The organism is Collinsella sp. TF12-2AT (assembly GCF_003436735.1).
In the GTDB taxonomy this organism is placed as follows: domain Bacteria; phylum Actinomycetota; class Coriobacteriia; order Coriobacteriales; family Coriobacteriaceae; genus Collinsella.
In genome coordinates this window covers 63,819-161,405 of sequence record NZ_QSQK01000004.1, presented here as the reverse complement: position 1 = coordinate 161,405, position 97,587 = coordinate 63,819, and the positions used below count along the sequence as shown (strand labels likewise).

Annotated in this window: 86 protein-coding genes and 1 tRNA gene; 27 read left to right on the top strand and 60 right to left on the bottom strand. The window is 58.2% G+C overall.

The window, feature by feature from the left end; translation table 11 throughout:
* Positions 1–235: 235 nt before the first annotated feature.
* Entirely contained in the window at positions 236–499 is a 264-nt protein-coding gene (locus tag DXD24_RS04525) for a helix-turn-helix domain-containing protein (RefSeq protein ID WP_233502327.1), read from the bottom strand.
* Between the two features lie 100 nt (positions 500–599).
* Here DXD24_RS04525 and DXD24_RS04520 point away from each other — a divergent pair, with 100 nt between their 5' ends.
* Positions 600–1,613: a hypothetical protein gene (locus DXD24_RS04520; RefSeq protein WP_117564734.1), complete on the top strand. Its 1,014-nt coding sequence runs from the start codon at positions 600–602 to the stop codon at positions 1,611–1,613.
* Positions 1,614–1,845: 232 nt separating this feature from the next.
* Here DXD24_RS04520 and DXD24_RS04515 read toward each other — a convergent pair whose 3' ends face one another.
* The 15 genes from DXD24_RS04515 to DXD24_RS04450 form a co-directional block, all read right to left on the bottom strand.
* Entirely contained in the window at positions 1,846–2,478 is a 633-nt protein-coding gene (locus tag DXD24_RS04515) for a helix-turn-helix transcriptional regulator (protein WP_117564737.1), read from the bottom strand.
* A 31-nt stretch (positions 2,479–2,509) separates the two neighbouring features.
* Positions 2,510–3,193 (bottom strand): DUF3990 domain-containing protein, encoded by a 684-nt coding sequence (locus DXD24_RS04510; RefSeq protein WP_117564732.1) that lies wholly within the window; start codon positions 3,191–3,193, stop codon positions 2,510–2,512.
* Between the two features lie 94 nt (positions 3,194–3,287).
* The gene (yihA, locus tag DXD24_RS04505) at positions 3,288–3,878 is read right to left on the bottom strand and encodes a ribosome biogenesis GTP-binding protein YihA/YsxC (protein WP_055252447.1); all 591 of its coding nucleotides are present in this window, start codon (positions 3,876–3,878) and stop codon (positions 3,288–3,290) included.
* Between the two features lie 39 nt (positions 3,879–3,917).
* Positions 3,918–4,658, bottom strand: coding sequence for a 5'-methylthioadenosine/S-adenosylhomocysteine nucleosidase (gene mtnN / locus DXD24_RS04500; RefSeq protein ID WP_117646259.1), 741 nt, complete (start codon positions 4,656–4,658; stop codon positions 3,918–3,920).
* Between the two features lie 78 nt (positions 4,659–4,736).
* A complete protein-coding gene (locus DXD24_RS10300) occupies positions 4,737–4,871 on the bottom strand; it encodes a hypothetical protein (protein WP_255413422.1) in 135 nt (44 codons plus the stop codon).
* 240 nt (positions 4,872–5,111) lie between these two features.
* A complete protein-coding gene (gene pflA, locus DXD24_RS04495) occupies positions 5,112–5,930 on the bottom strand; it encodes a pyruvate formate-lyase-activating protein (protein ID WP_117646258.1) in 819 nt (272 codons plus the stop codon).
* Between the two features lie 186 nt (positions 5,931–6,116).
* Positions 6,117–6,971, bottom strand: a complete 855-nt coding sequence (locus DXD24_RS04490; RefSeq protein WP_117564728.1) for a DegV family protein — start codon at positions 6,969–6,971, stop codon at positions 6,117–6,119.
* Between the two features lie 266 nt (positions 6,972–7,237).
* Complete coding sequence (locus DXD24_RS04485; protein ID WP_117564726.1) at positions 7,238–8,680, bottom strand: glycoside hydrolase family 32 protein; 1,443 nt, start codon at positions 8,678–8,680, stop codon at positions 7,238–7,240.
* 101 nt (positions 8,681–8,781) lie between these two features.
* Positions 8,782–10,233, bottom strand: coding sequence for a PTS transporter subunit EIIC (locus tag DXD24_RS04480; protein ID WP_117564724.1), 1,452 nt, complete (start codon positions 10,231–10,233; stop codon positions 8,782–8,784).
* 45 nt (positions 10,234–10,278) lie between these two features.
* On the bottom strand, positions 10,279–11,661 hold the full coding sequence (locus tag DXD24_RS04475; protein WP_117564723.1) for a family 43 glycosylhydrolase: 1,383 nt from the start codon (positions 11,659–11,661) through the stop codon (positions 10,279–10,281).
* Between the two features lie 184 nt (positions 11,662–11,845).
* A complete protein-coding gene (locus DXD24_RS04470) occupies positions 11,846–12,856 on the bottom strand; it encodes a LacI family DNA-binding transcriptional regulator (protein ID WP_117564721.1) in 1,011 nt (336 codons plus the stop codon).
* 302 nt (positions 12,857–13,158) lie between these two features.
* The gene (gene grcA3 / locus DXD24_RS04465; RefSeq protein ID WP_055252439.1) at positions 13,159–13,410 is read right to left on the bottom strand and encodes an autonomous glycyl radical cofactor GrcA3; all 252 of its coding nucleotides are present in this window, start codon (positions 13,408–13,410) and stop codon (positions 13,159–13,161) included.
* Positions 13,411–13,495: 85 nt separating this feature from the next.
* Positions 13,496–15,547 (bottom strand): formate C-acetyltransferase, encoded by a 2,052-nt coding sequence (pflB, locus tag DXD24_RS04460; RefSeq protein ID WP_089572355.1) that lies wholly within the window; start codon positions 15,545–15,547, stop codon positions 13,496–13,498.
* A gap of 470 nt (positions 15,548–16,017) precedes the next feature.
* Positions 16,018–17,031: a 2-keto-3-deoxygluconate permease gene (locus DXD24_RS04455; protein WP_117564719.1), complete on the bottom strand. Its 1,014-nt coding sequence runs from the start codon at positions 17,029–17,031 to the stop codon at positions 16,018–16,020.
* A gap of 108 nt (positions 17,032–17,139) precedes the next feature.
* Complete coding sequence (locus DXD24_RS04450; RefSeq protein WP_089572357.1) at positions 17,140–17,889, bottom strand: SDR family NAD(P)-dependent oxidoreductase; 750 nt, start codon at positions 17,887–17,889, stop codon at positions 17,140–17,142.
* Between the two features lie 249 nt (positions 17,890–18,138).
* On the opposite strand from DXD24_RS04450, the gene DXD24_RS04445 reads away from it, so the two are divergent.
* From DXD24_RS04445 to DXD24_RS04435, 3 genes are read left to right on the top strand one after another with little or no spacing between them, the layout of a single operon-like run.
* Positions 18,139–18,588 (top strand): MarR family winged helix-turn-helix transcriptional regulator, encoded by a 450-nt coding sequence (locus DXD24_RS04445; RefSeq protein WP_117646257.1) that lies wholly within the window; start codon positions 18,139–18,141, stop codon positions 18,586–18,588.
* The gene (locus DXD24_RS04440; RefSeq protein WP_117646256.1) at positions 18,585–20,951 is read left to right on the top strand and encodes an ABC transporter ATP-binding protein; all 2,367 of its coding nucleotides are present in this window, start codon (positions 18,585–18,587) and stop codon (positions 20,949–20,951) included. Before DXD24_RS04445 ends, DXD24_RS04440 begins: the two co-directional genes overlap by 4 nt.
* Positions 20,951–22,807, top strand: coding sequence for an ABC transporter ATP-binding protein (locus tag DXD24_RS04435; protein WP_117564714.1), 1,857 nt, complete (start codon positions 20,951–20,953; stop codon positions 22,805–22,807). The genes DXD24_RS04440 and DXD24_RS04435 overlap by 1 nt, the downstream gene beginning before the upstream one ends.
* A 555-nt stretch (positions 22,808–23,362) precedes the next feature.
* Here DXD24_RS04435 and DXD24_RS04425 read toward each other — a convergent pair.
* Complete coding sequence (locus tag DXD24_RS04425) at positions 23,363–24,394, bottom strand: 3-deoxy-7-phosphoheptulonate synthase (RefSeq protein WP_117564710.1); 1,032 nt, start codon at positions 24,392–24,394, stop codon at positions 23,363–23,365.
* 344 nt (positions 24,395–24,738) lie between these two features.
* Here DXD24_RS04425 and DXD24_RS04420 point away from each other — a divergent pair, with 344 nt between their 5' ends.
* A complete protein-coding gene (locus DXD24_RS04420; RefSeq protein WP_117564708.1) occupies positions 24,739–25,389 on the top strand; it encodes a GNAT family N-acetyltransferase in 651 nt (216 codons plus the stop codon).
* Positions 25,390–26,124: 735 nt separating this feature from the next.
* Entirely contained in the window at positions 26,125–26,316 is a 192-nt protein-coding gene (locus DXD24_RS04415; RefSeq protein ID WP_117564706.1) for a hypothetical protein, read from the top strand.
* Between the two features lie 65 nt (positions 26,317–26,381).
* Here the strand turns inward: DXD24_RS04415 and DXD24_RS04410 are convergent, their stop codons facing one another.
* The 4 genes from DXD24_RS04410 to ptcA all read right to left on the bottom strand — a co-directional run bounded on the left by DXD24_RS04410 (position 26,382) and on the right by ptcA (position 32,520).
* Complete coding sequence (locus DXD24_RS04410) at positions 26,382–27,761, bottom strand: APC family permease (RefSeq protein WP_117564704.1); 1,380 nt, start codon at positions 27,759–27,761, stop codon at positions 26,382–26,384.
* 539 nt (positions 27,762–28,300) lie between these two features.
* On the bottom strand, positions 28,301–29,506 hold the full coding sequence (locus DXD24_RS04400) for an agmatine deiminase family protein (protein WP_117646255.1): 1,206 nt from the start codon (positions 29,504–29,506) through the stop codon (positions 28,301–28,303).
* A 367-nt stretch (positions 29,507–29,873) separates the two neighbouring features.
* Positions 29,874–31,313, bottom strand: coding sequence for an APC family permease (locus DXD24_RS04395; protein ID WP_117646254.1), 1,440 nt, complete (start codon positions 31,311–31,313; stop codon positions 29,874–29,876).
* Between the two features lie 133 nt (positions 31,314–31,446).
* The gene (gene ptcA / locus DXD24_RS04390; RefSeq protein WP_117646253.1) at positions 31,447–32,520 is read right to left on the bottom strand and encodes a putrescine carbamoyltransferase; all 1,074 of its coding nucleotides are present in this window, start codon (positions 32,518–32,520) and stop codon (positions 31,447–31,449) included.
* 330 nt (positions 32,521–32,850) lie between these two features.
* On the opposite strand from ptcA, the gene DXD24_RS04385 reads away from it, so the two are divergent.
* Positions 32,851–33,816, top strand: coding sequence for a response regulator transcription factor (locus tag DXD24_RS04385; RefSeq protein WP_117646252.1), 966 nt, complete (start codon positions 32,851–32,853; stop codon positions 33,814–33,816).
* A 327-nt stretch (positions 33,817–34,143) separates the two neighbouring features.
* On the opposite strand, the gene DXD24_RS04380 is transcribed toward DXD24_RS04385, so the two are convergent.
* Positions 34,144–36,348, bottom strand: coding sequence for an FtsX-like permease family protein (locus DXD24_RS04380; RefSeq protein ID WP_117564693.1), 2,205 nt, complete (start codon positions 36,346–36,348; stop codon positions 34,144–34,146).
* Positions 36,338–37,123 carry an ABC transporter ATP-binding protein gene (locus DXD24_RS04375; protein WP_117564692.1) on the bottom strand — a complete coding sequence of 262 codons (786 nt, stop codon included), beginning with the start codon at positions 37,121–37,123 and terminating at the stop codon, positions 36,338–36,340. The genes DXD24_RS04380 and DXD24_RS04375 overlap by 11 nt, the downstream gene beginning before the upstream one ends.
* A gap of 148 nt (positions 37,124–37,271) precedes the next feature.
* Between DXD24_RS04375 and vsr the strand changes: the two genes are divergently transcribed.
* From vsr to DXD24_RS04360, 3 genes are all read left to right on the top strand, one after another.
* Entirely contained in the window at positions 37,272–38,261 is a 990-nt protein-coding gene (gene vsr, locus DXD24_RS04370; protein WP_117564690.1) for a DNA mismatch endonuclease Vsr, read from the top strand.
* A 497-nt stretch (positions 38,262–38,758) separates the two neighbouring features.
* Positions 38,759–39,688: an AraC family transcriptional regulator gene (locus DXD24_RS04365; RefSeq protein WP_158548959.1), complete on the top strand. Its 930-nt coding sequence runs from the start codon at positions 38,759–38,761 to the stop codon at positions 39,686–39,688.
* 56 nt (positions 39,689–39,744) lie between these two features.
* A complete protein-coding gene (locus DXD24_RS04360) occupies positions 39,745–40,368 on the top strand; it encodes an HAD family hydrolase (RefSeq protein WP_089572377.1) in 624 nt (207 codons plus the stop codon).
* A gap of 322 nt (positions 40,369–40,690) precedes the next feature.
* Here the strand turns inward: DXD24_RS04360 and DXD24_RS04355 are convergent, their stop codons facing one another.
* Positions 40,691–41,548: a class II fructose-bisphosphate aldolase gene (locus DXD24_RS04355; protein ID WP_022095149.1), complete on the bottom strand. Its 858-nt coding sequence runs from the start codon at positions 41,546–41,548 to the stop codon at positions 40,691–40,693.
* 335 nt (positions 41,549–41,883) lie between these two features.
* Here DXD24_RS04355 and DXD24_RS04350 point away from each other — a divergent pair, with 335 nt between their 5' ends.
* Positions 41,884–42,687 (top strand): DeoR/GlpR family DNA-binding transcription regulator, encoded by an 804-nt coding sequence (locus DXD24_RS04350; protein WP_117564687.1) that lies wholly within the window; start codon positions 41,884–41,886, stop codon positions 42,685–42,687.
* A 59-nt stretch (positions 42,688–42,746) separates the two neighbouring features.
* On the opposite strand, the gene DXD24_RS04345 is transcribed toward DXD24_RS04350, so the two are convergent.
* Entirely contained in the window at positions 42,747–43,907 is a 1,161-nt protein-coding gene (locus DXD24_RS04345) for an FprA family A-type flavoprotein (RefSeq protein WP_117564685.1), read from the bottom strand.
* A 129-nt stretch (positions 43,908–44,036) separates the two neighbouring features.
* The gene (locus tag DXD24_RS04340; RefSeq protein WP_117564683.1) at positions 44,037–45,023 is read right to left on the bottom strand and encodes a LacI family DNA-binding transcriptional regulator; all 987 of its coding nucleotides are present in this window, start codon (positions 45,021–45,023) and stop codon (positions 44,037–44,039) included.
* 383 nt (positions 45,024–45,406) lie between these two features.
* On the opposite strand from DXD24_RS04340, the gene DXD24_RS04335 reads away from it, so the two are divergent.
* On the top strand, positions 45,407–46,612 hold the full coding sequence (locus DXD24_RS04335; protein WP_117564681.1) for a galactokinase family protein: 1,206 nt from the start codon (positions 45,407–45,409) through the stop codon (positions 46,610–46,612).
* Positions 46,603–48,231, top strand: a complete 1,629-nt coding sequence (locus tag DXD24_RS04330; RefSeq protein ID WP_233502326.1) for a UDP-glucose--hexose-1-phosphate uridylyltransferase — start codon at positions 46,603–46,605, stop codon at positions 48,229–48,231. The genes DXD24_RS04335 and DXD24_RS04330 overlap by 10 nt, the downstream gene beginning before the upstream one ends.
* Before the next feature lie 339 nt (positions 48,232–48,570).
* Here DXD24_RS04330 and DXD24_RS04325 read toward each other — a convergent pair whose 3' ends face one another.
* The 7 genes from DXD24_RS04325 to DXD24_RS04295 all read right to left on the bottom strand — a co-directional run bounded on the left by DXD24_RS04325 (position 48,571) and on the right by DXD24_RS04295 (position 55,015).
* Complete coding sequence (locus DXD24_RS04325; protein ID WP_117564736.1) at positions 48,571–49,506, bottom strand: hexose kinase; 936 nt, start codon at positions 49,504–49,506, stop codon at positions 48,571–48,573.
* 53 nt (positions 49,507–49,559) lie between these two features.
* Positions 49,560–50,441 (bottom strand): aldose 1-epimerase family protein, encoded by an 882-nt coding sequence (locus DXD24_RS04320; RefSeq protein ID WP_117564678.1) that lies wholly within the window; start codon positions 50,439–50,441, stop codon positions 49,560–49,562.
* A gap of 376 nt (positions 50,442–50,817) precedes the next feature.
* Positions 50,818–51,342, bottom strand: coding sequence for a galactose-6-phosphate isomerase subunit LacB (gene lacB / locus DXD24_RS04315; protein ID WP_006234831.1), 525 nt, complete (start codon positions 51,340–51,342; stop codon positions 50,818–50,820).
* Between the two features lie 63 nt (positions 51,343–51,405).
* Complete coding sequence (lacA, locus tag DXD24_RS04310; RefSeq protein WP_006234830.1) at positions 51,406–51,834, bottom strand: galactose-6-phosphate isomerase subunit LacA; 429 nt, start codon at positions 51,832–51,834, stop codon at positions 51,406–51,408.
* Positions 51,835–52,159: 325 nt separating this feature from the next.
* On the bottom strand, positions 52,160–53,173 hold the full coding sequence (locus tag DXD24_RS04305; protein ID WP_055252625.1) for a hypothetical protein: 1,014 nt from the start codon (positions 53,171–53,173) through the stop codon (positions 52,160–52,162).
* Positions 53,174–53,457: 284 nt separating this feature from the next.
* Positions 53,458–53,796 carry a PTS lactose/cellobiose transporter subunit IIA gene (locus tag DXD24_RS04300; RefSeq protein ID WP_055252615.1) on the bottom strand — a complete coding sequence of 113 codons (339 nt, stop codon included), beginning with the start codon at positions 53,794–53,796 and terminating at the stop codon, positions 53,458–53,460.
* Positions 53,797–54,010: 214 nt separating this feature from the next.
* Positions 54,011–55,015 (bottom strand): LacI family DNA-binding transcriptional regulator, encoded by a 1,005-nt coding sequence (locus DXD24_RS04295; RefSeq protein WP_117564767.1) that lies wholly within the window; start codon positions 55,013–55,015, stop codon positions 54,011–54,013.
* A gap of 356 nt (positions 55,016–55,371) precedes the next feature.
* On the opposite strand from DXD24_RS04295, the gene DXD24_RS04290 reads away from it, so the two are divergent.
* Together DXD24_RS04290 and lacG (DXD24_RS04285) are read left to right on the top strand one after the other, a co-directional pair.
* Positions 55,372–57,147: a lactose/cellobiose PTS transporter subunit IIB gene (locus DXD24_RS04290; RefSeq protein ID WP_117564766.1), complete on the top strand. Its 1,776-nt coding sequence runs from the start codon at positions 55,372–55,374 to the stop codon at positions 57,145–57,147.
* A 66-nt stretch (positions 57,148–57,213) separates the two neighbouring features.
* Positions 57,214–58,653: a 6-phospho-beta-galactosidase gene (gene lacG / locus DXD24_RS04285; protein WP_117564765.1), complete on the top strand. Its 1,440-nt coding sequence runs from the start codon at positions 57,214–57,216 to the stop codon at positions 58,651–58,653.
* A gap of 267 nt (positions 58,654–58,920) precedes the next feature.
* On the opposite strand, the gene DXD24_RS04280 is transcribed toward lacG (DXD24_RS04285), so the two are convergent.
* Complete coding sequence (locus DXD24_RS04280) at positions 58,921–59,949, bottom strand: LacI family DNA-binding transcriptional regulator (RefSeq protein ID WP_055310566.1); 1,029 nt, start codon at positions 59,947–59,949, stop codon at positions 58,921–58,923.
* Positions 59,950–60,293: 344 nt separating this feature from the next.
* Between DXD24_RS04280 and lacG (DXD24_RS04275) the strand changes: the two genes are divergently transcribed.
* Positions 60,294–61,742 (top strand): 6-phospho-beta-galactosidase, encoded by a 1,449-nt coding sequence (lacG, locus tag DXD24_RS04275; RefSeq protein ID WP_006234822.1) that lies wholly within the window; start codon positions 60,294–60,296, stop codon positions 61,740–61,742.
* 175 nt (positions 61,743–61,917) lie between these two features.
* A complete protein-coding gene (locus DXD24_RS04270) occupies positions 61,918–63,678 on the top strand; it encodes a PTS lactose transporter subunit IIBC (protein ID WP_117564764.1) in 1,761 nt (586 codons plus the stop codon).
* Between the two features lie 173 nt (positions 63,679–63,851).
* Here DXD24_RS04270 and DXD24_RS04265 read toward each other — a convergent pair whose 3' ends face one another.
* Positions 63,852–64,853, bottom strand: a complete 1,002-nt coding sequence (locus DXD24_RS04265) for a LacI family DNA-binding transcriptional regulator (protein ID WP_147326346.1) — start codon at positions 64,851–64,853, stop codon at positions 63,852–63,854.
* A gap of 282 nt (positions 64,854–65,135) precedes the next feature.
* On the opposite strand from DXD24_RS04265, the gene DXD24_RS04260 reads away from it, so the two are divergent.
* The 4 genes from DXD24_RS04260 to DXD24_RS04245 all read left to right on the top strand — a co-directional run bounded on the left by DXD24_RS04260 (position 65,136) and on the right by DXD24_RS04245 (position 69,271).
* Positions 65,136–66,914 carry a PTS lactose transporter subunit IIBC gene (locus tag DXD24_RS04260; RefSeq protein ID WP_117564762.1) on the top strand — a complete coding sequence of 593 codons (1,779 nt, stop codon included), beginning with the start codon at positions 65,136–65,138 and terminating at the stop codon, positions 66,912–66,914.
* 76 nt (positions 66,915–66,990) lie between these two features.
* Positions 66,991–68,412, top strand: coding sequence for a 6-phospho-beta-galactosidase (lacG, locus tag DXD24_RS04255; protein ID WP_199407933.1), 1,422 nt, complete (start codon positions 66,991–66,993; stop codon positions 68,410–68,412).
* Between the two features lie 297 nt (positions 68,413–68,709).
* On the top strand, positions 68,710–68,976 hold the full coding sequence (locus tag DXD24_RS04250; protein ID WP_117564761.1) for a type II toxin-antitoxin system Phd/YefM family antitoxin: 267 nt from the start codon (positions 68,710–68,712) through the stop codon (positions 68,974–68,976).
* The gene (locus DXD24_RS04245; protein ID WP_117564760.1) at positions 68,966–69,271 is read left to right on the top strand and encodes a type II toxin-antitoxin system RelE/ParE family toxin; all 306 of its coding nucleotides are present in this window, start codon (positions 68,966–68,968) and stop codon (positions 69,269–69,271) included. The genes DXD24_RS04250 and DXD24_RS04245 overlap by 11 nt, the downstream gene beginning before the upstream one ends.
* Positions 69,272–69,381: 110 nt before the next feature.
* On the opposite strand, the gene DXD24_RS04240 is transcribed toward DXD24_RS04245, so the two are convergent.
* Complete coding sequence (locus DXD24_RS04240) at positions 69,382–70,146, bottom strand: DeoR/GlpR family DNA-binding transcription regulator (protein ID WP_233502325.1); 765 nt, start codon at positions 70,144–70,146, stop codon at positions 69,382–69,384.
* Between the two features lie 206 nt (positions 70,147–70,352).
* On the opposite strand from DXD24_RS04240, the gene DXD24_RS04235 reads away from it, so the two are divergent.
* Positions 70,353–71,405, top strand: a complete 1,053-nt coding sequence (locus DXD24_RS04235; RefSeq protein WP_117564759.1) for an aldose epimerase family protein — start codon at positions 70,353–70,355, stop codon at positions 71,403–71,405.
* A 194-nt stretch (positions 71,406–71,599) separates the two neighbouring features.
* Here the strand turns inward: DXD24_RS04235 and DXD24_RS04230 are convergent, their stop codons facing one another.
* Both DXD24_RS04230 and DXD24_RS04225 read right to left on the bottom strand, forming a co-directional pair.
* Positions 71,600–72,865, bottom strand: a complete 1,266-nt coding sequence (locus DXD24_RS04230; protein ID WP_158550147.1) for an ATP-binding protein — start codon at positions 72,863–72,865, stop codon at positions 71,600–71,602.
* Between the two features lie 455 nt (positions 72,866–73,320).
* Positions 73,321–73,803: a PTS sugar transporter subunit IIB gene (locus tag DXD24_RS04225; protein WP_117564757.1), complete on the bottom strand. Its 483-nt coding sequence runs from the start codon at positions 73,801–73,803 to the stop codon at positions 73,321–73,323.
* Positions 73,804–74,019: 216 nt separating this feature from the next.
* Here DXD24_RS04225 and DXD24_RS04220 point away from each other — a divergent pair.
* Positions 74,020–74,095 (top strand) — tRNA-Thr (locus tag DXD24_RS04220).
* 780 nt (positions 74,096–74,875) lie between these two features.
* Entirely contained in the window at positions 74,876–75,241 is a 366-nt protein-coding gene (locus DXD24_RS04215; RefSeq protein ID WP_117564756.1) for a hypothetical protein, read from the top strand.
* Between the two features lie 135 nt (positions 75,242–75,376).
* Here the strand turns inward: DXD24_RS04215 and DXD24_RS04210 are convergent, their stop codons facing one another.
* Genes DXD24_RS04210 through DXD24_RS04195 form a run of 4 tightly spaced genes read right to left on the bottom strand, consistent with a single transcriptional unit; the run spans position 75,377 to position 77,931 of the window.
* Positions 75,377–75,850: a YhcH/YjgK/YiaL family protein gene (locus DXD24_RS04210; protein ID WP_117564755.1), complete on the bottom strand. Its 474-nt coding sequence runs from the start codon at positions 75,848–75,850 to the stop codon at positions 75,377–75,379.
* 32 nt (positions 75,851–75,882) lie between these two features.
* Entirely contained in the window at positions 75,883–76,050 is a 168-nt protein-coding gene (locus tag DXD24_RS04205; RefSeq protein WP_199407932.1) for a hypothetical protein, read from the bottom strand.
* Positions 76,051–76,054: 4 nt separating this feature from the next.
* Positions 76,055–76,990, bottom strand: a complete 936-nt coding sequence (locus DXD24_RS04200) for a hexose kinase (RefSeq protein ID WP_117646249.1) — start codon at positions 76,988–76,990, stop codon at positions 76,055–76,057.
* A 59-nt stretch (positions 76,991–77,049) separates the two neighbouring features.
* Positions 77,050–77,931 (bottom strand): aldose 1-epimerase family protein, encoded by an 882-nt coding sequence (locus DXD24_RS04195; RefSeq protein WP_117564753.1) that lies wholly within the window; start codon positions 77,929–77,931, stop codon positions 77,050–77,052.
* A gap of 156 nt (positions 77,932–78,087) precedes the next feature.
* On the opposite strand from DXD24_RS04195, the gene DXD24_RS04190 reads away from it, so the two are divergent.
* Entirely contained in the window at positions 78,088–78,672 is a 585-nt protein-coding gene (locus DXD24_RS04190) for a flavodoxin domain-containing protein (RefSeq protein WP_229089801.1), read from the top strand.
* Between the two features lie 75 nt (positions 78,673–78,747).
* Here the strand turns inward: DXD24_RS04190 and nagA are convergent, their stop codons facing one another.
* The 8 genes from nagA to DXD24_RS04150 all read right to left on the bottom strand — a co-directional run bounded on the left by nagA (position 78,748) and on the right by DXD24_RS04150 (position 85,440).
* Positions 78,748–79,917, bottom strand: a complete 1,170-nt coding sequence (nagA, locus tag DXD24_RS04185) for an N-acetylglucosamine-6-phosphate deacetylase (RefSeq protein ID WP_117646248.1) — start codon at positions 79,915–79,917, stop codon at positions 78,748–78,750.
* Positions 79,918–80,036: 119 nt separating this feature from the next.
* Positions 80,037–81,203, bottom strand: a complete 1,167-nt coding sequence (locus DXD24_RS04180; RefSeq protein WP_117646247.1) for an SIS domain-containing protein — start codon at positions 81,201–81,203, stop codon at positions 80,037–80,039.
* 114 nt (positions 81,204–81,317) lie between these two features.
* Positions 81,318–82,049: a GntR family transcriptional regulator gene (locus tag DXD24_RS04175; RefSeq protein ID WP_117583563.1), complete on the bottom strand. Its 732-nt coding sequence runs from the start codon at positions 82,047–82,049 to the stop codon at positions 81,318–81,320.
* Between the two features lie 184 nt (positions 82,050–82,233).
* Complete coding sequence (locus DXD24_RS04170; RefSeq protein WP_117646246.1) at positions 82,234–83,316, bottom strand: PTS system mannose/fructose/sorbose family transporter subunit IID; 1,083 nt, start codon at positions 83,314–83,316, stop codon at positions 82,234–82,236.
* The gene (locus tag DXD24_RS04165) at positions 83,306–84,106 is read right to left on the bottom strand and encodes a PTS sugar transporter subunit IIC (RefSeq protein ID WP_089572403.1); all 801 of its coding nucleotides are present in this window, start codon (positions 84,104–84,106) and stop codon (positions 83,306–83,308) included. Before DXD24_RS04165 ends, DXD24_RS04170 begins: the two co-directional genes overlap by 11 nt.
* 90 nt (positions 84,107–84,196) lie before the next feature.
* Complete coding sequence (gene agaV, locus DXD24_RS04160; RefSeq protein WP_117583565.1) at positions 84,197–84,679, bottom strand: PTS N-acetylgalactosamine transporter subunit IIB; 483 nt, start codon at positions 84,677–84,679, stop codon at positions 84,197–84,199.
* Positions 84,680–84,715: 36 nt separating this feature from the next.
* A complete protein-coding gene (gene yajC / locus DXD24_RS04155) occupies positions 84,716–84,997 on the bottom strand; it encodes a preprotein translocase subunit YajC (protein ID WP_117583566.1) in 282 nt (93 codons plus the stop codon).
* Complete coding sequence (locus DXD24_RS04150; protein WP_117583567.1) at positions 84,997–85,440, bottom strand: PTS fructose transporter subunit IIA; 444 nt, start codon at positions 85,438–85,440, stop codon at positions 84,997–84,999. Before DXD24_RS04150 ends, yajC begins: the two co-directional genes overlap by 1 nt.
* A gap of 700 nt (positions 85,441–86,140) precedes the next feature.
* Here DXD24_RS04150 and DXD24_RS04145 point away from each other — a divergent pair.
* A complete protein-coding gene (locus DXD24_RS04145) occupies positions 86,141–86,779 on the top strand; it encodes a DUF2975 domain-containing protein (RefSeq protein ID WP_117646245.1) in 639 nt (212 codons plus the stop codon).
* A gap of 33 nt (positions 86,780–86,812) precedes the next feature.
* Complete coding sequence (locus DXD24_RS04140; protein ID WP_255413283.1) at positions 86,813–87,028, top strand: helix-turn-helix transcriptional regulator; 216 nt, start codon at positions 86,813–86,815, stop codon at positions 87,026–87,028.
* Between the two features lie 114 nt (positions 87,029–87,142).
* On the opposite strand, the gene DXD24_RS04135 is transcribed toward DXD24_RS04140, so the two are convergent.
* The 10 genes from DXD24_RS04135 to DXD24_RS04090 form a co-directional block, all read right to left on the bottom strand.
* A complete protein-coding gene (locus DXD24_RS04135; protein WP_117646244.1) occupies positions 87,143–88,228 on the bottom strand; it encodes a hypothetical protein in 1,086 nt (361 codons plus the stop codon).
* Positions 88,229–88,354: 126 nt separating this feature from the next.
* The gene (locus tag DXD24_RS04130) at positions 88,355–89,440 is read right to left on the bottom strand and encodes an isocitrate/isopropylmalate dehydrogenase family protein (RefSeq protein WP_117646243.1); all 1,086 of its coding nucleotides are present in this window, start codon (positions 89,438–89,440) and stop codon (positions 88,355–88,357) included.
* A gap of 6 nt (positions 89,441–89,446) precedes the next feature.
* Positions 89,447–90,145, bottom strand: coding sequence for a HEAT repeat domain-containing protein (locus DXD24_RS04125; protein WP_117564743.1), 699 nt, complete (start codon positions 90,143–90,145; stop codon positions 89,447–89,449).
* Positions 90,146–90,160: 15 nt separating this feature from the next.
* The gene (locus tag DXD24_RS04120; RefSeq protein ID WP_055310425.1) at positions 90,161–90,589 is read right to left on the bottom strand and encodes a hypothetical protein; all 429 of its coding nucleotides are present in this window, start codon (positions 90,587–90,589) and stop codon (positions 90,161–90,163) included.
* A 5-nt stretch (positions 90,590–90,594) separates the two neighbouring features.
* Positions 90,595–91,674: an NAD(P)-dependent oxidoreductase gene (locus DXD24_RS04115; RefSeq protein ID WP_117564742.1), complete on the bottom strand. Its 1,080-nt coding sequence runs from the start codon at positions 91,672–91,674 to the stop codon at positions 90,595–90,597.
* A 98-nt stretch (positions 91,675–91,772) separates the two neighbouring features.
* Entirely contained in the window at positions 91,773–92,726 is a 954-nt protein-coding gene (locus DXD24_RS04110; RefSeq protein ID WP_089572413.1) for a DegV family protein, read from the bottom strand.
* Between the two features lie 79 nt (positions 92,727–92,805).
* Positions 92,806–93,390, bottom strand: coding sequence for a ribosome hibernation-promoting factor, HPF/YfiA family (hpf, locus tag DXD24_RS04105; RefSeq protein ID WP_035137685.1), 585 nt, complete (start codon positions 93,388–93,390; stop codon positions 92,806–92,808).
* Between the two features lie 316 nt (positions 93,391–93,706).
* On the bottom strand, positions 93,707–94,699 hold the full coding sequence (locus tag DXD24_RS04100) for an ABC transporter substrate-binding protein (RefSeq protein WP_158550145.1): 993 nt from the start codon (positions 94,697–94,699) through the stop codon (positions 93,707–93,709).
* 750 nt (positions 94,700–95,449) lie between these two features.
* Positions 95,450–96,559 (bottom strand): hypothetical protein, encoded by a 1,110-nt coding sequence (locus DXD24_RS04095; RefSeq protein WP_117564740.1) that lies wholly within the window; start codon positions 96,557–96,559, stop codon positions 95,450–95,452.
* A gap of 10 nt (positions 96,560–96,569) precedes the next feature.
* Entirely contained in the window at positions 96,570–97,376 is an 807-nt protein-coding gene (locus tag DXD24_RS04090) for a double zinc ribbon domain-containing protein (protein WP_233502324.1), read from the bottom strand.
* Positions 97,377–97,587 lie beyond the last annotated feature (211 nt).

The following is a 97,587-nucleotide window of genomic DNA, read 5'->3' as shown; positions in this document are numbered from 1 at the left end:
CCCCCGCTGCGCACTTCGTGCGGCGGGGGTCCTGCCGTCCTGCGGAAAGATTTGGGGGCAAAGCCCCTGGCCTCCCCTATGTTAACTTCACTGGCGGCGGCTACAGGAACCTACGCTCTGGAAAGTCGCCGGGCTGATTTTTTGGCTTCTATTTGACAAAGGCGCACTTCCCAGCATCTCATTCGCCCTATAGCTCTGTTTTAATTTCTAATTGATGATCGATGCGTGGCGTCATCTAATTATCTCCGCTACTCAAAACAGCCCCAAGTTTACGTACTAGCGTCTCAACAGTAATTCCGAGTGCATCCGCATAGACAAACTGCTCATAAACCCTAAGGCTGCGTTCCCCGGTCTCGACCTTTGAGATGAACGACTGAGGTACCCCCAGCTTCTTTGCAAGTTCAACCTGAGTGATACCTTGCTCCCGACGAATCTGGGAAAGGCATTTTCCGCATGTCCTGTTAGCATCAACGTTCATGCCGTTTACGCTATATTCCATTTTGATATATCCCAAACTGGGATATATTTATGTCACCAGCCATTCCGCTTATCAAAAATGCCCATCGCAGATTCATAGCTAGGAAGGAGCCTCGATAAACATGAATGACGAGATGAAGGAGCCCGACGAGGAAAAGGCACTCAGCGAGTCCGACGAGCGGAAGCCAGATTTCAAAGCCGAGCAGTTTTCTGATGGTGCTAGCGACATCCCCTCCTCTGAAATTCCGCCATCAAACGAAGATGACGGCGCACGCAAAAATGAAGAAAACGACTCACTTCTAACGCGGGCCATTCATAAATTAGGCAATAAAAAACGAGCGGCAATCGCAGCTGCCGTGGCAGTTGTCATCATCTTCAGTTTGCCCATGCTGTTTCCTCAATTGTTTTGTAGCCACAAGCTATGGGCCAATGCAACCTGCACTAGCCCCCGTGTATGCAAAAGTTGCGGCAAAACCGAGGGAGAGCCTCTCGGGCACGAATGGGAAGAAGCAACTTGTACGACACCGAAGACCTGCCAGCGTTGCGGCGAAACGAAAGGGGAGCCACTCGGACACCAACCGGGCTCGTGGACTACCGAAGTTGACTACGTAGACGCCACCTCAAAGGAAATACGAGAATGCGAAAAATGCGGAGAGGTCGTTGACACCCGCAACGAAAAGGAAATTACTTCCTTTCTTGGCGACGGATCGTTTTCAATTTCACCTGAAGGCTTTATTGAACGACTTAACGAGGAATTCTCCGATATTCCCAATTGCAGCAGTATGAAGGCGAGTTACGAGTTAGACGATAGCGGCACGGGACTCGAGCTTCAGATAAAAAATGGCTCTACGCTTGCCGGTATTGGAGGTTTTTTCTCGGACTCGAGCAGTCAACTACTATTCAGCTATCTTGGATCAGAAAACTGCTTCAAAAACATAGTCATGTACTTCGAAAATTCAGATTATGCCGCGGCGACAGCATTAGCAACCATACAAGCAATTGATCCAACACTCTCATTTTCCGACGCTAAGGAGATTGGCGCTGCCTGCGTAGGTACGCCAACTGTCAAAAATGGAATTACGTACGCAATCTTAGCTTCAAATGGAGAATACTGGCTGAGCACCCGAATTGAATAATTTACTTTAATTGCTAAATGCAGGCGCCTCTTACTCGCGGCATATTAAAGTTCAACCCCTGCTAGCATCGTCAATCGAAATATGCCCCGCCGAGCACTTTAGCTTGGCGGGGCATTTCAATACGTAGGCGGATTTTGATACCTAGAAGGCCCACATGCCCCCACTAGGCAGCCGGCTTCGCTGCTCAAATTGCTCGAACTGCAACTTGAGCAATCAGCGGCCAGCATCTCTTTTAGGCTGCGCTAGTTTCTTTGTATTCAAAGACTGGCTCTAAGATGTCTTCGATGCTGCAGTGCAGGACTTTCGCCATATCCCTTACGGTTGTTACCGATGCTTCGTTGATGTTTCTCTGGCGCTGTTCGTACATTTGGATTGAGCGGAGTGATACGCCCGATTCGTATGCCAGGTCTTGTTGGGTTTTCTTGAGCCTCTTTCTTGCTTGCGCCAGTTTAGTTTGACGAGGTGTTTTCTTCGCCATATCGCAAATAAGACGCGCCACACGTTCCTCTGAGGCTTCATGCCAGGGATAGTACAGACCGCGCAGCGCATCAAATGGAACGACATGCAGCAGATCTTCGAAAGACTCCCCTAAACGCCACTGCAGGTATGCCAGCATCCAGCCCGCCCAATATTCCGGCGTCTTCTCAAATCGATAGGTGCAGTCCGGTATAGGCCTGTTTTGATAGCCCGATCTTTCAGCGATAAGCGCGAACAGCTCAACGCCCGATTTTCCCGATACGACCCATGCGTTGCCGCGTTCGAACTCGCGAGCTACGCCGCTGAGGCAAAAGAGTTCAGCAACTTCCGATCCCTCTGCTCCATAATCATTAACGGCATAGTCAAAGCAGTCGCCTAGGTTGTTCATTGCGTCCTCGAGGTAATAGACGGGATATGTCCTACTCGGCCCACAATCCGTTAACTCTTGGATCATTTAAATCAACCCTCCCTGCCATCAAATCCCTAATGTCGACACCCTCGGTGTCAAATCCGTTTATCGTATCCAGATACTTACGTCGAGCATTCTGTTCTCGCTCAAATCGTTTGGGATAAAACTCAGCTCCCGAGGCCTGCTTCCAATCGCGGAACCTGATCGCCGAGAACGCGCGCTCACTCATAAGAGCGTATTGGATGCCCAAATCGCCCAAACGCATAATGAGTTGCAGTTGCCTGAGCGAGATCATGCCGTTAACGAACTGTCTTGCAAACGAAAAGTAGGAATCGTCGGCGCGATAGCCTCGAATAACATCATAGGGAGAAATATCAATCAGGCAGTTATCCAGCAGATAGCGAAGTCCTTCGCGTGCCAGCGGCGTCGAGACATTAAACTCCCGGTTGTCGGCCAAAATCGCAAGCCAATTAAGAATTGAAAACTCCCCGGACTCCAAATCCAAGACCGCGAGACCATCCATATCGAGCTCATATCGATTCGCGATACCATCGGACTCGGTCCGGCATGCCCATTCCATCGCCATTTCCTCATGTGGCGTGCAATAAAACCCACGTCCATAGTCGTTGAACTGCTTACATCTATCCAGCGACGGATGCTCGACAACAACCTCCGACCCGTGCCACAGCTCCATATCGGCCTCCTAAAAAATATCACCACAGTGATAGTTTACCAATAACTATCACTGAGGTGATATAGATAAGAGCTTTTGAGGGGTTGCAGCTCGATTAGAGGCAGGCCTCGGCGATGCGGCGCTTGAGTTCGTCGATGCCGGTGCCGGTCTGGGAGCTCGTGATGATTACGTTCTCAGCCGGGACGTTGAGCTGCTTTTTGATGGCTGCCGCTTGGCGGGCCTGCTGGGTGCGGCTGAGCTTGTCGGCTTTGGTGAGGCAGACGATAAAGTTGAACTCGTTGCCCTGCAGGTAGTCGATCATGTCATGGTCGAGCTTACTGGGGTCGTGGCGAATGTCCACCAGCGACACAACCAGGTTAAAGCTGCGCTCGGAGTCGAAAAAGTCGCCGATGAGCTCGGCCCAACGGTCGCGCTCGGCCTTGGAACGGCGAGCGAAACCGTAGCCCGGCAGGTCCACAAAGTGCACGTCGTCGGCCTCGAAGAAATTGATGTTGCTCGTCTTGCCCGGCGTGCTCGAAACCTTGACCAGGTTCTTGCGACCAAAGAGCTTGTTCATGATGGACGACTTGCCCACATTGGAACGGCCCACAAAACTCACCTCGGGACAGGTGGACTCGGGGATCTGCGAAACCTTGCCGTAGCTGGCGACGAACTTGGCAAGCTGGTAATTAATGGAATCGGCCATGGACACTCCTTGGTCGTAGGTTTTTACAAAACGGGCGTGCTATTGCGCGGCGGCGATACGACGAACGATGTCAAGCGTGATGCCGCTCGCGGTGCGAGCGTACTCATCCAGATCGAACTCGCGCTCGCAAAACGCGTCATATGCCTCGTCACAATTATCGCTGATAGCGCGCAGCACCAGGCAATCGACACCATTCTTGGCCGAGATGTGCGCAATTGCCGCGCCCTCCATCTCGACGCAATCGGCATGCGTGGCCTCGATAGCGTCGTTGCGCATGGCGGCGCCCGTCACAAAGCGGTTGCCCGTGGCAATCGTGCCGACCAGGAACTGCTTGGTGCCCTCGTTCGAAGCGACTGCATTTGTCGAAGCGTCGACAAACCCACGCTCAGCAAGCACGTCGGCGGCAATATCGACCAGCGCGGGCGTCGAGCCAAACTCCTCGAGCCCCGGTGCGGACTCGGCGATAAGCGCGGTATCGGTATCCAGATAGCGCAGGCGTTTGCCAATGACCACGTCGTCGATATGGAGCTTGGGGTTCAAACCGCCCGCAATGCCCGAAAACACAACAGCCTGCGGAGCATACTTGCTAATGAGGTGCTGTGTTGCAGCGGCGGCGTTCACCGTGCCCATGCCCGCCGTTGTGGCGACAACTGTCAGGCCGTCGAGCTCACCGCTCACAACGGTCAAGCCTGCCTCCCGTGCCTCGCAAACGTCGCTCAGCTCTTCCTTAATCTGCATGATCTCTTTTTCGAGCGCACCGATAATCGCGATGGTAGCCATACCATTCCCCAAACCTATACGAAATTCTCAACCACGGTATGGTACCAGCATTTTGTTTGACCTCGCCAAACGAACACGCTAAGCCAGTGCAGCTCGCGTATCAAACAGCGCCTTTGCAATCGCGGCCGTAACCTCGCTCGAGCGGTCGCTCCACGGCATCGATGTCATGACGCTCATGACATAGGTACAGCCATCGATGTCGATAGCAGGCATTTCTTTCCAAAGATATTCAGTCGCGTTTAAGGTGTCTCTAAACAATAAACAGGCGTTTCTATGCAAAAACACCGATTCTGTTGCGCATCTCTGCCCAAAACGCAGTTGCGATGAAATAGTTCCTGTTTGGGCGGTATTAGCCGATAAACAAGAACTATTCCACCGCAACTTGACGGGGCTCTTTAGCAATCAACTAGGTGCCCGGGGGCACTCATTTAAGTCTGTCCCCAATGAGTGCCGCTAGCCGATGGCGTTTTTGAGTTCCGTGCGGCGCTTTTTCATGCCGGTCATAACGGCATTGCGCAGCTCGGGCATGCGCGCGGTATCCATCTGAGGCACGCCCTCAAGCTTATAGGGAATCCCCAGCTGCTCGTACTTGACGACACCCATCGTGTGATACGGCAGCATCTCCAGGCCCACCACGTTATGCCACGGGGCAATCAGGCGGCCGAGCGCCTCACACTCCTCCACCGTGTCGGTAATGCCCGGCACCACCACGTGGCGGATAACGACTTTAATCTTGCGACGCGCGAGTTCATCACCAAACGCCAGAATGCGTGCGGGGTCGCAACCGGTCAGCTTTTTATGCTCGACGGGATCGGCATGTTTAATATCGAGCAGCACCATGTCGGTCTCGTTGAGCACAGCATCGAACTTCTCGGGATGGTTGGGGTCAAACGCATATCCGCAGCTGTCAAGGCAGGTATGCACGCGGCCATCGGGGTTGTTGTGCATTGCACAGAACAGGTCGGCCAAAAACTCGGGCTGCAGGAGCGGCTCGCCGCCCGAAACCGTAATTCCGCCGCTGCGGTAAAACTCATGGTTGCTCTGGAACTCGTCCATCAGGTGCTCGACGGTCACCATGGTGCCGCCGTTAACCGACCAGGTATCGGGGTTATGGCAATACGCACAGCGCATGGGACAGCCCTGAACAAACACCACAAAGCGGATGCCGGGACCGTCGACCGTTCCCATCGTCTCGATCGAATGCACGCGACCCAGGGCATACGCAGAGTCCTCGGGATGAGCGTCCACACCCTCAAGCGTCATCTCAGCCATTCCCGCAACCTTGCCTCTCTTTGGTTATTGTCAATTAAAATGCCAGAGTCATTCTAGCCCATACGCATGATGGTGAAACGGTTTAGCGATCGATTGGGTTGTCCTATTTGGCCCCACGCAAGAGCGGCGGGAAGGTTGTCGCAACCCGCCCGCCGCCGTGGCAATAGATATCGATTACGCCAGCCCTTACGCCTTGAGCGTCAGCACCGCACCAAAGGCGGTCGGGCCACAATGGCTCGAGATGACGCCGCCGACCTGAGTCCAGGTGATGTCCTTAAAGCCGAGTTCATGCGCGTAGACCTCCATATCATCGCGCAGCTCCTCGGAAAGGCCTACCGAATACGCCAGGCCAATGTGCGAGTAGTCAATCTCGCCCTTGGCAACCATGTGGTCAATAAAGGCACGGGCGCATTTGAGCATAGAGCCGCGGAATTTCTTGGTTGCCACAAACTTGCCGCCCGTCACTTCAATGCAGGGCTTGATCTTGAGCAGATGAGCGCCCAGGAACGCAACGTTGGACAAGCGACCGCCCGCCTTGAGGAAGGCAAGATCGGTAGGAACAAAGACCAGCAGCACGCGGTCCATGACGGAATTAGTGAAGGCGAAAATCTCGTCGACGGTGGCATCGGGGTGAGCCTCGATGTATTTGGCAGTCTCGACGGCAACAAGCGACTGGCCTACCGAGACAAAGCGCGTGTCCATGGAGAACACGTAGTCGCGGCCCTTAGCTGCAATCTTGGAGGACTGATGCGAACAGGTCGTGACTTCGGAGTACGCAAGATGCAGGATGGTCGCGTCGGGCTTCTCGGCATGGATACGGTCGTACACATGAGCAAAATCCGCAGGCGCGCAGCCGCTGGTCTTGGGCATCACGCCAAACTCGTTGCAACGCGAATATATTTCGAGCGGATCGATCGAACCGTCCTCGACGGTCTCGTCACCAATCGTGACATGCATAGGCACGCGCACGATGCCGTAGCGCTCGCAGAGCTCCGGCGTCACATCCGAACCAGACTCAACCACGATTACGTACTTGCCCATTATCATCACGACCCATCTCGACGTTGATTATTTATTACGCGCGCACGCCCGTCGCCCAATTGAACAACGACTCCCAAGCACCAGAGAGACGCCGCCCTTCGCCACAACAAAGGACAGCGTCTCCCTGAAATACTCCGTGCTTGCATGAGATTCTACACGGTTTAGTAATGAGTGTTACTTACTCCGCAAACGGTAGCTATATGCGATAAACGGTAGCCACCAAGAAAGCCCGTGTATCCAAAACGCCATGGTCACTCACAATGCGGCTAGCGAGCCAGACGGTAAAACTCCATCGAGGCGTCGCCCTCGGCGCGCAACTGCATCGCAGGCGCCGCAGACGAATAGGTGCGGCTCGTAAGCGCAACCTCGCCGTCGTTGACAAATACCTCGAGCATCGTGGCATCCGAAAGGACTCGCAGGCAGTAAAGCTCGTCGAGCTCAACCGACCTCTTGTCGCGTCCATAGCCCTCATCGCCCATATCAAGTGTGATCATTCCGTTGGCAAAGCACACGACAACACCCTCACGAACCTCCAGCTCAATGGACTTCGTCCCCCGGCACGACACGACGGCATCAAACAGTCGACCAGGAGAGTCGACGGTCTCTCCGGCGGTCACCGAAACACGCTCCTTGCGCAGTTGCTCAACCTCGCGCGCGGGCCACTGGCAGAGCTTACCGTCGCGCATATTCAGCACCCTCGGCACGGTAAGCGCGCACTGCCATCCGCGTTCCACCGTCGGGTTTTGAGCCGTTGCATCGGGGCAGCCGGCCCAACCGATCATAATCCGTCGACCGTCGGCATCTGCAAATGATTGAGGGGCATAGAAGTCAAAACCTGCATCGACCATCTGGGGCTTGCCCGATTCGACAATGGCAAAGCAAGGCTTTTCCCAATCGGCCTTGATGCGGAACCACACGCACTGATGCGGGTTTCGGTAACGCCAACCATCGACGGGCACGCCCTGTGGGCAGCAAACGAGGATTAACTCGCCATCGAGCTCAAACAGATCCGGGCACTCCCACATAAAACCGAACTTCTCGCCGAGTTCAATACGCGTCGCATATTGCCAGCACTCAAGATCGCGCGAGGTATAGACAAGCACGCAACCGCGGTCGTCTTTTGTACGAGCACCGAGAACCATGTAGTAGATACCGTCGTGCTCCAGGATCTTGGGGTCGCGCACGTGCGTACCGATATCGTCGGGGTAATCGAGCGGCCCAACAGCCATACGTTTCTCGCCCAATTCGTCGGGGTTCTCGGCGACCATGTGAATCTGATTTTGCTCGCGCCCTGTCAGCACATAGTCGTAATCGTCGCGATCAAAATGCTTGACGTTGCCGGTATAGAAGTAGTGAATCTTGCCGTCGTGTACAAAGGCAGAACCAGAATACACTCCGCTCGAATCCAAATCGGAATCGGGGAACAGCACAGGGCCACGATTCTCGTACGTCACAAAATCCTTTGTTGTCAGATGATTCCAAAGCACTGGACCGCCATGCGCAGCATCGAATGGATCGTATTGGTGATAGATGTGATACGTATCACCAATCTGCACCAAACCGTTGGGGTCGTTGAGCCAGCCAAGCTCAGGCTCCACATGGAACAGGAGCCTATCGGGGTCGGACGCGATGCGACCCGCCGTCTCATCCTGTCCGGCACGCCACTGCTCATAGTCCGCGCGCGTCACCTTATTTTTTTGATTTAACATCGCCGTTGACTTTCTCGTCTATGGGGAAGGACGCTCGACTCACACGAGCCGAACGCCCTTCCTCAAATGGACTTATCCGCACATTACGCTGAACGGCTCAACTAGAAGCTAACGTCGAAGCCAGCGCCAGCGCCCTCTTCATCGGTGGTCGGCACGCCCTTTGCCTTGTTGTAGGCAAAGATCAGGATGATCGGGACGAAGAAAGCGATCAGATTGCCAGCCACATACCACACGAGGGTCTCGGGCGTGACGATGAGCAGGCCAAGTACGCCGGTCAGACCCTGGCCGATAGCGCGCACCTCAAAGAGCTTCACGAAGGCACCGCCGCAGCCTGCACCGATGCAAGCGCAGATGAACGGAATGATCGAGTAGCGCATGTTTGCAGCAAAGATAGCGGGCTCGGAGATTCCGACCAGCGTCGGGATAAAGGACGACATGCAGATGTTGCGCTCTTTGGAATGCTTCTTGTGAATGAGATACATGCCGATGGCGCCGCCGCCCTGGGCGATGATGGAAACGGACCAGATGGCCTGAATGTAGTTGAAGCCAGTCGTGGCAACGAGATTAGCCTCGATACCCTGAATGAACTGGTGCGTACCGGTAACGACGAGCGGCTGCAGGAACGCGGCGAAGACAAAGGCACCAAAGACGCCCATCCTGTTGTACAGGACGTCGATCACGCCAGCGAGAACATCGCCGATCAGGTTGCCGAGCGGGCCAAACACGGTGAACAGGGCGACGTTGGCAAGAATCAGGGTGACGGTCGGGACAAAGACGAACGAGACGACCTCGGGGATGTACTTCTGGGCAATCTTCTCGACCTTGGCCATGAACCAGGCGGTCAGGATTGCGGGGAACACGCCGCCCTGGAAAGCAACCATGGGAATGGAGAGCGGGCCGAAGTTCCAGTACTCAGCGCCCGTCGGATCCATAACGAACGTGTTGCGGTTCATAAGGCTCGGGTGAACCATGACGATACCGACGAGGATGCCCAGAATCGGGTTACCGCCAAAACGCTTCACCGCGCTGTACATAACCAGGACAGGCAGGTAATCGAAGGTGGTGGCGATAATGGCAAAGAAGCTTGCGAGGTTCTTGAGGAACTCGCTGTGGTCGGCAAGGCTGCCCTCCATGCCAAAGAGGCCGTTGGCAACGATCAGCGACTTAAGGCCGATGATGATAGCAGCGCCGACGAAAGCGGGAATGATGGGGATAAAGATGTCCGAGAATACCTTGAGGACCGAGAAGAACTTGCCCTTCTTGTCCGCCTCGGCGCCCTTGACCTCGGAAGCGCTGATCTCCTTGACGCCCGTCAGAGCCATAAACTCATCGTAGACCTTGTTAACGGTACCGGTACCAAAGATGATCATGAGCTGGCCGCTGTTGTACAGCACGCCCTTGACGCCATCGATGTTCTCGAGCTCGGCCTTGTTGTACTTGCTCGTATCCTTGAGCACCAGACGCAGACGCGTAACGCAATGCGTGGCACCCTCGATGTTCTCCAGACCGCCGACGTTATCGACGACTTGCTGAGACACTACTTTGTAGTCCATGTTCCTCTCCATTCCCTTACGAAATCATAAGACGTTTTGTGGCCATTACAGAGATGCGATCGTTGCATTTGCGCACTTGAGCGTACCGTCGGTGACCGTCAGCGCCACACCCTGGCCCTGCTTATTGCAAAAGCGAGCGTTAAGCGCAACATCATCGACAAAGATGGTCGCGATATCGTCGTCAACGACCAGGCGCACATGATGAGTGCCCTCGCCCTTGAAGAACAACGGACGCTCGAGGCCCATGTTGTTGACCTGGAACCACGGATACTGGGGGGCCGCCGTAAACTCGAGCTTGCCCTCACGCAGGTTGGCGCGGAACTCATAGGCTAGACCGGACTCGGCGTTCTCGGCGAGCTTTACCGAGAAGCCGGCAGCGTCACCGGCGAGCTCGATGTCGGCGTCGAGCATATAGGTGGAACCGGCATCCGCAGCGAGCACCTGCTCGACCTTGCCCGACTCGCAGGAAAGCTTAAAGGCCTCGACTGCCTTAGCCTCGCCAAAGGCGCCAAGCATGCTGTCGGGGAGTTTGGTGCCAAGCGTTCCGTCGGCACGCTGAACGATCTCGAGGGGCATAAAGGTGCCACCCCACAGGTAAGAGCTGGGGTCGCCGCCCTCGTCACGCGTAGGAACCCAACCAAAGAGAACGCGGCGCTCGCCATCAAATGCGGTACGTGCGGCATAGTACGCGCGGCCATCGAAGGAATCGTCCGCAGGAGTGATCCAGGGACCGTTGATAGAGCGAGACATGCGGTAACGGGTCTTGTTGCCATCACTGTACTCAGAGAACACCAGATACCACCAGTCGCCCATCTTAAAGAGATCGGGCATCTCGAACATGGTGTACAGGCCCGGATTCCACCAGTCGCCTTGGAACTCCCAGGTATCCAGGTCCTTGGAGGTGAACTTGACCAGACGACCGGTCATCAGACGCTTGTCCTCGCCCACACGCGTGCCGAGGATGAGCATGTACTCTTCGTTCTCCTCATCCCAAAGCACAAAGGGATCGCGCCAGTTGCGGTCATCGTAACCCTCCTGGGGCGGAAGCAGCGTCTCGGCGATGTTCTTCTCCCACTTGACGGCGTCGTCACTCGTTGCGTGAAGAAGAACCTGCTTCATCAAACGTGCGCGGACCTTATCGCGATTGCAACCAGTGTAGAGCGCATGGTACTTGTCGCCCACCTTAAACACCGTGCCGGCATAAACGTACTGGTCGACCTCCTCGTCGCCGCCACGCTCAAGGCTCTCGCCAAAGTCCTTGTAGTTGACGAAATCCTTGGTCGTCGCGAGTGCCCAGCCAAACGGCTCTCCGAAAGGTTCGGGGTTACGCGTGTCACGCTGATGATAGAGATAGAACGTGCCATCCTCGCCGTACGGCATGATGTCGCCTACCCAAATTCCCTCAGGCTGGTAATACACCTTATGCATCCGAGACTTCCTTTCCGTCGAGATACTAACTCGGTACATCTGCAAGATATGTCAATCGTTTTCATATGTCAAACGTTTTCATATCCATACGTCTTTTCGCAGTTCCAGTCGTCGGCAAACGGTTGACATATGCCGGCGAACGGTTATCGGTGGCGTTTGAGGGATTCTTTTAGCACGGGATGAACTACGCGGTTTTGCCCTCAATAAGTTCAACGGGGAGTTTTATATTCGATTCGGGCTTATCGCCGTTAATCAGAGCGATGATGGATTGCGCCGCGAGCTCTCCGATGCGATCGATATCTTGGCGTACGGTTGTTAGGTCAGGCATAAACGTCATGGTGCGGCGGGCACCATCCGCGCCCACGACCTTAATATCGTCCGGAGCACTCAAGCCGCGCTGCTTCATCATGTTGAGGCAGATGGCCGCCATCGTGTCGTCTCCCGCAAAGATGCCGTCAATATCGGGGTTCTCATCGAGGATCTTCGCGACGACCGCGCCCTTTTCGTCGTCGGGCTTAACGAACTCGACCTCACGAACAAGCGCGGACAAACCGGCCTGCTCAACAACATCGAGGTAGGCATCGGTACGCTTATTGGCAGGCATGCGCATGCGGCTATTGCTGCGCAGGCACAGGATACGCCTGCAGCCGTCATCAATCAGACGGCGCGTGGCGAGCTCGCCGATGCCATAGCTGTCACTTGCAATCTGGACAGAGCCCTCGCCAAGATCGCAGTCGATGCCAACCAGGCTCAAGCCCATCTCGGCATATGCTTCGGCACCGATATTGAGGGAGTTGACGATTACGCCGTCGACCATATTGCGGCGGAGCATGTCAATATAGGAACGCTCAAGATCGGGTCGATTGGCGCTGTTGCACAGCAACATCTTAAAGCCGTTTCCCGCCAACGTGCGCTCGACCGCCTGCACAACCTGAGCATGGAACGGGCTGCTCACAAAGGGAACGATCATGCCGATAAGGTTCAGGCGACCGTTGAGCATGGCACGGGCGATATCGTTGGGCGTGTAATTGATGCGCTCCATCGCCGCATGGACTTTATCGCGGGTTTCCTGACTAATGTAGCCGCGATTATTAAGCACGCGAGATACCGTAGTAGGCGAAACCCCCGCCACCGCTGCAACTTCCTTGATGCCAGGCTTAGCAGAATCCTTAGAACGAGCGCCCTCGCGAGCCATAGCACCCTCCCCTCATCAACATGTCATACGTTTACATACGAACAAAGCATACCCCAACAACAGTGGGAAGACGGTAACAGTACAAGTAAGTAAACGACTCATCCAAATAATTAGGAGAGTTCCGCCTAAAGGGTGACTACACAGGACCCCGCCGGGGCTGTTTGGGCTACCTCCCAAAATATTCCGCAGGACGCAAGAAGCCCTCGCCGCACGAAGTGCGCAGCGAGGGCTTCTTGCATGTCCGAGGACGTTTTGGGAGGTAGCCCAAACAGCCCCGGCGATCCTGCGGGAGTTAAACCCCTTTAGAACTTGTTGTGGAAGGTACGCGAAATGACCTCGTCCTGCTGCTCCTTGGTGAGCGTGTGGAAGTTCACGGCGTAGCCGGAAACGCGAATGGTCAGCTGCGGGTACTTCTCGGGGTGAGCCTGAGCGTCGAGCAGCGTCTCACGGTTGAAGACGTTGATGTTCAGGTGGTGGCCACCCTTCTCGGCGTAAGCGTCGAGCATGTGGACCAGGTTATCGGCCTGAGTCTCGGAAACTTCAGAAACCTTCATAATGTGTCTCCTTCGATCGATAGGCGCCGGCCGAAACCGGCGCACTAATCAGTAATCGTTATTGTTAGTATAGCACTAACAATAGTTACTCGCCCAGCTGATCAAGGTCGATATCGCCAAAGAACACCTGGTCCTCCTTGCCGAGCGCACCCGGGATGATGGAGAAGGTGTTGGAGATGCCGTCCTGAGCATCGCGGAACGGGAGCTTGGAAACCGAAGACAGCGAAGCGATGGCGCCGTGGCTATCGCGCTTGTGCATGGGGTTAGCACCCGGGGCGAAGGGCTGGCCAGCCTTGCGGCCATCAGGCGTAGAACCGGTCTTCTTGCCGTACACGACGTTGGAGGTGATGGTCAGAACCGAGGTCGTGGGCACGGAGTTGCGGTAGGTGTCGTTCATGCGGATGTACTCCATGAACTGGTGCACAACGTCGTGAGCGATCTGGTCGACGCGGTCGTCGTCGTTACCGTACTTGGGGAACTCGCCCTCGGTCTCGAAGTCGACGATGATGCCGTTCTCGTCACGGACGGGGTGGACCTTGGCGTATTTGATGGCGGACAGGGAGTCGGCCACGACGGAAAGGCCAGCGATGCCCGTAGCGAACCAACGGTGCACGTGCTTGTCGTGCAGAGCCATCTGGATACGCTCGTAGCAATACTTGTCGTGCATGTAGTGAATGATGTTCAGCGAGTTGACGTACACGCCAGCGAGCCACTTCATCATGTCGTTGTACTTGGCCACAACGTCGTCGTAATCGAGCGTGTCGCCCTCGACGGCGCGATACTTGGGGCCGACCTGCTTCTTGGAGACCTCGTCAACACCGCCGTTGAGTGCGTACAGCAGGCACTTGGCCAGGTTGGCGCGGGCGCCGAAGAACTGCATCTCCTTGCCAATGCGCATGGAGGACACGCAGCAGGCAATGCCGTAGTCGTCGCCGTGATAGACGCGCATGAGGTCATCGTTCTCGTACTGGATCGAGGAGCTGGCGACAGAAGTCTTGGCGCAGAACTTCTTGAAGTTCTCGGGCAGACGGGTCGACCACAGAACGGTCATGTTGGGCTCGGGGCTGGTGCCCATGTTCTCGAGCGTGTGCAGGTAGCGGTAGCTCATCTTGGTAACGAGCGTACGGCCGTCAACACCCATACCGCCGATGGACTCGGTGACCCACTGCGGATCGCCGGTAAACAGGGCCTGGTACTCGGGGGTACGGGCAAACTTGACCATGCGGAGCTTCATGATGAAGTGATCCACGAACTCCTGGATCTGCTCCTCGGTGAAGGTACCGTTGGCAAGGTCGCGCTCAGCGTAGATGTCGATGAACGTAGAGGTGCGGCCGATGGACATAGCGGCGCCGTTCTGCTCCTTAACGGAAGCGAGGTAGGCGAAGTACATCCACTGGATGGCCTCCTGCGTGTTGGTAGCAGGGTTGGAAATGTCGAAACCATAGGTCTCGGCCATCATCTTGAGCTCGCCGAGGGCGCGGATCTGCTCCTGCAGCTCCTCACGATCGCGGATGTTGTCGGCGGTCATGACCGTCGGGGTGGAAGCCTTCTGGGCCTCCTTGTCCTTGATCAGGTAGTCGACGCCGTACAGGGCGACACGACGGTAGTCGCCGATGATGCGGCCGCGGCCATAGCCATCGGGCAGACCGGTGATGATGTGGGCCGAACGGCAGGCACGCATCTCGGGGGTGTAGACATCGAAGACGCCGGCGTTGTGAGTCTTGCGCTCGAAGGTGTAGCGCTCGACAACGTTCTCGTCGATCTTGTAGCCGTGCTGGCTGGCAGCCTGGCAAGCGATGCGGATACCGCCGTTGACGTGCAGCGCGCGCTTGAGCGGCTTGTCGGTCTGGAGGCCGACGATGGTCTCCATCTCGCGGTGGGCGTTATCGATGTAGCCAGCGGGGTGGCTCACGATACCTGTGACGGTCTTGGTGTCCATATCGAGGACGCCGCCCTGCTCGCGCTCCTTGAGCAGCAGGTCGAGAACCTCGCCCCACAGCTCCTTGGTACGCTCGGTCGGGCCGGCGAGGAACGACTCGTCGCCCTCGTAGGGGGTGTAGTTCTTCTGGATGAAGTCTCGGACGTCAACCTCTCCCGTCCAGATGCCTTCCTTGAAGCCTTCCCATGCCTCCTGCATTGTGTAACCACGCTCCTAGTTACGTGTAATGCGGCGCTCTCTCACACCGCTGCTTATTGAATTCTTGAATTATCGGCTTGCACTACCGGCTTCTTCCGTTCTTCACCACACGTTGGTACAGGGAAAAACGTTTGTCCACCTTGGAACTGCAACCCAAAACCCAAGATTTCACCCGTTTGAGAAGGATAACATAGCCACCCCCTTCATCAGGGCTGTTATATGTTTCTTTTTTTATACCATAAGGTTGTTTTTAACAAATCCGCAGGAAACGCTCCCACCATCAGCTACCGTTCACCGATTCGCTTGATATTTCCCCTTGCCTTTATACGTCCTTCACTCTAGCTGTTATGCCAGCTTTAGCAGAGTAAAGTGCCCCAGAGACCCCACAGAAACTACAGGGCGGCCACGGGATTTCCCCCGGGGCCGCCCTGTGGCATGGCTAGTTATTTAGCTTTGATTGCCGCTTGGCATTAGGCGGCTGCGGCGGCCTTGTCGGTCGTTGCCTTGCTGTGGCCCTGGCCCTCAAAATGCTTGTAGCACCAGCTGGTGACCAGCGGGGTCAAAATGGCCGTCACGATAGCACATGCTGCGACCTGCGCCGTAGCCGTCGCGAGCACCGCGCCGCCGTACATGGCCTCGTTGACGCTTGCCATGGCAGCAGGCGTGGCCACATTGGCTCCGGCGCAGCTCGAAATGGCCGCACCTGCGACACCCGTACCGCCCGTGAGCTTATCGACCGCGATGACGGGAATTGCAAAGACCACCGAGCAGATCACGCCGAGCAGGATGCCGGGAAGACCACCGTTGATAAGCTGGCCAAAGGTCATGGTCGATCCCATGGCAAAGAAGACGAGCACGATGATGGCGGAAAGTGCCGGTGCCATCATCTTCTTAAAGCTGGGGAAGAGGTTACCCAGGATAATGCCGACGACGATCGGCAGGATGGCGCCCACGAGCGACCAGCCGATCGGAGCCTGACCGGCAGCGCCGAGCACGATCATCGTGACCGGAGGGCCGACAACCAGCGTGGTGATTGCGACGGCACCACGTTCGGCCTCATTGCCCATGGTGCCCATCAGTCCAGCGTACATAGCGTTGTTCGCACCCGTGCAAGCGGCCAGCATCACCATGGCCGAGATACCAAACAGGTTGTCGTTGAACACATAAAGGATGAGCAGCGACACGGCAACGACCACGATCTGCTTGACGGCGATGATGATGGCGCCGCGGGCAGCGGCGGCAGGAGCGCTCTTAAACGAAATCGTCGTACCGACGATGAGCAAAAAAGCGCCAACAAGCGGGCCTGCGCCCTGCTGAGTCATGCCAAGCGTAAAACTGCCGAGCGTTTTGAATAGGTCGGGGAACAGCGTGTTGAGCAGGCAGCCCAACAAAAGCGGCACCAAAATATTGGCACCCGGGATGGAGGACATCTTAAAGAACGGCTCCTTTGCCGCCGGCGCCTCCACCGCAGTCGATTCACTCATTTATATCTCCTTTTGATGCGTGCGACACGCGGTCACACGCTCCTGTGCCAGAAAGAAGGCGACGGTCCCGAGTCGCAGGAGCCGTCGCCGAATTAACGTCGCGGGGTATTACCCGTCCAGAACGATGCCACCGTCGCAGTCACCGATCTCGCCGTTCACGAAGCTGGCAAGGTCGGAGGCAAAGAAGAGCACCATCTGCGCGGGCTCGCTTGCCTGGGCGGCACGGCCCAGAGGAATACCGTTGATGATGCGCTGAGAGTTCTCGTCAGAGAGAATCGAGGTCATATCGGTAAGGGTGAGCGACGGGCACACGGCGTTGCAGCGGACGCCAAACTTGCCGCCTTCCTTGGCGACTGCCTTGGTTAGACCGTTAACACCGGCCTTGGAGCTCGCGTAAGCCGCGGTGCCGAGCAGGCCGCCACCGATCTTGCCCGCAACGGAACTCACGTTGACGATAGTGCCGGCATGGGCCGCCTTAAAGTGCGGGTACACAGCATTCATCATAGTGAAGGTACCGTTGAGGTTGATGTCGATGGTACGACGCCACTCGGTGTCATCGATCTCGTCGAACTTCTTGGTGCTGATGACGCCAGCACAGTTGATCAGGATGTTGGTTTGCGGCAGGTCCGTAAAAATCTGCTCGACGGTCTCACGCGCCTTGGGCGCATCGGCAACATCGAGCTGATAGAACTTGTTGCCCTCGCCAAGCTCGACCACAGCGGCCTCGCCCTTGGCAGCGTTCCTTGCGATGAGCGCGACGTGTCCGCCGCCCGCGACGATGCCCTTGGCGATCTCGAGGCCAATGCCCTGAGTGCCGCCGGTAACGATCGCGGTTTTGCCCGTGAAGTCAAATGCCATGACTCCAACCCCCTTGATTCAGGTGTCTCCTTGCGGGAAGTTGGAGCATCGCACGTGGCGATAAATGAGTCCCAGTCGTCATGGTGGTGACAACCCCTCGCCTAACCGCGGGCATAGTAGTTCTTTGAAACGCTTCAGCAATTGAATTTTTTAACTCTTTATGCGCTCTTTATATTGCCCACTGCATGAGGCCCGAATATGCGGGTATCATCTTTCACCGAAAATAGTTTCTAGTGTTAGGGGTTTTCGGTGGAAGATACCGATTTCCATGAGCTTGGGCGTCAACTCTTAACTGAGTTTGGCAGCATGCATCAGCGCATTTCGCGCTTTGCGGACAAAGCTCTCGGCGGCGAGATGGCCGTCATGCGCGCTCTCATGCTCGCTGGCGGCTCGCTCACGCCGAGCGAACTCGCCAATCGTGCCTGGGTCTCGAGCGCCCGCATCGCCAATATCCTACGCGCTCTCGAAGCCAAGGGCTGGGTTGAGCGTGAGCACTCAAAGACCGACCGTCGTCGCGTACACGTCACGGTGACCGACAAGGGATTCCATGATCTCGAGATCAAGCGTCGGGAATTCGAGGACCGCACCGCGGCCTTCCTTGAGCAGTTCGGCGAAACAGATACCCAAGAGATGGTGCGCCTTCTAAGACGTGCCAACGAAATTATCGACCGCAACCAAGAAAGGAGAGATGCCGAGTGAGGATTCTCAAGCTCTTTAAAAAGCATGTCCTGGCACTGTTCGCAGCTATCGTACTTATCGTAATCAGCTGCAACGCCGATCTGGCGCTGCCTACCTATATGAGCGACATCGTCGACGTGGGCGTGCAGCAAGGCGGCATCGCCTCGCCCGTGCCCGACACCATCCGCTCCGAATCGCTCGACGACCTCGAACTCTTTATGAGCGCCAAAGACGCCAAGACGGTAGAGGCTGCGTTTGGCAAGGCAGACAAAAACGGGATTCGCACGTACAATGGCACCGAGGACGAGCGCGCCGACGGCAGCAAGCTCGCCGACATTATGAGCCTGCCCGAGACCGTCGTCCTTTCGCTCAACCAAGGCATCGACGCCGACTCCATGGGCGACATGACCGGCACGTCCAGCGAGAAAGACAGCGACGCCGCTCAGGCCATGCCCACGCCCGAGCAAATGGCGGCGATGACGCCCGAGCAGCTCGCCGAGATGCAGCAGAAGGCCACGGCGGCCCAGAACATGCAAAAGCAGATTGATGCAGACGGCGGTAAGATCACCATGAAGAGCCTGCGTCTGGGCATCGAAGGCGGTCTGGTAGACCAAAGCAAGCTCGTCGAAAGCGCCAACGAAATGGCAGATAAAATGGGCTCCATGTCGGGGTCCATCGTCACCCAGCGCGCCGTGACCTACGTACAAGAAGAGTACAAAGCGCAAGGCATCGACCCCGCCGACGTGCAGAACGCCTACCTGGGCCGCATGGCGACCACGATGTTTGGGCTGTGCCTCGTGTCGCTCGTCGCCACCATCCTGACCGGCGCCGTGGCTTCGCGCACCGCCTGCTCCATCGCCCGCGACCTGCGCCGCGAGACCTTCAACAAGGTTATGCACTTCTCGCCGGCCGAGGTGGGCAAGTTTAGCCAGGCCTCGCTCATCACCCGCTGCACCAACGACATTCAGCAGATCCAGATGGCCGCAACCCTGTTTATCCGCATGTGTCTGATGGCCCCCGTCATGGGCATCGTCGCCGTCACGCGCGTCCTGGCCAACCATACCGGCCTGGAGTGGACCATCGCCGTGGCCATCATCGCGGTCTCGGCCGTCGTCGGCGTGCTTATGGGTCTCACCATGCCCAAGTTCAAAAAGATGCAGAGCTTTGTGGACCGGGTGAACCTTACCGCCCGCGAGCTGCTCGACGGTCTTATGCCCATCCGCTCGTTCAACCGCGAGGAACATGAGCTCGAGCGCTTTGACCAGGCGTCCCTCGACCTGATGACCACGCAGCTCTACACCAACCGCGCCATGAGCTTTATGATGCCGCTCATGATGCTCGTCATGAACTGCATCACCGTGCTTATCGTCTGGTTTGGCGCGCAGGGCGTGTCCGACGGCGTGATGCAGGTCGGCAACATGATGGCGTTTATCTCCTACACCATGCAAATCGTCATGGCGTTTATGATCCTCACCATGGTTTCGGTCATCCTGCCCCGCGCCGAGGTCGCGGTCGAGCGCGTGGAAGAGGTCATCACTTGCCCCACGAGCATCAACGACCCTGCCTCGCCCAAACTGCCTGCTGCCAGCGCGCCGCGCGGTGAGCTCACCTTCCGTGACGTGAGCTTCCAGTATCCCGCTGCCCGCGCCGACGTCATCAGCGGCGTGAACTTCACCACGCACGCCGGTCAGATGCTCGGCATCATTGGCTCCACGGGCTCGGGCAAGTCCACGCTCGTGCAGCTGATTCCGCGCCTGTACGACGTCACGGGTGGCAGCATTTCGCTCGATGGTATCGACGTGCGTGACATGACCCTTTCCGAGCTGCGCCGCCGCATTGGTTACATCCCGCAGCAGGGTCGCCTGTTCTCGGGCACCGTCGAGAGCAACCTTAAATTTGCCGGCGACATGGTGAGCGATGATGACATGCACCGGGCGGCACGCATCGCCCAAGCCGAGGACTTTATCGCCGAGCGCGAGGGCGGCTACGACTCCCCCATCAGTCAGGGCGGCTCCAATGTCTCGGGCGGTCAGCGCCAGCGTCTGGCCATCGCCCGCGCGTTGGCCAAAAAGCCCGAGGTCGTGGTGTTCGATGACTCGTTTAGCGCACTCGACTACAAGACCGACGCTCGCCTGCGCGAGGAGCTGGCCAAAAACGTTACCGACGCCGCACTCGTGGTCGTGGCCCAGCGCATCGCGACCATCATGCACGCCGACCAGATCATCGTGCTCGACGACGGCCACGTGGTGGGCACCGGTACGCACGAGGAGCTGCTGCACAGCTGCCCGGCGTACCTGGAGATCGCACAGTCACAGCTTTCCGCCGAGGAGCTGGGGCTTACCCAAGAAGAGATTGAAGCCGTTATGGAAGGAGGCGAGCGCTAATGGCAGACGAAACCAAGACTCAGATTCCCAAGCCCACCCGCCAGCGTGGACCCATGGGCCGCATGGGCGGCATGCGTCGCGGCGAAAAGGCCAAGGACTTTAAGGGCACCATGAGGCAGCTGCTCGGCTATATCGGCCAGCACAAGATTGCCGTGTTTGCCGCCGTCGCCTTTGCCGTGTGCTCGGTCGTCTTTAATATCGTGGGACCCAAGGTACTCGGCCAGGTCACCACCAAGCTATTCGAGGGTCTGGTTGCCAAGGTCAACGGCACCGGCGACGTTGACTTTGACTGGATCGCCAAGACGCTCGGCTTTTTGCTCTGCCTGTATCTGGCGAGCTCTGTTTGCAGCCTGATCCAAGGCTGGCTCATGACCGGCGTCACGCAAAAGATCTGCTATCGCATGCGCAAGGAGATCGCCGCCAAGATCGCCGTCGTTCCGATGAGCTACTTTAACGGACACAGCAAGGGCGACGTGCTCAGCCGCATCACTAACGACGTCGATACGCTGGGCCAGTCGCTCAACCAGAGCGTGACGCAGCTCATCACGTCGGTGACGCAGATTATCGGCGTCCTCGTCATGATGCTGTCGATCAGCCTGCCGCTCACCGGCGTCACCGTGCTCACGCTGCCGGCCGCCGCGATAATCCTGGTCGTGATGATTCACTTCTCGCAGCCGTACTTCCGCGAGCAACAGCAGGTTCTGGGCGCCGTCAACGGCATTATCGAGGAGGACTTTGCCGGCCAGAACGTCATTCAGGTGTTCGACCGCGCCGAGGCCTCGATCGAGGAGTTCGACCGTCAAAACGACCGACTCTTTATTAGCGGCTGGCGTTCGCAGTTCCTGTCGGGCCTGATGATGCCGCTTATGAGCCTGGTGGGCAACATGGGCTATGTGGGCGTCGTCGTGGTGGGCGCACAGCTCGCGTTGACCGGCAATGCCACGCCCGGCGACATCCAGAGCTTTATCCAGTACGTTCGCAACTTTACGCAACCCGTACAGCAACTGGGCAACGTGAGCAATACGATGCAGTCGATGGCCGCTGCCACCGAGCGCGTCTTTGAGTTCCTGGCCGCGCCCGAGGAGGAGCAAAAGGCCGACGCGCAGATTCCCGAAAAGCGCCCCGGCCACGTGGAGTTCGACCATGTCAAGTTTGGCTACACGCCCGACAAGACCATCATCCACGACTTTAGCTGCGAGGCGCAGCCCGGCCAAACCATTGCCATCGTCGGCCCCACCGGCGCCGGCAAGACCACGCTCATTAAGCTGCTGCAGCGCTTTTACGACGTGGACGGCGGTTCGCTGCGCGTCGAAGGCGTCGACGTGCGCGACTGGGACCGCGCGGCGCTGCGCGGCGAGTTTGCCATGGTGCTGCAGGACACCTGGCTGTTTAACGGCACCATCCGCGAGAACATCCGCTACGGACGCCCCGATGCGACCGACGCCGAGGTCGAGGCCGCCGCACGCGCCGCACGCTGCGACCACTTTATCCATACGCTCGCCGGTGGCTACGACTTTATGATCAACGAGGAGGGCACTAACCTGTCGCAGGGTCAGCGCCAGCTCGTGACCATCGCCCGTGCCATTTTGGCCGACCGCCCGGCGCTGATTCTAGACGAGGCGACTTCCAACGTGGACACCCGCACCGAGGAGCTTATTCAGCGCGCCATGGATGCGCTGATGCAGGGCCGCACGAGCTTTGTCATCGCGCACCGCCTGTCCACAATCCGCAACGCCGACGTAATCTTGGTGATTCGCGACGGCGACATCGTCGAGAAGGGCACACACGACGAACTGCTCGCCCAGGGCGGCTTCTACGCCGACCTGTACAACTCGCAGTTCGACGAGGCGGCGTAAAACCGGCGGCAAACAACCGCAATACCCAAAGAATGGGGGCGCAGGACAACCAGCGCCCCCATTTTTCGTTCTGCGGCCCTTGGGCCGCATCCCCTGGAGCCGAATTGACGGTCCTTTCCAGCCCCTGTGGGCAAAAAATGGCAAATATGAGTACTGTTACCTTTTTAGTAACAGCCAAAACAGCCCCATATGCTGCCCGCACGGCTTGCAAGCGCCCCTAAATTACTCAAATAGTTCTATAGCGGGCTTATATGTGTTAAGGTTAATGAACATATTTTCTGTTATGTCTATTATCTTATGCCGGCAATATGACACTACGATAGCAACAGTACTCATATTTGCCATTTTTTGCCCACAGGGCCTGGAAAAGGCCAACAGGGTAGTCATTGGGGACGTTCTTAAACGACCAGTCAAACAAGAACGTCCAACGACTACTTAAAAACGGGAGATTATCCACTCTCATTCTGCGAGCACTCATTTAAGTCTGTCCCCAATGAGTGCCCGGCAGCAACGGGACCGCCGATGTCTTGGCAGAGTCAGCGAAAACCCGCGTAACTAAACCCGCTCCGCGATCTCGTGAATGAGGTAGTCGGTCTTTTCCCAGCCCAGGCACGGATCGGTGATCGACTTGCCAAAGACACCGCCGTCGACCGGCTGGTTGCCGTCCTCAAGGTAGGACTCGATCATAAAGCCCTTGACCAGCCTTGAAATGGCTTCGTTGCGGCGGCAGCTGTCGAGCACCTCCTTGCAAATGCGATACTGCTCCAGCGGACGCTTGCCCGAGTTGTCGTGGTTGCAGTCGATGACCGCTGCCGGATTGGCATAGCCGGCGTGCTCGGTATAGCGCTCGGCCAGGCGCTCGAGGTGCTCGTAGTGGTAGTTGGGGTAGGTGCGCCCATCGAGACCGATGTAGCCACGCATAACGGCGTGCGCGAGCGGATTGCCGTCGCACTCGACCTCCCAGTTGCGGAAGATAAAGCTCTGATGCGCCTGGGCGGCGTAGATGGAATTGAGCATGACGGTGGTGGAACCGGCAGTGGGGTTCTTCATACCCACCGGCACCGAAATGCCACTCGACACCAGGCGATGCTCCTGGTTCTCGACCGAGCGCGCGCCCACAGCGACGTAGCTCAGCAGATCGACAAGGTACTGATAGTTAGAGGGGTAGAGCATCTCGTCGGCGGTAAAGAAGCCGGTCTCCTCGATGACGCGCAGGTGCATGTGGCGAATGGCCTTGACGCCCTCGAGCAGGTCATCGGGCGCCTCGGGGTCGGGATTGTGCAGTAGACCCTTGTAGCCGGTACCCTTGGTGCGCGGCTTGTTGGTGTAGACACGCGGGATGATGATGAGCTTGTCCTTGACCTCCTCGGCGGTTTTGGCCAGGCGGTTCATGTACTCGAGGACCGAATCCTCCCGATCGGCAGAGCATGGGCCGATGATGAGCACCTTGCGCGCGTCCTCGCCGGTAAAGACCTTGGCGACCTCGGCGTCGAATGCCTGCTTCTTAGCGGTAAGCTCGGCGGAAAGCGGCATTTCCTCGCGGATCTCCATGGGGATCGGCAGCCTGCGTTTGAAATCCATGGCCATAGGGGCCTCCTCAATCTATAGAGAGAGCAAAAAGCGTATTGTCGAGTGCTCGGCATTATCCGCTGTCGCACGCTAAAGTGCAAGCACAGCCTACTAAAAAGGGAATGAATCGACACAAGGGCCCGCTCACCACGAGAGTGGATAATCTCCCGTTTTTGGCCCATGTTCGCGCTCAAAGTGGGAGATTATCCACTCTCGTCGGGCAAGCGTCCGAAAATCCTCACTCGTGACCCCTTTTCCTCCGTCCCCGAGGGATCGGGGCTCGCCTGCCGAATGATTGATGCGGCCGCCCTGCGTCCATGTCACACTCAGAGGTGGCCTGACCCAACTTGGAAGGAGCCTTCATGAGCCTTGACAACGTAACCCTGCGCGCCGCCACGCTCGACGACCTGACCGGCATCGCCGCCATCTACAACCAGCTGTGGTGCAACACGCTGCGCAACCGCGGCGACGTCGAAGCTGCCGATTTCTGCGCGCGCTTTAACATCGCTATGCAGCTGCAACGCTCACCTATCGCGCTTGTCGCCGAGGCCGAGGGCCGCATTATCGCCGCCTGCTGCATCGGCATCTTCGAGGACGGCAAGCCGCGCACCAACCCCACGTGGGAGTCCTGCTACAACGAGATGCTCGCCCAGGCAACCGAAATGGCAAAGGCTGCCGACGCCAAGCTCGAGGGCTCGCTCTTCGGCGACAGTCGCGAAAAGGCCACGGCGGATCGCTTTGCCGCCACAGGCAACGAGTATGCCCAGGGCCAGCTCAACCTGACCATCATCGTGCCCGAGTGGCAGGGCAAGGGGCTCGGCCGCGCGCTTATCGACCTTGCGCGCGCCGAGCTCGCCAAGGCAGGCTGCACCAAGTTCTTCCTGATGAGCGACTGCAACTCCGACTGGCAGTTCTACGAGCACCTCAACATGAAGCGCATCCTGGAGGATCACAGTCAAGACACCGGCGACGGTTTTATCGTCTACATGTACGGAGGCGACACGCAGGGCTAACCCGCTAAGCAAGTACCAAAACCACCACAAAAGGCGCCCATCCCCCTTGTGGTGACAGGTTTTATCTGGGCGAACGTTAAGACCGCCGCGGGGGAGCTGCTTTCCCTCGCGGCGGTTTACTAACCGTGAAAACCAAGTGAGTAGGCTTTTGGCGGGATCCCGAGCACACCCCAAAACGCCGCAGCTCTGGCCTGCGGTTTTATCGAGCGTTTGTCGCGATGTGCTCGGCAGATCCCAAAAAGTCTACTCACTTGCATCCGAGACGCACCAGGCAGGCAAAAAACCGCCGCGAAAGGGGCCCGTCCCCCTTCGCGGCGGTTGTTCATCGCGGTTTTGCGACGGCTTTGCGGTGGTTTTGCCCGCCTGCTACTCGCTGTAGCGAGTGGCGATGGCAACTCGCACCATGCCGGCGCTCATGAGGTACGTTGCCATAGGCTGTAGTAGCGCATGTCATAATCCTACAGCAGCATTCGCCATAATCTGACAATAGAGTTTTCCACAATCTATAAGTAGCCCAGGTCGGGACCCTATTTAACAAACCAAATTCTCGCCCAACGCCATTTCCTCTCCTGGTGACCGGTTCATTTTGGCGGGTTTCATCTGGGCAAACGCCAAAACCACCACAAAGGTGCCTGTCCCCTTTGTGGTGGTTTGAAGCTCTCCTGGGCGGGATGCTAGACTTGCGGCATATACATTCGCGCCAAAGCACGGGTCGCATACAGGAAAGGAGATGCCATGGCGCCTATCGCACCGCTCAAGATGCTCGTCGCTCCTGCCGCCAAGGCCATCGCCCACCTGAGCGACTCACTTACTTACGATGAGGTCCCCTGCATCGCCGAGGAGCGTTCGGACAGCCGCCCGTACCTGGGCCACGTCCCCTACTTTGCGCCTAAGCTCGTTTCCGATCCCGAGCACCGCGAACAGTAATCCAAGATGCACCAAGCGCTGCGTAACTCGCGGCGCTACTGTTTTGGTGCAAAATAACCTGACCCCTATGCGCCAACGCCGGGATTGTCGATGCTGCGGCCGCGGCGCGATATGAGGCGCGAAACCTCGCCCAGCAACACGCCGATCACCACACCCATGAGGATCGGCAACTTTGACATCTCGGCGGGCGAGCTGTTAAGCGGCACGATTGTCGCAACAATGGAAAGCACGAGCTCTACCACCGGCATCGCAAGCGCCACCGCGAGCACCTTGCCCTCGAAAGGCGCACGGAACACACGCGAACGATTATCGTGCTTGCGCAGACGCCAAAACGCTGGGAACATGGGGATATAGCTCATGAGCAGAAAGACGACGTTCATCGAGAAGAAAACCCAAAAGACGTCGGAACCCTCACCCAGCGGAATCTGGAGCAGCAGCATCAGACTGGCAAAACAGCCGTTAATGAGCGCCGAGCCGTTGGGCATGCCGGTCTTTTTGGACACCAACGCAAAGGGACGCGGCATGTTGCCATGGCGCGCGGCATAGCTCGCTACGTTGTTGACGCCAAAGCTCCAGCAGATCATATTGGCGAACAGCGTCACCAAAAAGGCCACGCCCACGACCATCGTCAGCGGGTGGGTGCGCCCCACCATAGCGGCGACTGCGTCCACAATGCCCGAATCGAGTGAAAGCTGCTCGGTGGGAACCGCGGCTCCAATGCCAATGCCACAGATGATGTAGATCGCCGCAATGGCCACGCCACCGGCAATAACCGCCTTGGGGATATCACGCGACGGGTTCTTCATCGTGCTGGCAAAGGTCGCGACCACTTCGAAGCCCATAAAGTTGAACAGGATAATCGATAGGTACGTCAACGAATTGGTGTCGCCCAGATCTGGAATGAAGGTCTTAAACGACATGTCGTTGGCAAAGCCGTTATTGCAGGCAAACCAAATGCCGACGATTCCCACCACAGCGGTAATGAGCACCTTGATGACGGCGCCGCCGTCCATGACCCAATCTGCCTCGGCCACCGGCTGCATTGCCATGACCGTGACGCCCCACACAAAGACAATCTCGATGGCGATTCGGATCCCGAGTGAAAACTCGATACCCCACACCGCATTAATGACACTGGGGAACATGCAGGCGATACTTGCCACCCACAGCGGAAAGTTAACCCAGTAGCACCAAGAGCAGCGGGCGCCCCAACGGTCGCCCAAGCCCAGGCGAACCCAATCGTACAGGCCGCCCTCGGAATCAAACGCCGTACCGAGCTCGGCCACCACCAGGCCATAGGGAAGCAAAAACGTAATGATGAGGAAGATCCACCAGAAGAACTGCACGTTACCCATGGCAGATGCCGGAGCGGCCGCCTCGATGGTAAAGACAACGCAGATAACCGAGAGGATGACCTCGAACAGGGAGAACTTTTTACCTGCCACGACACGCTCCCCCTACAGCAAAAAGGATGGCATCTGTACCGAAGGCGCAGCCCAAGGTAGGGTTGCAGGCCGCGTCACCGGTGCAGGTGCCATCCCAAAGAGAAGAGAGGATGCAATTGTTGGACCAACGCTCGCGGAACAGGCGCGTGTAGATAACGATACGCTGGTACATAGATACTCCGATCAAAACGGTCGCGTTCACGACCGATAACTTTCGGCAATTGAAGACGCGTCTGACCTGGGAAATTCAAGCGAACAATTGGCCTAACCCGCAAAAAATCCCAGGCCAGACGCGTACTCAATCAAAGAAAAGGGCACTCCGAAGTGGAGGCAACGGAGTGCCCAAAGAAAACCCAACCGACCAAGACATCGGGCAAGCCGACCATCAATGCCCCAAGATGGTTCGATTCGCCGATTGTCCGATTGATCGGCTGGGTTTTCGAGGTGCCCCAGGTCGCCGCGAAAGAGGAGCGAAGCGTACTTTGGTACGCGAGCGACGGTTTGAGCGGCGAGATGGGGTGCCTCGGAAAGTCAGACGATTAAGCGGACGGCTCCTGCTGAGTAATGCAGTGGATGTTGCCGCCACCGAAGACGACCTGCTCGGACTGAACGCCGACGCACTTGTAGACGCCCTCGCCCCAGACCTCGTCGTAGATCTTCTGGAGCGTGTCGACGGCCAGCTGGTCGTTCTCGTCGCCGTACTGCGGGACGATAACGCCGTGGTTGGTGACCAGGTAGTTCATGTAAGAGGCGATCAGCGGCTCGTCGGGGACGCGCGGCTCGGCGTTCTCGTCGGCGTCGATGGTGTCGCAGGAAGCCTGGTCCATGAACAGCGGGTTCACGGGCATGCAGAGCTTGTAGACCTTCATCTTGCGGCCCTTAGCGTCAACGGCGTTGGAGAGGGTCTCGTAGGCAGCGTGGCACTGCTCGTAGAACGGATACTCGGGATCGTCGGTCCAGATGCAGGCCATGACGCCCGGGGCGATGAACGTAGCGACGTCATCGATGTGGCCGTTGGTCTCCTCGGGGTCGATGCCCTCCTTGACCCAGATGACCTTCTCGACACCCAGGTAATCCTTGAGGTGCTCGTCCATGTAGGCACGAAGCTCCTCACTCCAGGGCTCAAACTTCTTGTGGTACTTGGGCCAGATGGACTCGGGATCCTCTTCCTCCTCCAGAACCGCAGAGCAGGTGCGGCCCGGGGAAAGCAGGCACTGGTCGGTCACGACAAGGGTGCCCTCGCCGTCGACGGTGATGGAGCCGCCCTCGAGAATCATGTCATCGGGACGATAGCGACGGCAGCCGGAGAGCTCAGCCATCTTAAGGGCGATCTGCTCGTCCTTGTCCCACGGGAAATAGAGGCCGTCGACGAGACCGCCGTAGGCGTTGAAGTGCCAGTGGTTGGCGCGCTTCTCACCCTTGCCGTTGATGACGTAGGTGGCGGCGGTGTCGCGGAACCAGGCGTCGTCGGTGGTCATCTCGATGACGGTGACGTTCTCGTCCTCCTCGAAGACGGCCTTGCAGTTGGCATAGTCGACCTGGTTGGCGCACATGGTAACCGGGGTGAACTCGGCGATGGCGCGGGCGATGGCGGCATACTGCTTCTGAGCCGGCTTGGCGCCGTGGGCCCAGGTGTCGGTGCGGTGGGGCCAGCCCATCCACACGCGATCCTGCGGGGCGAACTCAGCGGGCATAAAGAAGCCGTCGGCCTTGGGGGTGGACTCGGACTCGGTGATCGTACGCATAAGATTTCCTCCAAATCGAACGATCGCTTGCTGCGGGCGGGTTACCCGCAGCCTAAAACCAAGAGATGGTAGGCGCCCGTTCCCCGGCAAAGGTCGGGGCGCCCGGTACCGGTTTTCACGGAGTCGCACCGGCGAGCGACGACGTAGCCAAGTGCGCGGAGACATACGCACGAAGGATACGAAAGAGAAATTGGGGCGGGCGGTGGTTACCGGAGCTATCGCTCGCACCCGCCCCAGGGAATGGTTAGCAAATTTGTCGCTTTGGGCACGCCCCCGAAGAGGCTAGAGTGCCCGGAGTCGGGAGCGACAAGCCCGACGAAGCGTACTTTGGTACGCGAGGAGGGTTGGAGCCCCGAATCCGGGTGCTTTAGTTCTCCTCGGCCTCGGCAGCCTCCTCAGCCAGGCGCTGAGCAGCCAGCTCGGGGGTGAGACCCTTGTACTCGGTCTCGCGACCCTTAGCACTGACGACGCGGACAACCTCGCCAATAAGCAAAAGCACGATGAAGATAACGATCATCGGGACCTTATCGCCAATCTCATCGACTGAGAACGGAATCAGCGTTGCAACGATGGCCAGGATCAGCTCGATGCAAGGGATGGCCAGCATGACCTTCATCATGGCACCCTTAAACGGGAACGTGAAGATGCGCTCGCGGTTGGGGTCGTTCTTACGAAGGTTGAGGAACGCCGGGAACATCGGGATATAGGTGAGCAGCAGGAAGACGACGGAGGTGCCGAAGAGCATCCAGAAGACACCGTTGGAGATGGCGTCGATGGGCACGAGCTGCAGGCACAGCACCAGGGAGGCAACGATGGCGTTGACCAGGTTGGCGCCGTTGGGCATGTCGTCATCCGAGATCATCGAGGCGAAGACCTTGGGCATGTTGCCGTGCTCGGCAGCATAGCGAGCAACAGAGTTGACGCCGAAGGACCAGGCAGCCATGTTGGCGAACAGGGTGATCAGGAAGGCAATGCAGATGACCTTGAAGATCATGGAGTCGCCCACCATGGTCTGGACTGCGACGATCATGCCGTAGTCGGGGTCGATGGAATCGGCCGGCACCGCAGCGCCGATGCCAAAGCCAGCGAACAGGTAGATCACGGCGATGGACAGGCCACCGACGATGATAGCCTTGGGGATATCGCGAGCGGGATCGGCCATGTCGTCGGTCATGGTGCAGATGACCTCGAAGCCCATGAAGTTAAAGATGATGATCGACAGGTAGCCGAGAGCGTTGGTGTTGGTGAGCTCGGGCAGGAAGGTGGCAGCGGACATGTCGTTCGCAAAACCGTTCTCCATGGCATACCAAATGCCCAAAGCGCCAACGATAACGGCGACGGCGACCTTGATGATGGCGCCGCCGTTAAGGACCCACTCGGAGTCGGCCGCCTTGGAGCGGCCCATGAGGTAGACGATCCACACAAAGGCAAGATCGATACCCATCTTGGCGATCAAGTTGAACTCGACGCCAAAGACCATGCCCAAAATGTCGGGGAACATGGTAGCCAGCGAGGCGATCCACAGCGGGTAGTTGACCCAGTAGTAATACGAGATGCGGGCGCCCCATTTGTCGCCCAGGCCATCGCGTACCCAGTCGTAAATGCCGCCCTCGCCGTCATAGGTGGTACCGAGCTCGGCAACAACCATGCCGTAGGGAAGCAGGAAGGTCAGGATCAGGAAGATCCACCAGAAGAACTGCTGGTTGCCAATGGCAGCAGCAGGAGCGGCGGCCTCGCAAACGAAGACGACGCAGATGATGGTCGAAATGACCGTCAAAAAGGAAAGCTTTTTCTTTCCGTCGCTCATGATGAGCTCCTTCGCTCAGTCTTGGACAGATCCGAGGCCCTAAGGTATTAAGGCAATTGCTTGGGCCTCGGTGAGCGGGCGACAGGAGACGAGCATCCGCCGCCCGCAAACGTGCGTTTAGCAGGCTTAAGGCTTAGAGCTGCTCGAGAGCTTCGAGAGCGGCGTGGAGCTCAGCCTTGGCGGAGTACTCGACACCCTCGTCGTTGAGCGGGGTGCGCTTGCCCAGGGCGGCAAGGAGAGCACGGATGGAGTGCTTGCGGTTCTCGGCCTCGACCCAGCACAGGGAGCGCTCGGGATCGTCCATGACCTCGTCGACGACCTCCTCGTTGCGGGTGGCCGGCAGGCAGTGCATGAACTTGGAGCCTGCGCCGGCGAAGTTCATCATGTCCATGGTGACCTGATACTTGGGATAGAACACGTCCATGTAGTTCTCGCCCGAGACCTCCTCGTCGTACAGGCCATACCACACGTCGGTGTAGATGAAGTCGGCGCCCTTGATGCACTCGATGTCGTCGGAGATGACGACCGAGCCGCCGGAGACCTTGCAGTTCTCCTCGGCGATGGCCATCATCTGCTTGCCGAACTCGGCGCGCTCCTCGACGGTGCCAACGTGCAGGCCGCCGTCGGGGATCTGGTGGCCCTTAGGTCCAAACTGGACAAACTTCATGCCGACCTTGGAAGCGATGAACATGAGGGAGACGCAGACCTGGGTGGCGTCGCCGATGAAGGCCAGGGTGCAGTCCTCGATCTTCTTGCCCTCGGGGAGGTTCTCGAGCATGGTCATGAGGTCGCCCATCTCCTGCGTGGGATGGTTGAACTCGGACATGCCGTTGATGACGGGCACAGCGGAGCCCTCGGCGAGGCCGACGACGTCCTTGTGACGGTCAACGCGAGCCATCATGATGTCGAGCAGCGAGCCCATAACGCGAGCGGTGTCGCCCAGGGACTCGTGACCGCCGAGCTGGATGGTGCCAGGGCCATAGAACTGAGCATGGCCGCCGAGGTCGGTCATAGCGGTCTCGAAGGAAAGACGGGTGCGGGTGGAAACCTGCTGGAAGATCATGCCAAGGCTCTTGTTGCGGAGCAGGTGCGGATAATAACCGTCAACCTTGATGGCCTTCTTCATTGCCAGGCCAAGATCCTCGATAGCCAGGATCTGCTCTTTGGTGAAGTCGTTGGTGTCGATGAAATCCTTAGGCAGTGCCATGTCGATTTCCTTTCCGCCGGTCTTGCCGACTATTACTATGAGGCGCTCGAACATCACGCCTCGTGTTGACAAGACCATCATTCACCCGTATGCAATTTTTACCTAGTTTATTCGGGATTAAAGACCGTTCACGGAGTTACATCCCCTCTAAACCAATATAAACCCGCAGGTCAAGAGTTTACAGGGGGTTTACCATCTAGAACCGCGAACGGTATACGGCTATGCTGTATCTCGGCGCCTAATCCGCAATGAAACGAAGGGTTGAGACGTCTATATCCCACAAGGTATACAGAGCTCGGCCATAGATTAAATGAGATGGGACGGTGACAGATGAACACTCTGATGTTCTTCTATACCCTAGCAATACTCGTGATCTGTATTGTGACGGCAGTGCTTTCGCTTGCCGCCTATGCCTCATCTCGTCGACGCTTCTTTGTCTATGGCAGCGGCGTATTTATCTGCTATGCCATCGAGATGACCGAGATTTTCTTTTTTGAATACACGCTGCAAAACCAGAGTTTTCCGGCCAACGACTATTACTCCATTACCATGCCTGTGTTGCGGACCCTTGTGGCGACCGCTTCGCAGGCTTTTATTTGGCTGATTGCCATGGACTTGCTCGACAAACATTCTAAAAAGCAGTTCGCTATCCCCGTCTTAACGTTTTTGCTGTGCGAGTCGCTGATTATCGTCGCTGTCCCCTACGGCCCCATTCATCAATGGCTCTACTACACGATGCGTCAGGTATTCCTTGTTTTCGTGGGGCTATATATCTTTTGGACGGCACGCAAGAGCACACAAGTCGAGCTGAAGGCACGTGTCAACAACCAACAAAAGCACCTGATTATCGGCGCTATTCTGGTCGGTTGCATCGTTGCCGAGGATTTCTACAACATTCTGATTGTCCCCATGAGTCTGGCGCCCTCTTGGCTGCAACTATATCTGTCCGAGCGCAACTTTAGCGAAAACGTCTTTGCCTGCTACTTTGCGATTCTGCTGATCATCTACTCCTACCACGTGCTTTCAATCCGCATGCAGGAGGCACCCGAGGAAAAGAACGTCAGCGATCTTGATCGACACATCGAAGAGCAGATGCCCTTCTATCGCAACGCCTACAAGCTCTCCAACCGTGAGACCGAAGTTATGCGTCTGGTTGTGCTGGGCAAATCGAACCAAGAGATCGCTGACGAGCTATTCCTTGCCGTGGGCACCGTCAAGACCCACATCCACAACATCCTGGTCAAAACCGAGCAGCAAAACCGCACGACGTTGATCCTCCACTTTTGGAAGCGATAACCTGCCAAAAAGGGACAGGTTTATTTTGGCAGGTTTTATCTGGACAAACGTCGGCCGCTGCGAGGGAGTTGCCTTCCCTCGCGGCGGTCTTCTAGCAGCAAAAACCAAGTGAGTAGACTTCTTGCAGGAAGCCGAGCACACCCCAAATCGCCACAGCGCTGACCTGCGGTTTTACCGAGCATTTGTCGCGATGTGCTCGGCAGATCCAAAAAAGTCTACTCACTTGCATCTGAGGCGTACCGGAAAGGCAAAAAACCGCCGCGGAAGGGGGCCGACTCCCTCCGCGGCGGTTGTTTGCGTTGGTTTTGCGACGGTTTTGCCCGTCTGCTACTCGCTGTAGCGGGTGGCGATGGCAGCTTGTACCATGCCGGCGCTCATGAGGTACGTCACCAGGAAGTAGCCACCATAGGCTGCCAGGAAGATCGCACAGGTGAGGCCCACGGTGCCGCCGATGCTCATATTTCCGAATATGCTCACCAGCTCGATGATCACCTTAAGTGCCACAAAGGAGTGCGCTAGGCCCACTGCCAGCGGGAACAGGAAGAATACCGCTTGCTGCGCCATCACCGAATGGCGAATCTGGCGGTCGTCGCAGCCGATCTGTGCCAGCACACGATAGCTGCGGCTGCCATCGGCCACGTTGGAGAGTTGCTGGATCGACAGAATCGCCGCGCATGCAACGACCAATACAAAGCCGATGTAGATGGCTAGGTAGCTAATAAGACCGTTCATTTGCGCTGCTTGCGTGTACATCTCGGAGCGTGTGATGAAGGTTCCCCACGACCCCGGCTTCTTGCCGTCAACGAGCAGATCGTCGAGCAGAGTGTATTTAATGCTCTCGTCTGCCTCGGTCGTATCCATCCCCTGTTTGTAGTTAACGAGCAGGCTACTGGAATACGGCTGCAGATTAAGTTGGGACAACAGCTCGTCGGCAACGACGACGGTACCCGGATTACTGCCCATCGCCGAGTTGGCGATGGCCGCCGTATCTTCGTCCGACTTATCGGTTGCGGGCTTGAGCGTATGCCCGCCCAAGGTAAGGGCATGGCCACCAGCCATATACTTGGTGTACAGGTCGACCAGCTCGCCGCCCATATCACACGTGAGCAGATACTGGTCGTGACCGATGTGCACCGGCTCCTCACCCATCATCTGACGCAGTTTGTTGTACTGGCTCGCCGGCGTCACAAACAGACCCATCGTATCGGCATTGCTACCCCCGAACGCCTTGGGAAGCTTTTCGCCCATGATCTTGCACATCTCACTTGGGGTCACCGAAGGATTCGAGCCGCCAAACGGGTAACTCAGATACGAATCGATCTGCACATGCTCACCGGCAACATCGGCGATATCGACCTTCTTGCCGGTCTCGTCGTTGTTGTCCGCCGAACTGTCCCTGCCGTGCCATGCGGGGTACAAATCGACCGTTGTATCGGCCGGCACCATGCGATCGGCTTCATCAGACGGATTGACGTACTCTTTGTAGTAGTCGAACGTATCGGGCGTGTAATAGACATACGTCTGAGACACGTCTACAGGGTTATAGCGCTCCAGGTTTTCGTTCATCACGTTGGCAATCGACATACCGCACGTCACCGAGGTGATGGCCAAAAACAGGAGCATCGCGATGACGCCCATCGAAAAGCACACCGTGTTGACCTTGGCCGCAAGCTGGCGCACGGTAAACATGTTGAGGCCGCGCCAATACACGCCGCGCAGGCTCTGCAGCAGCTTGATGAGCATGCCCGAGAGTCCCCAGAACAGGGCAAAGGTGCCCACGGTAACCATAGCGGTCGTAATACCAAACTGGTTCATGGCCTCTTGCAGCTTGCTGTCCGTCGCGGTTAGCGGGAACCCATCACGTAGCAGACGGTAATAGGCCACGCCCACAAGCACCACGCCCACGGCAAAGATGGCAATCGCGATCCAGGGGTTGCGTGTCTTGATGCTCTCGTTGCGACGCTCGGCACCCATAAGCTCGATGAGTTTGGTACGACGCACGGCACGAAGGTTCAGCAGTAGCGTGAGCACAAACATTACGAGCATGCAGGCAAGGGTCAGGTTGAACGCATGCACCGAGAAAAAGAAGTGGAAATTGGCGATCTGTGTCTTAAAAAGCGAGGCCGTAAAGAACGTCATGAGCTGGGAGAGTCCCACACCCAGCACAATGCCGACGACAAAGGCCACGACCGATACTATCACGGTCTCGAGCGCCATGATCGTGGCGACGCGCCCGCGCCCCATGCCGAGCACCTGGTACAGGCCAAACTCCTTTTTGCGGCGTTTCATGATGAAGTTATTGGCATACACCATCAAAAAGGCCATGACACCGGCCAAAAAGTACGTCAGGTCGCCGAGCATGCTGCCCATTACCTGCGCCAAGCCCTTTTCATCGATTCCGGCGATGTCGACCTGCATCGAGATGGTGTTAAAGGCATAGAAGACCGTGACGCCTAGGGTGAGCGTCAGCAAGTAGACGAGGTAATCGCGGCCGGCGCGGCGGACGTTGCCCCAAGCGAGTTTACAGAGCATCGGAGCCCTCACCGCCCATCATGGCAACGACCTCCATAATGCGGTCGAAGAACTCTCGGCGGTCGGTATCGCCGCGGCGCAGCTCGGTGAAGATCTTGCCGTCGCGAATAAACAGCACACGGCTCGTGTAGCTGGCGGCAAAGCTGTCGTGCGTGACCATGAGTACCGTGGCGCGCAGGCGGCGATTCAGGGCCTCCAGGCTCTCGAGCAGCAGACGAGCGCTTTTGGAGTCGAGGGCGCCGGTGGGCTCGTCGGCCATAATCATAGTGGGGTCGGTGACGAGCGCGCGAGCCGCGGCAACGCGCTGCTGCTGACCACCGGACATCTGGTAGGGATACTTGTCGAGCACCTGGCTGATGGACAGGCGCGCTGCCACATCCTGCACGCGGGTCGAAATCTCTGCCGAGTTTGCGCGGGCGATGGTGAGCGGCAGGGCGATGTTCTCGCGTGCCGTGAGCGTATCGAGCAGGTTGGAATCCTGGAAGATAAAGCCCAGCTCCTCGCGGCGGAACTGCGAGAGCTTGGCCTGCTTCATGCGCGTCACATCCTGGCCGTTGATGCGGATGGCGCCACTCGTGGCGGCATCGATGGTCGACACGCAGTTGAGCAACGTCGACTTGCCCGAGCCCGAGGCTCCCATGATGCCGACGAATTCGCCGCGGTTGACGGTAAAGTTGACGTCGTTGAGCGCGCGGGTCACGTTGCCCAGCGCTCCATATACCTTTTCGAGATGCGCGACCTCCAGTACCGGGGTCGCCATGTGCGTGGTTTGCATACCGAGTCCTTTCTTGCGATTAGTCTACGGCATCTATAGTCGCAGGGAGCCGAGTCGGCTACCATCGATATGGCTTACGCTTGCCTTACCGTTGTGTAAGGTACGGGTAGCTAGCCTGTCACTTGTTGATGTTGAGAGAGGACTCCTGTTGAAGACTGTTCATGTTGCCGCTGGGATCATTCGCAAGGAAGGATCTGACGAGCTGCTTGCCGTGCAGCGCGGCTATGGCGACATGCGGGGACTTTGGGAGTTCCCAGGCGGCAAGCTCATGCGCGGCGAGACGCCCGAGGACGCCGTGCGCCGCGAGCTCATGGAAGAGCTGCAGGTGAAGGTCACCAACCTGCGTGACTTCTACACCGTTGAGTACGACTACCCCGATTTCCATCTCTCCATGGAGTGCTACTACTGCTCGCTCGCCGATGAATCCGATGAGCCCCAGAAGCACGACCGCCAGCTCGATATCCGCTGGATTCCGCGCACCTCGCTTGCCACCGTTGAGTGGATGCCCGCCGACAAAGGGCTTATCGATGCTCTGATTGAGTTGAGGGAAGATCGGCTTGAGGCCAACGGCACTGCCAACTACGCCGACGCCACCGCGACCGACGAGCCCTCCACCGAGCCCAAGCGCGCACCTAAGCGCCGCAGCAAGAAGCGTCCCAAGCCCGGCCTGCTCGACGGCATCGATACCTCGGACCTCTCCGCTGACGAGCGCGAACTGGTCCGCCGTCGCGCCGCCATCAAAAAGTCCATGAAGGGCAACAAGCGCGCCAACACCAAGCCCGAGCTGCTCGTACGTCAGCGCCTACGGGCCGCGGGCCTTACGGGCTATCGTTTGGAATGGAAGGTACCCGGCAAGCCCGACATCGCCTTCCCCGGCCGCAAGATCGCCATCTTCGTCAACGGTTGCTTTTGGCACCGCTGCCCCAAGTGCAACCCAAGCCAGCCCAAGCGCAACGTTGAGTTTTGGGAGGCAAAGTTCCGTCGCAACGTCGAGCGCGACCGTGCTGCTGTGGCAGCGCTCACTCAAATGGGCTGGACGCCCATAACCATCTGGGAATGCGAACTCAAAAAAGACCGCATCGACGCCACGATGGAAAAGGTCATCGAGCAGGTGCGCGCCACAGAGCCGCAGCGCTAACAGCGAGCATTCACACGCTCCGCACGTCCGCGCCACATCCACGTCACAAACCTTAGAAAGCCCTTAAGCTCAAAACCTTTCAAGAGTGTTACTCGATACCTCTGAACTGCAGTTTCATCGTAACATCAAACCAGGTTAAGCCTTTCTTTAGCGCTTCTTTTCAGCAGCCGCGGCATAATACTGCCAACGCACGGGACCTAGCAGCACACCCCGTGCGCAACCTTTTGGTGGACATCGAGGAGGCCGCATAAGCATGCATTCTTCCAATAACGCAACACAGCAGCCATCCCTAACACATGCAGACCTTTTCTCCTTCCCCCCGACACAGAGAAATGGCCTCCTCGACTCCCCCACCACAAAAGCAAAACGCTCAACCGACCAGAACCTCAACTTGCGAGCATCGTTCGAAAAGCTCCAAGCATCCCTAGACAAGGCGTTCCCCGAACAGGCAAGAGCAATCTAAGCCCATCGCGCTTTATACTGATGCCATGCGAAACATGGATCACATAGAATTGCACCGCGGAGGACGCGAGGAAGCGTTTCCCGAGACCGCCGATGACTGGCCCTATATTGCCGAACGCGCAGAATTCGCTCGCTATCCGGGCAATTCCGTCCCCTGGCACTGGCATTCCGAAGTTGAGCTTTTCTACATGGAGCAGGGAGCGATTGACTATCGAACGCACGCGGCTCATGAGCACGTACGCTTTGAGGAAGGGTCCGCCGGCTTTATCAACGGCGGCGTTTTGCACAGCACGCTGCAATCACCCAATTCGGCGCCAGCCATTCAAATGCTGCATATCTTTCAGCCGTCGATGCTCGGCGATCCCGCGGGACGCCTTCAAAAGCGCTATATCAATCCTTTGCTGCAATGTCGAGGCGTCGATGTGCTCAAATGGTCGCCCACCAACCCCGACGATATGCCCTTTATCGATTTGCTAAAGAGTTCCTTTAACCACGACCTTCAACAGCCGCAGAACGAGATGGCGCTTCGAAATAGTTTGTCAGAGCTCTGGATTCAGATTAACGCCAAGACCGAACCGCTCTTTTCTTCCGACGGCGCCTCTTGGATGACCAGCCGCGACGTACAGTTCAAGGCAATCCTGGACTTTATCCGCGCAAACTATGCAGCCGCTATAGATGTGCCCCAGATGGCATCTGCAGCCGGCGTAAGCGAAAGAGAGTGTTACCGCATTATCGAAACTTGTGCAGGAACGACCCCGGCGGCATATCTACGCGCATACCGCATAAACCGTGCTTGCGAACTTTTGGCACACACCACGAGAACGGTACAGACAGTCGCGCGCCAATGCGGATTTATAACAGCAAGCCATCTTGGCCAGGTATTTAAAGAACAAATGGGGTGCACTCCTTCGAGCTATCGAGCAGCGAGGCAGAATCTCGATAGCACCAGGCAGAAATCCCGCTAGCCCTTCTTCTGTCACTGCATCAAACTTGCAGGCAAACAACAGAGAGGAGCAATCATATGAAGCACTTTGACCATATCGTATTTGACGTTGATGGGACATTGGCAGATACAGAAGAAAGCGTTCTGTCATCGCTTGTCCAGATTGTCCAAGAAGAGACCAGCAAAACGCTTCCCCGACACGAGCTTGACTTTGCCCTCGGCATACCCGGCAAGGATGCCCTTGAGAAACTTGGGATCTACTCGCAGGCAACGTTGGATCGCTGGTGCCAAGTTGCCGCCAGCTTTAAAAGCACCATCAGCGTGTTTCCAGGTTTGCTTGAAGTCATCGCAACGCTCGCCGATAGCGGCTGCAAACTTGGCATCGTCTCCTCACGTGCGCGCGACGAATACGCAAAAGAAATTGCACCCCTTGGTTTCGATAAGTATTTTGAGCACATCATCCTTGTCGAAGACACAACCGAACATAAACCCGCACCCGCACCCATGCTCGAATATCTCCGACGTGCGGGCGCGAATCCTGGCAACGTCGTCTACGTTGGCGACACCGTCTACGACGAACAATGCGCAACTTCAGCAGGGGTCAGTTTTGCCCGAGCAGCATGGGGATCACACCAAGATATCCCAAACGCCACCTACAACCTCAAAACCCCCAACGACCTACTAACCCTAACAACCAAATAACCCACGCGCCCCACCCTTTCAGCCCTAACGCCACAAGGGCGATTGAACAGGACAGCTTGGGCGGGCCCCCGCACTTAGTTTCCAAAATCATTCCGCAGCGCGAAGGCTTCTTATTATTTTCCGCCCTAACGCCACAAGGGCGACGACCTCGAGTAGGTCAACCTGGGAGGGACGAGGGTTTAGTTCCCCAATCTTTCCGCAGGGGGCAAAAAGCCTCGCCGCACGAAGTGCGCAGCGAGGCTTTTTGCATGCCCGAGGACGATTGGGGAACTAAGCCCTCGTCCCTCCCCGGGATATGTAGCGAGTCGGAGTACCCTTGCTGTTACTCTGCTTTGCCCACAGAGTTGAGGTTGGTCATGCGGATCTTAACCAGCTCGGTGATCTCGCGCATGCCCTCCTTGGCCGGCTTCTTGGGATCGAAGCAGGCGGGGTTCTCGGCCATGTAGGCCATGAAGCCCTTGGTGTAGGCCTGACGCAGCTCGGTGGCGTAGTTGACCTTGCAGATGCCGTTCTTCACGGCCTCGGCAACCTGCTCATCGGGCACACCGGAGGTACCGTGCAGAACCAGCGGCACGTCGACGGCGTCGCGGATGGCCTTGACCACGGACTGCTCGATGTGCGGATCGCTCGTGTACACGCCGTGGCTGGTGCCAACGCCAATAGCGAGGGAGGTGCAGCCAGTGCGCTCGACGAACTCCTTGGCCTCGGCCGGATCGGTGTAGGGGCTCTCGCCCTCAACCGCGGGACCGTCGTCCTCCTTGCCGCCAACCTTGCCGAGCTCGGCCTCGACGGGCACGCCCATGGCGCGGCCAGCGTCGGCGACGGACTTGGTCAGGGCAATGTTGTCCTCGAAGGACTCGTGCGAACCGTCGATCATGACAGAGGTGTAGCCAGTGCGGAAAGCCTGCATGCAGCGGTCATAGCCATCGCCGTGATCGAGGTGCAGAGCGACGGGCACGGAAGCGCGCTCGGCGGCAGCCTTGACCATGCCGTAGAAGTAGTCCAGACCAGCGGTCTTGATGGTGCCCGGGGTGGTCTGCATGATGACGGGGGACTTGGTCTCCTCGGCAGCGGCCAGAACGGCCATAACAAACTCGAGGTTCTCGACGTTGAACGCGCCGACGGCGTAGTGGCCGGCCTGAGCGTCCTTGAGCATCTTTTCGGTGGTAACAAGTGCCATGAGCGTTTGCTCCTCTCCCTCGCCCGCATCTGGACATCGGGCGTAGTTGTTCACAAGGCGTTTTACCTTGTGTTTTGCTGCACTTATTGTATGAAATTCAGCGGCTTTGCACGTGCGAGATATTGAGCCCATGCAGGTCAATACAGCCGTTTTTGAAAAGTAAACGGAAGGAATTGGAGCCGAGTGGGCGTGTTCGATATTGAATTTTGGGCGTTCGAGGTCTTTCTTTTATAGAAAAAGTAAGTAATCGAAAGGCGTTTTCTTACTTAAAAAGAAAATGAACGAAAATAGACTCAACACAATTCCTGCAAATTTCAGACGATGATGGAGCGGATATGGCCCATGCAACAACCCGAGCTTTCGCCGATGAGCGTCGTGCCGCCATTATGGAAATGCTCGAACATAACGCCTCGGTGCAGGTAGCAGAAATCGCCCAGACCTTTGGCGTGTCCTCCGTTACCGCCCGCGCCGACCTAGACGCGCTCGCCGAGTCCGGCAAGCTGCGCCGCACGCATGGCGGCGCCGTGTCGCTCCAGAAGCGACTGACCGTATCCACCCAGGATCGCCGCATCAACGTCAATGTCGCCGCCAAGCAGGCCATCGCACAAAGCGCCATCGAACTCGTCAATGACGGCGACACGCTGCTCGTCGACTCGGGCACCACAGCGCTCGAGTTTGTCCGGCTCCTCGACCAGCGCGATGGCATCACCGTCATCACGGCCGACATTACCATTGCCGATTACATCGACGAGAGCATGCCCTCAGTCGATGTCGTCATGCTGGGCGGGGCACTGCGCAAAGGTCATCGCTATCTGTACGGCCCACTTACCATGCAAGCGCTCCAAATGGTCCACGCCGACCTTGCCGTCATGTGCCCCGGCGCCTTTGTTCCCGGCTGCGGCTTTACGACCGACTTTCCGCAGATGGCCGAGACCAAAGCGGCTATGGTCGGTGCCGCCCGTCAAAGTGTCGCCCTCATGGACGCCAGTAAGGTCAACGGACGCGGCATGTACCGCTTTGCCGAGCTGACCGACGTCAACGCCATCGTGATGGACCGTGACCCCGATCACGCCGTCGCCACCTCAATCGCCGAGATCGTCGACAACGCCCGCCCAAATCTCCTCATCGCCAGCGCTTAAACAAAAACCACCACAAAGGCACCTTTGTGGTGGTTTGAGCGTTAAACGTGAGCGTATCGCTACTTGGAGAGCTCGTTAGCGAGGGCCTCAATCTGGGCGCGCGATGCGTCGCTGAGCGAACCTAGCACGGTCACCTTGTTCTGCGTCAGGGTGATGTCCTTCATGCCCTCGAGCTCCTTGGTCATAACCTTGGCAGCGGCGGGCGCCCAGGAGCCGGCCTCGACAAGCGCCACGGTACGGTTCTGGTAGGCATGCTCGGCAAGCGTATGGATAAAGGTGCTCATGAACGGGAAGATCTCGCCCTGATAGGTGATGGAAGCGAGCACCAGACGGTCATAGCGGAACGCATCCTCAACGGCCTCGGCCATGTCGTCGCGAGCCAAGTCAAAAACGGAGACCTTCTGGCCGCGAGCCTCGAGCGCAGATGCAAGCTCCTCAACGGCAGCCTTCAGATGGCCGTAGACGCTCGCGTAGGCAATGGTGATGCCCTCATCCTCGGGCTGATAGCTCGACCAGGTGTTGTAGGTGTCGAGGTAGTAGCCCAGGTTCTCGGTCAGCACGGGGCCATGAAGCGGGCAGATGATCTGGATGTCCAGGTCGGCGGCCTTCTTGAGCACGGCCTGCACAAACTTGCCGAACTTGCCCACGATGCCAAAGTAGTAACGGCGCGCCTCGCAGGCCCACCCTTCCGGATCCTCGATGTCGTTGGCGCCAAACTTGCCAAAGCCGTCGGCACTAAAGAGCACCTTGTCGGTAGCCTCGTAGGAGAAGAGTACCTCGGGCCAGTGAACGTTGGGGGCGCCGACAAAGGTCAGGCTGTGGCCACCCAGATCAAGCACGTCGCCCTCTTTGACAACCATCTTGCGCTCGGGGAAGTCGGTGCCAAAGTAGTTGACCATCATACGGAAGGCGCCCATGCTTGCCACAATCTGCGCCTGGGGATAGCGCTCCATAAAGGCGGCGATGCCGGCGGAGTGATCGGGCTCCATGTGATGGATGACCAGGTAGTCGGGCGTGCGGCCGTCGAGTACGGTCTCGAGGTTGCCGAGCCACTCGTCGACAAATCCGCCATCGACCGAATCGGCGACAGCGATCTTCTCGCCCAAGATAACGTAGCTGTTGTATGCCATACCGTTCTCGGACACGTCGTACTGGCCCTCGAACAGGTCGATGTCATGATCGTCAACGCCAATGTAGCGGATATCCTTGGTGATCTCCATCAGGCAAAGCCTCCTAGATAGACAAATGAACCCGTCTATCATAGCACTCGCCTTCATAGTCACGGCTATCTGCCGGCATCCTTACCGATTGTTATTGATATGCAACGCCGAGCCGTTGACCTGCGAAAACTATGCGCGCGGCGCTGCCGTGGTGTGTCGAACGATGAGCTGACCGGGAATGCGAATGGCAACGGTTTTGCCCGCCGTACCCGCCTCGGGAACCGCATGCTCGAATACCTCGCGCCCACGCTGATGCAAGTCGAATCGAACGGTCGTGAGCTCGTTATGCGCGACAAAGTCGTCGAGTGAGTCATCGACACCCACCACGCTCACGTCCTCGGGCACGCGCAAGCCGCTGTCGCGCAGCGCTGCAATTGCGCCATTTGCCATCTGGTCGTTTGCCGCGTAAATCGCCGTCATGGTGCGATCGTGCTCGGCCAGATATCTGCCGGCCTCGTAACCGCTGTTGGCAGACCAGTCGCCCTCGAGCGGCTCTGCCGGCTCGATGTGTTTACGCTCGAGCGCATCCTGCCAACCGGCGCGACGAAATTGCTCGTCGACCGAGAACGACGGGCCGCCAATATAGCGAATCTGCTCGTGCCCCAGCTCAAACAGATGGTCCATAAGCAACAGCGAGCAGCCGTAATGATCGGAGTCGACCGTAGTCACCCGCGGGTGCGCATACATGGTGACGATAACCGTGCCGATACCCGGTAACGGATCAAACGTCTCAAAATCGGGCGCCATACGGCTCATGCCGATGATGATGCCGTCCACGGGCAGCGCGGCCATACGACGCGTTGCCTCGGCAAGCGAGAATTCCTCGGTCTTGGACATCTCGACCAGCGTGATGGCGCAATTATGCTCGCGAGCTGCGCTGGCGATGCCGTCGATCATTGAGAGGTTCCCAAACTTGGTGACATCGTTGACGCACAGACCGACCGAATGGTAACGGCCGTCGCGCAGCGAGCGACCGGCATAACTCGGACGGAAGCCGAGCTCCTGCATGGCGGCTTGCACGCGCTGGCGCGTCTGCTCGTTGACGTTAGGGAGGCCGTTGGCAACGCGCGAAACCGTCTGCTGCGAAACGCCAGCAGCGCGGGCGACGTCGGCCATGGAGACCGGACGCGTACCTGTATCGTTGGACGGGCGCCTTACCACAGGATCACCTTCACCCTCGCGAGATCTGAATAGCGTGCATGCCGGCCCGGGCAGAAATACGCCCCGCGCCGAAGCCCGCTATCGTCGGACGCATGTTAACGTACTCTACTTTTTCAATCCGCAACTCTTCTGCTCTATAAGTCCATACGGCAATACCGTTCACGGCTGGATTTCTACCGATTACCAGATTCTCAAAAAGTGATAAGTGTTGTGTTATGAGTACGTTAACATAGCCCGTAACGTGCGGCATCGTAGATGCTGAGTTTATGCCACTTCAGATTGTTAACGTACTCACTACGACGGAAAACTCGTCAGTATGCGCCAAGGAAAGGACCCTCATGACCACCCCCGACGAAAAGACACTCGCCACGCTCACCAAGCTGTTTGAGGAGGAGTTTGGCCCCATCGGCGATCGCCAGGTGCTCTATGTGCACGCGCCCGGCCGTTCCGAGATCAGCGGCAACCACACCGATCACGAGGGCGGTCACGTTATCGCCGGCTCGCTCGATGTCGCCGTCGACGGCATTGCCGTGGCGACCGATTCCAACAAGGTTCGCGTCGCCGACGAGGGCTATCCTACGTTTGAGATCACGCTCGATACGCTAGACGTTCAGGAGTCCGAGAAGGGCACGTCCGCAAGCCTCGTCCGCGGCATGGCCCACGAAATCGCCTCTCTGGGCGTTGAGCCCCAGGGCTTCGACTTTGCCTTCACCTGCTCCGTCCCCTCGGGCGGCGGTCTTTCGAGCTCCGCTGCTGTCGAGGCGGCATACGGTCGCGCCATGGAGACGCTCTGGGACGCACCCGCCATCGAGCCCGTCGCGCTCGCCCAGATGAGCCAGCGCACCGAGAACAACTATTACGGCAAGCCCTGCGGTCTGATGGACCAGGCCGCCGTTTGCTTGGGCGGCCTCGCCTACATGGACTTTGAGGATCAGGCTCAGCCTAAAACCCAGAAGCTCGAGCTCAACTTTGAGGATCACGGTTATGCGCTCGTGCTCGTTAAGGTCGGTGCCGACCACGTGGCCGCCACCGATGACTACGCCGCCGTTCCGCGCGAGATGCAGGACGTCGCCGCCGAGTTTGGCAAGGCACGCCTGTGCGAGGTCGACGTTGCCGACTTTGACGCCAAGCTCCCCGAGCTGCGCGCCAAGCTGGGCGACCGTGCCTGTCTGCGCGCCGTTCACTACTGGTACGAGAACGGCCTGGTCGACAAGCGCTGGGCAGCCCTGAACGCCGGCGACATCGACCAGTTCCTGGTCCTGACGCGCGAGTCCGGCGCCAGCTCTGCCATGTACCTGCAGAATGTCGTTGCCAAGCTGGGCTCCGAGCAGCCTTCCATGTATGCCCTGGCGCTGGCCGAGCACGTGCTCGACGGCCGCGGCGCCGTTCGTATCCACGGTGGCGGCTTTGGTGGCACCATCCAGGCCTTCGTGCCGCTCGACCTGGTCGACACCTTCATCGCCAAGATGAACGGCTGGCTGGGCGAAGGCTCTGCCCGTCACTACGCCATCTCTGACAAGGGGGCTTACGCGGCATGGCTGTAATGACTGACGTGCGCGAGGCCGCGCAGAACCTGATCGAGTACGCTATCCACCGATCGATGATCGGCCAGGACGATCGCATCTGGGCATACAACACCATTTTGGAGTGCATCGGCGCCACGGGCCCCGCACTCGACATGACTTGGGCACTCCAAGTTGAGAAACTCTCGCTCTTGCACCCCGATACCCTGCCTGACTTTGACCTGGAGGGCACGCTCGCCGCGCTTGCCGAGGCCGCCGTTGCCAACGGCGCCGCCGAGGACACGGCGTCGGGCCGCGACCGCATCGCCATGCGCATCATGGGCGCGCTGATGCCGAGGCCTTCGGTTGTAAACGAGGAGTTCGACGGCCGCATGGGCGTCAACGAGCCCCGCGCCGCGACCGACTGGTTCTACGGTCTGTGCTGCGACGCCGGCTACGTGCGCCGCGCCGCCATCGCGCGCAATATCAAATGGAACACCCCCACCAACTGGGGTGACCTGGAGATCACTATCAACCTGTCAAAGCCCGAAAAGGACCCGCGCGATATTGCCGCAGCCGGTGCCGCCAAAAACACGGGCGAGAAGTATCCCGCCTGTCAGCTCTGCATCGAGAACGAGGGCTACCCCGGACGCTCCGCCGCAGCCGACGGCGGCGCTCATCCCGCCCGTCAGAACCTGCGCGTTATTCCCATCCAGCTCGACGGCGAGCGCTGGGGCTTCCAGTACAGCCCGTACGCGTACTTTAACGAGCACTGCATTGCCATGAGCTCCGAGCATCGCCCGATGCACGTCGACCGCAAGGGCCTGACCTGCCTGCTCGACTTTGTCGACCTGTTCCCGCACTACTTTATTGGCTCCAACGCCGATCTGCCCATCGTGGGCGGCTCGATTCTGTCGCACGACCACTTCCAGGGCGGTGCGCACGAGTTCCCCATGATGCATGCCGCCGAGGTCTCGCAGTTTAGCGTGCCCGGCTTTGACCAGGTCACCGGTACCGTGCTGCAGTGGCCGCTCTCGGTGCTGCGCCTGCGCTCGCATGACCGCGCCCAGCTGCTCGACGCTGCCGAGAAGATTATCCTCGCCTGGCGCGAGTGGACCGATGAGTCTGTGGGCGTCATCGCGCACACGGCCGATGGCGTGGCGCACAACACCGTGACGCCCGTCATCCGCCGCGTCGACTCCCGCGGCAATGCCGGCGGCGAGATTTACGAGGCCTACCTGGCGCTTCGCTGCAATATCACGACCGACGAACATCCGCTGGGCGTTTTCCACCCGCATGCCGAGTACCACCATATCAAGAAGGAGAACATCGGCCTGATCGAGGTCATGGGCCTGGCGATTTTACCGCCGCGCTTGGTCCCCGAGCTCGGCGCTGTCCGCGAGCACCTGCTGGCGGCCAAGGCCGATGCCAGCTACGACCTTGCCGCCGCGCTCGAGGGCGACGACCTTTGCCACAGCCACGCCGCATGGGCCGAGGACGTCTATGCCCGCCGCGCCGATGAGCTCACGGCGGACAACGCCATCGATATCCTGCACGAAGAGGTCGGCGTGGTGTTTGGCCACGTGCTCGACAACGCCGGCGTCTTTAAGTGGGACGAGGCGGGACGCGCCGCCCAACAGCGCTTTATCGACTCGCTGTAGAGCACGGGCCCGAACGTTCAACAGCAGCCCACACGACATAGCCACCTACACGACAACGGTGCCCGCCGGCAATATCGCCGACGGGCACCGTTTTTTGAGTGTAGTCATCGGGGACGTTCTTAAACGACTAGTCATTAAAGAACGTCCCCGATGACTACTTGCGACAAGGCAACGCCGATGTTTTGGCAACGACAGCGAAAACCCGCCAGAGCGAGCAAGGTGCCTTGAAACAAGGCGGCATTGACCTTCTGGTCATGCCGCCGAAGTTGAAAGGCAGATTGCCGCTCTGGCGGGTTTGCAGCGTCGAGCCGTTACGGCGTTTGGTAAAACGCCGTAACCTTAAAGTTCAGTCACGACAACGTTGTTGAAGATCTCGTCCCAGCGGTCCATGACCAGGTGGCCGGTCTTGGGATCCATGGCGTTGAGCTTGCCGCAGGTATTGGCGGTCTTGAGCACCGTGACGTCGTCGGCGCCAGCAGCAATGGCATGTGCAAAGCCGGCGATGGTCGAGTCGCCGGAACCCGTTGCGTTCACAGCCGCAATCGCGGGCGTCTTGGCGCGGAACGCGCGACCCTCATGGAAGCCCACCGAACCGGCAGCGCCCATCGAAACGACAACCCAGGGGATACCGGCAAAACGGTCATCGGCGGCAAGCGCCTCGCGCAGGGCATCGACATCATCGGTCGTAAAGGACGTACCCAGTAGGCCGTTAATCTCGGTCAGGTTGGGCTTTACGAGCTCAGGCTTAGCGTCGGACTCCAGCGCGGCCTCCAGCGATGCACCCGAAGTGTCGAGCAGCACCTTGGCGCCCGCCTCCTCGGCGATCTTGACGAGCTCGGCATAGTAGCCGGCATCGACGCCACGCGGCAGCGAGCCCGAAAGCGTCACAACGTCCGCCTTCGCTGCAAGCTCGGCAAACTTGGCCGTAAAGGCCTCGAGCTCGGCCGGAGCGATCTGCGGGCCGCTCTCCAGCAGCTCGGTCTGATTACCCTCGTGCAGAATATTCAGGCAAATGCGCGTCTCACCGGCGATGGGCACAAAGTCGTTCTTGACGCCGTCGGCATCCATAAGCTCGGCCATATAGGCACCCATGTGTCCGCCGAGCAGACCGGTCGCGAGCACATCGTCGCCCAACTGCAGCAGCACACGGCTCACGTTGAGGCCCTTGCCGCCAGCGGTCTTTTCGGGCGTCACACGGTTCACGTCGTCGATGATCAACTTGTCGAGCTGATAGCGCGTATCAATCGACGGGTTCATGGTAACGGTCAGAATCATGTTGAACTCCTGTTCCGGGGCGGCATAACCCGCCCCAAACATACGATAACTCGTTAAAGGATCTCGATCTCAAAGCCGCGGGTGACGGTCTCTCCCGGCTTGGCCTCCAGGCAGCCACGCTTGTGCTCCAGAATATCGTCCTCGTCGGAGCAGGTGGACAGGCCGCCCCACGGTTCCACGGCCACAAAGTCACCCTCGGGCTTGCTCCACACAATCAGGTACGGCATATCGGGGAACGTCAGGCGCACGCCCTTGTCCTCGGTCTTCTTGGTCAGCGTAACCACGCGGCTCTCGAGCACGTCAAAGATGGTCTCCGCGAAGTCGAAGAGTTCGTGGGTAAGCGGCAGGTCATGGCCGATCATGGGGTTCTTGCTGCGATGCTCAACATCAATCAGGCCCGTCGAGGGAACGGCAGTACAGAGCTCGGTGGCCTCACGCTGCTCAAAACGAAGCTCGTAGTCGTCGTAGGACTCGCCCTCGTCAAGCGGGCACTTAAAGCCAGGGTGACCGCCCACAAAGAACGGCATGTCCTCGGTGCCCTCATTGGTCACCTCGTACGACACGGCCACCTTCTCCGCATCGATCGTGTAACGAGCAACGATCTTAAACGGATACGGGTACTGCTCGAGCAACTCGGCATGGTCGGCAGAGCTTAAGCTCAGCGCAACCATGTTGTCGCTCTGCTCCTCGAGCTTCCACTCCTGCTTGCGAGCAAAGCCGTGGCGGGCGAGCTTGACCTCGCGGCCGCCCGTGGTCATTGCGCGACCGTCACGAAGGCCGCCGCAGATCGGGAAACAAATGGGTGCCTGGCCCGACCAGACCGCCGGGTCACCCTGCCACAGGTACTCACGGCCGTTGGCCGCAATAGAAGTGAACGACCCGCCCGCCGTGCTCAGTGCTACGCGGATAGAACCGTTATCAAGAACAAACTCCATAGGAGCCTTCCCTTTCTTACGACAGCCCGCCAAGTCAATAGGGCTGATAGAAAACCGGCCCGCGCCCCCTCACAGAAACGCGAGCCGTCAATTGAAAAGCTGCAAATCGCCAAGTACAGCCAAGAGCGAAGCACTCAAGCCAAGCAAGCAAACGTGTTATCGGAGCAGCTCGCCGTATCGGAAATCTTCGCAACAACAGCGGTAACCCCACAGGTCACCTCAACGTCAGCGAGAAGCCAGCTGGTGAGGCAAGGTGCCGTGAAGCGAGGCGGCATTGACCTTCTGGTCATGCCGCCGAAGCTGAACGGCAGATTGCCCACCAGATGGCTTCGCAGCGTCGACCCGTTACGCGGTTTGGTAAAACCGCGTAACCTCCTTAGTCGTGGTACTCGCCGCGGTCCCACTTCTCGAGGAACTCGTCAAAGAAGTGCGGGTCAGCCTGAGCCTCGGCGTCGGCCTTATTGCAGGCATCGATCTTGGCGATCAGGGCATCGTGCTCGGGGGTCTTCTCGTAGGGCTCCTCCAGGAAGGCAAGCATGATATCGGCCATCAGGAACTCGCCGGTAATCTTGCCGCCAAAGCCCACGATGTTGGCGTTGAGCTCGCGACGGGCATACAGGGCAGAGGTCATGTCGCGGACCAGGGCGCAGCGGGCGCCGGGAACCTTGTTGACGGCGTTGGTGATGCCGATGCCGGTGCCGCACAGGGCCACGCCAAAGTCGGCCTTGCCGCTGGCAACAGCCTCGCCCACGGCCTTACCGTAGATGGGATAGTGCGTACGGGTGTGGCTGTAGGTGCCGCAGTCGAGCACCTTGTAACCAGCCTGCTCCAGGCGGTCGGCCAGATAGATCTTCTCGTCCGTAACGATATGGTCGCAACCGATTGCGATGGTCTTCTTCATCAGAACGTCCTTTCGTCTGAATTCACAAGTTGAGGTAGAAGTTCGAGTTCTCGGTGGCTCTCGTTAGGCCATCTTGTTGAGCATGTCGACACGGATCTGGTGACGGCCGCCGGCGTACTGTGCACGCAGGAACTCGCGGGCGATCTTCTTGGCGACCTCGGTGCCCACAACGCCCGGGCCCATGGTGACCATGCGCGAGCCGTTGTGCTCGCGGGTCATGTAAGCGGAACGCTCGTCGGAAATGTTGGCGACGACCATGCCCTTGATCTTGACGGCGGCCATATAGGAGCCGACGCCGTACTTATCGAATGCGAAGCCCTGGGAATCCTTGTGCTCCAGCAGGTCCTTGGCAACGGCGGTCGCGGAATCGACAAAGTCCGCGGCAGGGGTCTCGGAATAGTCGACGACCTCGTGACCGTCGGCGATGAGCATCTCCTTGATGGACTCCTTCATCGACATACCGTCGGCATCGGAAGCGATTACAACCCTCATGACATCCTCCTTGAGAGATACGCAGGTGCGTAGTTTCTGTTTGGAAGTGTTGAATCGCGTTCAGGTCCGGGCATCTGAATGTGCGGTTCTTCACTGTTCATGTTTATTTGAACACATTCGAACAGTAACTGCAACAACTATTTGTTTATCTTTGTTCTTTTTTGAACAAATATCGTTCACGGATGATTGCTGACCGTTTGAGCCGGGCGCGGACGTAGCGACCATGTGTTCAACAAACAAAAGGGCGGCCAAGAACGTGTCTCGGCCGCCCTTCGGCGGTATTCCCCGGTATATACAGCTGTTTTAGCTACTCGGACTGCCCACCCTATTTGGCGTGCTTGGACGGAGCACTCAGAAAGCGGCCCGTCAAATAGTTCGCCGGGCCGGAAATATCGATCCCCAGCAGTACGTGTCCCAGCCACAGGAACGCCACGAGCACCAGCAGCGGGATAACGCACGAAGTCACGATCATCACGATGACGCCTTCGATGAGGTCGGTCACCTGCTGCACGATCTCGTCGGTCATCTGCTTGGCACCGCTGGTCACCGACGTAACAAGGCTCGAGGCCCCATCAGTCAACTGCTCGAGCACGTTTTTGGACTCCGTGGCCTCGGATTTTTTCTTGTTCGATTTTGAGCTGGTCTCGGCTGACTTGTCCGTGGTGTCGGCCGCGTCCGCAGCGTCCGCAGCCTTTTGCTCAGCTTGCTCAATACTTACGCGATACGTTTCATCGACCTTCTGCGACACCCAAACGCTTGCAGGCACCAACGCCATGCCGATCACGGCAACTACCAGCACGCGTGTCGCCACACGGCGCAGGACAGCGCTCGTGCTCCAGCGCCCGTGAATGCCGAGCGACACCGCAAAGAGCACCAACGCAAACGGGATTAAGATGCCCAAGCCAACCGACCACAAAATGGTTAGCAGGTATTTCTCGAGGTAGAGCACGGCAAGCACGATACCAAGGTTGCCTGAAAGCTGCGCGAGCTGCTCGGCAACCGGCGTTCCCGTATCACCCGGCAGCGCGGTAATGCCCGCAGACAGCGCCACGCACGAGGTCGTGAGCGCCAGTACGTTACCCTTCTTTTGGTCGATGACCTCGATGGTGGAGTCCCAAGTTTTGGTATCGGCGAAATGCGGACGAGCTACAAAGCCCGACAGCAGCGCCAGGACCACGAGCGCAACGATAAAGCCAATCTGCAGCTTTTTGTTTGCGCACACGACATCGGACAGACTGGGCTGCAGCTCGGTTACCGCCGTGTGCTCGGTTATCTGGACAGGACGCCCATGAGCCATCTCGTGCGCATCTTTCTTTTGAATCAATCCGTTGTCCGGCATTTGGATACCTCCTCATTCCGGCCTGTATTGCGGATGGAAGTATACCCACCGAGCAAAAATCGAACGGGAGGACGAACGGAGCGCACCAAGACTGTCCCCAATGACCAGTCGTTTAAGAACGTCCCCAATGACTATCTCGGGATGAGTTGCGGTGGAATAGGGATTGTTTTGCGCCCGCCGGCCCCTATTCAGTCCTTATTTCACCGCAACTTGGAGGAGGACAGAAAAAGCCCTGTCGCGGGTGCGGCAGGGCTTTTGGAAGGGAACTTGGTTGTGAGGGCTCGTTAGGCGAGCTTGGCCTCGAGCTCAGCGATGCGCTTGTAGGCATCGATGGTAAAGCGGGCCTGCTTCTCCAGGATCATAGTGGTCATGAGAGTGTCCTGAGCGTGAGCCATGATGAAGGTCATCTCCATCTCGCCACCGCCGGCCTCCTGCGAAAGCAGCTTGGTCTGCGTGTCGTGGGCGCCGATAAGTGCATCGCTGGCATCCTTGTGCAGCTGTTCGGCCTTCTCAAAGTCACCCTCGCGAGCAGCATCGAGCGCTGCAAGCAGATCGGTCTGGGCGTCACCTGCGTATGCGACAATCTCGAATCCAACCATCGAGATTTCTTCTTTGGTTGCCATATTGCGTTCCTTTCACATATGAACCAATGGAGAGCATCGCGTCCGGGCATACGCGCTGCGTTGTGTATGACAGAAACAATAACATTCAAACAAAAAAGAACAGCGCAAAACGTAATTTTGAGCTATGAACGGTCACTATTCGTCCGTGAACGGTTTTTAAACCAATCTGAACAATATCGAACACAATTAGCGGCAACCCAAACAGACCCGCGCCCTAGCGTACATCGCGCACCGTATCGCCCTCGACGAGCACGCCCGGAAACAGCATGTGCTCCACACCGGGTGCAGCGCCCTCGGCGCCGGCAATCTTGTCGACCGCCCACATGCCGACGCGTTTGTTGTCAAAGCGCACCGTGGTCAGGCGACGGTCGGGCACGATATCGCCCAGGCTGTCATCAACACCCACCACACTCACGTCCTCGGGCACGCGCTTTCCGCGCGACTCGAGTCCGCGAATGCAGCCGTAGGCCATGGCATCGTTGGATGCATAAATGGCCGTGCAGGTCGGATCATCCGCAAGCACCTGGCCGGCGGCATATCCGCTCTGTGCCGTCCAATCGCCACGGACGAGTCGCGGCGGCTCAATACCATGCGCACGCAATGTCTCACGCCAGCCCTCCTCGCGTCGCATGCCCGAAAGCGAGCGCTCGGGACACGAGATAAAGTGCACGGTCTTGTGCCCCTGCTCCAGCAAGTACTCGACCACCTGGCGCGAGCAATCGAACTGGTCGTTATCGACCGTCGAGCACAGCGGGTGCTCCAGCATGGTAACGAGCACCGTCTGCATACCGGGCAGCGGCTCAAAGGTGCCAAAGTCCGCCGGCATGCGGTTCATAATCACGACCATACCGTCCACCGGCAGTGCGCTCATACGCGACGATGCGCTCTCGAGGGTATACGGATGCCCATCTACTTTAGTGAGGGTGATGGCGTAGCCGTGTTTGTCGGCGGCGGCGGCAAAGCCCTCCATACGGTCGAGGTTGCCGGTGCCGGTAATGTTGAACATAGCGACGCCGACGGTCTTAAACTTACCGCGGCGCAGCGATCGACCGGCAAAATTGGGGCGATACCCCAGCTCGCGCATGGCGGCACGCACGCGCTCCTTGGTCTCGGGGCGCACGCTGGGCGAATCGTGCACCGTACGCGAGACCGTCTGCTCCGAGACGCCCGCGAGACGCGCCACATCCTTAACGGAAACCGATTTTTTAACAGCGGCCATAGGTCGATCTTTCTATGTCGACGATGCCATTGGTGGCACCCTACGCAGTCATTTTTAACGCCTTCAAGTATATCCAACGCCTCCCCCACCATACGCTCACCACCCAAAACCTACCGTTCACCGACATTTTTGCTTCCCCAAACGGCTTTTGGCTCCCAAATGTTAACGTTGCCATTGCGCAAACACAGAGCCACCGGGCGGCTCACACGTTTACACGCAAGGAATCGACGGTCCGCAGGCACAGGGGCCACCGGTTCGCACCTTTTTTGTGTCGCAAAATGGCAACGTCAACATTTTGGCAACCAAACGTCAAAAGCTACTATCGTTGCTAACCCACCGACTCTTAGGAGCTTTGCATGGAGCAACTCATCGCCACCATCGAAAAAGGCCAGCCCTTTTTCAACGCGATCGCCCGCAACAAGTACCTCAAGGCGATCCGCGACGGCTTTATCTCCGTCATCCCCATCATCATCTTCTCGTCCATCTTCTGCCTGGTAGCTTCGGTCCCCAACATCTGGGGTTTCTACTGGCCCGATGACATCAACAACGCCCTGTGGAAGTGCTACAACTACTCCATGGGCATCCTGGCCATCGCCTGTGCCGCCACCACCGCCAAGCACTTCGCCGACGCCCAGAATCGCGACCTGCCCAAGAACAACCAGATCAACTTCATCTCGTGCATGTGCGCGGCCATCATCGGCTTCTTGCTCCTTTCGAGCGACACGATCGCCACGGACGCCGCCAGCGGCTTCAACACCACCTATCTTGGTTCCAAAGGCCTGCTGACTGCCTTCATCGCTGCATTTGTGACCGGCATCATCTACAAGTTCTTTATCAAGCGCAACATCACCGTCAAGATGCCCGAGCAGGTTCCGCCCAACATCTCGCAGACCTTTAAGGACATCATCCCCTTCTCCGTCTGCATCACCGTCTTTTGGGTCTTTGACATCGTCTTCCGCGCCGCCTTTGGCTTCTGCTTTGCCCAGGGCGTCATCCAGGTGTTCCAGCCCCTGTTCACCGCTGCCGACGGCTACATCGGCCTCGCTGTAATCTACGGCGCCATGAGCCTCTTCTGGTTCGTGGGCGTCCACGGCCCCTCGATCGTCGAGCCCGCCATCGCCGCCGCCCTCGTTGCCAACATGACCGACAACCTGGCTGCGTTCCAGGCCGGTCAGCACGCTTCCGCTGTCCTGACCCAGGGTGCCCAGTACTTCGTCGTCTGCATGGGCGGCACCGGTGCCACGCTCGTCCTGGTCTTTATGTTCTGCTTCCTGGCCAAGTCTCAGGAGATGCGCGCCGTCGGTAAGGCCGCCATCGTCCCGGTCTGCTTTGCTGTCAACGAGCCGCTGCTGTTCGCCGCACCCATCGTGCTCAACCCCGTCTTCTTTGTCCCGTTTGTCTTTGCCCCGATCGCCAACATCTGGATCCTCAAGATCTTTATCGACTTCTTGGGCATGAACGGCTTTATGTACACCCTGCCTTGGACTGTCCCCGGCCCCATCGGCACCATCATGGGCTTGGGCTTCCAGCCGCTCGCCTTTGTGATGCTCGCCCTCATCTTGGTCGTCGACTTTGTCCTGTACTATCCGTTCTTCCGTGCCTATGACGCCCAGAAGTGCGCCGAGGAGGCCGAGATCTCCCAGGAGGAGCTCGCCGCCAAGAACGCCGAGAAGGCCGCCAAGCTCAACGACGCCTTCCAGGGCAAGGCCGATGCCAAGAGCGTTGCCGCCGGCGCCGCAGCCGAGGCCGTGAAGGCCGACGCCCCTGCCGCTTCTGCAGCACCCGCTGCCGAGGCAACGACCGCCAGCGACCTCAACGGCAAGCGCGTGCTCGTGCTCTGCCAGGGTGGCGGAACCTCGGGTCTGCTCGCCAACGCGCTGGCCAAGGCTGCCAAGGAGCGCGGCATTAACCTCGAAACCGCTGCCGAGGCCTATGGCAACCACGTGGATATGCTCCCCGACTTTGACCTGGTCGTCCTGGCCCCGCAGGCCGCAAGCTACCTGGCAGACCTGCAGAAGGACTGCGGGCGCGTGGGCAACAAGTGCGTCGCCTGCCGCGGCAAGCAGTACATCGAGCTCTCCCAGAACGGCGATAAGTCTCTCGCCTTCGTAAGCGAGCAACTCTCGAAGTAACTAACGCCCAGGGCCAGTCGACCATCAACAGCCGGCTGGCCCTTCGATTTAGACGATTGGATCATCATGTCCGTTAACCCTGTTAGCGTCACCAACCCGCCCGCGCAGTTTCCCGAGGACTTTATCTTTGGCGGCGCCACTGCTGCCTACCAGGTAGAGGGCGAGACCCGTACCCACGGTAAGGGCAAGGTCGCCTGGGACGACTTCCTGGAGGCCCAGGGGCGCTTCTCCCCCGATCCCGCTTCGGACTTCTACAACCAGTACCCCGTCGATCTGGAGCTGTGCGAGGAGTTTGGCATCAACGGCATTCGCCTCTCCATCGCCTGGAGCCGCATCTTCCCCAACGGCACCGGCGAAATCAACCCCGAGGGCGTGCAGTTCTACCACGATCTCTTCGCCGAGTGCCACAAGCACCACGTTGAGCCGTTTGTCACGCTGCATCACTTCGATACGCCGCTTCCCCTCTTTGAGAAGGGCGACTTCCTCAACCGCGAGACCATCGATGCCTTTGTGGACTTTGCCACCTTCTGCTTTAAGGAGTACGCCGACCAGGTGACCTACTGGTTCACCTTTAACGAGATCTGGGCCGATGCCTCCAACACCTACATCGAGGGCACCTTCCCCGGTGGCGTCAAGGCGCATCTTGCCGAGGCCTTCCAGTGCGAGCACAACATGATGCTCGCCCACGCCAAGGCAGTGCTGGCCTTCCACAACGGCGGCTTTAAGGGCAAAATCGGCGTCATTCAGTCGTTGGAGTTCAAGTACCCGCTCAACGAAAACGACCCCGCCGACATCAAAGCCGCCAACAACGAGCACGTGCTGCAAAACCAGTTTTTGCTCGACGCCACCTTCCGCGGCGACTACGCGCCCGACACCCTCGAGTGCGCCAACCGCCTGGCTGCCGTCTCGGGCGGCACCATCGAGATCCTGGACGAGGACCTCGAGATTATGCGCGAGGCAGCGCTCTACAACGACTACCTGGGCGTTAACAACTATCAGTGCCGCTTCTTGAAGGCCTACGACGGCGAGAACGACCTGCACCACAACGGTACGGGCGAGAAGGGCACCGGCCGCTGGCGCGTTAAGGGTATTGGCGAGCATGTGAACAAGCCTGGCATCCCCACCACCGACTGGGACTGGATCATCTATCCCGAGGGCCTGTTCGATCTGCTCGTCTACATTAAGCAGCGCTACCCCAACTACAAGCAGATCTTCATCACCGAGAACGGCATGGGCTACAAGGACCCCTACAAGAACGGTTTTGTGGACGACCAGCCGCGCATCGACTACATCGAGCAGCACCTGCGTTGGCTGCTCAAGGCCATGGAGGTGGGCGTCAACGTGGGCGGCTACTTCCTGTGGAGCCTGCAGGATCAGTTCTCCTGGACCAATGGCTACAACAAGCGTTACGGCTTCTTTTACGTTGACTTTGAAACCCAGAAGCGCACGCCCAAGGCAAGCGCCTACTGGTACAAGCACGTGGCGCAGACCCGTCGTCTGGACTAGTGGCTGGCGGGGTTGCCCGCTCACACAACCTGTCCCCATTTCTCAGCCGGGGGCGGCACGTCACACGGCGCGCCGCCCCCGGTCTTTTTGTTTTTGGGCTGGTCGGGAGCCGTTTGTCTCGATCTGTAACATCTAGCCGAGTTTTTTGGTCCTAGCTGTTACAGATTGAGACGAACAGGATTGCTCTTTCCGAAGAATCTAAATCTGTAACACGTAGCCCGCTTTTGACCGTCTACCTGTTACAAATCGAGACAAACGGAGTAGGACCTAACCCCGTATGTCCCTAACAGTCGAGCGTTCGACCAGCGTACTCGGCACATGAATCGCCTCGATAGACGAGCTCTCTCCAATCGCCGCCTCAAACGCAAGCTTACCGACACCGCGCAAATCAAATCGCAGCGTCGTCAGTCGATTGTGAGGAACAAGTCCCTCGAGTGCGTCGTCGATACCAACCACGCTCACGTCGTCGGGCACGGACAGGCCCGCGTTCTCGAGCGCGGCGATAACGCCCAGCGCCATCTGGTCATTTGCCGCAAGCACGGCAGTCGGCGCCTGCGACCCGCCGGCAAGCACCTCGGCCGCAATCCGCTCGCCCATGGCGTACCCACTGTCCGCACTCCAATCGCCACGCAGCATCGGAGCGGCATCGACATGAGCACGACCCAGCGTATCGCGCCAACCGGCCTCACGAAAACGCGAGGAAATCGAGTTTTCCGGACCCGCCACAAACCGCATATTCGAGTGACCATGTTCCAGCAGATAATTGGTCAACAGCTCGCACGAACCATACTGGTCGGAGTCGATCGTCGTGCAGCGCGGATGCGCATACATGGACAGGATGACCGTTCGCACTCCCGGCTGGGGAACAAACTCCTCAAAATCGGGAGCCATGCGGTTCATGTTGAGAATCATGCCGTCGACGGGTCGCTCGACCATGCGGCGCGAGGCATCGGCAAGTGTATAGGGCTTGTCGCCGCCCATCTCGATCATAGTGACGGCAAAATCGTGCTCGCGCGCCGCTTGCATGATACCCTCGAGCGTCGCCAGGTTACCGACACGTGTGATGTTGTACATGCACAGGCCAATAGAACGATACGACCCGCCGCGCAACGCCGCTCCAGCAAAATTGGGACGAAAGCCCAGCTCTTCCATGGCGGCCAGCACACGCTTGCGCGTCTTTTCCGTCACGTTGGGCATACCGTTGACCACGCGAGACACAGTCTGGCGGCTCACGCCAGCGAGCGCCGCAACTTCTGCCGCGCTCGCCGAATGACCATTCCTTGTCTGCTGAGCCATGCCTTCCACGCTAACCTGCTTCCCAACTATTCCCCGCGCCCATGGCGCATCGTACATACATTGATAACGTGCTCATGATACCCGAGCCATATACCACAACATGAAAACTTCTGTCAATCAAAACCGCTTACCGAACAAATACAACCGTTCGCGGCTGTTTGAAGTTGTTTTGTTTCTATACATCCCAGCCGGATGTTAACGTGCTCATTGTCAAATGTTCACGTGCTCATTTTGGTTCTAATCATTTTAAGATAGTGTTTATCGGGCTTTTTCACCGCTGAACGCTAACCAGGGAGCCTCCTGAGCGCAAACGCACAATATCGAACAGCGAGACGAGAGGGTGTATGCATATGTCTTTGCTAAACCGCGTACAGCAGCTGCCGAAGGGCTTTGTTTGGGGCGCCGCAACCGCCGCGTACCAAACGGAAGGTTCCACGAAGGTGGCAGGCAAGGGTAAGACCATGTGGGACGATTACCTTGTCGCCCAGGGTCGCTTTTTGCCCGACCCGGCCAGTGATTTCTACAACCGCTACGAGGAGGATATCCGCCTTTCTGCCGAGCATGGACTCAACGCCATCCGTGTGTCCATCGCCTGGACCCGCATCTTCCCCAACGGCGACGATGCCGAGCCCCTCGCCGAGGGCGTTAAGCACTACCACGAGCTGTTCGCCTGCTGCAAAAAGTATGGCGTCGAGCCCTATGTGTCCCTGCATCACTTTGACTCCCCCGCCGCCCTGTTCAACCAGGGCGACTGGCTCAACCGCAAGACCGTCGACGCCTATGTGCGCTATGCCGAGTTCTGCTTCCGCGAGTTCCGCGAGGTCAAGAATTGGTTCACCATCAACGAGCTCATCAGCCTCTCGCACTCCCAATACATCCAAGGCAACTTCCCGCCCAACCATCACTTTGATGTGACGAGCGGCATCCAGAGCCAGCACAACGAGCTCGTTGCCCACGCCCGCGCCGTCAACCTGTATAAGGATCTTGACGAGACCGAGCACCTGGGCGGACGCATTGGCATGGTCAACGTCCTGACGCCGGCATATCCTGCCACAGACTCGCCCGCCGACCAGCACGCCGCCGACCTGTACAACGCCTTCTACACCGACTTCATCATGGACGGCGCCTTCCTGGGTCACTACTCCGCGCGCACCCTCTCACTCATCAACGAGATTCTGCGTGCCAACAACGCCACGCTTACGGTTGAGGACAGCGACATGGAGGAGCTCGCCAAGGCGGCGCCCCGCAACGATATGTTCGGCCTCAACTACTATCAGTCGGCGTTTATCGCCGCCTACGATGGCGAGTCCACCAACAGCTTTAACGGCACCGGAGACAAGGGCACCTCGTGCTTTAAGTTTAAGGGCGTCGGGCAGCAGGTCGATATGCCGGGTATCCCCACCACCGACTGGGATTGGCTCATCTACCCGCAAGGCCTCTACGACACGCTCAAGCACATCAGCGCCACCTATCCCAACCTCCCCGTCATCTATATCACCGAAAACGGCCTGGGCCACAAGGACCCCGAGCCCGACGCAAACGGCATCGTCGCCGATCCCGAGCGCATCGACTTTGTCGACCAGCACATGGAGAAGGTGCTCCAGGCGCGTGCCGAGGGCGTCGACGTCCAGGGCTACTTTATCTGGAGCCTGCAGGACCAGTTCTCGTGGGCCAATGGCTATAACAAGCGCTACGGCCTGTTCTACATCGACTTCGACACGCAAAAACGCTACATCAAGCAGTCGGCACTCTGGTACAAGGAGCTCGCCGACACTATGGCGGACGCGCAGTAGCGCATCGCCTCGCTTTCCCCCGAGGGGGAGCGGCCCCATGCGATACAAACCCAGCCGCTCCCCTCTCTCCCCCTGGGACCGACCCCGCCTGCACCCGGGCTTTTAGCAAGCGGGAGACCATATAGGTTTTCAACGTCCATGCCATTAAGATTTCATGCAAAGAGGAGCGTGAACTATGGAATCGATCGTTAAGTTCTTGGAGAAAGGTCAGCCGTACTTCGACAAGGTCTCTAAGAACATCTACCTTCAGGCCATTAAAGACGGCTTTTTGGCAGCAATGCCCATCATCCTGTCTTCTTCTGTCTTCCTGCTTATTTCGACCCTGCCGGGCGTTGTCGCCACGGTCGGCGGCTTTACGCTGCCCGACTGGTGGAACGTCGACGTCGTGAACTTCTGCAACAAGGTTTACAACTTCACGATGGGCGTCGTGGGCATCATGGTCGCCGGCACCACCGCAAGCGCGCTGACCGGCTCCAAGAACCGCCGCATGCCTGCCGGCAAGGCCATCAACGCCACGAGCACCATGGTCGCCGCCATGTGCGCTATGCTCATCTTGGCCGTTACCCAGACGAGTGCCAAGATCGACGGCGCCGATGTCTCGGTGTTCTTTACCGACAACATGGGCACCAAGGGCCTGCTGAGCTCCTTTGTCGCCGCATTTGCCACGGTCAACATCTATGCCTTCTGCATTAAGCGAGACATCACCATCAAGCTGCCCAAAGAAGTCCCCGGCGCCATCGCCCAGAACTTCCGCGACATCTTCGCCTTCAGCTTCTCCATCCTGTTTGTCGCCGTCATCGACGTTATCTGCCGCACCTGCTTGGCCGTCCCGTTTGCCAACGTCATCTCCACGCTGGTGAGCCCGCTGTTCGCCGCTGCCGATTCCTACGCCGGCCTCGCCCTCATCTGGTTCATGATCCCGCTGTTCTGGTTCATGGGCATCCACGGCCCCTCGGTCGTTAAGCCTGCCCTCAACGCCGCGCTGTTTGGCAACATCACCACTAACCTCGCCACGCTGCAGGCCGGCGGTCACCCCGCCCTCGCCCTGACCGAGAACTTCGGTAACTACATCGGCGAACTCGGCGGCACCGGCGCCACGTTCATTGTCCCGATCATCTTCCTGCTCTTTATGCGCTCCAAGCAGCTCAAGGCCGTCGGCAAAGCCTCTGTCGTACCCGTGATGTTCGCCGTCAACGAGCCGCTGCTGTTCGCCGCGCCCATCATCCTCAACCCGTACTTCCTGATCCCGTTCCTGTTTGCCCCCGTGGCCAACGTCCTCATTGGTAAGTTCTTCATCGACTTTTTGGGCATGAACGGCTTTATCTATGCCATGCCGTGGGCACTCCCCGGACCGATCGGCACCTTCATCGACACCAACTTCCAGCCGATCTCTCTGGTCCTGGTTGTCGTCCTGCTGGTCGTTGACTTCTTGATCTACTACCCGTTCTGCAAGGCCTACGACAACGTCCTGTGCAAGCAGGAGGCCGAGACCCTGGCCGAAGAAGAGGCCGAGGAGACCAAGACCGTCAAGACCGCTGACGCCCCCGCCGTTGAGGCTCCTGTTGTCGAGACCGCTTCTGCCACTGAGGCCTCCGCAGCTCCGTCCGCCCTTAAGGGCAAGGATCTGAGGGTTCTGGTTCTGTGCGCTGGCGCCGGCACCTCTGCACTGCTCGCCAACGCGCTTAAGGAAGGCGCCGACGAGCTGGGCATCGACATTACCGCCAACGCCGGTGCCTACGGCAGTCACTACGCCATCATGGACCAGTACAACGTCATCGTCCTGGCTCCGCAGGTTCGCACCTATTACAACGAGATGAAGGCCGACACCGACCGCCTGGGCATCACGCTGCTGTCGCCCAAGGGCAAACAGTACATCGACCTCACTAAGGATCCCAAGGGTGCCGTCGCCTGGATCGAGGAAAACCTCGAGGCATAAGACGCTGACACCACCTGCCGCTCGCAGACAATAAATGGCCCGTGCATCGATGTGTGATGCGCGGGCCATTTTGTTTAGACCGCACCCGTCCTCCTGTTCATCTCAATCTGTAACATCTAGCCGAGTTTTCGGGTCCCACCTGTTACAGATTTAGACGAGCAGGCCGAGCACGTCTACGCCCGCAGATCCCGCACGCTCGCGCGCTCGACCAACACACCCGAGACGAGCGTACGGCTTCTGGAGCTCGGGGCTTCCAGACCTGCGACGACCTCGTTAAGCGCACGGATGCCCAGCTCGCGGTGGCGAAACTTCACCGACGTCAGAATCGAGTTGGGAATCGTCTTGTAGAGCTCATCGTCGAAACCGATCACGGACACGTCGTCGGGCACATTGAGCCCTTTGTCACGTAGAGCCATCATCACGCCGTTTGCCATGCAGTCGTTAGCAGCGAGGACCGCCGTGCAATCGGGCTTATCGGCAAGCACAAGGCCCGCGGCATAGCCACTATCCGCATTCCAATCGCCTTGCAGAGGCTCGGGCGGCTCAATGCCACGCGCCTCGAGTGCCGCACGCCAACCTTTCATACGGCACTGACTCGACAGCGACTCTTTCTTACCCGAAACGAAGTACACGTTCTTGTGCCCGTGATTCAAGAAGTACTCGCACGCCATGCGCGCACCACCCTCTTGATCGTCACTGACGGTAGAGCAGGTAGGATGCTCCATCGGTGTGATAATCACCGTCTTGAGGTCTTTCGGAGCCTCGAAGGTATCAAAGTCATCGACCATCTGACGCAGGTTAAAGATCATGCCATCAACAGGCAGCTGCGACATCCTACGCGCCGCATCGGCAAGGGTCATCTTTTCCCCTGCGCGCTTCTTAATCATCGTGAGCGCAAAGCCGCGTTCTTCGGCGGCATCGGCGATACCGTCGATCATGTCCACGGCACCGCCCGACAAGTGGAACAGCACGACGCCGATGCACCCGTAACGGCCCAACTTGAGCGAACGCTCGGCAAAGTTGGCTCGAAACCCGAGCGCCTCCATGGCCGAATGAACCTTATCGCGTGTCGACTCTCGCACGCTATCGGGCTCGTTAATCACGCGCGAAACCGTCTTGAGAGAAACACCAGCGGCAATCGCCACATCATTCATTGAGACATTTTTCTTGTCCATCGTTGCCACTGCTTCTCCAGTCGGTTTTACATCGCTTGTTTTTGCGTTCTAGCATACACTACCTGCCTGACTGATAAATCAACCGTTTACCGAACAATATCGACCACTCACCCGTATATCCTTGTTGCTCTTCCAAAAATGACAACGTTGTCATTAACGAAATGACAACGTTGTCATTTCGCAATGCCTTCCTTAAACAGGAAGGTTTCCGGGCAGTCCTGACCATCCATCGACGACCAGTTCCATCCACATGCATCGCGCATCAAGTAGCAAAGGAGCTCTATGGACGCCATCGTAAAGATGCTCGAAAAGCATCAGCCGTTCTTTGAGAAGATCTCGAGGAACATATACCTCCAGGCCATCAAGGACGGATTCCTTGGGTGCATGCCCATTGTCCTCACCTCTTCGATCTTTCTGCTCATTGCCACCCTTCCCGGCGTAGTCGGCATCACGCTGCCCCAGCCGCTCATCGACTGGTGCAACAAGCTCTACAACTTCACCATGGGCGTCATGGGCATCATGGTTGCCGGCACCACCGCCAAGAACTTCACGGCATCCATGAACCGTCGTATGCCCGCCGGCAAAGTGCTCAACGACGGTTCCACCATGGTGGCCGCCCAGTGCAGCATGCTGCTGCTCGCAGTCACGCAGTTCACCACCAAGTTCAACGGCTCCGAACTTTCGGTCTTCGATTGCACCAGCATGGGCACGCGCGGTCTGTTCTCGGCCTATATCGCCGCGTTCATTACCGTGTGGGTCTATAAATTCTGCGTTTCGCGCGATTTGACCATTAAGCTGCCCAAGGAGGTTCCGGGCGCCATCGCTCAGAACTTCCGCGACATCATCCCCTTTGGCGGCGCCGTCATCATCTGCGGCATCATCGATGTCGTCGTGCGCAACCTCATGGGCGTTCCGTTCTCCGAGCTGCTTATCAAACTGCTCTCCCCGCTCTTCACCGCTGCAGAAACCTATCCTGGCCTTATCCTTATCCAGGCAGCCACCGCGTTCTTCTGGTTCATCGGCGTCCACGGCCCCTCGATCGTCCAGCCGGGCATCGACCCCATCCGTCTTGCCAACCAGGCCGAAAACCTGCAGGTTCTGCTGGCAGGCGGCCACCCCGCCCACTCCCTCACCTTTAACATGTCGCTCGTGGGTGAGTTCGGCGGCACCGGCGCCACGTTCATCGTGCCGCTTCTGCTGATTCTCTTTATGAAATCCAAGCAGCTCAAAGCCGTCGGCAAGGCCTCGATCGTTCCTGTTGCCTTCGCCGTCAACGAACCGCTGCTCTTTGGCGCGCCGATGATCCTTAACCCCTACATGCTCATCCCCTTTGTTGCCGCCGGCTGCGTCAACGTGAGTGTTGCCAAGTTCTTTATCGATAACGTGGGCATGAACGGCTTCTCCTTCGTGGTGCCTTGGGCTACCCCTGCCCCCATCGGCATCTTCATCACCACGAACTTCCAGCTTATTGCCCTGGTATTTGTCGCGATCATCATCTTGCTGGACGCCATCATCTACCTGCCGTTCTTGAAGGCATACGATAAGCTGCTCTGCGACCAGGAGGCCGAGCGCGCCGCCGAGCTGGGTCTTGAGTCCGATGGTGCTGCCGTCATCGCCCCCAACGCCTCTGCGCCCGCTGTCGAGCAGACTACCGCTTCCGTCGAGACGACCGCCGCTGCCACCGACAGCAAGCCTGTCGCCGATCAGCCCGAGCCTGCCGCCGACGCATCCGCCAAGAAGGATGTCGACGGCCTGAAGGTCCTCGTCCTGTGCGCCGGCGCCGGCACCTCTGCCATGCTTGCCAACGCCATCAAGGAAGGTGCCGCACAGACCGGAGAGAATATTGCTTCCTCCGCAGGCGCCTATGGTCAGCACACTGCCATCATGGATCAGTACGACGTTATCGTGCTTGCCCCGCAGGTCCGTAGCTACTACAACGACATGAAGGCCGACACCGATCGTCTGGGCATTAAGCTGCTCGCCCCGCGCGGTAAGGAATATATCGACCTTACCCGTGACCCCGCTGGCGCCATCAAGTGGCTCCGCGAGAACCTCGACTAGTTACCTCCCTCTGTTGGTGCCCGAATCCCCAGTTCGGGCACCTCTCCCTATTCGTATCCCACAGAAAGGATGACTCATGACCAACCCCATGCAGTTCCCCGACGGCTTTGTGTTTGGCGGCGCCACCGCTGCTTACCAGGTTGAAGGCGAGACCCGTACACACGGCAAGGGCAAAGTGCCCTGGGACGATTTCCTGGCTGCTCAGGGTCGCTTCTCCCCCGATCCTGCAAGCGACTTCTACAACAAATATCCGGTCGATATCGACCTGTGCCAGCGCTTCGGCATCAACGGCATCCGTGTCTCCATCGCCTGGAGCCGCATCTTCCCCAACGGCACTGGCGAGATCAACCCCGAGGGCGTCGCCTTCTATCACGAGCTCTTTGCCACCTGCAACAATGCCGGCGTTATCCCCTATGTCACGCTCGATCACTTCGATACGCCCGAGGCCTTTTATCAGGACGGCGGCGAGGGCTTCCTGACGCGCACGACCATCGATGCCTTCGTCGAGTACGCCAAGTTCTGCTTTGCCGAGTTCACCGAGGTCAAGCACTGGTTTACCTTTAACGAGATTCCCGCGACCGCCGAGGGCAGCTTTATCGTCGGCAACTGGCCGCACGGCGAGAAGTATCGCTTGGACAAGGCCTTCCAGCTCATGCACAACATGATGGTGGCCCACGCCAAGGCTGTCGTCGCCTTCCATGAGGGCGGCTTTGAGGGCGAGATCGGCATCGTCCAGAACCTGGAGCCCAAGTATCCCCTCAACCCCAACAGCGCTGCCGACTGTGAGGCAGCTCGCATGGCCGACGTCATCAACAACCGCTGGGTACTCGACGCCACCTTCCGCGGCCACTATGCAGCCGACACCATGGAGGCTGCGACCAAGCTGGCCCATATCGCCGGCGGCGAGCTCGACGTCCGCGATGAGGACATCGCCGCGCTGACCGCCGCGCTCCCCTACAACGATTGCCTGGGCGTCAACACCTACAAGTGCCAGTTCCTGCGTGCCGCCGAGGGCGAAAACGACATCAACCACAATGGCACCGGCGACAAGGGCTCCTCGCGCTGGTTCCTCAAGGGCGTGGGCGAGTCATGCGTGCGCGAAGGCGTTCCCACCACCGATTGGGACTGGATCATCTATCCTGAGGGCTTGTACGATCTGCTGCTCCGCATTAAAAACGATTACCCCAACTACAAGAAGATCTACATCACCGAGAACGGCATGGGCTATAAGGACGACTTCGAGGACGGCTTTATCGACGACGCCCCTCGTATCGACTACATGCGCCAGCATCTCGCGTGGATCCTCAAGGCAATCGACGGCGGCGTGAACGTCGACGGCTACTTTGTGTGGTCGCTGCAGGATCAGTTCTCCTGGACCAACGGCTACAACAAGCGCTATGGTCTGTTCTACATCGACTTTGAGACCCAGAAGCGCTATCCCAAGGCGAGCGCGTACTGGTACAAGAACGTCGCAGAGACCGGCCTGCTCATGGCCTAGTTTCCACCGCATACCCCCTGTCGGCCGCATGCGAATCCCTCCGCGGGTTCGCATGCGGCCTTTTTTATTTTGGCTCGGTCCGAACAGGCCGTTTGTCTCAATCTGTAACATCTAGCAGGGGTTTTCGGCCCTACCTGTTACAGATCGAGACAAACGGGTAGCCCGAAGCAGAATATCTCGATCTGTAACATCTAACCCGGTTTTCTACTCCCAACTGTTACAGATTGAGATAATCCAACGACGCCGACGTTTTAACATACCGTGGTACAATTGTGTCCCGACGCAAAGGAGGTACCCATGTCAGCTTGTGTGCCCGTCCGAGATATGAAGGACACTGCTGCATTCACCACGCTTGTTGAGTCTGAGCGCGACGTCACCGTAACTAAGAACGGCTACGAGGCCATGCACTGCATCAGCAGCGACCAGTATCGCCTCATGCAAGAAGAAATCGCCAAGGCAAAACTGCTGTCTCGTATGATGTTGGCAGAAGACGAAATATCGCAAGGCGACTACAGCGACTACGAATCCTTCGCGGCTTCGATACGAGACAAATATGACCTATAACGTCGTAATCCTCAAAAGCGCACGATATGAGTACGAGAGTATTGTCGGATACCTTGCTCAAATCCTCAAGAATCCGCGTGCAGCGGGCAATTTTGTCGCTGAGTTTGAATATCAGCTTGATCTGCTTCGCGAGCAGCCGCTTTTACGTCCCCTCTCGCACATGCAAGAGCTAGCGGCACGTAATTACCGATCGTTTCCCGTCAACAACTACGTGTGTCTATACAAGTTTGAGCACGAAACAATCTATATCGCCCACATCTTTCATCAGTCACAGAACTACGCCCGCCTGGTCTAGCCCACAAGCTGAATACCTGGCCCGAGCGCATATGCATATCATTCTGCGCGTCATTGTGAAGCGATAATCCCCGCGCCGGCAGAGGACAGAAGTATCGTCTGCGGCGTTAGCTAGCAGATGACCTGCGTGTGCTCCTCGATGGCGGCGCGGTCCTCGACCGAGATACCCGGCTCGCACACCACGGCATCCAGGCTGTCCAGGCGGCAGAAGGTGTAGAAGTCGCGCTTGCCGATCTTGCTGGAGTCGGCGATCAGATAGCGCGAGTCGGCCTTGCTAAAAGCGAGCTGCTGGATACGGCCCTCGTCCATGTTGGACGTAGACACGTCGCCATCCAGAATGCCGTTGGCGCCGATAAACGCCGCATCGATGCCCAGCGCACGCAGGGTATCCTCGGCCGTCGGTCCCACAAAAGCGGCGGTGCGGCGACGGTACATACCGCCCACGAGGCACAGCTCGCAGTCTTCGCGCGCCTCGAGCAGGTTAAACACCGAAAGCGAATTGGTCACAATGCGCAGGCGAAACGTCGGCAGCATCGAGGCCATCTGCTCAACCGTGGTGCCCGTGCCCAAAAAGATAGTAGAGCCCTCCTCGATAAGCTCCACAGCACGGCGTGCGATCTGCAGTTTTTCCTCGGCATGCTTGGTGCGCTTTTCGCTGTGCGAATACTCATGGCGCAACATAGCGTGGGGACGACCCTGCGCACTGCGGGCGCCGCCGTGCACGCGCTCGATCTCACCCAGACTCGCAAGTTCTTCGAGGTCGCGGCGAATCGTCATGTCCGAAACGCCCAGCGCATCCGAAATCTCCTTGACCGAGACCGTGCCCTGCTCCTCGAGCAGCTGACGAACCTTATCCTGTCGCTCTGCCTTAATCACGATGAATCCTCGCCGTTCTCTGCGCGCATATCATTCAAACAGTAACGAACAAATTGTATCAGACTCGTACGCGTCAAAAATGAACGCCCACGCAGCCCTAATCATCACTTTTTTGAGAAAAATACCCCCTGCTTTAGTGGGGTGTAGTGATAATCTTGCCTGTTCGCGCTACAGTTTGTCCGAAATACCTCGATGTTAGGAACTAAATGATCACTTCCGAGCTTTTCGGCACCGCGCCGTGCGGTACCCCCGTTCATCGCTACACCCTCAACGGGCCCGAGATCTGCGTTCGCATTATGGACTATGGCGCCACCGTGCTGGGCATCGACGTGCCCGACATCCCCGGCAACGTGCGTGATGTGGTGCTGGGCTTCGATAAGCTCGAGGATTACTTTGACAACCCCGCCTGCTTTGGCGCGACCATCGGCCCCGTGGCAAACCGCATCGCGGGCGCCACGATCACCATCGCCGGCACGGACTGGCATATGCCGGCCAACGAAGGTGTCAACAACCTGCACAGCGATCTTGAGCACGGCCTGCACAAGCGCGTGTGGGATGTTGAGCTCGACGAGGTCCACAACGCCGTGCGCATGACCACCTCGCTTGAGGATGGCGAGCTGGGTCTCCCCGGCAACCGCACCTTTACGGCCGTGTTTACCGTTACACGCACCGGACGTTTCCGTATCGAGTATGGCTGCGAGAGCGACCGCGCCACCTACGTGTCCATGACCAACCACACGTACTTTAACCTTGCCGGTCATAACGCCGGCATGGACTGTGAGCACTTCTTTGTTGCCAACGCTGCCCACTACCTGCCCATCAACGAGCAGAGCATCCCCACCGGCGAGATCGCTCCGGTCGAGGGCACGCCGTTTGACTTTCGCGAGCTGCGCCCCGTCGCGCCTGGCATGGAGGCCGACGATCCGCAGATTAAGCACGCCCGTGGCTACGATCACTGTCTGTGCATCGATGGCTATCAGTACGGCCGTAATCTGCGCCGCGCGATGCACGTCGAGGAGATGTGGACCGGCCGTGAGCTGGACTACTACACCACCGCCCCGGGCGTGCAGCTCTACACCGGCAACTGGCTGGGTGACGAGCACGCCAAGGACGATGCCAACTATGGCTGGGGCGCCGGCTTTGCCCTCGAGGCAGAGATGTACCCCGACACGCCGCACCAGCCGCTGTTCCCGCAGGGCATTGTGGGCCCGGGTCACCCCTACAGCAATGTGATCGAGTACCACTTTATGAGGCATTAAGCCCACAACGCGACATATCGCACAGCAGCGCCCGCCGGCACCACCGCCGACGGGCGTTTTTCTACCTAGTCATTGGGGGCGTTCCTAAACGACTAGTCGTTGGGGACACTCTTTGCCGAATGTGGCCGCCGCATCATCGATGATGCCGTGTCCTCGCGCGCAATGGTGGCGTCCGTCCCGCTTCGACCGTCGCGTTACGGCGCGAGAACATCCAGCGGAACAACTTGGACGCCACGCTCGGTAACATAGGCTTGCGAACCAAACCCGATGATCACGACTTTCGAAACTGGCGGGTTGTTTCCGGCGGCAACCATACGCTTCTCGACAGCAATAAGGCTGTCAGACGCCTCTTCGATTTGGGCGGAGCTGAGCTTGATTTCGACCGGGATCCACGTTCCACCGGGAGCCGCAATGACTGCATCGACTTCTAGATCGCGAGAATCGTGATAGTGATAGAGGCCCATTCCATTTGCCTGCGCATAAACCCACAAATCATGAAGGGCCAACGATTCAAAAAGCAGCCCAAGCGTCTTGAAATCTAGCAGCAATGTCGCCGGAGTCGCTCCGAGCGCAGCGGCCGCCAGTGACGGATCAGCGAGATGATGCTTCTTCGATTCTCTTAAGTGCACGGGAGATCTCATTGCGGGGTTCCATGCGGGAATATCGCGAACGAAACTAACCCGAGCGAGAAGGGATATATATGATGCCGCCGTTTGTCTCGATACTTCTCCACCAAGATCGGCTACGAGCGTCTTGAGTGTCGCCAAAGTGGATTCATTGCGCGCAAGCGATTCGATGACAGCTTTGACCTTTTCAGGGTCGCGGCGAGAGCCGTCGACACGAGACAAATCTTCTTCGGCGACTATGCCGATGTAACGTTTCGCCATCGCCGACGCAGCCAGCGCATCGCGACCGACCGCCGCGGGCCATCCGCCACGGACAACGTACTCGGCAATCGAGGCGGAATCCAGCGATCCGAAAGCGCCATTGAACTTTTCGCCAGAAATAATGCCCGACAGCTTAACCGCGCCGCTGGATTTCCCAAGCTCGAAAAGCGTCATGGTATCCATGCGCAATTTAGCGAACCTTCCAGCGCCACTGTGCATTGGACGTTCGTCGTCTCGCGGTGTCGCTGACCCCGTAAATATGAACTGACCAGGCTCGCCGCTGCGGTTGTCGCACTCAAACCGTGCCGCGTCCCAAAGTTTCGGAACCTCCTGCCACTCGTCAATCAGCCGCGGCACCTCGCCGGAAACGGCAAGAGCCGGGTCAGTCTCGGCACGCAAGCGATTCTCGAAGTTGCGGGACGGGTCCATGAGAAGGAGCCTGGACGCCGCACGGGTCTCGGCCGTGGTCGTCTTTCCGCACCATTTCGGTCCTTCGATGAGAACGGCACCGAATATCCCTAGCATCTGGTCGAGCTCATTTTCGATAATTCGAGTGTAGTACTTTTTTGGCATATTTTTCACCATTGTTTATCAGCGCGTTTAACCAAATTTACAGTTTACATTTAACCAAATTTCGGTTATCTGATTAACCATATTTACGCAATTCAATTAACGAAACAGATTTAGGAGCCGTTTTTGCGAACGGCTTAAGCTGTGGTGCAGTCATTGACGTTCTAAAAGACTAGTCGAAAGGGACACTCTTTTCATAGCTCCGACACATGCGCCAACATGCCTGAAATCGGCGCGCTACAGATTGCGCCCATCTACTACTTTTACTCCCGCACCCCTGACCATACGCCCCTATTTTCAAAAATCGCACGTTCGCTACCTGCGGTTTTAATATTGAGATTTTCATCGTTGTTCGAGGTAAGCGACCAAAAGTAGTAGATGGCCCCAATTCCTGGCCGAGGGCATCTCGCCGCTCCTCCACGGGAAAATACGATCCGTTTTCCTCCGTCCCCAAGGAATCACGCGAGCAGGTTCTCGATAGGATCTGGGTCGGAGCTGGGGAGATAACGGATTTCCAGCTCTATGCCGAGCGCTTGGAGTTCTTTGAGGGCGGCGACGTCTGCATCGTCAATGGCAACCGCGGGCGTCACAGGACGCTTGCCCTCCCCTGCCTGCATATGGCCGATGCTAATCTTGGTGATCGGCACACCACCCTTAACCAGCGCGAGCGCGTCGGCAGGTGAGGCTACCATGACCAGAATCCATTGACGCGGCGTTGCGGTATGAATGATGTCGATAGCCCTTTGCACCGAGAAAAACCGCGTCCAGACGCCTTCTGGCGCCGCCACCCTCATAGGTGCCCAATGGCGCGAATCCGCCGCGATCTCATCGTTGACGATCAGAACAAGGTTGGAGCCCACGGCTTCGTTCCACAGCTCAACGTCTTGCCCGTAAATAAACCGGTCATCGATACGTGTAAGAAGAATCTTGGGTTGAGCCATGGCTGCCCCATTCTGTTTGAGACCCATACGAGCGGGACGTCGGCCACCAACTCAACAGCAGGTCAAGTAACAAATGGGCACTGCAGACATCACGCCTCTAATATTAGTGCATTTAGTGCATTTAAAGTGAGAAAAGCCGTCAGAACACTTGCGCGGATGTGCGATGTCCCGTATCATAGACACCCGTTGATGCCTCAGTTGCGTCATCATATGGCCGCCAGCGTAGCTCAGTTGGTAGAGCACCGCTCTCGTAAAGCGGGGGTCACCGGTTCGAGCCCGGTCGCTGGCTCCATTACACAAGATAGCCGCCTTCGGGCGGCTTTTTTGTTGCCGATTTTGAGTGCGTGCGCGCCAATCCAAACATCGCCACGTCAACGGCGGCCCACTCGGTGGACTTCGGGTTTAATGCTTAGGGGCGGGGATTTACCAAAGTGAAATCTTAATGAAAAGAAACCCAGCTGCAACAATTGCCATGGTGAGGGCTCAAATTGGCCATATAGATCTAAAATAGTCACAATATACAAATGTCGAGAGATATTGGCGATATAGATGAAAAGAACTAAGGGTTTTCTTTTGCTGGTATTGATGCTGCTCGGACTGTTCTGCCTGAGTGGCCCTTCTTGGGCCAAGGCTGCCTGTCCTGAAGGTGAGCCTTAGCAGTCTTATACGGGCAGCCTGCTGATAACTGCTAAGGAGGGCGATGCCGACTCTCAGTCTGGGGTAAATCCCCTTGCCACTTTGAGGGGGACGGCGGAACGGTCAAGCTTGACCATATTGGTAGCGGGATTTTGAGGTGGCAAGTTCTTCCGGACAAAATTGCGAACGATCCCTTCTCTTTTGCTGGAACGATTTATCCATACAAGGTTGTGAGCGGAAAACAAAAATACGTCGATTGCTATCCGACAAACGGGTCTGGAATTGCATTCGCCGGCATTTCGGGGCAGATTGATACACATGTACGAAAGGGAACCTAAGTGGTGCGTTGGGTTGGAGCTGCTGCAGGTCCGATATGGATTGCGGTCTTGCGCCCCGATGTCCAAATAGGTTTCTCTCTCTAGACGGGAAGTTGCTCATGGACGCCATATATGACGGAGATGACTGGGTCGATCATTATACTTGGCGCCTGGTCGGCTCGAACGACAATGGGGATGTGGTGTTTGATGGACTATGTCCAAAGCATCTCCATCCTTTTGTCTCGTCGTTAATTGAGAGTTCCGCTCGTGTTGCCCCCTACAGCTCGGCATCGCTTCATGATACGGACGTTTTGAAGACCATAAGGGAGTCAATTGACGATGGCACGATGAGCGGCCCGCTGTTTTCTCGGCTTGTGGGGCTAGATGAGATTGGCTCGAAACGACTGCTTGCGGGCGAAAAAGTGGAACTCACTTATCGGTCGATGATTTCAATCCTGCGGCTAGCCGATGTTCTTCGCAAATAAATGAGGCTTCCCTATTCAAAAACAGAAAACCCCGCCAAACGTGATTTCCCTAGGGAAAACCCGTTTGGCGGGGTCCTAGCGTGATTTCCCTAGGGGAATCACGCCATCAGACGAACAGCTCAGCCGAGCAGCCCGTTACTCCTGCCAGTAGGCGTCGGCAAGCAGCTTAAAGCAAATCTTCTTGACCGGCTGTGCGCCATCGCCCGGGAACTCGAGCGTGGGCATGTGAGGCTCACCGGCAACGAACAGCGCGAACTTGTCGTCGGCAAGATCGCCGGCGATTGAAGCGTCGGAATCGACCAAATCGTAGTCGTCCTTCTCGTCAAACTCCTGGACCAGCGTCAGGCTACCCGTAGCGACCTTAAAGGCCTCGCGACCCTCGACGTCAATCTGCAGGTCGTGATAGCGCTGATGCGTCTCATAGTGAGCCTCGTCCTCGGGACGCGTCGTGGGAGCCATGACGTTCGCAAAGACCTTGTCGCCCAGAATCGGATGGCTGCCGACCTCGAGCTCCGCCGGGTCGTTCTCCTCGAGCCAGTCAATCAGCACGTCGAGGCCCTTGAGCATTCCGCGGTATTCCTCGATATCGCCCAGTGCACCGTAAATCATCTAAATCCCCTCTCGGATCGTTTCTTTGGCGGCTACTCGGCAAACACGTTACCGACGCTGTTGCCACCCACATACGTCTCGACCAGGCTAAGGTCGGGATTGAACACGACAAAGTCGGCGTCGCGCCCCGGCATAATGCTACCGCACTTGTCATCGGCCCTAACCACAAGCAAGCAAGCGATGCCGGGGCCGACGCCCATGCTCTTACAGCTCGGTCACGACAACGCCGTTGTAAACCTCGTCCCAACGATCCATAACCAAGTGGCCAGTCATGGGATCCATGGCATTGAGCTTGCCGCAGGTGTTGGCGGTACGCAGGACCGTCTCGTCATCCGCGCCAGCAGCAATCGCATGTGCGAAGCCGGCAATGGTCGAATCGCCAGAGCCCGTAGCGTTAACGGCGGGGATATCGGGCGTCTTCGCGCGGAACGCACGGCCATTGTGGAAGCCCACGGAGCCGGCAGCGCCCATGGATACGACGACCCAGGTGATATCGGAGAAGCGGGCGTCAGAGGCGAGCGCGGCGCGGAGCTCGTCCACATCGTCGGTGGTAAAGCTCGTGCCCAGAAGGCCGTTGATCTCGGTCAGGTTAGGCTTGACCAGCTCGGGCTTAATTTCGGACTTAAGGGCGGCCTCGAGCGAAGCACCCGAGGTATCGAGCAGCACCTTGGCGCCGGCATTCTCGGCAATGCCCGTGATCTTGGCATAGTAGTCTGCCTCGACGCCGCGGGGCAGCGAACCCGAGATGGTAACGACATCGGCCTTGCTCGCAAGCTCGGCAAACTTGGCGGTAAAGGCATCGAGCTCCTCGGGGGCAATCGTCGGACCGCTCTCGAGCAGCTCGGTCTGGTTGCCGGCGTGGAGGATGTTGAGGCAAATACGAGTCTCGCCCTTGATGGGCACAAAATCATTCTTAATGCCATTGGCGTCCATGAGTTCGGCCATATAGGCGCCCATATGACCACCAAGCAGGCCGGTTGCCACAACGTCGTCGCCCAGCTGGCCCAGGACGCGGGCCACGTTGAGGCCCTTGCCGCCGGCGGTCTTTTCGGGCGTCACGCGGTTGACGTCGTCGATGACGAGCTCATCGAGCTGATAGCGCGTATCGACGGACGGGTTCATCGTAACGGTGAGGATCATTTCTAGCTCCTTATCTCGCAGGCTCCTTATGCCTTGCAAAACGAATTGGCTACATGCGACTACAGAATCTCGATTGTGAACGAGCGTACGATGGTTTCTTTGGGCTTGGCGATAAGGCAGCCACGCTTGTGCTCAAGCACGTCGTCCTCATCGGAGCAGGTCGAAAGGCCGCCCCAGGGTTCAACTGCCACAAAATCGCCCTCGGGCTTGCTCCACACAATGAGATACGGGAAGCCCTCGAAGCTCAGGCGGACGCCCTTGTCCTCGCCCTTCTTGGAAAGCGTGACCTGACGGCTCTCAAGCACGTCAAAGATGGTCTCCGCAAAATCGAAGAGCTCATGCGACAGGGGCAGCGTCTTTCCCACCATGGGGTTCTTTGAACGATTAGCTACATCAATCAATCCGGTCGAGGGCACGGCGGTGCAAAGCTCCGCAGCCTCGTCCTTCTCAAAGCGCAACTCGTAGTCCGTATAGGCCTCGCCCTCATCGAGCGGACACCTAAAGCCGGGATGTCCACCGATAAAGAACGGCATGTCCTCGGTGCCCTCGTTGGTAACCTCATAGGCGACGCGCACAGTGGCGTCCTCGAGCGTATAGCGGGCGACAAGCTTAAACGGATACGGATAATCGCTCAGCAGCGCGGCGTTATCCTCGGATGCCAGGCACATAGCCAGCTCGTTTGCGCTTTGGCTCAACAGCTTCCACTCCTGCTTACGCGCAAAGCCGTGGCGGGCGAGCTTCACATGATGCCCGGCAAACGTCATGGCGTTACCGTCGCGCAGGCCTCCGCAAATCGGAAAGCAGACCGGCGCCTGACCGGACCACACTGCGGGGTCACCCTGCCACAAATACTCGCGTCCGTTAGCCTCAATCGAGGTAAACGAGCCGCCGGCCGTGGAAACCTTGATAGAAATCGAATCGTTGGAAAGAGCGTATTCCATTATCCATCCTTTCGGACAACTGCTTTTTGCTCGCAAGTACCCGTCTCGGCCCTGACCAAAGGACAAACCCGCACGTTCATCGATGCGTCCGGTTTCCCAGCCATACAACGGGGTACCATACAGACATTGATGCAATTACAGCTGAAAGGCCTTCTTATGCGAACCATCATCCTTTATGCCTCGCGCCACCACGGCAATACGAAAAAGCTCGTGGACGCCATCGTCGAGGCGCACCCCGAAATCGATACCCTCGACGTGAAGTCACTCGGTAAAAACGAGTACCCCAACCTGCACGAATATCATCTGATCGGCGTTGCCACGGGCATCTATTACTCCGAGATCGACAAAGATATGGCACGCGTGCTCACCAATGTGCTGCAGCCGCAGGACAAGGTGTTTGGCCTTATGACCTACGGTGGCAAAAACAAGTGGTACGGCAAGGATATCGATGGCATCTGCCGCATGAGGCAGGCCATCTTTATGGGTGTCTACGGCTGCCCCGGCTTTGATACGTGGGGGCCGTTCAAACTCACCGGCGGTGTCCAAAAGGGACACCCGACCGCTGAGGAAATTAAGGGCGCCGTCGATTTCTTCGACAAGATCGAAGACGAGTATGGCGACATCATCGTCGAAGAGTACGCCAAGCGCGAGAAGCGTCTAGCCTACGAGAAGGAGCATCCTGCAGGAGGTCTTGTGGCCGGCGTCAAGCGCACGGCAAAGAAGATCGCTAACAAGCTGTAACTGTAAAGGTGCTTTTGAGCGTTTAACCCATACGGCGGGTCCGAGCAGATTCGGGCCCGCCGTCTTTTTCTATCGTTACTCGGTAAAGGCGTTGCCGACGCTCTGGCCGCCAACATACGTCTCGACGAGGGTGAGCTCGTGGTCGAACACGACAAAGTCGGCGTCACGACCCGGCATGATACTGCCGCACTTATCCTCGATGTGCGCGGAGCGTGCCGGCACCTCGGTTGCCATGCGAATGGCGATATCGGCGCTGGCGATGCCCCAGTCGACGATGTTCTTGACACCCTGGGCAAGCGTGAGCACCGAGCCGGCAATGCTCTTGCCGTCGGCGAGCCAGCACAGGTTGTCTTTCATGATGACGTCCATGCCACCACTGGTGTAGCTGCCCTCGGGCATGCCGCCGCAACCCAGGCAGTCGGTGATGAGCACCGTGTGCTGCCAGCCCTTGGCCTGCAGCAGCGCCTTGATGGCGGCAGGGTTTACGTGCTTGCCGTCACAGATGATCTCGGCGTAGGTCTCGGACGTGGACATAGCAGCACCCACGACACCGGGCTCACGGTGATGCAGCCCGCGCTGGCCGTTATAGGTATGCGTAAAGCAGCTGGCACCGGCGTTGATGGCGGCGATGCACTCATCGTAGGTGGCGTCGGAGTGACCGATGCTGGTCACCACACCCTTGGCGTTCAGAGCAGCCGCATAAGCAGCGGCGCCGTCGCGCTCGGCCGCCATGGCGCTCTTAACGATGCGACCGCCCGCAGCCTCCTGCCACTGATCAAAGACCTCCTCGGAGGGATCGATAAGATAAGCGGGGTTCTGCGCGCCCACGTGCTTCATGGTAAAGAAGGGGCCCTCCAGGTAGATGCCCTGAATGCGAGCACCGCAGAAGTCGGGGCCGCGACCCTCGTCCGCCTGAGCGATGGCGGCGCAGGCGTCCTTGATCTGCTCGACGCCATCGGTGAACGTCGTGGGTAGCCAGCTGGTGGTACCGCGACGGGCGAGCTCAGTCGAGCTGATATCGATACCCTCGGGGTCGTTATCGGTAGTTGAGTGGTTGTAGAAGCCATGGATGTGGGTATCGACCATACCCGGTGCGATCCACGATCCCGTGTAGTCCTTGATCTCGCAAGAGGGCTCGTCGGCCTGCCAGGCGCCAAAGACGCCATCCTCGACCATAAGATAGCCGCCCAGCTGCGGACCTGCCGGCAAGAAGAACTTGTCAGCCTTAATTGCGTACGTGCTCATATGCACTCCTTGCTTCTAAAGCAGTTGACTGTGGTGATGCTTATACCCGGTCCAAGTGAAAACAAAAAGCGCCCGCCCGCCGTTATGAGCGGACGGGCGCCCTTACAGGGGGGACGCGATTAAGCGGTGAAGGGGTGAATCGTCACGCCCTTAACCACGCGGTTGACCGTGCCGGTGGGGCTCGGCGTATCGGGCGTGTTGCCCACGCGCACGGAGTTGAGCAGGCTGATGGCCTGGGCAAACATCACGAACGGCAGGGCAAGGTAGCCCTCGGGGAGTACCTCATAGCCCTTAAAGGTGAAGGACTCGCCCTCGTAGACGGTAGCGCCATCCTGCTGAACGGCAACGGTGTGCTGAGCGATCTCGTCGCCACCGATCTCGTTGAGGATGTCGATATCGTACTGACGGGTGTAGGCATCGTTGTTGACGAACACGAACACGAGGGTCTTGTCGTCGACGAAGGACTTGGGTCCGTGACGATAACCCATAGAGGTGTCGTAGGAAGTAGCGACCAGACCGTGAGCGAGCTCGAGGATCTTGAGCTGGCTCTCCTGGGCAAGGCCACCGAAGGAGCCGGAACCCAAGTAGGTCACGCGGTTGAAGTCGCCAGCCAGGTAATCGGCAACCTCGGACTCGCGAGCGATGACCTCCTCGCCCATCTTGGCGATGGTCTCGACCCACTCGGCCTTCTGCTCGTCGGAAGCCTCGTCAAAGATGAGGGTAGAGAGCAGGGTCATGCAGGTGTAGGAACCGGTCATGGCGAAGCCCTTGTCGTTGGCGCGCGGGATGAGCAGCGTCAGCGCATTGGGGTCATCTGCGGACTCGACAGCGAGCTTGCCCTCGGGAGCGCAGGTGATGTTGAGGAACTTGACGTTGTGGACGAGCTCCTTGGCAACGGCGACGGCGGCAAGGCTCTCGGGGCTGTTGCCAGAGCGGGCAAAGGAAACCACGAGCGTGGGATCCTCGGCGCGCAGGAAGTCGCGCGGGGCGCTCACGATATCGGTCGTGGCGATGGGCTTAAAGTCGTAGAGATCAGTGTTGCCAGCGTGACGCAGGTACGGGGCGCAGGTATCGCCAACATAGTCGGACGTACCGGCACCGGTGAAGACAACGGACAGAGGGCCCTCGCCCATAGCGCGAGCCTCAGCCAGAAAGGCCTCGATGGCCTCCTTGTTCTCGCGATAGATGTTGAGCGTATCACGCCAAAGCTCGGGCTGCTGAGCAATCTCGGCCGTGGTGATCTGGGCGCCGAGCTCGGTGAGCTCCTCGACACACTTCTCGAACATTTCTAATACCTCTCTCTAGAAGTAATCCTCTGACGTGCAATTATACACTTCGGTTGGTTATCTGGTAGTAACCAGTTAAATACAAAGAATCATCATATGGAAACGGTGCAGACACTAATCGCTACGCTGGTGGTAAACCTTGTATTTAAACTGATCGGCACGAGCAACCGAGAGCGTATACTCCACAACCTCGTTTGACTCGTTATACGTAGTCCTAACCAAATCGAGCACAGGCGAGCCCTCGACGATTTCCAAAAGGTGGGCATCGGTGGGACGGGCTATGCTCGCATAGAACTCCTCTTCGGCCACGCGTATTTTTTGCTGAAAGTCTTGCTCAATCACATCGTAAAGCGGCTTACGCTCCAGCAGCGGTCGCTTTAGGGACAGAAATTGACGAACCGGTAGATAGCTACGTTCGACCATCATGGGCATGTTGTCGGCAGAACGAAGGCGCTTGAGCTTAAAAATGCGATCACCGATACGTAATCCCATATGCTCGGCCAGATTCTTATCGGCCTCCATCTCGCAAAAATCGAGAATCGTGGTCTCGGGGTCGCGACCCATCGCGCGCATCTGCTCGGTAAAGCTGTAGGACTGCATGAGATTGGTTGCCTTTGCCGAACGGTCGGTCACAAAGGTACCGCGACCGTGCTGCCGAACCACCAGTCCTAAACGCTCCAGTTCCTGCAGAGCCAGGCGTACCGTAGTGCGCGAGAGACCATAGCGCTCCGAAAGTTCGCGCTCGGAAGGAATCATGTCACCGGCGCGATATTCATGGTCAATCTTTTCGGTCAGAATATCGACCAGCTGATCGTACAGCGGTTGCTTGCGCGCTCCGATCGCCATCCTATCCTCCCTTTTGCTCAAACTAGGCTACTACCTTGGGTGTTTAGCATTATCTGTCTGCCACACCCGAATCATCAAGAAAACAAAAGCCGCGCGCTCTTTCGAGCACGCGGCTTTTAACATACACATGGCTTAAGGGGTCGGGGTGTGAGCCGCGTAGGGACACACCCCTCAAGCTAGAGCCTTACCAGATGCTCGGCCAGAGACCAAGCGGGCCAGCGCCCAGGATGCCAAGGACGAAGAGCAGGAGAATGCCCTTGGTCGGGGTCCAGCTGTGCTTAGCGAACATGTAGTAAAGCAGCAGCGTAAGCATAAGCGGGACGAGCTTCGGGACGATGGTGTTGAGGGTGTCGGCAACAGAGAAGTTGACCGGATCCTCGGTGACGGTGCCGTAGGTGACGGACTCCATGCCGTTGCCCAGATCGGTGACGCCGCACTCGACAGCGTTGCCGTCGGCATCGGAAGCGGTGAGGGCGTTGCCGTCCTCATCGGTCATGGCGATGGTACCGGCCTCAGCGGTCTCGGTATCGATGCCCTCCATACCGGTGAAGTTCTCGGCCTCCTTCTCGGAGACGATCACGGTAGTAGCGGAGAGGCCACGGGTGGTGCCGTTGGGGATCTGGAGGTTGATCTGGGTGCCACCCATGGTGACGACCAGGCAACCGACGACGAAGACGCCCATGATGGAAGCGGCACGCGTAAAGGCCTGCATGTTGGCGGTCAGAGCGTCAATAGCGCTGGTGCCAAGCTTGTAGGACCAGTTCATGAGCCAGAAGCGCAGAGCGAACTGGACGACGTTGAAGATCACCAGGAAGATCAGCGGCGCAGCGGCGTTACCGTTGATAGCCATGTTGGAGGTGATGCCGGCCGTGATAGGCACGAGCGTCAGCCAGAACAGGGCGTCACCGATACCACCGAGCGGGCCCATTGCGGCGACGCGGACGGCGCGGATCGTGGGGATGTCAACCTTGTTCTGCTCGAGCGAAAGCACGATACCCATAACAAAGGTGACGAGGAACGGGTGAGTGTTGAAGAACTCCAGGTTGTGGCTCATGGAAGCCGCGAGGTCGTTCTTGTTAGTGTGGATCTTCTCCAGACCGGGGATGATGGAGTAGAGCCAACCGGCGGCCTGCATACGCTCGTAGTTGAACGAGGCCTGCAGGAAGCAGGAGCGCCAAGCCATCTTGTTGAGGGTCTTCTGGTCGAGCTGCGGAGCAGGAGTGAGATCCTCGTAGTGCTCCGGGATCACATACTCATTAGATGCCATCTTCGAAGTCACCTCCGTCAGAAACAGCTGCACCCTTCAGCTCGGTCTGCTGCTGGAAGTCCCAGAAGGCGATGCCGAAGCCGATGAGAGCGAGGATGAGCAGAGCAGGGGTTGCCAGAGAATCGTTGGCAACGGTGATGAGCGCGAGGCCAAAGCCCATGAGGAAGAAGCCCCACATATCGCGGTTCATCATAACCTTGAGCAGGACGGCGAAGCCGACGAAGCGCATCATGCCGCCTGCAGCGGAAAGACCGGTCTGCAGCCAAGTCGGGATGGCGGAAGCGATGGTCTGACCGATGGTGGCGCCAGCGATGAAGAACAGGGTGACGACGACGGCGAAGATCAGGCCGAGCAGAGCCATGGCGAAGTAGTTCAGACGCTCGATACCCTTGGTGTCAGCGTTGTGAGCCATGTTGTCCGCGGAGGACATGAGCGGCGACATAAGCGTGAAGACCAGGGTAACGCCGAGCTGACCAAGCAGAGCGAACGGAATGGCAAGGCCGACTGCCGCGTTGGGCTCGAGGCCCGTAGCAATAGCGAGAATGGCTGCCATGATGCCGCCGATGACGGCGTTAGGCGGCTGAGCGCCTCCGATCGGCATGTTGCCGATCGTCATGAGCTGATAAGTACCACCCACGAGAAGACCGGTGTTGAGGTCGCCAAGGATAAGACCGATGACGGCGCCGGTGACGATGGGCTGATAGAGAGACTCGAGGAAGTTGAACTGGTCGATTGCCGCGACGAACGTGACGATGAAGACCAGAGCGACCTGGATGATCGAGTATTCCATCTTGCTCCTCCTTTCAAAATGTATGTACGCACTTTGGATTTCACGTACAGAATGTCAGGGTTTCATTCCTGACAACGTGGATCATGAGGATTACGAGAAGAGCTTGCTCGTGTCCTCAACAGGCGTGCTCGGAACGCGCCTGATCTCCAACTCCACCCCCAATTCCTGCAGCTCTTTAAACGCAGCGACATCCTCGTCGTTAACTGCGACGGAGGTGGCGACTTGGCGCTTTCCTTCCGACATGTGCATGTTGCCGATGTTTACCTTCTTTATAGGCACACCGCCCTTGACGAGCGTAAGCACGTCTTCCGGTGTTTCGGCCACGATGAAGATCTTCTGGCGCGGGCTCGCCTTGCCGATGACGTCGATGGTCTTCTGCAGGGAGAAGAAACGCGTAGCAACGCCGGTGGGAGCGGCCATCTTCATGAGGTTCTGGCGCATGGTGTTGTTCGACACGTCGTCGTTGGCGACGAGGATGAGGTTGGAGCCCAGGGTGGAGTTCCACTGGGTGGCAACCTGACCATGAACCAGTCGGTTATCGATGCGGGTAAGAAGAATGTTGGGTTCTGCCATGTTGATCAGCTTCCTTTCGTTATTTGCTGACGACAGTTACTTGATCTCCTGAATCGCGTAACGCGAAACATCTACGACGGCACCGGATCGGACTTTAATCTGGACCTTTTCGCCTTCGATGCCTTTGACGGTTCCGTAGATACCGCCGGCGAAAAGAACCTCCTGACCCGGCTTGAGCTCCGTGTGCAGCTCCTTGAAGTACTTCTGCTTCTTCTTCATGTTGATTTGCGACCAGATGGTGTAAATCAAGCCCATGATGACAAGCAGGCCCAAAAGAGCGACCGAGGAACTCAGAACACTGGCTCCGAAATCGGCCATTAGATGCCGTCCTCGTCGCCGAAGATATCCTCATCCTCGGCACCAGCGACGGAAGCGACCGTCTGGGCGGTGATGCCCGTCTGGCCAACGGTCACGGCCTGCTCGCCAAGCTCGGCGAGCGTGGCGTTGCCGCGGAGGAACAGAAGCTCAATAACCATGGGAAGGTTAGTTCCAGTCAGAATCTCGACGTTGTCGACATCCTGGGCAATCATCATTGCCTGGTTGAACGGGGTACCACCAAGCAGGTCGGTAAAGACGAGCACGCCATCGCACTCCTCGCGCATGGCGGTAATAGCGGCGCGGAGATCCTCACCGTAGGAAGCAGCCTGGTCGCCCTCAAAAGGAACGACGGTAAAAGCGGGCTGGTCGCCAGCGACCATAGCGATAGCGCTTGCGAGGCCGGGTGCGAACTGTCCATGACCGGTAAGAATAAAGCCAACCATTCAAATTTCCCTTCCGAAGGTGTGTACGATACGAGTCCGATGTTTTCGGAAGCCAGCGGGCAGGTGCCCTTAAAGCTTCTTGGAAAGCGTTCTTTAAGACCAGTGGTCTCTCAACTGGTAGTAACCACGTGACGTGTTGTTGTCACTATATCACCACAGAAGAGGTCGCTTTCGCTGATTCACACAGTAAAACGTTTTTGCGCCGTTCACGGCGAAAAATCGACCGTTTACCGCTCGTTAACACTTCTACCTGCGGTTTTGTAATCGTTTTGAAATGCCTTGGCCAAAGATCGGAACTTTTTTCGTGTCTAAACAACGCAGGGTGGCTAAAAATGGCGTGTAGAAAAAATGCAGGTCATTGTGAAGATTTGTGAATTGGTCTTTTTGACTTAATACCAGTTAGAACCAGTTTAGAAATTATCGGTGAACGGTAGTTTTCGACCGCTCAGCGGTTATTTCCAATCGTTTGCAGCTCCTTTTCCATATGAATTAGGGAGACCCGATGAAGCACTTGCGCGGTTGCGGGAAATTTCGATACTCGTCCATCCCCCACGTGCCAAACTCTCACTCCCTAAATATGCCATAAGCTCTCGCTATTCGTCTTACAAACATAACTTACTCTAATCTGTAATTGTTTATCGTTTATCATTAAGTATGTTATAAGATTTAAATATCATCCTAGACATTGGTTGGAGGAGCTATGATCCGCTGGAACGTATCCAAATCGAATGAACCCATCAACCGCGAACAGGCAATAGCCGATTTGGGGAAGCTCGCTCACATCTGCAAATGGGCCACAATCTGCACCGCCGTAGCGCTCGCTCTGGGACTCCTCGCAGTCATTGCAATCGAGCTTTTACTCATATTGCCTAGCCTCTCCCAAGGGTTCTGCCTCCAATCCGTAGAGCTTAATGCCGGCGAAGGGCCATCTCTCGCTCTCGTCGGCGCCAATGAACAGACCCCTCTTATGCTTGTCGCGCACGACGGTCATACTGCCATAGGGAGCGCCATGATGACATGCCTTGCGCTTGCCATTGTGCTAAGCGCATACAGGTTTTTCTCCGCCATTGAAAAGGCGGGCAGGCCCTTTGACCTCGAATGCATCCGCATACTACGTCAAGTAGGACATTTGTTCCTTATTGGCGGCGTTGCTGTGAAGCTTCTTGGTGCCATAGTCACGGGGCTGATACTCTCAGGATTTGGCGGCAACTTTACGGATGCGCTCGGCGGCCAGCACCTCGACCTCTCTATGGTCTTTGCAGGCCTGATTATTAGCCTGATTGCCAGCGTCTTCCAGTACGGGTGTATCCTGCAAATACAAGATGACGAGTTGCTCTAGGGGGAATCCATGATTATTCTGCGGCTCGACCGCATGCTCGCCGAACGCAAGATCTCATCCAAAGAGCTTGCGGAACGCGTGGGCATCTCCCAGGTCAATATGTCGCGCATCAAGACGGGCAAGGTTTCTGCCGTGCGCTTTTCAACTCTTGACGCGATATGCCGGGCACTCGACTGCCAACCGGGCGATGTACTGGAATATATATCCGACGATGAAGCCGATAGCCTTTTTGGACTTAAAGATGAATAGCCATAATTAAGCCGCCAATCACGCCCTCAACGCAAATTGCCCGCCAGAACGACTTCCGTACTGGCGGGCAATTTGTTTTCTATCAGCTAGATGCTCGATGAGCCGTGCAACTCTTTACGCAAACAGGCCGTAGATGCTGATGTTGGCCTTGGCGTAGAGGCCGTTAGCATACTCGGTCCACTTGGAGCTGGCGCTCGAAGCCTGCGAGGAATACTGCTGGTAGGCGGTGTAATAGGCGGTCATGGCCTGCTTGTAGGTGGCGCTATCGGCCGTAAAGGCATCGTCAGCGAAGGCCTTGGCATAGGTGCTGTCGGCATCCTTCCAAGTGCCCTTTGAGCTATCCCACTCATCGCCGACAAGGTTGATGATGTAGTCGGCGTAGTCCTTGCTCGCGGTCTCCTCGTTGCCGTCAGCAGGCTCGGTCGGGGCGGTCGGCATGCTTGCAGAGCTATCGCCCACCTTCTTCTTGTAGAGCTTTTGCAGCGTCGCGGACTGACGGACGATCTGCTTGGCCTGGTCCTTGGACACGCCGTACTGCGTGGCCATGGTCTTGTAGTCCGAAGTGCCGATGGAATCCTCGGCGTACTGCTTCATTTCCTTGGAAGAAACGGTAATGCCCTCGTCCTCGGCAGCGTCCAGCAGAATCTGATTGCGCACGTAGGACAGGATGACGTCAGCAGAAGGAGCGGTGTAGTTGCCATCGCTATCCTTGACGGTGTCGAGGCTGTACTGGCTCTCGATGGCCTCACGCGCGGTGATGTCGCTCTTCTTGCCGTTGTAGCTATAGCTTGCCACGGTCGAATCGAGCTGGTCCTCGGTCAGGGTCGCCGAGCCGACGCCCTTGCCGCCAAAACCACCGTTGCCGATAAAGAAGCCGACCACGGCAGCGATCACGACGGCGACCACAAAGGCGGCAATCATCGTCTTCTTGTGCTTGCAAGCGTGGTCGTCCACGTCGGCGTCGTCGTCCTCGTCCTGCTCCTCGGGCATGAGGTTCTCGTCAGCGGCATCCGCGGCAATCTGAGCCTCCAGTCGGGCGTCCTCCTCCTCGGCCGTCGTGCCGGCGGCAATGTGCTCGGCAGACGTACCGGCGACCAGATCGATCTTCTCGTCCTCGTCACCGTCGGGGCCTTCGCCGCGCTCGATGATCTGGATGCCGTCGATCTCGTCCTTCTCGTCCTTCTTTTGAATCAGACCCATATCAGTTACTCCTTGTTAGGAAACATAGTCCTCAATAGAATACGCCCGACGAGGCGCCGGGCGTATTCATTCTTAGGTTATACGCAAACACTTAAGTACTATTTAGGCGTTTGCAGTGTGCATGCCTTAGGCCAGGTGAGCGATAACGGCATCGGCAAAGGCCTGCGTGCCCACAGCGCCCTCAACGGAGCCGGTCTGGGCACGACGCACGTCACCGGTAACCTGCTCGCCCTCGTCGAGCGTGGCAGACACGGCGACGCGAATGCGATTGGCAGCGTCGTTCTCGCCCAGGTGATCGAGCATCATAGCCGCAGAGAGAATCTCGGCCGTGGGGTTAGCGATATCCTGACCGGCGATATCGGGCGCGGAGCCGTGCGTAGCCTCAAAGATTGCGCAGTCGGCACCGATGTTGGAACCCGGAGCCATACCCAGGCCGCCCACCAGGCCGGCGCACAGGTCACTCACGATGTCGCCGTACAGGTTGGGCAGCACCAGGACATCGAAGTCGTTGGGGTTTTGGACCAGGCCCATGCAGGTAGCGTCGACGATCTTGTCGTTGAACTCGATATCGGGATAGTTGGCGGCCACCTCGCGCGCAACGCGCAGGAACAGGCCGTCGGTCGCCTTCATGATGTTGGCCTTGTGCACGGCCGTCACCTTTTTGCGGCCGCAGCGGCGGGCATACTCAAAGGCATACTCCACAATACGGCGGCTCTTGGCGATAGAGATGGGCTTGATCGAGATCGCGGAATCGGCGGCGAAGGTCTTTTGGCCCGAACGCTCGACGAGCTGCGAGAGCTCCTCGACCTCGGCAGCGCCCTCATCGAACTCGATGCCGGCGTAGAGGTCCTCGGTGTTCTCGCGCACGATGACCAGGTCGACGTCGCGGAAGCGCGAGCCGTCGCCCGGCTGCGACAGGCAGGGGCGCACGCAGGCGTACAGGTCGAAGTGCTTGCGCAGGGCGACGTTAACGCTGCGGAAGCCCGTGCCGACCGGCGTGGTGATGGGGCCCTTGATGGCAACCTTGGTCTCGGCGACCGCATCGAGCACATGTTGGGGCAGCGGCGTGCCAAACTCGTCCATGACGCCGGCACCGGCCTCCTGGACGTTCCAGTTGATCTGGACACCGGTGGCCTCGACCACGCGGCGCATGGCCTGCGTAATCTCGGGACCGATACCGTCACCGGGAATCAGGACTACATCGTGCGCCATAATCTGTTACTCCTCGTCTTCGGCGTCGTCAGATTTTTTTACGCTAGCACGCTTCTTCTTTTTGGAGAGATCCAGGCCAAAACGTTTAACAAGCATTTCGCAAATCTCGCTCGAACGGGCCTTAAGATAGCTGCCCTTACCGTTCTCGGCATCGAACTTAAGGCGCAGCGCAAGCTTCTCGGCAACCTCGGCGTCGATCTCGCCCTGGCAAAACTCGTACAGGCAACCGAGCATGTCGCGATACTCAAGGTCGCCGTGGTAGCACTGGATGGCCTCGTCCAGGATGGGCCAAGCCTCGCGCGAACGCTCGACGCTCGTGGCGCCCCACACGCACAGCAGGCGGAAGGCGGCATAGCGCAGCGTGGAGGAGATCTCGTCGAACAGTGCGGTCTCGGCGCCCTCAAAGGCATCGCCCAGCTGCTCGGGGCAGGTGGTGGCGAGCGCCGTCAGGGCATCGAGGGCCTCCCAGCGGGTCTGCGCCTCGGGGCGGTCGAGCGCCTCGATCAACGCGGGCACGCAGGGCACGACGCGCTGCGGATCGCGCTCGGCAAGCAGGTGCAGCACGCGGGCGGCAAACTGGCGGATGCGGCGCGTGGGGCAGCCGAGCTCCTGGACCAGACGGTCGACGGCGTTCTCGTTCTCCTCCGCCAGCTGGAGCTGTGCCAGCTCCTCGTCGGTGAGCTGTTCGTCTTTGTTTTCTGCCATAGTTACCTCTTCTTTTTATTTCTTGGCGTGCTTGCCAGCACCCTTGCTGTCATCGGTGACCGAGATGAGCTGCCGGTCGGCCGCGCCATTGCGACGTGCACGGCGGCGCTCCTCGGCGTCGCCCGCGTCGGCGGCGGCGCGATGAGCCTTGTTGACGTTAAAAACCTCGTCGTGCTTGCGCCATGGACCGACGGACTCGCCAAAGCTCATCTTAAGGCCGGCGATAAAGCCGCCGAGCCAGCCGATCGGCGCAAACTGCACCAGCGGGAACAGCGAGAACACCCAGGTCAGTAGGACGACCGCCGCCGCTCCTGCAAAGTTGGCAATCCAGTAGTCGCGCTTGGTGATGACACGCTTTTCGCACGCCCACTGGCCGCACAGAAAGCCGATGTAGATCGCAAAGAGAAAGAGTACCAGCGCAAGCACCACGAACGTCCAGCTCATGGGCGCTACTCCCCGTGATGGTGGCCGCAGCAGCACTCGTGGCCGTCGTCATGGCCGTGGCCGCCGCAGCACTCGTGGTCCTCGCCATGGTGATGGCCACAGCCGCACTCATGGTCCTCGCCGTGCTCGCCGCAACCGCAACCTTCCTCGTGAGCGCCATGCTCCTCGGGGCGATACTGCGACCAGTCCAGACCGGCGGCGATGGCGTCGGCCTCCTCCTTGTAGAGAACCGTGATGGCCTGGGTGCCCAGCTTGGCGCCACCGATGGCGTCGAGCATGTCGTAGAGCGTAAAAGCGACGTCGGCACCGGGCAGCGCGAGCTCGCGGTCATCGGCGTAAGCGAGCGCCAAGCGCAGGTCCTTAATGAAGTGCTCGACCATAAAGCCGGGCTTGTAGTCGCCGTCAAGCGCCTTGGGAGCCAGGCTCTCCATGGCGCCGGACTTGCCGGTACCGCCCAGGATCATCTGGCGGGTCTTCTCCAGGTCAAGGCCGCTCAGCTCGGCAAATGCCATGGCGTCTGCCATGCCGACCATGCAGGCGCCCAGCGACACCTGGTTGGCGAGCTTGGCAGCCTGGCCCTTGCCGGCGCCGTCGAAGCAGCAGATGTTGGCCGCAAAGGTGGCAAGGATGTCGCGGACCGGCGCGATGTCGTTCTCGGTAGCGCCCACGATAGCCGTGAGCGTACCGGCGATAGCGCCCGACTCGCCGCCGGTGACGGGGCAGTCAAACGCCATGCGGCCGGAAACCTGGGCGGCCTCGGCAATGTCGCGCGCCAGCTCGGGCGAGCTTGTGGTGAGGTCGATCAGGACCGCGCCGGGCTTAGTGCACGCGAGCAGGCCGTCGCCCGCCAGGTAGAGCTCCTCGACCTCGGAGGGATAACCCACCATGGTAAAGACGACGTCGGCGTTCGCCACGGCATCTGCCGGCGTATCGGCCCAAACGGCACCGCGCTCGATAAGCGCGGCGGCCTTGGACTTGGTACGGTTGTTGACCGTGACGGGATAGCCGGCATCCAGGATGTGGCCGGCGATGGGGGCACCCATGATTCCGGCGCCGATGAATGCGACAGAGAGCTTGTTTGCCATGAAGCCTTTCCTTTTGGGTTGGGTGTTATTACCAGGTTGAATACTCGGTGCCAGCGTTTTGGCTGTGAGTTGGGATCGATTACGGCCGCGTTACTTGCCTACTGACCGCGCACGCGGCGGGCGATACGGTCGGAAAGCGACGCCTTGTCGGCGCGGTTCTTACCCCAAAACGCGCAGGCCACCATGCCGGGGCCCACGTGCGAGCCGATGGTAGGACCGACGGAGCTGCGAATGATCGTGACGTCGGCGCAACCCTCCTCCTTGCGGATGGCGGCTTCGAGCCAGTCGCCGTCCTTTTCGGCATCGGCCGTCATAATGGCGATGGGCATGGTGCGATCGGGCACGTAGTTCTCGCGGAACGACTTGAGGATGGACTTGAGCGCCTTCTTGCGACCGCGGTTGACGCCGATCAGCGACAGCGAGCCGGCCAGGTCGTAGGAGAGCTCGGGCTTGACGTCGAGCTTTGCCGTGAGCTGCGCCGCCGCGGGCGGAATGCGGCCGCCGGCAGCCAGCGCATCGAAGCTCTCGAGCGTAAAGTAACCGTGCACGTAGGTCTTGGCCTCGTTTGCCCAATCGACCAGCTGCTTAGCAGTCAGTCCCGCCGAGCGCTGGCGCACGGCCTCGAGCGCCAGGAGCTCGCCGGTCGCGCAGGGCAGAGCGTTGTCGACCACGTACAGCTCAAAGTTGGGATACTCGGCGCGCACGGCGTCCGCCGCCTGGCACGCGGAGTTGTAGCTCGACGACAGCGCCGAGGTAAAGCACAGGTAGACCGTGGGCGTACCCTCTTTGGCGCACTCGGTAAAGAACTCGATATAGCGACCGAGCGACACAGCCGAGGTGGACACGCGGGCACCGGCGCGCATGCGGTCGTAGAACTCCTTGGGTGTGATGCTCGACCAGATGTCATCCGTGCGCTCCTCGCCATCGATAATGAAGGGGAAACCCAAGATATCGACATCGAGGTTCGCGGCGACCTCGGGGCTAAAGTCGCAGCAGGTATCGACGACGATGCGGCAACGGTCCGAATGACCGGCGGATGCGGCCTTGTCCATCAAAGCGACTCCTTACGTAAAAAGGCGGCCACCCGCATGGGATGGCCGCCAGCCGTTAACTCATGCAAGTTAACGTATTTTACTCGTCAAGTGTTTCGATGCGGGGCTTGATGATGCCATATCCACCATTCTTACGGTGATACACCACATTGATAAGGCCGGTCGTCGCGTTCTCGAACACGTAGAAGTCGTGACCGAGCAGATCGGTCTGCACCAGCGCCTGCTCCTCAGTCATCGGAGTGACGTCGATAACCTTCTCGCGGACGAGCAGGTCGTCTTCCTCCTCGGGCAGCAGCAGGTCGGCCAGATCCTCGACGCGCTCGACCGGTGCGACATCCGCGGCGCTGGCACCGCCCTGGCGGTTGTCCACGACCTTGGTCTTGAACTTACGCAGCTGGCGGGTGACCTTATCGGCGGAGAGGTCGATGGCGGCGTACATATCTGCACCGTGCTCGGCAACGCGAATCACCGAACCGCGGGCACGAACCGTAACCTCGACGATTGCCGGGTTGGGGTTCGAGGGGTTCTTCTCATAACGAAGTACAACGTCGACCGTCATGGGCTCGATATCGAAAACCTTGAGCGCCTCGCCGATCTTCTCATCCACATGCGCACGCAGAGCATCGGTTACCGTCGTCTTGCGTCCAGAAACCTTGATATCCATACGTGGCTCCAATCTGCCTCGGGGACTTACTGTACTGGCTATGTACCCATTGCCGTGCATTTAATCACGCGGATTCCTAAAGACCCGAATAACGACTGCTTGATACCGCATACCGAAGTCTCGCACTTTTCTGTGGCAAAGTGCGCTATGGAAGAGCGAGGCGACTTTGGTTTTGCACCTAAAAAATGTCTTTGACCTGCTGGTTTTATGGAAACGAAAAAGCCGGGCTCCCCTGTTGGGAGAGCCCGGCGATGCGTGTTGAAACCGTGAAGAGGCGTCCCTCCTAGCGCATAGGAGACGCCACCCCTAGCAATAACTAGCTATTGAGCTTGTTAATGTCGTCGTCGGTGATAGTGCCCTCCTGGCTGGACGATTTATCCTCGGAGGATGCACCATCGCTGCTCGAATCGGAGGATGCGGACTCGCTGGATCCGGTGTCGGTCGGCTGCACGTCGGCGCCCGAGACCGTCTTGGTGGTGAGGTCATAGGGCATCGTGCCGTACCAGACGGAGTGGACCGCCTCGAGCGTACCGTCGACCGTGATGCCGTCGAGGGCATCGCTCACGGCACGGCACAGTTCGTCATTGGACGAGAGGCCCGCAACACCAAGCGTCGAGGGCGCCTCGAGCGCACCGACATAGGAGATCTCGCTCATCAGGCGTGCAAGGTAGCCGCCGGCCGTGGAGTCGCAGATCACATAGTCGACCTCGCCGGACTCGAGCGCCTCAAAGCACTCGTTGATGTTGGGGTAGGTCTTTTGGTTGGCGGTGATGCTCTGCTTAGCAAGCGCCTCCTGCGAGGCCGAGGACATCTGGACACCCAGAGTAGACGTGTTAAGGGTATCGGTGGAAACGTTTAGCGACCCACCATCGCTGGTTCTACCGAACACGGAAGCGGCATCGTACAGGCAGGTGCCGAGCGAGCTAACGTCCCCGTCCGTGGAGTTGATCTCGCCGATAAAGATATCAGCCTTTTTGTCGCCGAGCGCGGAACCTGCCGAGGACGCATCGACAAAGGCGACCTTAAGGCCCATGCGGCTTGCGAGGGCGCGGGCGGCGTCGACCGCATACCCCGTGAGCTCGCCGTCGGTGCCCTGCATGGCCTGCGGCGCATCGGAAGTATCGAGGGCGACCGTCAGGGTACCGGGGGTGACCAGGGCATCATCCGACACCGTGGGCGTGACGGTCTCGTACTCGATCTGGTCGATCGTGGGAGTCGTGAACGTAGACAGCGGGTTGAACGCGCATCCGCTCAGACCCAAAACGGCGATGACCGCTGCGGCCCCAGCACCTAACCGAGCCGCGTGCATCAAGCTGCCCCTCACCATGTCCACTACCCTGCCTTCTGTGTCGTATACGATCCGTGCGATGCGCGGAATATCAGATTGTTCCCACCAGCTGACCTGGTATTTGACCCCACACTTGCGCACCGGGGTGTTTGCTCGGGAGGCCGCAGCCACCTTCACGACTGGCCCGCTCGCCCGCGAGGCGGTATTGCCCCAAAGAAAGTAGAACGGACGGTGCGGCTTACATCTAGGACGCGCCATGATCGCGCCGCGCGCACGCGGTCGCTTACGTGGATCCCTTTGACCGCGTCTGTCTTGGACTAGGACGGGCATTTCGTCCGTCCGCAACCACAGCCTGGTAGGAACGTAGCGCATTATAGCTAAGTTCAAGCTAAAGTTTAAGGTTAGGGGCGTCATTCGCATCGCGAGTACAGATTTCGCAGGTCGGAGTGGGCTATTCGTGCCCCTGTGAAGCCCGGAGCTCCCCTATGGGGAGCTCCGGGGCACCCTTCCTAGGGTGCTGTGGCCAAAAAATGGCAAATATGAGTACTGTCACCAATTTAGTAACAGGCAGTTTTAGCCTCTCGGACAGATTTTGCGCTCAGTGTCGCCAACCTGATGCTTAGTTATTCTACATTTGTTTATTGTCTTCTTACTTTATGACGCCTCCGAGTCCTAAATTCCTTGATTTTGCTGTTACTGATTTAGTGACAGTACTCATATTTGCCATATTTTGGCCAGGGCATATGATTAACCCCCTATTTTCGACGTGAATTAGACCGGCTTAAGCCCAAAACACGCCCGCAGCGTATTAAGCAACGCCTCTTGCTTCTTCCTGCGGGCATCGACACGATTCCGGTACCGCTTTCGCATACGCTGGTGCATGCGCCATGCGAGCGCTTCCATCGCTTCCATGTCACAGAGCATTTCGTTGTTGACCGTCGCGACCTCGATTCCCATAGTAATCAAGCCCGTGTTGCGCTTTTCATCATGGATACGTCCCCTCCGAGAGGAATGGCCCAGCTCACCGTTGTATTCCAGGTCAAACCGGGCTGCCTCCTGATATGCATCGCAAACTGCATGGGGCATCCCCGAGATTGCCTGCGCACGGTCATCGAACTCGATCTTGTAGTCGGTCTTAAAAGGTCCGCAGGCAAACCCGCCATAGGAAAACGGAAGCGAAAACAGGGCGAGCATGATGCACTCCATGGGCGAGAGCAGGTTTTCCGAAAGATAGGGACACAGACGCAGCAGCTGTTTGGCCACATTCCCCTTGCATGCCGCAAGGTAATCTGCCAGACGATCGGGCATCAGCACCGGCTCGACTTCAAAGTAGCCCACGTCTGCTGGCTGGTCCTTGTCCTTTGCAAGTTTATTCGTAACAGGCGAGGTGTAGGGAGGCAGATACTTCCCGCGGTCGCTCAGTGAAATCTTAGAGCACAGCTCCTGGGCCAGGGCAAATGCCTGGATACAGCCAAGTTCGCGCGCAACGGCAAGGCAGAGGGCCTCGGGAGACAAGCTGTACACCCCCGGTTCCACCTCTAGAATCGAGCCGGCGGGCAACCCGGAACACACGGACCAGCCTACGCTAGGCATGCGGCGGCGCTGCGCCGCAGATCCCACCAGCAAGCACAAATCCTCTTGCACCTCGCCGCTTGCGGCTCCAATTCGCACCAAGTCAGGAAGATAGATATCCTCGGTCGAGGGCGACGACGTGCGCAGCACACGGCGCTCTTCATCGGGATTAAGGTCCTTCCAGCTGATATAGCCCATCTGCCGGCGCTCGGCGCGCATCATGCGCAGCGCTGAAGCGCCTGTTAGGATTACGGAAGCCGCTAGCTGTTCGCCTGTCGGCTCGTTGCGCCGCTCAATCTTCACTGCCACAAAACCACCCCTACCAAACACGTGCGATAGCAAGGCCATCGACTGCCGCAGCGCCGGCACGCTTGAGCTCCGCCGAGGCCGCTGCCATGGTCGCGCCCGTGGTGATAACGTCATCGATAAGCAGTAGACGGCGGCCGCGCACGTCCTCAACCGTCTCGTACATGCCTTGGGCACGCTCGCGACGCTCCTCACGACCGAGTTCGCGCTGGTCGCCATGCCCGTACTTGACGAGGGCATCGAGCAGGGGAACGCCCGACAGCTCGCAAAATGGGCGCGCAATGGCCTCCATATGATCAAAGCCACGCCGCCGAAACGCTGCCGCCGTCGCAGGCACAAACACCACCGCATCCGCACCGGACAGCACACCTCCTAAGCGATCGGGCGCTACGACCTGGGCATGCAGGGCGGTGTCGTAGAGCAGCTCCGCCAGATACGGCGCCAGGCGTCGCTCGCCCGCGTCCTTGTACGCTTTAATGATGCGCGGCAGCGGATGCGCATAGACGGAGCACGCCAGGCAGCGGTCGAGCGCCTCCGCCATTGCCGAGGACGTGCCCTCGACCGAACACTCAGTGCACAGCAAATCCCCAAACGGGGCGCCGCATCGGGTGCAGCTATGACGTGGGTCGATGAGCGTGAGCGCGGCCAGGCAGTCTTGGCAAATAAGCGCACCGGCGCGCTCGCAGCCGGCACATCGTGTTGGCGACAATGCCTCGAGTGCCTCGCGTGCCGCCCGCTCGGCAAACGGCAGCAATTCGTCCGCAAACGGTAGGGCGCCGGCACCCTGCAGACGGCTCAATTTGTTCAGATGGCTCTTCAAGACACAACCCTCCCTACATTCGGTCGCAGGGAGGGTTGTTGATTCAGCGCTATGGTACCCCGACGCGATTGGGGTAAGGCGGGTTAAATCCGCTCGCGGGCGTTATTCGCCGGCGGGCGGTTGTGGTGCGGCCGAAGACGGGGTCGAGCCCTCGCCACCATCCTGGCGCGGCTTGCGGGAACGGCGACGACGACGGCGCTTTTGACCCTGG

Bases quoted from the DNA above. Each gene is read 5' to 3' on its own strand.
- DXD24_RS04525 (WP_233502327.1), bottom strand. From the start codon at position 499: ATGGAATATAGCGTAAACGGCATGAACGTTGATGCTAACAGGACATGC.
- DXD24_RS04520 (WP_117564734.1), top strand. From the start codon at position 600: ATGAATGACGAGATGAAGGAGCCCGACGAGGAAAAGGCACTCAGCGAG.
- DXD24_RS04515 (WP_117564737.1), bottom strand. From the start codon at position 2,478: ATGAACAACCTAGGCGACTGCTTTGACTATGCCGTTAATGATTATGGA.
- DXD24_RS04510 (WP_117564732.1), bottom strand. From the start codon at position 3,193: ATGGAGCTGTGGCACGGGTCGGAGGTTGTTGTCGAGCATCCGTCGCTG.
- yihA (WP_055252447.1), bottom strand. From the start codon at position 3,878: ATGGCCGATTCCATTAATTACCAGCTTGCCAAGTTCGTCGCCAGCTAC.
- mtnN (WP_117646259.1), bottom strand. From the start codon at position 4,658: ATGGCTACCATCGCGATTATCGGTGCGCTCGAAAAAGAGATCATGCAG.
- DXD24_RS10300 (WP_255413422.1), bottom strand. From the start codon at position 4,871: ATGCCTGCTATCGACATCGATGGCTGTACCTATGTCATGAGCGTCATG.
- pflA (WP_117646258.1), bottom strand. From the start codon at position 5,930: ATGGCTGAGATGACGCTTGAGGGTGTGGACGCTCATCCCGAGGACTCT.
- DXD24_RS04490 (WP_117564728.1), bottom strand. From the start codon at position 6,971: ATGGGCAAGTACGTAATCGTGGTTGAGTCTGGTTCGGATGTGACGCCG.
- DXD24_RS04485 (WP_117564726.1), bottom strand. From the start codon at position 8,680: ATGTTAAATCAAAAAAATAAGGTGACGCGCGCGGACTATGAGCAGTGG.
- DXD24_RS04480 (WP_117564724.1), bottom strand. From the start codon at position 10,233: ATGGACTACAAAGTAGTGTCTCAGCAAGTCGTCGATAACGTCGGCGGT.
- DXD24_RS04475 (WP_117564723.1), bottom strand. From the start codon at position 11,661: ATGCATAAGGTGTATTACCAGCCTGAGGGAATTTGGGTAGGCGACATC.
- DXD24_RS04470 (WP_117564721.1), bottom strand. From the start codon at position 12,856: ATGGCTCGCGAGGGCGCTCGTTCTAAGGATTCTGCTAAGCCTGGCATC.
- grcA3 (WP_055252439.1), bottom strand. From the start codon at position 13,410: ATGAAGGTTTCTGAAGTTTCCGAGACTCAGGCCGATAACCTGGTCCAC.
- pflB (WP_089572355.1), bottom strand. From the start codon at position 15,547: ATGCAGGAGGCATGGGAAGGCTTCAAGGAAGGCATCTGGACGGGAGAG.
- DXD24_RS04455 (WP_117564719.1), bottom strand. From the start codon at position 17,031: ATGAGTGAATCGACTGCGGTGGAGGCGCCGGCGGCAAAGGAGCCGTTC.
- DXD24_RS04450 (WP_089572357.1), bottom strand. From the start codon at position 17,889: ATGGCATTTGACTTCACGGGCAAAACCGCGATCGTTACCGGCGGCACT.
- DXD24_RS04435 (WP_117564714.1), top strand. From the start codon at position 20,951: ATGGCAGACGAAACCAAGACTCAGATTCCCAAGCCCACCCGCCAGCGT.
- DXD24_RS04425 (WP_117564710.1), bottom strand. From the start codon at position 24,394: ATGGCCATGGATTTCAAACGCAGGCTGCCGATCCCCATGGAGATCCGC.
- DXD24_RS04420 (WP_117564708.1), top strand. From the start codon at position 24,739: ATGAGCCTTGACAACGTAACCCTGCGCGCCGCCACGCTCGACGACCTG.
- DXD24_RS04415 (WP_117564706.1), top strand. From the start codon at position 26,125: ATGGCGCCTATCGCACCGCTCAAGATGCTCGTCGCTCCTGCCGCCAAG.
- DXD24_RS04400 (WP_117646255.1), bottom strand. From the start codon at position 29,506: ATGCGTACGATCACCGAGTCCGAGTCCACCCCCAAGGCCGACGGCTTC.
- DXD24_RS04395 (WP_117646254.1), bottom strand. From the start codon at position 31,313: ATGAGCGACGGAAAGAAAAAGCTTTCCTTTTTGACGGTCATTTCGACC.
- ptcA (WP_117646253.1), bottom strand. From the start codon at position 32,520: ATGGCACTGCCTAAGGATTTCATCGACACCAACGACTTCACCAAAGAG.
- DXD24_RS04385 (WP_117646252.1), top strand. From the start codon at position 32,851: ATGAACACTCTGATGTTCTTCTATACCCTAGCAATACTCGTGATCTGT.
- DXD24_RS04380 (WP_117564693.1), bottom strand. From the start codon at position 36,348: ATGCTCTGTAAACTCGCTTGGGGCAACGTCCGCCGCGCCGGCCGCGAT.
- DXD24_RS04375 (WP_117564692.1), bottom strand. From the start codon at position 37,123: ATGCAAACCACGCACATGGCGACCCCGGTACTGGAGGTCGCGCATCTC.
- DXD24_RS04365 (WP_158548959.1), top strand. From the start codon at position 38,759: ATGGATCACATAGAATTGCACCGCGGAGGACGCGAGGAAGCGTTTCCC.
- DXD24_RS04360 (WP_089572377.1), top strand. From the start codon at position 39,745: ATGAAGCACTTTGACCATATCGTATTTGACGTTGATGGGACATTGGCA.
- DXD24_RS04355 (WP_022095149.1), bottom strand. From the start codon at position 41,548: ATGGCACTTGTTACCACCGAAAAGATGCTCAAGGACGCTCAGGCCGGC.
- DXD24_RS04350 (WP_117564687.1), top strand. From the start codon at position 41,884: ATGGCCCATGCAACAACCCGAGCTTTCGCCGATGAGCGTCGTGCCGCC.
- DXD24_RS04345 (WP_117564685.1), bottom strand. From the start codon at position 43,907: ATGGAGATCACCAAGGATATCCGCTACATTGGCGTTGACGATCATGAC.
- DXD24_RS04340 (WP_117564683.1), bottom strand. From the start codon at position 45,023: ATGGCCGACGTCGCCCGCGCTGCTGGCGTTTCGCAGCAGACGGTTTCG.
- DXD24_RS04335 (WP_117564681.1), top strand. From the start codon at position 45,407: ATGACCACCCCCGACGAAAAGACACTCGCCACGCTCACCAAGCTGTTT.
- DXD24_RS04330 (WP_233502326.1), top strand. From the start codon at position 46,603: ATGGCTGTAATGACTGACGTGCGCGAGGCCGCGCAGAACCTGATCGAG.
- DXD24_RS04325 (WP_117564736.1), bottom strand. From the start codon at position 49,506: ATGATTCTGACCGTTACCATGAACCCGTCGATTGATACGCGCTATCAG.
- DXD24_RS04320 (WP_117564678.1), bottom strand. From the start codon at position 50,441: ATGGAGTTTGTTCTTGATAACGGTTCTATCCGCGTAGCACTGAGCACG.
- lacB (WP_006234831.1), bottom strand. From the start codon at position 51,342: ATGAAGAAGACCATCGCAATCGGTTGCGACCATATCGTTACGGACGAG.
- lacA (WP_006234830.1), bottom strand. From the start codon at position 51,834: ATGAGGGTTGTAATCGCTTCCGATGCCGACGGTATGTCGATGAAGGAG.
- DXD24_RS04305 (WP_055252625.1), bottom strand. From the start codon at position 53,173: ATGCCGGACAACGGATTGATTCAAAAGAAAGATGCGCACGAGATGGCT.
- DXD24_RS04300 (WP_055252615.1), bottom strand. From the start codon at position 53,796: ATGGCAACCAAAGAAGAAATCTCGATGGTTGGATTCGAGATTGTCGCA.
- DXD24_RS04295 (WP_117564767.1), bottom strand. From the start codon at position 55,015: ATGGCCGCTGTTAAAAAATCGGTTTCCGTTAAGGATGTGGCGCGTCTC.
- DXD24_RS04290 (WP_117564766.1), top strand. From the start codon at position 55,372: ATGGAGCAACTCATCGCCACCATCGAAAAAGGCCAGCCCTTTTTCAAC.
- lacG (WP_117564765.1), top strand. From the start codon at position 57,214: ATGTCCGTTAACCCTGTTAGCGTCACCAACCCGCCCGCGCAGTTTCCC.
- DXD24_RS04280 (WP_055310566.1), bottom strand. From the start codon at position 59,949: ATGGCTCAGCAGACAAGGAATGGTCATTCGGCGAGCGCGGCAGAAGTT.
- lacG (WP_006234822.1), top strand. From the start codon at position 60,294: ATGCATATGTCTTTGCTAAACCGCGTACAGCAGCTGCCGAAGGGCTTT.
- DXD24_RS04270 (WP_117564764.1), top strand. From the start codon at position 61,918: ATGGAATCGATCGTTAAGTTCTTGGAGAAAGGTCAGCCGTACTTCGAC.
- DXD24_RS04265 (WP_147326346.1), bottom strand. From the start codon at position 64,853: ATGGACAAGAAAAATGTCTCAATGAATGATGTGGCGATTGCCGCTGGT.
- DXD24_RS04260 (WP_117564762.1), top strand. From the start codon at position 65,136: ATGGACGCCATCGTAAAGATGCTCGAAAAGCATCAGCCGTTCTTTGAG.
- lacG (WP_199407933.1), top strand. From the start codon at position 66,991: ATGACCAACCCCATGCAGTTCCCCGACGGCTTTGTGTTTGGCGGCGCC.
- DXD24_RS04250 (WP_117564761.1), top strand. From the start codon at position 68,710: ATGTCAGCTTGTGTGCCCGTCCGAGATATGAAGGACACTGCTGCATTC.
- DXD24_RS04245 (WP_117564760.1), top strand. From the start codon at position 68,966: ATGACCTATAACGTCGTAATCCTCAAAAGCGCACGATATGAGTACGAG.
- DXD24_RS04235 (WP_117564759.1), top strand. From the start codon at position 70,353: ATGATCACTTCCGAGCTTTTCGGCACCGCGCCGTGCGGTACCCCCGTT.
- DXD24_RS04230 (WP_158550147.1), bottom strand. From the start codon at position 72,865: ATGCCAAAAAAGTACTACACTCGAATTATCGAAAATGAGCTCGACCAG.
- DXD24_RS04225 (WP_117564757.1), bottom strand. From the start codon at position 73,803: ATGGCTCAACCCAAGATTCTTCTTACACGTATCGATGACCGGTTTATT.
- DXD24_RS04215 (WP_117564756.1), top strand. From the start codon at position 74,876: ATGGACGCCATATATGACGGAGATGACTGGGTCGATCATTATACTTGG.
- DXD24_RS04210 (WP_117564755.1), bottom strand. From the start codon at position 75,850: ATGATTTACGGTGCACTGGGCGATATCGAGGAATACCGCGGAATGCTC.
- DXD24_RS04205 (WP_199407932.1), bottom strand. From the start codon at position 76,050: ATGGGCGTCGGCCCCGGCATCGCTTGCTTGCTTGTGGTTAGGGCCGAT.
- DXD24_RS04200 (WP_117646249.1), bottom strand. From the start codon at position 76,990: ATGATCCTCACCGTTACGATGAACCCGTCCGTCGATACGCGCTATCAG.
- DXD24_RS04195 (WP_117564753.1), bottom strand. From the start codon at position 77,931: ATGGAATACGCTCTTTCCAACGATTCGATTTCTATCAAGGTTTCCACG.
- DXD24_RS04190 (WP_229089801.1), top strand. From the start codon at position 78,088: ATGCGAACCATCATCCTTTATGCCTCGCGCCACCACGGCAATACGAAA.
- nagA (WP_117646248.1), bottom strand. From the start codon at position 79,917: ATGAGCACGTACGCAATTAAGGCTGACAAGTTCTTCTTGCCGGCAGGT.
- DXD24_RS04180 (WP_117646247.1), bottom strand. From the start codon at position 81,203: ATGTTCGAGAAGTGTGTCGAGGAGCTCACCGAGCTCGGCGCCCAGATC.
- DXD24_RS04175 (WP_117583563.1), bottom strand. From the start codon at position 82,049: ATGGCGATCGGAGCGCGCAAGCAACCGCTGTACGATCAGCTGGTCGAT.
- DXD24_RS04170 (WP_117646246.1), bottom strand. From the start codon at position 83,316: ATGGCATCTAATGAGTATGTGATCCCGGAGCACTACGAGGATCTCACT.
- DXD24_RS04165 (WP_089572403.1), bottom strand. From the start codon at position 84,106: ATGGAATACTCGATCATCCAGGTCGCTCTGGTCTTCATCGTCACGTTC.
- agaV (WP_117583565.1), bottom strand. From the start codon at position 84,679: ATGGCAGAACCCAACATTCTTCTTACCCGCATCGATAACCGACTGGTT.
- yajC (WP_117583566.1), bottom strand. From the start codon at position 84,997: ATGGCCGATTTCGGAGCCAGTGTTCTGAGTTCCTCGGTCGCTCTTTTG.
- DXD24_RS04150 (WP_117583567.1), bottom strand. From the start codon at position 85,440: ATGGTTGGCTTTATTCTTACCGGTCATGGACAGTTCGCACCCGGCCTC.
- DXD24_RS04145 (WP_117646245.1), top strand. From the start codon at position 86,141: ATGATCCGCTGGAACGTATCCAAATCGAATGAACCCATCAACCGCGAA.
- DXD24_RS04140 (WP_255413283.1), top strand. From the start codon at position 86,813: ATGCTCGCCGAACGCAAGATCTCATCCAAAGAGCTTGCGGAACGCGTG.
- DXD24_RS04135 (WP_117646244.1), bottom strand. From the start codon at position 88,228: ATGGGTCTGATTCAAAAGAAGGACGAGAAGGACGAGATCGACGGCATC.
- DXD24_RS04130 (WP_117646243.1), bottom strand. From the start codon at position 89,440: ATGGCGCACGATGTAGTCCTGATTCCCGGTGACGGTATCGGTCCCGAG.
- DXD24_RS04125 (WP_117564743.1), bottom strand. From the start codon at position 90,145: ATGGCAGAAAACAAAGACGAACAGCTCACCGACGAGGAGCTGGCACAG.
- DXD24_RS04120 (WP_055310425.1), bottom strand. From the start codon at position 90,589: ATGAGCTGGACGTTCGTGGTGCTTGCGCTGGTACTCTTTCTCTTTGCG.
- DXD24_RS04115 (WP_117564742.1), bottom strand. From the start codon at position 91,674: ATGGCAAACAAGCTCTCTGTCGCATTCATCGGCGCCGGAATCATGGGT.
- DXD24_RS04110 (WP_089572413.1), bottom strand. From the start codon at position 92,726: ATGGACAAGGCCGCATCCGCCGGTCATTCGGACCGTTGCCGCATCGTC.
- hpf (WP_035137685.1), bottom strand. From the start codon at position 93,390: ATGGATATCAAGGTTTCTGGACGCAAGACGACGGTAACCGATGCTCTG.
- DXD24_RS04100 (WP_158550145.1), bottom strand. From the start codon at position 94,699: ATGCACGCGGCTCGGTTAGGTGCTGGGGCCGCAGCGGTCATCGCCGTT.